The organism is Pseudoalteromonas sp. SG44-5, assembly GCF_014164175.1.
Taxonomy (GTDB): Bacteria; Pseudomonadota; Gammaproteobacteria; order Enterobacterales; family Alteromonadaceae; genus Pseudoalteromonas; species Pseudoalteromonas nigrifaciens.
Map to the genome: position 1 here is coordinate 358,965 of NZ_JACJES010000001.1, position 115,343 is coordinate 474,307.

General features: G+C 40.0%; 92 protein-coding genes, 1 tRNA gene and 2 pseudogenes (1 of these 95 only partly in view). 64 read left to right on the forward strand and 31 right to left on the reverse strand.

Annotated features, from left to right (window positions below; translation table 11 throughout):
* Nucleotides 1-972 carry the 5' portion of an alpha-glucosidase family protein gene (locus H5079_RS01750; protein WP_182683286.1) on the reverse strand. The gene continues 654 nt to the left of window position 1, outside the view, so the window shows 972 of its 1,626 coding nt (coding positions 1-972); its start codon is at nt 970-972; its stop codon lies beyond the left edge, outside the window.
* A 661-nt stretch (nt 973-1,633) separates the two neighbouring features.
* Between H5079_RS01750 and H5079_RS01755 the strand changes: the two genes are divergently transcribed.
* The 9 genes from H5079_RS01755 (at nt 1,634) to H5079_RS01795 (ending at nt 17,124) form a co-directional block, all read left to right on the forward strand.
* Nucleotides 1,634-4,420 carry a TonB-dependent receptor gene (locus H5079_RS01755; protein ID WP_041454687.1) on the forward strand — a complete coding sequence of 929 codons (2,787 nt, stop codon included), beginning with the start codon at nt 1,634-1,636 and terminating at the stop codon, nt 4,418-4,420.
* A 98-nt stretch (nt 4,421-4,518) separates the two neighbouring features.
* On the forward strand, nt 4,519-6,015 hold the full coding sequence (locus H5079_RS01760; protein ID WP_182683287.1) for a tryptophan halogenase family protein: 1,497 nt from the start codon (nt 4,519-4,521) through the stop codon (nt 6,013-6,015).
* On the forward strand, nt 6,016-7,872 hold the full coding sequence (locus tag H5079_RS01765) for a glycoside hydrolase family 13 protein (protein WP_182683288.1): 1,857 nt from the start codon (nt 6,016-6,018) through the stop codon (nt 7,870-7,872).
* Between the two features lie 106 nt (nt 7,873-7,978).
* On the forward strand, nt 7,979-9,850 hold the full coding sequence (locus H5079_RS01770) for an alpha-amylase family glycosyl hydrolase (protein ID WP_182683289.1): 1,872 nt from the start codon (nt 7,979-7,981) through the stop codon (nt 9,848-9,850).
* A complete protein-coding gene (locus H5079_RS01775; protein ID WP_182683290.1) occupies nt 9,840-11,333 on the forward strand; it encodes an MFS transporter in 1,494 nt (497 codons plus the stop codon). The genes H5079_RS01770 and H5079_RS01775 overlap by 11 nt, the downstream gene beginning before the upstream one ends.
* A gap of 171 nt (nt 11,334-11,504) precedes the next feature.
* Entirely contained in the window at nt 11,505-13,220 is a 1,716-nt protein-coding gene (locus tag H5079_RS01780; RefSeq protein WP_182683291.1) for an alpha-amylase family glycosyl hydrolase, read from the forward strand.
* 371 nt (nt 13,221-13,591) lie between these two features.
* Nucleotides 13,592-16,342, forward strand: coding sequence for a TrlF family AAA-like ATPase (locus H5079_RS01785; RefSeq protein ID WP_182683292.1), 2,751 nt, complete (start codon nt 13,592-13,594; stop codon nt 16,340-16,342).
* A gap of 128 nt (nt 16,343-16,470) precedes the next feature.
* A complete protein-coding gene (locus H5079_RS01790; protein WP_089368207.1) occupies nt 16,471-16,692 on the forward strand; it encodes a hypothetical protein in 222 nt (73 codons plus the stop codon).
* 114 nt (nt 16,693-16,806) lie between these two features.
* Nucleotides 16,807-17,124: a hypothetical protein gene (locus tag H5079_RS01795; protein ID WP_011328041.1), complete on the forward strand. Its 318-nt coding sequence runs from the start codon at nt 16,807-16,809 to the stop codon at nt 17,122-17,124.
* 32 nt (nt 17,125-17,156) lie between these two features.
* Here the strand turns inward: H5079_RS01795 and H5079_RS18380 are convergent.
* A pseudogene (locus tag H5079_RS18380) lies at nt 17,157-17,354 on the reverse strand (IS110 family transposase); the annotation flags it as partial.
* A 242-nt stretch (nt 17,355-17,596) separates the two neighbouring features.
* On the opposite strand from H5079_RS18380, the gene H5079_RS01800 reads away from it, so the two are divergent.
* Nucleotides 17,597-17,893, forward strand: a complete 297-nt coding sequence (locus H5079_RS01800) for a hypothetical protein (RefSeq protein ID WP_182683293.1) — start codon at nt 17,597-17,599, stop codon at nt 17,891-17,893.
* 16 nt (nt 17,894-17,909) lie between these two features.
* Here the strand turns inward: H5079_RS01800 and H5079_RS01805 are convergent, their stop codons facing one another.
* Together H5079_RS01805 and H5079_RS01810 are read right to left on the reverse strand one after the other, a co-directional pair.
* A complete protein-coding gene (locus H5079_RS01805; protein ID WP_041454410.1) occupies nt 17,910-18,527 on the reverse strand; it encodes a trimeric intracellular cation channel family protein in 618 nt (205 codons plus the stop codon).
* Nucleotides 18,528-18,820: 293 nt separating this feature from the next.
* Nucleotides 18,821-19,837 (reverse strand): LacI family DNA-binding transcriptional regulator, encoded by a 1,017-nt coding sequence (locus H5079_RS01810; RefSeq protein WP_179806613.1) that lies wholly within the window; start codon nt 19,835-19,837, stop codon nt 18,821-18,823.
* 472 nt (nt 19,838-20,309) lie between these two features.
* Between H5079_RS01810 and glk the strand changes: the two genes are divergently transcribed.
* The 5 genes from glk to gap all read left to right on the forward strand — a co-directional run bounded on the left by glk (nt 20,310) and on the right by gap (nt 26,214).
* Nucleotides 20,310-21,308 (forward strand): glucokinase, encoded by a 999-nt coding sequence (glk, locus tag H5079_RS01815; protein ID WP_011328045.1) that lies wholly within the window; start codon nt 20,310-20,312, stop codon nt 21,306-21,308.
* Between the two features lie 26 nt (nt 21,309-21,334).
* Nucleotides 21,335-22,348 carry a LacI family DNA-binding transcriptional regulator gene (locus tag H5079_RS01820; protein ID WP_011328046.1) on the forward strand — a complete coding sequence of 338 codons (1,014 nt, stop codon included), beginning with the start codon at nt 21,335-21,337 and terminating at the stop codon, nt 22,346-22,348.
* 348 nt (nt 22,349-22,696) lie between these two features.
* Nucleotides 22,697-24,550 carry a phosphogluconate dehydratase gene (gene edd, locus H5079_RS01825; RefSeq protein ID WP_179806611.1) on the forward strand — a complete coding sequence of 618 codons (1,854 nt, stop codon included), beginning with the start codon at nt 22,697-22,699 and terminating at the stop codon, nt 24,548-24,550.
* A 30-nt stretch (nt 24,551-24,580) separates the two neighbouring features.
* The gene (gene eda, locus H5079_RS01830; protein ID WP_011328048.1) at nt 24,581-25,213 is read left to right on the forward strand and encodes a bifunctional 4-hydroxy-2-oxoglutarate aldolase/2-dehydro-3-deoxy-phosphogluconate aldolase; all 633 of its coding nucleotides are present in this window, start codon (nt 24,581-24,583) and stop codon (nt 25,211-25,213) included.
* Entirely contained in the window at nt 25,210-26,214 is a 1,005-nt protein-coding gene (gene gap / locus H5079_RS01835) for a type I glyceraldehyde-3-phosphate dehydrogenase (RefSeq protein ID WP_179806610.1), read from the forward strand. The genes eda and gap overlap by 4 nt, the downstream gene beginning before the upstream one ends.
* 83 nt (nt 26,215-26,297) lie before the next feature.
* Here the strand turns inward: gap and H5079_RS01840 are convergent, their stop codons facing one another.
* The 4 genes from H5079_RS01840 to H5079_RS01855 form a co-directional block, all read right to left on the reverse strand.
* Complete coding sequence (locus H5079_RS01840; RefSeq protein WP_182683294.1) at nt 26,298-27,584, reverse strand: leucine-rich repeat-containing protein kinase family protein; 1,287 nt, start codon at nt 27,582-27,584, stop codon at nt 26,298-26,300.
* A gap of 74 nt (nt 27,585-27,658) precedes the next feature.
* Nucleotides 27,659-28,372, reverse strand: coding sequence for a YebC/PmpR family DNA-binding transcriptional regulator (locus H5079_RS01845; protein WP_011328051.1), 714 nt, complete (start codon nt 28,370-28,372; stop codon nt 27,659-27,661).
* A gap of 209 nt (nt 28,373-28,581) precedes the next feature.
* On the reverse strand, nt 28,582-30,663 hold the full coding sequence (locus H5079_RS01850; protein ID WP_182683295.1) for a M13 family metallopeptidase: 2,082 nt from the start codon (nt 30,661-30,663) through the stop codon (nt 28,582-28,584).
* Between the two features lie 191 nt (nt 30,664-30,854).
* A complete protein-coding gene (locus tag H5079_RS01855) occupies nt 30,855-32,645 on the reverse strand; it encodes an ABC transporter ATP-binding protein/permease (protein WP_182683296.1) in 1,791 nt (596 codons plus the stop codon).
* A 137-nt stretch (nt 32,646-32,782) separates the two neighbouring features.
* Here H5079_RS01855 and H5079_RS01860 point away from each other — a divergent pair, with 137 nt between their 5' ends.
* The 8 genes and pseudogenes from H5079_RS01860 to H5079_RS01895 all read left to right on the forward strand — a co-directional run bounded on the left by H5079_RS01860 (nt 32,783) and on the right by H5079_RS01895 (nt 41,227).
* A complete protein-coding gene (locus H5079_RS01860; RefSeq protein ID WP_182683297.1) occupies nt 32,783-33,319 on the forward strand; it encodes a hypothetical protein in 537 nt (178 codons plus the stop codon).
* Nucleotides 33,320-33,428: 109 nt separating this feature from the next.
* Complete coding sequence (secD, locus tag H5079_RS01865; RefSeq protein ID WP_182683298.1) at nt 33,429-35,267, forward strand: protein translocase subunit SecD; 1,839 nt, start codon at nt 33,429-33,431, stop codon at nt 35,265-35,267.
* Nucleotides 35,260-36,201, forward strand: coding sequence for a protein translocase subunit SecF (secF, locus tag H5079_RS01870; RefSeq protein WP_182683299.1), 942 nt, complete (start codon nt 35,260-35,262; stop codon nt 36,199-36,201). The genes secD and secF overlap by 8 nt, the downstream gene beginning before the upstream one ends.
* 109 nt (nt 36,202-36,310) lie before the next feature.
* Nucleotides 36,311-36,787 (forward strand): transcription elongation factor GreAB, encoded by a 477-nt coding sequence (locus H5079_RS01875; RefSeq protein WP_182683300.1) that lies wholly within the window; start codon nt 36,311-36,313, stop codon nt 36,785-36,787.
* Nucleotides 36,788-36,962: 175 nt separating this feature from the next.
* Nucleotides 36,963-37,465, forward strand: a pseudogene (locus H5079_RS01880) (REP-associated tyrosine transposase).
* A 652-nt stretch (nt 37,466-38,117) separates the two neighbouring features.
* Nucleotides 38,118-39,512 carry a RimK family protein gene (locus tag H5079_RS01885; RefSeq protein WP_182683302.1) on the forward strand — a complete coding sequence of 465 codons (1,395 nt, stop codon included), beginning with the start codon at nt 38,118-38,120 and terminating at the stop codon, nt 39,510-39,512.
* Nucleotides 39,512-40,669 carry a GNAT family N-acetyltransferase/peptidase C39 family protein gene (locus H5079_RS01890; RefSeq protein ID WP_172459230.1) on the forward strand — a complete coding sequence of 386 codons (1,158 nt, stop codon included), beginning with the start codon at nt 39,512-39,514 and terminating at the stop codon, nt 40,667-40,669. The genes H5079_RS01885 and H5079_RS01890 overlap by 1 nt, the downstream gene beginning before the upstream one ends.
* A 42-nt stretch (nt 40,670-40,711) precedes the next feature.
* On the forward strand, nt 40,712-41,227 hold the full coding sequence (locus H5079_RS01895; RefSeq protein ID WP_011328060.1) for an MgtC/SapB family protein: 516 nt from the start codon (nt 40,712-40,714) through the stop codon (nt 41,225-41,227).
* Between the two features lie 28 nt (nt 41,228-41,255).
* On the opposite strand, the gene H5079_RS01900 is transcribed toward H5079_RS01895, so the two are convergent.
* Nucleotides 41,256-42,491 (reverse strand): EAL domain-containing protein, encoded by a 1,236-nt coding sequence (locus tag H5079_RS01900; RefSeq protein ID WP_182683303.1) that lies wholly within the window; start codon nt 42,489-42,491, stop codon nt 41,256-41,258.
* A gap of 69 nt (nt 42,492-42,560) precedes the next feature.
* On the reverse strand, nt 42,561-43,571 hold the full coding sequence (locus tag H5079_RS01905) for a GlxA family transcriptional regulator (RefSeq protein ID WP_011328062.1): 1,011 nt from the start codon (nt 43,569-43,571) through the stop codon (nt 42,561-42,563).
* A 127-nt stretch (nt 43,572-43,698) separates the two neighbouring features.
* Here H5079_RS01905 and H5079_RS01910 point away from each other — a divergent pair, with 127 nt between their 5' ends.
* Entirely contained in the window at nt 43,699-45,606 is a 1,908-nt protein-coding gene (locus H5079_RS01910) for a beta-ketoacyl synthase (RefSeq protein ID WP_011328063.1), read from the forward strand.
* 72 nt (nt 45,607-45,678) lie between these two features.
* On the opposite strand, the gene H5079_RS01915 is transcribed toward H5079_RS01910, so the two are convergent.
* Complete coding sequence (locus H5079_RS01915; RefSeq protein ID WP_011328064.1) at nt 45,679-46,095, reverse strand: MgtC/SapB family protein; 417 nt, start codon at nt 46,093-46,095, stop codon at nt 45,679-45,681.
* Between the two features lie 265 nt (nt 46,096-46,360).
* Here H5079_RS01915 and H5079_RS01920 point away from each other — a divergent pair, with 265 nt between their 5' ends.
* The gene (locus tag H5079_RS01920) at nt 46,361-46,636 is read left to right on the forward strand and encodes a BCCT family transporter (RefSeq protein ID WP_220488920.1); all 276 of its coding nucleotides are present in this window, start codon (nt 46,361-46,363) and stop codon (nt 46,634-46,636) included.
* A 226-nt stretch (nt 46,637-46,862) separates the two neighbouring features.
* Here the strand turns inward: H5079_RS01920 and fghA are convergent, their stop codons facing one another.
* Together fghA and H5079_RS01930 are read right to left on the reverse strand one after the other, a co-directional pair.
* Nucleotides 46,863-47,705, reverse strand: a complete 843-nt coding sequence (gene fghA, locus H5079_RS01925) for an S-formylglutathione hydrolase (RefSeq protein WP_011328066.1) — start codon at nt 47,703-47,705, stop codon at nt 46,863-46,865.
* Nucleotides 47,706-47,763: 58 nt separating this feature from the next.
* Nucleotides 47,764-48,885, reverse strand: a complete 1,122-nt coding sequence (locus H5079_RS01930; RefSeq protein ID WP_011328067.1) for an S-(hydroxymethyl)glutathione dehydrogenase/class III alcohol dehydrogenase — start codon at nt 48,883-48,885, stop codon at nt 47,764-47,766.
* Nucleotides 48,886-49,014: 129 nt separating this feature from the next.
* Here H5079_RS01930 and H5079_RS01935 point away from each other — a divergent pair, with 129 nt between their 5' ends.
* The 7 genes from H5079_RS01935 to hflX all read left to right on the forward strand — a co-directional run bounded on the left by H5079_RS01935 (nt 49,015) and on the right by hflX (nt 57,123).
* Nucleotides 49,015-49,887 (forward strand): LysR family transcriptional regulator, encoded by an 873-nt coding sequence (locus H5079_RS01935; protein ID WP_086996014.1) that lies wholly within the window; start codon nt 49,015-49,017, stop codon nt 49,885-49,887.
* Between the two features lie 138 nt (nt 49,888-50,025).
* Nucleotides 50,026-51,243: a lipoprotein-releasing ABC transporter permease subunit gene (locus H5079_RS01940; protein WP_182683304.1), complete on the forward strand. Its 1,218-nt coding sequence runs from the start codon at nt 50,026-50,028 to the stop codon at nt 51,241-51,243.
* Nucleotides 51,236-51,934 (forward strand): lipoprotein-releasing ABC transporter ATP-binding protein LolD, encoded by a 699-nt coding sequence (lolD, locus tag H5079_RS01945; protein ID WP_011328070.1) that lies wholly within the window; start codon nt 51,236-51,238, stop codon nt 51,932-51,934. Before H5079_RS01940 ends, lolD begins: the two co-directional genes overlap by 8 nt.
* On the forward strand, nt 51,924-53,168 hold the full coding sequence (locus H5079_RS01950; RefSeq protein WP_011328071.1) for a lipoprotein-releasing ABC transporter permease subunit: 1,245 nt from the start codon (nt 51,924-51,926) through the stop codon (nt 53,166-53,168). Before lolD ends, H5079_RS01950 begins: the two co-directional genes overlap by 11 nt.
* A 134-nt stretch (nt 53,169-53,302) precedes the next feature.
* Nucleotides 53,303-53,776 (forward strand): DUF1456 family protein, encoded by a 474-nt coding sequence (locus H5079_RS01955; protein WP_011328072.1) that lies wholly within the window; start codon nt 53,303-53,305, stop codon nt 53,774-53,776.
* A 433-nt stretch (nt 53,777-54,209) separates the two neighbouring features.
* Nucleotides 54,210-55,562, forward strand: a complete 1,353-nt coding sequence (gene gdhA, locus H5079_RS01960) for an NADP-specific glutamate dehydrogenase (RefSeq protein WP_011328073.1) — start codon at nt 54,210-54,212, stop codon at nt 55,560-55,562.
* Nucleotides 55,563-55,770: 208 nt separating this feature from the next.
* On the forward strand, nt 55,771-57,123 hold the full coding sequence (gene hflX / locus H5079_RS01965; RefSeq protein WP_011328074.1) for a GTPase HflX: 1,353 nt from the start codon (nt 55,771-55,773) through the stop codon (nt 57,121-57,123).
* 85 nt (nt 57,124-57,208) lie between these two features.
* Here the strand turns inward: hflX and H5079_RS01970 are convergent, their stop codons facing one another.
* Together H5079_RS01970 and H5079_RS01975 are read right to left on the reverse strand one after the other, a co-directional pair.
* On the reverse strand, nt 57,209-58,942 hold the full coding sequence (locus H5079_RS01970; RefSeq protein ID WP_182683305.1) for an AMP-binding protein: 1,734 nt from the start codon (nt 58,940-58,942) through the stop codon (nt 57,209-57,211).
* A 182-nt stretch (nt 58,943-59,124) separates the two neighbouring features.
* Nucleotides 59,125-59,571 (reverse strand): DUF3010 family protein, encoded by a 447-nt coding sequence (locus tag H5079_RS01975; protein WP_011328076.1) that lies wholly within the window; start codon nt 59,569-59,571, stop codon nt 59,125-59,127.
* Nucleotides 59,572-59,953: 382 nt separating this feature from the next.
* Here H5079_RS01975 and thrS point away from each other — a divergent pair, with 382 nt between their 5' ends.
* From thrS to H5079_RS02025, 10 genes are all read left to right on the forward strand, one after another.
* Nucleotides 59,954-61,864, forward strand: coding sequence for a threonine--tRNA ligase (gene thrS / locus H5079_RS01980; RefSeq protein ID WP_089368226.1), 1,911 nt, complete (start codon nt 59,954-59,956; stop codon nt 61,862-61,864).
* A gap of 61 nt (nt 61,865-61,925) precedes the next feature.
* Nucleotides 61,926-62,486 (forward strand): translation initiation factor IF-3, encoded by a 561-nt coding sequence (gene infC / locus H5079_RS01985; protein ID WP_080516827.1) that lies wholly within the window; start codon nt 61,926-61,928, stop codon nt 62,484-62,486.
* A 212-nt stretch (nt 62,487-62,698) separates the two neighbouring features.
* Nucleotides 62,699-62,899 carry a 50S ribosomal protein L35 gene (rpmI, locus tag H5079_RS01990; protein ID WP_004587840.1) on the forward strand — a complete coding sequence of 67 codons (201 nt, stop codon included), beginning with the start codon at nt 62,699-62,701 and terminating at the stop codon, nt 62,897-62,899.
* Nucleotides 62,900-62,914: 15 nt separating this feature from the next.
* Entirely contained in the window at nt 62,915-63,277 is a 363-nt protein-coding gene (rplT, locus tag H5079_RS01995; RefSeq protein WP_011328079.1) for a 50S ribosomal protein L20, read from the forward strand.
* A gap of 273 nt (nt 63,278-63,550) precedes the next feature.
* A complete protein-coding gene (locus H5079_RS02000; protein WP_086996030.1) occupies nt 63,551-65,368 on the forward strand; it encodes a M14 family metallopeptidase in 1,818 nt (605 codons plus the stop codon).
* A 1-nt stretch (nt 65,369) separates the two neighbouring features.
* Nucleotides 65,370-66,011: an MBL fold metallo-hydrolase gene (locus H5079_RS02005; RefSeq protein ID WP_011328081.1), complete on the forward strand. Its 642-nt coding sequence runs from the start codon at nt 65,370-65,372 to the stop codon at nt 66,009-66,011.
* 94 nt (nt 66,012-66,105) lie between these two features.
* Nucleotides 66,106-66,564 carry an Lrp/AsnC family transcriptional regulator gene (locus tag H5079_RS02010; RefSeq protein WP_011328082.1) on the forward strand — a complete coding sequence of 153 codons (459 nt, stop codon included), beginning with the start codon at nt 66,106-66,108 and terminating at the stop codon, nt 66,562-66,564.
* A gap of 133 nt (nt 66,565-66,697) precedes the next feature.
* On the forward strand, nt 66,698-68,254 hold the full coding sequence (locus tag H5079_RS02015; protein WP_011328083.1) for a SulP family inorganic anion transporter: 1,557 nt from the start codon (nt 66,698-66,700) through the stop codon (nt 68,252-68,254).
* Between the two features lie 195 nt (nt 68,255-68,449).
* A complete protein-coding gene (locus tag H5079_RS02020) occupies nt 68,450-69,520 on the forward strand; it encodes a sensor histidine kinase (RefSeq protein ID WP_011328084.1) in 1,071 nt (356 codons plus the stop codon).
* Nucleotides 69,520-70,344 carry a LytTR family DNA-binding domain-containing protein gene (locus tag H5079_RS02025; protein WP_089368227.1) on the forward strand — a complete coding sequence of 275 codons (825 nt, stop codon included), beginning with the start codon at nt 69,520-69,522 and terminating at the stop codon, nt 70,342-70,344. Before H5079_RS02020 ends, H5079_RS02025 begins: the two co-directional genes overlap by 1 nt.
* 81 nt (nt 70,345-70,425) lie before the next feature.
* Here the strand turns inward: H5079_RS02025 and pyk are convergent, their stop codons facing one another.
* On the reverse strand, nt 70,426-71,862 hold the full coding sequence (gene pyk / locus H5079_RS02030; RefSeq protein ID WP_011328086.1) for a pyruvate kinase: 1,437 nt from the start codon (nt 71,860-71,862) through the stop codon (nt 70,426-70,428).
* A 337-nt stretch (nt 71,863-72,199) separates the two neighbouring features.
* Here pyk and gndA point away from each other — a divergent pair, with 337 nt between their 5' ends.
* Nucleotides 72,200-73,573 carry an NADP-dependent phosphogluconate dehydrogenase gene (gene gndA / locus H5079_RS02035; protein ID WP_011328087.1) on the forward strand — a complete coding sequence of 458 codons (1,374 nt, stop codon included), beginning with the start codon at nt 72,200-72,202 and terminating at the stop codon, nt 73,571-73,573.
* Nucleotides 73,574-73,656: 83 nt separating this feature from the next.
* On the opposite strand, the gene ansA is transcribed toward gndA, so the two are convergent.
* On the reverse strand, nt 73,657-74,667 hold the full coding sequence (ansA, locus tag H5079_RS02040; protein WP_011328088.1) for an asparaginase: 1,011 nt from the start codon (nt 74,665-74,667) through the stop codon (nt 73,657-73,659).
* Nucleotides 74,668-74,738: 71 nt separating this feature from the next.
* Complete coding sequence (sppA, locus tag H5079_RS02045; protein WP_182683306.1) at nt 74,739-76,604, reverse strand: signal peptide peptidase SppA; 1,866 nt, start codon at nt 76,602-76,604, stop codon at nt 74,739-74,741.
* A gap of 316 nt (nt 76,605-76,920) precedes the next feature.
* On the opposite strand from sppA, the gene H5079_RS02050 reads away from it, so the two are divergent.
* The 6 genes from H5079_RS02050 (at nt 76,921) to H5079_RS02075 (ending at nt 81,722) form a co-directional block, all read left to right on the forward strand.
* Nucleotides 76,921-78,882 carry an FAD-dependent oxidoreductase gene (locus tag H5079_RS02050; protein WP_182683307.1) on the forward strand — a complete coding sequence of 654 codons (1,962 nt, stop codon included), beginning with the start codon at nt 76,921-76,923 and terminating at the stop codon, nt 78,880-78,882.
* Between the two features lie 220 nt (nt 78,883-79,102).
* Nucleotides 79,103-79,651, forward strand: a complete 549-nt coding sequence (locus H5079_RS02055; RefSeq protein WP_182683308.1) for an NAD(P)H nitroreductase — start codon at nt 79,103-79,105, stop codon at nt 79,649-79,651.
* Nucleotides 79,652-79,975: 324 nt separating this feature from the next.
* Nucleotides 79,976-80,353, forward strand: coding sequence for a hypothetical protein (locus tag H5079_RS02060; RefSeq protein ID WP_011328092.1), 378 nt, complete (start codon nt 79,976-79,978; stop codon nt 80,351-80,353).
* Nucleotides 80,354-80,504: 151 nt separating this feature from the next.
* Nucleotides 80,505-80,595, forward strand: a tRNA-Ser gene (locus tag H5079_RS02065).
* A 50-nt stretch (nt 80,596-80,645) separates the two neighbouring features.
* On the forward strand, nt 80,646-81,032 hold the full coding sequence (locus tag H5079_RS02070) for a hypothetical protein (protein ID WP_011328093.1): 387 nt from the start codon (nt 80,646-80,648) through the stop codon (nt 81,030-81,032).
* 69 nt (nt 81,033-81,101) lie between these two features.
* A complete protein-coding gene (locus H5079_RS02075; RefSeq protein WP_011328094.1) occupies nt 81,102-81,722 on the forward strand; it encodes an FKBP-type peptidyl-prolyl cis-trans isomerase in 621 nt (206 codons plus the stop codon).
* Between the two features lie 230 nt (nt 81,723-81,952).
* Here the strand turns inward: H5079_RS02075 and H5079_RS02080 are convergent, their stop codons facing one another.
* The 6 genes from H5079_RS02080 to ubiG form a co-directional block, all read right to left on the reverse strand.
* Complete coding sequence (locus H5079_RS02080) at nt 81,953-84,319, reverse strand: TonB-dependent receptor domain-containing protein (protein WP_182683309.1); 2,367 nt, start codon at nt 84,317-84,319, stop codon at nt 81,953-81,955.
* A gap of 279 nt (nt 84,320-84,598) precedes the next feature.
* Entirely contained in the window at nt 84,599-84,868 is a 270-nt protein-coding gene (gene yfaE / locus H5079_RS02085; protein WP_011328096.1) for a class I ribonucleotide reductase maintenance protein YfaE, read from the reverse strand.
* Nucleotides 84,868-85,998, reverse strand: coding sequence for a class Ia ribonucleoside-diphosphate reductase subunit beta (gene nrdB, locus H5079_RS02090; RefSeq protein WP_011328097.1), 1,131 nt, complete (start codon nt 85,996-85,998; stop codon nt 84,868-84,870). The genes yfaE and nrdB overlap by 1 nt, the downstream gene beginning before the upstream one ends.
* Before the next feature lie 67 nt (nt 85,999-86,065).
* Nucleotides 86,066-88,348, reverse strand: coding sequence for a class 1a ribonucleoside-diphosphate reductase subunit alpha (gene nrdA / locus H5079_RS02095; protein WP_011328098.1), 2,283 nt, complete (start codon nt 88,346-88,348; stop codon nt 86,066-86,068).
* A gap of 412 nt (nt 88,349-88,760) precedes the next feature.
* Nucleotides 88,761-89,441 (reverse strand): HAD family hydrolase, encoded by a 681-nt coding sequence (locus tag H5079_RS02100; RefSeq protein WP_182683310.1) that lies wholly within the window; start codon nt 89,439-89,441, stop codon nt 88,761-88,763.
* Nucleotides 89,441-90,151 (reverse strand): bifunctional 2-polyprenyl-6-hydroxyphenol methylase/3-demethylubiquinol 3-O-methyltransferase UbiG, encoded by a 711-nt coding sequence (ubiG, locus tag H5079_RS02105; RefSeq protein WP_086996055.1) that lies wholly within the window; start codon nt 90,149-90,151, stop codon nt 89,441-89,443. Before ubiG ends, H5079_RS02100 begins: the two co-directional genes overlap by 1 nt.
* Before the next feature lie 177 nt (nt 90,152-90,328).
* Here ubiG and gyrA point away from each other — a divergent pair, with 177 nt between their 5' ends.
* From gyrA to H5079_RS02155, 10 genes are all read left to right on the forward strand, one after another.
* On the forward strand, nt 90,329-93,028 hold the full coding sequence (gyrA, locus tag H5079_RS02110) for a DNA topoisomerase (ATP-hydrolyzing) subunit A (protein WP_011328101.1): 2,700 nt from the start codon (nt 90,329-90,331) through the stop codon (nt 93,026-93,028).
* Nucleotides 93,029-93,352: 324 nt separating this feature from the next.
* Nucleotides 93,353-94,435, forward strand: a complete 1,083-nt coding sequence (gene serC, locus H5079_RS02115) for a 3-phosphoserine/phosphohydroxythreonine transaminase (protein WP_011328102.1) — start codon at nt 93,353-93,355, stop codon at nt 94,433-94,435.
* Nucleotides 94,435-95,712, forward strand: coding sequence for a 3-phosphoshikimate 1-carboxyvinyltransferase (gene aroA, locus H5079_RS02120; RefSeq protein ID WP_011328103.1), 1,278 nt, complete (start codon nt 94,435-94,437; stop codon nt 95,710-95,712). The genes serC and aroA overlap by 1 nt, the downstream gene beginning before the upstream one ends.
* Nucleotides 95,713-95,817: 105 nt before the next feature.
* Nucleotides 95,818-96,528, forward strand: coding sequence for a (d)CMP kinase (gene cmk, locus H5079_RS02125; RefSeq protein WP_011328104.1), 711 nt, complete (start codon nt 95,818-95,820; stop codon nt 96,526-96,528).
* A gap of 95 nt (nt 96,529-96,623) precedes the next feature.
* Nucleotides 96,624-98,291, forward strand: coding sequence for a 30S ribosomal protein S1 (gene rpsA, locus H5079_RS02130; protein ID WP_011328105.1), 1,668 nt, complete (start codon nt 96,624-96,626; stop codon nt 98,289-98,291).
* Between the two features lie 63 nt (nt 98,292-98,354).
* Nucleotides 98,355-98,642, forward strand: a complete 288-nt coding sequence (gene ihfB / locus H5079_RS02135) for an integration host factor subunit beta (protein ID WP_011328106.1) — start codon at nt 98,355-98,357, stop codon at nt 98,640-98,642.
* A gap of 22 nt (nt 98,643-98,664) precedes the next feature.
* The gene (locus H5079_RS02140) at nt 98,665-98,946 is read left to right on the forward strand and encodes a lipopolysaccharide assembly protein LapA domain-containing protein (RefSeq protein ID WP_011328107.1); all 282 of its coding nucleotides are present in this window, start codon (nt 98,665-98,667) and stop codon (nt 98,944-98,946) included.
* A 2-nt stretch (nt 98,947-98,948) separates the two neighbouring features.
* Complete coding sequence (lapB, locus tag H5079_RS02145; protein WP_086996072.1) at nt 98,949-100,085, forward strand: lipopolysaccharide assembly protein LapB; 1,137 nt, start codon at nt 98,949-98,951, stop codon at nt 100,083-100,085.
* A 45-nt stretch (nt 100,086-100,130) separates the two neighbouring features.
* Nucleotides 100,131-100,835: an orotidine-5'-phosphate decarboxylase gene (gene pyrF, locus H5079_RS02150; protein WP_011328109.1), complete on the forward strand. Its 705-nt coding sequence runs from the start codon at nt 100,131-100,133 to the stop codon at nt 100,833-100,835.
* A 93-nt stretch (nt 100,836-100,928) separates the two neighbouring features.
* Nucleotides 100,929-101,303 (forward strand): hypothetical protein, encoded by a 375-nt coding sequence (locus H5079_RS02155; RefSeq protein WP_172459228.1) that lies wholly within the window; start codon nt 100,929-100,931, stop codon nt 101,301-101,303.
* Between the two features lie 65 nt (nt 101,304-101,368).
* On the opposite strand, the gene H5079_RS02160 is transcribed toward H5079_RS02155, so the two are convergent.
* Nucleotides 101,369-102,199, reverse strand: coding sequence for a S1 RNA-binding domain-containing protein (locus tag H5079_RS02160; protein ID WP_182683311.1), 831 nt, complete (start codon nt 102,197-102,199; stop codon nt 101,369-101,371).
* Between the two features lie 2 nt (nt 102,200-102,201).
* Complete coding sequence (locus H5079_RS02165) at nt 102,202-103,524, reverse strand: DEAD/DEAH box helicase (RefSeq protein ID WP_011328112.1); 1,323 nt, start codon at nt 103,522-103,524, stop codon at nt 102,202-102,204.
* A 196-nt stretch (nt 103,525-103,720) separates the two neighbouring features.
* On the opposite strand from H5079_RS02165, the gene H5079_RS02170 reads away from it, so the two are divergent.
* The 3 genes from H5079_RS02170 (at nt 103,721) to H5079_RS02180 (ending at nt 107,499) form a co-directional block, all read left to right on the forward strand.
* Nucleotides 103,721-104,728 carry a rhodanese-related sulfurtransferase gene (locus tag H5079_RS02170; RefSeq protein WP_011328113.1) on the forward strand — a complete coding sequence of 336 codons (1,008 nt, stop codon included), beginning with the start codon at nt 103,721-103,723 and terminating at the stop codon, nt 104,726-104,728.
* A gap of 157 nt (nt 104,729-104,885) precedes the next feature.
* Nucleotides 104,886-106,781, forward strand: coding sequence for a putative nucleotidyltransferase substrate binding domain-containing protein (locus H5079_RS02175; protein ID WP_011328114.1), 1,896 nt, complete (start codon nt 104,886-104,888; stop codon nt 106,779-106,781).
* A gap of 7 nt (nt 106,782-106,788) precedes the next feature.
* Nucleotides 106,789-107,499, forward strand: coding sequence for a 3'-5' exonuclease (locus H5079_RS02180; RefSeq protein WP_011328115.1), 711 nt, complete (start codon nt 106,789-106,791; stop codon nt 107,497-107,499).
* A gap of 90 nt (nt 107,500-107,589) precedes the next feature.
* On the opposite strand, the gene H5079_RS02185 is transcribed toward H5079_RS02180, so the two are convergent.
* Nucleotides 107,590-109,170 carry a BCCT family transporter gene (locus tag H5079_RS02185; RefSeq protein WP_011328116.1) on the reverse strand — a complete coding sequence of 527 codons (1,581 nt, stop codon included), beginning with the start codon at nt 109,168-109,170 and terminating at the stop codon, nt 107,590-107,592.
* 496 nt (nt 109,171-109,666) lie between these two features.
* Here H5079_RS02185 and egtB point away from each other — a divergent pair, with 496 nt between their 5' ends.
* Together egtB and egtD are read left to right on the forward strand one after the other, a co-directional pair.
* On the forward strand, nt 109,667-110,941 hold the full coding sequence (gene egtB / locus H5079_RS02190) for an ergothioneine biosynthesis protein EgtB (RefSeq protein WP_182683312.1): 1,275 nt from the start codon (nt 109,667-109,669) through the stop codon (nt 110,939-110,941).
* Nucleotides 110,938-111,924, forward strand: a complete 987-nt coding sequence (egtD, locus tag H5079_RS02195) for an L-histidine N(alpha)-methyltransferase (RefSeq protein WP_182683313.1) — start codon at nt 110,938-110,940, stop codon at nt 111,922-111,924. The genes egtB and egtD overlap by 4 nt, the downstream gene beginning before the upstream one ends.
* A 4-nt stretch (nt 111,925-111,928) precedes the next feature.
* Here the strand turns inward: egtD and H5079_RS02200 are convergent, their stop codons facing one another.
* From H5079_RS02200 to H5079_RS18475, 4 genes are all read right to left on the reverse strand, one after another.
* On the reverse strand, nt 111,929-112,768 hold the full coding sequence (locus H5079_RS02200; RefSeq protein WP_182683314.1) for a PhzF family phenazine biosynthesis protein: 840 nt from the start codon (nt 112,766-112,768) through the stop codon (nt 111,929-111,931).
* The gene (gene asnB / locus H5079_RS02205) at nt 112,752-114,425 is read right to left on the reverse strand and encodes an asparagine synthase B (RefSeq protein ID WP_086996100.1); all 1,674 of its coding nucleotides are present in this window, start codon (nt 114,423-114,425) and stop codon (nt 112,752-112,754) included. Before asnB ends, H5079_RS02200 begins: the two co-directional genes overlap by 17 nt.
* Before the next feature lie 157 nt (nt 114,426-114,582).
* A complete protein-coding gene (gene pcp / locus H5079_RS02210; RefSeq protein WP_011328121.1) occupies nt 114,583-115,251 on the reverse strand; it encodes a pyroglutamyl-peptidase I in 669 nt (222 codons plus the stop codon).
* Nucleotides 115,244-115,324: a hypothetical protein gene (locus H5079_RS18475; protein WP_303394021.1), complete on the reverse strand. Its 81-nt coding sequence runs from the start codon at nt 115,322-115,324 to the stop codon at nt 115,244-115,246. Before H5079_RS18475 ends, pcp begins: the two co-directional genes overlap by 8 nt.
* Nucleotides 115,325-115,343: the final 19 nt, after the last annotated feature.

Below are 115,343 nucleotides of genomic sequence, written 5' to 3' on the forward strand. Positions count from 1 at the left end.
AGGCCAACCTTCAGTCATTTGCTGCTCAAGCGTTTGCACTGTTGTTCTAATGTATTCACTAGAGTAGTCATCAGTGAGTAATTCAAAGCTGTAGCCCATGTGTAGCTTATCGCCACCTTGGGTATACTGCGCCATGGTAGCGAGTGAATCTTCAGATGATATTTCACCCAATGAAACCGCACCTGGATACTTATTAAGTAAGGCACGAATATCTTGCATAAATTCGATGTTTTCTGGTTGGGTGTTGTTGTAATAGTGATACTGAAACGCGTACGGGTTATCTTCACTAAAACCGCGGCCTTGGCGCTTATCTTTTGGTTTTGCAGGATTGTCGCGTAATTGCGCATCGTGGTAGCAAAAGTTAATTGCATCGAGCCTAAAGCCATCTACACCTTTTTTCAGCCAAAACTCCACGTTATCAAGCACAGCTTGTCTAACATCTGGATTATGAAAGTTTAAATCGGGCTGCTCAGTTAAAAAGTTGTGTAAATAATACTGACCTCGGCGCGGCTCCCACTGCCATGCCGGGCCGCCAAAAATAGATAACCAATTATTAGGTGCTGTACCATCTTCTTTTGACTCAGCCCAAACATACCAATCAGACTTATCGTTAGTGGTATTTTCGCGGCTATCTAAAAACCATTGGTGTTGATCAGAGGTATGGCTGAGCACTTGGTCAATAATAATTTTAATATCGCGGGCATGCGCTTGTTCAATTAGTGCATCAAAATCGTTTAAATCACCAAATATTGGGTCAATATCTCGGTAGTCGCTAATATCGTAACCAAAGTCTTTCATTGGCGATTTAAAAAAAGGTGAAATCCAAATAGCATCAACACCTAAGCTTTTAATATAATCAATGCGATTAATTATCCCCTTTAAGTCACCAATACCATCATTGTTGCTATCTTGAAAGCTACGCGGATAAACCTGATAAATTACCGCACCTTTGTACCACTGCTGTTGGGCCATGCTTTTCTCCGTCATTGCACACCGTATTTCGATTACGCTAAATATGGTTTGTTAACTCACCATATAATATTTCTAAAAAGCATACGTGAAGCCCGTGATTCTGTAAAAATACTGCATACGTATGCAGTAAAATACACACTTTTTAAGTATTAAAAAAATCACTAAAAACCAATTAAATATTTTAAATTAGCGAGAAAACAACCTTACCAATTAAGGTTTTTAAATTAATTTATAGGTTCATTCTTATTTTAATCATTATTAACAATGGCTTGAGTTAATCGCCTCTATACTTCATTGGTCTTACCAATTGTACGCCCAACAATAAGCGTATACAGAGCAGGGATCAGCTTAAATATGGTTATTTTTATGCAGTTTACATTTAACAACTTGCGCCATTTATTGATAAATATAATTACTTAACTAAATTTATTAAGAAATTAATGCAAAGCTATAAAGGCCAATAAAAACAATGGCTTATGGTGTTTCGGGTTGTTTTCATGTTAATATGATGTCAATGTGCAAGTGTTGAATACGTATGCATAAAGTTGTTAATAAAATGAAGAGAGCGTTAACATTAATCCTGACAACAAAATTAGCTCACTTTGTTTGACTATCACTCAAACAAAGCGAGGATCACAATATGGGTAACGGGAAAAACATCATGTCTATGTTCAAACCAAGTATATTAACGTTGGCATTAACAGCTGCTGGTTTATCAAGCTTTGCTACTGCTGCCGCGCAAGAAAATACAATAAAAAAAGAAGACGTTGAAATCATCGAAGTTAAAGGTTTTCGTGGCAGTTTAGTTGAGTCAATAAACACCAAACGTTTTTCTACACAGGTTGTAGAGTCAATTTCTGCTGAAGATATTGGTAAATTACCAGACTCATCTATTGCAGAATCTATTGCACGCTTACCGGGTTTAACCGCGCAGCGTCTTGATGGCCGAGCAAGTCGTGTAAGTGTGCGTGGCTTTAGCGAAAATGAAAGTGCCACTACCTTTAATGGTCGCGAGCAAGTTTCTATTGGTGACAACCGTGGTGTTGAATTTGACCTGTACCCATCAGAAATAATGAGCGGTGTAACCGTTTATAAAACGCCTAATGCAAGTCTTGATGCAGAAGGTATTGCTGGTGTAATCGACATGCAAACCGTTAAGCCTTTAAGTAAAGGTGAGCGTGTGATCATGTTTAATGGCCAATTAGAGCAAACAGGTTTTGATAAATTAAACCCTGATGGCAACGACAGTGGTTACCGCGGCACAATTTCGTACATTGACCAGTTTGCAGATGACACCATAGGTGTTGCGTTTGCTTATAATAAAATGAGTTCACCAAACCAAGAAAAACGATGGAACTCATGGGGCTACCCTGAATTTGAAGCAGCTGGCGAGCAATATTCTATATTAGGTGGTGCAAAACCTTATGTGCGCTCATCAACACTTGAACGTGATTCAGCAATGTTTGTACTTGAAGCCGCACCAACTGATCGTTTAAACATGACGTTTGATGCGCTTTATGTTGATTTTTCAGATGAGAAGATATTACGTGGTATAGAAGTACCTTTTGCATGGGGCCAAGGCACAATAGATGCTTCAAGCGCTGAAATAGATGAGTCGTCTGGTTTTATCACCAGTGCAGTTACACAAGGGCAACGAGTTGTCGTTCGTAACGATTATGAAGAACGTAATGCTGAGCTAACGCAATTTGGTTTTAACACTAAATACGATATTAATGATTCATGGTCGTTAGAGTTTGATGCCAGTGTATCTGAAGTAAAACGTCAAATTTGGAGTATCGAAAGTTACTCTGGTACAGGGCGTGGCGATGCAAACGGCGTTGCTGATAACATAGGTTATGCCTTTGATGGTGGCAATACTGGCGCGCAATTTAGTCATGAATTAGATTACAGTGATTATGATCTTATTCAATTAGGCGGCCCGTTATCTTGGGGAGCGAGTTCAGCCCTTAACGACAAATACGGTTTAACGGGCACTGCTTATGAAAACACAGCACAAGACGGTTTTATTAATGCCCCAGAAATTAACGATGAACTACAAACATTAAAGCTTGCTGCGAGCAAAGCACTCGAAAATGAGTATTTTAGTAAAGTAAGCTTTGGTGTTTCATATCGGGATCGCGAAAAAAGTAAGTTGTCTGAAGGGTATTACATGACCTTAAAAGACTTCTCGCTTGCCAATCCAGGTATGTTGGCTATTCCTGAGCAATACCGTGAAGGGTCTGCTAGCTTAGATTTTATTGGTATGGGTAACATGGTTGCCTACGATACAAACGGCTTAGTAAACGATGGCTACTACGATCTATTACAAGAAAGCCTTACAAACCAAAAGCACAAAACGCAATCTTGGACTGTTCAAGAAGAAGTAATTGCAGTATTTGCACAGCTAGATATTAACGCAGAAATTGGCTCAATTCCGGTAACGGGTAATATTGGTGCGCGTTATGTACAAACAGATCAATCATCACAAGGCTCTGCTGCTAATACAGTTAATGGCTTAGTGGTTGTAACGCCTACCGATGTTAGCCATGACTATAGCCACTTTTTACCAAGCATAAACTTATCGTTTGCAATTGATGAAGAGCAAACAATACGTTTTGGTGCAGCAAAAACAATTTCGCGCGCACGTCTTGATGAAATGAATGCATCAATAAATGCCACTTACAGCCAAACACAACCAGACGATAACGGTAATTTTTGGAGCATTTCGGGTGGTAATCCAAAGCTTGAGCCTAAAGAAGCAACAGGCTTTGACCTAAGCTACGAAAACTATTTTGATGCAGAAGGTTACTTTGCTGCAGCATTCTTCTACAAAGATATTACGCAATGGATTTTTGATGGTACCTATGATGTAGATATGACAGGTGTTGCAGACCCATCTACAGGTGAAATTCCAGCTACCTCTACCGGCACAGGCTCAGGTAAAGTAAATGGCGGTGAAGGCGACCTTTGGGGTTATGAGCTATCTTTATCATTACCATTTAGCGTATTTCATCCAAGCCTAGAAGGTTTTGGTTTAATTGCTAGCCATACAGGTGTAGAGCAAGACTTGAGTGATCAAAATGGTAACGAATATGAGTTACCAGGCTTATCAGACCAAATCGACAGCTTAACCTTTTATTATGAGCACAGCGGTTTTCAAGCACGTACCAGTATGCGCAAACGTAGTGACTTTAAAGGTGACGTATATGGTTTAGGCTTTGAAACCACTCAAGTTGATATCAAAGGCGAAACAATTTGGGATGCACAATTAGGTTATGACTTTAGCGAAGGCGGTTTTGATAGCTTAGCTGGCTTAAGTGTTACCTTCCAAGTGCAAAATATTACCGAAGAACCTTTTGTATCGCTGCAAGGCGATAACGACCTACAAATACGTGACTACCAAGATTATGGCCGTACATTTTTACTAGGCTTTAGTTATAAACTCTAGTTTTATTTAGCGTTGAAAAGCCCTTGTGATTTGCTTTACAAGGGCTTTTTTATATCACATTCAATACTGGTTTATTCAACAACCATGGTGAAAACTAAATGAATAATAAAATAACAAATGTGGTAATTGCCGGTGGGGGCACTGCAGGATGGATCACGGCAGCCTTATTAAATAAAGTATTGGGTAACGTGATCAACATCACCTTAGTTGAGTCTGATCAAATAGGGACTATTGGCGTAGGAGAGGCGAGTATTCCGCCAATTTCGCATTTAAATGGCGCGTTGGGCATAAATGAACATGAGTTTATTAATGCCACTCAAGCAACGATTAAATTAGGGATTGAGTTTGAAAACTGGCGCGAGCAAAATCATAAATATATGCATGCCTTTGGTAGCATAGGTAAAGATTTTCCATTTTGTGAGTTTCATCACTTTTGGCTAAAAGCAAAACAGCAAAACCACGCCCCCGACTTGTGGGATTTTTCTGTTAACTACCAAGCGGCAAAAGCAGGTAAATTTGCCCATTTACGTAATTTGCCTAATACCCAATTGCCAGGGTTACATTATGCTTATCATTTTGACGCAACCTTATATGCCAAACTGTTAAAAAAACTTGCGCAGCAGCGCGGTGTTAAACGTGTAGAAGGTAAAATAAAAAGCGTGCAGCAGTGTCAGCAGTCAGGTGATATACAAGCATTAACACTTGAGAGTGGCTCAGTAATTAAGGGCGACTTATTTATTGACTGCACCGGGCTAAGTGCATTATTAATTGAAAAAACCTTAAATACAGGCTTTGAAGACTGGTCGCATTGGCTACCTTGCGACAGCGCAGTTGCAGTGCAAAGTGAATCAGCGAATGAGCCAGTACCTTATACTCGCTCTATTGCCCAAAATGCTGGTTGGCAATGGCAAATACCTTTACAGCACAGAGTTGGTAACGGCTTAGTGTTCTCGAGCCGCCATTTAACAGATGACGAAGCAAAGCAGCAATTACTCGCTAATTTGCCCGGCAAAGCAATAACAGAGCCGCGGGTGATCCGTTTTAAAACGGGGCGCCGACGCTTACAATGGCATAAAAATGTAGTTGCTATTGGACTCTCAAGTGGGTTTTTAGAGCCGTTAGAGTCAACCAGTATTCATTTAATTCAAACAGCGGCTATTCGATTAATTAAGTTGTTTCCGCATAATGGGATTAAACACTCGCAAGTAACTACATATAACCTGCAAAGTAAAACCGAAATAGAACGCATACGCGACTTTATAATTTTACATTATAAGCTTACCACCCGCACAGATAGCGCATTTTGGCGTCAATGTCAGCAAATGAGTATTCCCGAAACGCTGCAACAAAAAATAACCTTGTTCAAGCAAACAGGCAAGCTCATTCGAGAAGACGACGAACTTTTTGCCGAGCCAGCGTGGCAGCAAGTAATGATAGGTCAGGGGCTTGAAGCAGATGATTATCACCCATTAGCCAACGCCCTAACTGATGAGCAGCTGCTCGCATTATTTACTGATTTAAAAGCTTTGATTAACCACACGGTTGAACAACTCCCTTCTCATAGTGAATTTTTATCTAGGATGAAAAATAATTAAATGAAAAAGCTAATTAAAGCACTGTTTGCTACAACATTGTTTACTGCAATACCATTTACTGCAATAAAGGCACAGGCCATGTCTGTATCGCCACAAAATTGGTGGGTTGGCATGCAAAATGAGGCATTGCAAGTTATGTTGCATGAGCCAAACATTGCTAAAAAACAGTGGCAATTAACCCCCTACAATGGGGTTAAGTTAATCAGTATTAGCAAAACAGATAACCCTAATTATGCGTTTTTAAACCTAAAAATAACGCCGCAAGCAAAGCCTGGTGACTTAGTGTTTACCAGCCCAACGGGTGAGCGCTTTGAATACCCGTTACATACTCGCAGCAGCAATAGTGCCAAGCGTAAAGGCTTTAACAGCCAAGATACCCTTTATTTAATTAACCCAGACCGTTTTGTAAATGGCGATAGCAGTAACGACACCGCAGCAGGCATGTTAGAGGCCGCTGATCCAAAAAGTAAAGGCGGGCGCCACGGTGGCGACTTACAAGGGGTGATCAATGCACTTCCATATTTAAATGATTTAGGGGTAACTCAATTGTGGTTAACCCCAGCGCTTGAAAACAATATGCCAAGCTACTCTTACCATGGTTATGCTATTACTGACTTTTATAATATAGATCCCCGCATGGGCAGTAATGAACTCTACCAAGAGCTGTCAAATAAAGCGCAGCAACAGGGGATTGGTTTAGTGATGGATTTTGTACTTAATCACTTTGGCTCTGAGCATGTGTGGATGAATGACAAGCCAACGTCTGATTGGATTAATTTTAATGGTGAGTTTGCCAATGGTAAACATGCCACTAGTCATGCAAGGCAAACCATTCAAGACCCTCACGCCAGCCAGTTCGATAAACGTCAATTTAGCGATGGCTGGTTTGTAGAAACCATGCCCGATTTAAACCAGCGTCAACCTTTGTTGGCAACCTACCTAATTCAAAACACCATTTGGTGGATTGAGTATGCAAATTTAAGCGGTATTCGAGTAGATACATATTCATACTCAGACAAAGCTTTTTTAGCCAATTGGACCAAAGCAATTATGAGCGAATACCCAGCGTTTAATATTGTTGGTGAAGAGTGGACTACCAATCCAGCAATTGCATCGTATTGGCAAGCGGGCAAAAATAACAGCGACGGTTATACTTCAAGTTTACCCAGTGTGATGGACTTTTCGCTGCAAGAGGCGCTCATTCAAGCTTTAAACGAAGATGAAAGCTGGAACACAGGTTGGGTTAAAGTATACCAATCACTTGCCAATGATTTTTTATACCCTAATCCAAATAACCTTTTAGTATTTGCCGATAACCACGATATGAGCCGTGTTTATACTGAGCTAAAGCAAAATCTAAATAAAACCAAAATGGCGATGACCATGCTGCTTACCACCCGCGGTATTGCACAAATGTATTATGGCACCGAAGTATTACTCGATAACACAGGCAGTAATGACCACGGCGATATTCGTATTGATTTTCCGGGCGGCTTTGCTGGGCAAACAGTTAATGCCTTTACAGGTAAAGGGCTTACAAATGCACAGCGTGATATGCACCAAACCCTACGTACGTTACTTAATTTTAGAAAGCAAAGCCCTGCATTAGGTTATGGCAAGCTAACGCATTTTAGCCCACAGCAAGGTATTTACAGTTATGCACGTATAGCCGATGAGCAAATAGTGTTGGTATTTTTGAATAAAAATAAGCAGGCTAAAAATTGGTCATTAGAGTATATGCAAGAGGTGCTTAAGCTGCATACAACAGCAACAAACTTGTTTACTAAGCAGCAAATTAATTTAACTGATGCAATAACATTAGCACCCATGAGCGCCACAGTATTAGTGATAGAGTAAATTGCTTAACTGAATACGTATGCAGCGACTGTCAGTCAGTCGCGCTTCACACTAGTATTAAATTCATAACAAAAACGACAAAGTAGTAAAGTAGACTATGACAATAATGAAGATAATTAAATATAGCCCTTTGCTTTTAGCCAGCAGCATTTACCTAACAGGCTGCTCAGATAGCGAAACACAAGCTAATCAGGTTAATGAGCAATTAACTAAATCTGCAGATGAGATCAGCAAACCAGTTGTATACCAAGTATTCACTCGTTTGTTTGGTAACACCCAAACGGTGAATGTACCTTGGGGCACTAAGGAGCAAAATGGGGTTGGCAAATTTGCCGACTTTAATGACGCCGCATTGCAAGGCATTAAAGATTTAGGCACCACCCATGTTTGGTATACCGGCGTGTTGCATCATGCGCTGGTGGGCGATTATAGCCAATACGGGATAAAACAAGACGACCCTGATGTAGTTAAAGGCCGTGCGGGTTCGCCTTATGCAATAAAAGATTACTACGATGTAAACCCAGATCTTGCAGTAAACCCAGAGCGTCGCTTAGTGGAGTTTTCTGCACTTATTGAGCGCACTCATCAACATGGTATGAAAGTGGTTATTGATATTGTGCCAAACCATGTGGCGCGTAACTATCATTCAATTGCTAGGCCTGCTGGTGTAAAAGACTTTGGCGAGCAAGACGATACCAGCAAAGAATATGCGCGTGATAATAACTTTTATTATGTGCCAGGGCAGTCTTTTCAAGTACCTAGCTCTGATCAATATCAAGTTTTAGGGGGAGATACACACCCATTAGCCGATGGCTTGTTTAACGAAAGCCCTGCTAAATGGACAGGAAACGGCGCGCGTGCAGCCAAGCCCGATATAAACGACTGGTACGAAACTGTAAAAGTAAACTACGGGGTTAAACCCGATGGCAGTTATGACTTTCCAACCCTTCCTGCAAGCTTTGCAACTAAAGATGCCCGAGCGCACTATGAATTTTGGCAAGACAAAAACCTACCTAACAGCTGGTATAAATTTCGCGATATTGCACTATTTTGGTTAGATAAAGGCGTAGATGGCTTTCGCTATGACATGGCCGAAATGGTGCCAGTTGAATTTTGGAGCTTTTTAAATTCGGCAATCAAAATGCAAAACCCTAATGCCTTTTTACTTGCCGAAGTATATAACCCAAAAATGTACCGAGGTTATATTCATCAGGGCAAAATGGATTACTTATACGACAAGGTGGGTTTTTACGACACGCTAAAAGCTATTATGCAAAATAAGCAAGCTGCGAGCACTATTTTTGATGCACAACAGCAAGTTGCCGATATAGAACAGCACATGCTGCACTTTTTAGAAAACCACGACGAGCAACGTATTGCCAGCCCCGATTTTGCAGGTAACGCGCTATGGGGCAAACCAGCCATGGTGGTATCTACGTTAATTAGCCGCTCGCCTAGCTTGTTATATTTTGGCCAAGATGTAGGCGAAGATGGCTCTGAAAACGCCGGGTTTGGCACGCCAACCCGTACCAGTATTTTTGATTATATTGGCGTTCCTGCGCATCAAGCGTGGATGAATAACGGCCAGTTCGATGGTGCTAATTTAACACCTGAGCAAGCTAGCTTACAAAAATACTACAAAGCCATAATGGCGTTAAATAACTTACCTGCGGTAGTGGGCGGTGATATGCACGCTTTAAACGTACAGGGTAGCGACAGGGTTGTTGCGTTTTCACGTAGTTTAGGTCGCCAAGTTATTTTGGTACTAAGCAACTTTAGCGAGCAACAACAAACAATCACTATTAACTTAAATAGCCAAACAACTGCAAATATAGGCGCAAATTCAGCGTTACACGATTTACTCGAAACACATAGCGGTGTGTTAGTGAGCAATAACGATCAAGGTGCAAGTTTTACACTTACCCTTAATGCACTAAGTAGCGCGGTATTAACCAATAAGGTAAATAATGAACAATAATAATAGCAATAAACCTGACCTAAGCTTTTGGCAAATATGGAACATGTGTTTTGGTTTTTTAGGGATTCAATTTGGGTTTGCCCTGCAAAACGGTAACGTTAGTCGTATATTTCAAACGCTTGGTGCCGACATTGATGATATACCTATTTTATGGGTAGCCGCTCCGCTAACGGGGTTAATTGTACAACCTATTATTGGTTACTGGAGTGATAAAACCTGGGGCAAGTTAGGTCGCCGCCGTCCGTTTTTTTTATATGGTGCAATTTTAACTACACTGTCGTTATTTATAATGCCTAACTCACCAACGCTGTGGGTTGCAGCCGGTATGTTGTGGATTATGGATGCGTCAATTAACGTTACTATGGAACCGTTTCGTGCTTTAGTTGGCGACAACCTACCTAAAAAACAGCGTGCAACAGGTTATGCCATGCAAAGCTTTTTTATCGGCATTGGCGCTGTAGTTGCATCAGCACTACCATGGATGATGGCTAACTGGTTTGGTATTGCCAATACTGCACCGGCTGGGCAAATTCCTGATTCAGTAAAATATTCGTTTTACTTTGGCGCGGTAATTTTACTGGTTGCTGTAGGTTGGAGTATTCTAACCACCAAAGAATACTCGCCAGAGCAACTCGCTGCATTTAATCAACAAGAAGAGCCTGCTTCTCAAAGCCAACCAACAGCTAATATTAACTTTAGCAAAGGGGGCATAATATTTAGTGTTTTTGGCTTAGCCGTTTTAGCCTTGGTAAGCGCCTTAAATTTAGAAAAAGAACTGTATTTATTGGCTGGTGGTTTAGTGAGTTTTGGGGTTGTTCAGTTTATAGCGGCAGCCTTACAAACTAAACAACTTACATCGGGCGGTTTTTATCAGGTATTAAACGACGTATTTACTATGCCCGAAGCCATGAAGCAGCTGGCGTGGGTGCAGTTTTTTAGCTGGTTTTCGTTATTTGCAATGTGGATTTATACCACTTCAGCGGTAACGGGTTTTCATTACGGCAGCAGCGATACCAGTTCCCCAGCTTATAACAACGGCGCTGACTGGGTAGGTATATTATTTGCCGCGTATAACGGCTTTGCAGCACTTGCTGCAATATGTATTCCGATAATAGTTAAGCGCGTTGGTTTAAAGCTCGCCCATTGTTTTAACCTAATTTTAGGCGCGCTGGGCTTAGCCAGCTTTATTGTTATTAAAGATCCCACCTTACTTATTTGGCCAATGATAGGTATTGGCTTTGCGTGGGCGTCTATTTTATCGCTGCCATACGCCATGTTAAGTACCTCGGTGCCAAGCAGTAAAATGGGTGTTTATATGGGCATATTTAACTTTTTTATTGTTATACCCCAGCTGTTAGCCGCCAGCATTTTAGGGCTTATATTACGCCACTTTTTTGAGAATCAACCAATATACGCTTTGTTAATAGGCGCGGTGTCGTTTTTACTGGCAGCCGTTGCCGTATTGCGCGTTAAACAATCTTAATTTTTATAAATAAAAGCAAATTACTGCCTCTACCATTGCATTTTTAAGGCAAGGATAGAGGCAGCAAAATAACTAACCATTAGGCTAAAACCATTCGCAACATATTACAGTTGCACTTTAATTGAATGGTATACAGCAATTAGCATAAACAACAAAAACAAAGGGGATAAAATGAAAACCTTTACCTTGAGTGCATTAGCACTGGCACTAACATTAACTGGTTGTAAGCCAGCGCCATCAACAAATACTAACACTAATAACGCAGTAACTACTGCGCAAACTAAAGCAGTAGAACAGCCAGCAGATTGGTGGCAAAGTGCTATATTTTATCAAATTTGGCCGCGCAGCTTTTACGACAGCAATAACGATGGTCATGGCGACTTTAATGGCATGACCGCAAAACTCCCATACCTAGAAGAGTTAGGTGTAAATGCACTGTGGTTAACGCCTATTTTCGAAGCGCCTTCTTATCATGGCTATGACTTTACAGAGTTTTATAAAGTTGAAAGTGACTATGGCAGCATGGCTGAGTTTGAAGCGTTTATAAAAGCCGCTGATGACAAAGGTATGAAAGTTATACTAGATTTAGTGATCAATCATATATCTAGTCAGCATGACTGGTTTCAACAATCTGAAGAACAACAAGCGCCATTTAGCGACTATTTTGTATGGCGTGACGATATGCCTAAAGCGGGCAGTGGCTGGGGGCATGCTTGGAGCGATAACGACAAGCCAGAAGCCGTATGGCATTGGAGTGAAACGCGTAAGCAATATTATTATGGTGCATTTGGTGCAAGCCAACCCGATTTAAATTTACGCCACCCAGATGTGGCTAATGAAATGAAAAAAATGGCAAAGTTTTGGCTCGATAAAGGCGTAGCAGGTTTTAGGCTTGATGCAGTACGCTTTGCTATGGAAGGCGGTGCAAATGCACAAGCCGACACCCAAGAAACGATAGAATATTGGCAAGACTTTAATCAATATATAAAAAGTGTAAATCCACAAGCTTACCTAGTAGGCGAAGCATGGGCCGACCTTCCTATTGCCGCAAAGTACTATGGGGAAGGTAAGGGGCTAGATCAAGGCTTTGACTTTGAAGTAGGCTATAAAATTTTGAGCTTACTTAAAACCGATACCGACACAGATGTGCTCTTTGGTACTATGCCATCTAATGAGCAGCACAAAGCTAAAAATGCACTCATCCTTGATGAAAACCTACAACAACGTAAAGACTCACAAGCACCACTGCACTTTTTTACACCGTTTTTAACTAATCACGATCAAGAACGTGTTGCTTATCAACTTAAAGAGCACGATGGTAAAGCAAAACTAGCTGCGGCCATGTTATTTAGCTCGCCAGGTACGCCGTATATTTACTACGGTGAAGAAATAGGCTTAACGCAGCAGCGCATCGGTGACGATGTTTATAAACGTGCGCCTATGCAGTGGGACAATAGTCATCAAGCGGGCTTTACGCAAAGTAACAATAGTTGGGTTGAAGAAACGGCATTATTTGGTGATGATTTTGCAAACTGGTGGCCAGAGTTTCTTGCTAAGCAACTAGCAGCAGGCGATCGTAGTGTTGCAGCGCAGCAAGCGCAACCAAATTCTGTTTGGCGTTTATATCAGCACTTAATCGCAATGAAAAAGCAGCGCCCAGAGTTTACTATTAACGGCAGTTACCAGCTAACGCAGCACGACAATGGCATAGTAGAAATAACGCGAGAGTTAAACGGCAGCAAAAGTGTTTTTGTACTTAACCTAACCGATAAAGCTCAAAGCATCAGCAGTATTACACGCGACGGTTTAACAGCCAGTTGGCAGCACGATCTCAATGGCGATCAACTTGCCGCTTACGGTTTATTGTTACTAAATAACACACTGTAAATAGCATACTTATTATAGGGGTTAACATGCGTTAGCCTCTATTTTTTACTACGCACAGCTCCCCCCGTTACCCTTTGTAGAAACACGATTAAAGGGAAGTTGCACAAAGTCACACATCAGATCACATTAAAGTAAAGCTGTGCATATAAGCACTTACTTGCATTTTGCCCTATAACATTATTAAAAGTCGTTTTGGGATATTTTAACAAAGACAATTTTATAACACACGTAATTACTTGTTTACATTGGAGTTATTTGGTGCAACTATTGAGCTATGTAATATACGCCGTTTTGGGGAGTTATAAACCCCCATAGTGGTGTTCAATAAGCTGTTAGCACTCTTTAGTTTCAGTTGAGCACAAGGATAGAGAATGAATTTTGTTGGAGCACGATGGTGGAAATTCGATTTTCATACACACACACCAGCTTCTTTTGATTATGGAAAATCAGATAGCGCATTAAAAACTTCTAAATCTCCTAGAGACTGGTTATTGGACTATATAGCCAAGGGAATTGAATGCGTTGCAATCACAGATCATAACACTGGTGATTGGGTTGACGGCCTTAAAGATGCAGCAGAAAGTTTAAGAGCTGAAAATCATTCAATATATGTCTTTCCTGGTGTAGAGATTACAGCAAGCTCAAACATTCACGTATTAGCTATTTTTGATCCAAGTGCTACTTCTGCAGATATTAATGCTGTTGTTGGTGCTTCAAAGTTTCGTGGCACTAAAGGTGATAGTGACTCAGTTGCAGAAGAGAGTGCTGAAAATATAATAAAAGAAATACAATCCGCAGGGGGTGTAGCAATCCCTGCCCATATAGATATGAAAGCAGGACTTTGCCAACAACCTTCTTCTCATACAGTCAAGCAAGTATGCACCCACGCTAATGCCGTTGAGATAGTTTTCCCTGACAGGGAAGTAGCAGCAACACCACTATCACGATATACAAATTTAAATATCGAATTACCATCTGTAATCGGATCTGATGCTCATCACCCTAATGACATTGGTAGAGCATTTACATGGGTGAAAATGTCATCTCCTTCGATTGATGGTCTTAAGCTAGCACTAGTTGATGGTTCTTCTTCACTAATCCGTTCAGATAGTGAAATATCTGATCCTAACAGAGCTTCAAATACACTATTGCGATCAGTAACTATTGAATCTGCAAAGTACGCAGGCCGTTCATCACCGTTAGTTATTGAGTTTAACCCTTGGCTTAATTCTATTATTGGAGGCAGAGGAAGTGGTAAGTCTTCAGTTCTTGAATTTATCAGGTTAGGCATGGATAGAAGTAGAGATTTAGAGGATTTAAACCCTCAAAATGAAATTCGCCGCTCCTTCGAAAGCTTTATTAAAGTAGCAGTATCAAGAGATGCTGATGGAGTAATGCTACCTAACACTAAAATAAGCTGTGTTTATACTAGAGATGATGTTCATTACCTTTTGAAATGGACTAAAGAAAGTAACCGTGTATCAATTTTTCGTTCGGAGGGTGGTGAGTGGCTACCTGAAGATGGTGAGGCGCACTCAAGATTTCCAATAAAAATATTTAGTCAAAAGCAAATATTTAACTTAGCAAAAAATCCGAATACCCTTTTGCGCTTGATAGATGAATCTTCAACTGTAGGGTTTCAACAATGGAAAATGGAGTGGGAAGATAAATACACGCACTTTCAAACATTGTGTAGCCAAAGAAGAGAACTTCAATCCAGATTATCTAATAAAAATGTACTTCTGGGGCAGTTATCTGATGTAGAGCAAAAAATTAAAACAATTGAACAGTCAGGTCATGCTGATATTCTTAACAGCTATCAGGATTTTAGAGCTAAAAGAACAAGGGTCGCTCAATATGAAACCGATGTTGTTAACTTAAAAACTCAGGTCGAGACAATCATTAATACTGTTGAAATACCGACAGCTGATGCAAGTATATTTAATAACTTAGTAGGGAGTGAGCAAGAAGTTGCCACAAAAATTAGTAACTTGATTCAAGCTGCTTCAAATTTCAAAGAAAATATTGCTAACGCAATAACAGCTATTGATTCTGAACTTGCTAACTTTAAAGAATGGTACTGTCGTTCTGAATTTAATCAGGCACACATAGCTGCTGACGAAAAATATAATAAGCTAATTGAAAGCTTGCAAAGTCAAGGTGTTACCAGTCCCGCAGATTATTCAAAATTAATAGGCGATAGAGAAACAATCAATAAATCGTTAAAAAGTATGGAACTCATCGACAATCAAGTTGTTGAACTAACTACTTCGATAAATGAATCATATCAAGAAATAATAGAATGTAGAAAAAGGTTGACGGTAAATCGCCTTGCTTTCCTAGAACAATATTTATCTGGCAACTCTTCAATTCAAGTTGAGATTACACCTTTCTCTGACTCAGAAGATTTAGATGCATCATTCAGGAAAATTTTAGGAAGGACGGATAGTGCATTTTCAGCTGAGATATTTGACTTAGATCGAGAATGTGGTTTTCTATTTAATCTCAATAAAGAGCTATCAACTATTACTAAAGCTACAGATCCAAATAACCTAGAACAATGGTTAAACCAAATTCATAGTTTTAAACAAGGTATTTTTAACTTTAATTCAGGCGAAATTTTAAGTACAAAGTTAGGTAAAAGATTTATTGATTTCATGTCACAACTTCAGCCCCAAAACTTTGATGCTATGAATACATGGTTTCCTGAAGATAAGCTAACAATAAAGTTCAATGACGGGAATCGCTTTAAAGATGTATCTCAAGGTTCAGCAGGACAGAAAGCTTCTGCAATACTCTCCTTTTTACTATCATATGGAACAGAGCCACTTCTCTTAGATCAACCTGAAGATGATCTTGATAATGGATTAATCACCAGTCTAATAGTATCAAAGCTACATGAAAACAAAGCAGATAGGCAGATAATAGTTGTAACGCACAATCCAAATATTGTTGTAAATGGTGATTCTGAATATGTGGTTGCATTAGAGGATAGAGGACAAATTAACTCACTTGCTTCTGGGGCATTACAGGAAGTAGATGTAAGGAAAAATGTTTGTGAAATCATGGAAGGTGGTGAGCTAGCTCTTCAGAAAAGATATAAAAGGATGTTTAACATTTAGTGTATACCGAGTGCTAACAAGCTGTTTAACAAGGACAAAAAACAGTTGGTTTTGCTCCTTCGTCGCTAATTTTAACCAACTATTTTTTGCCTGTTAACAGGGCGTTATAAACCACAAGGAGAGTTCATTTGAATATCAATGCTACTTTGTACGGCCAATTTGTAATCATTTTCGCGCTGATCATGGGCGCACTATGCTATTACGTAGCCCGTCGTAAAATGCAAAAGCCAGCGGCTGCGGGTTTACTCGGTGCTGTTTTGTCACTTATTCCAATCTTTAGCGTAATTTATCTATTCATACTGCTGTTTAAAAAAGATGTTGGTTCAGCATCGGCGGCAGTAAGTGAGTAAGGTGGTTTATAACAAGGCCAGTCACGGCGACGTCTTTTCCGCTGCGGCTTCGCCTTCACTACAAAGCCGCGCATGCTGGCGGCGTTTTGTATACAAGCAAACAAGGGTGCATAATTGAATTATTTAAATTGGTTACAAAAGGTATTTCCTAAACTGAAAGATACCCCAAATGAAATTATTATCTCATATGTTGATGAAGCGAAATCTGATACTGAACTTCTTAGAGAGTTTATTAAAGTCTTAGGAGGTTTGCTCTTTATTCTCCCGTTTAACCTATATCTTTATATCTCTGGTATTCAATCATTTACCAGTCCTTTATATTGGATGCTAGTTATTGTTTCTTTTGGTGTTGGCGGTTTTATTGGACTTTATTGTGAACAAAGATTGATTAAAAGGCGCCTTAAAAAAATAGTGCAGTTAAAGTATACCTAACAACACGCCCTGAGGTGGACGACTAGTGAAATTTAGCTATTAATTGCAAATTTTACTAGTGGTGAGCCTCTGCGTTTTAATGCTGCTAAATACGTCGATTCATCGTAGGGTGTATTCGTTTTCCAACACCTAAATACAATCCTTATCCATTTAAATGCCAGCGATTTAATAATGCTTTTATGTGGCTTGCCCTTGGCTTTTTGTTGCTCATAATACGCTTTAGCCCAAAACAGATAACTAATAAAAAGCCAGTTCTCTCAACAGCTAGCCTCATGAAAATGAGGAGGGCACTTTAAAAAAGCCAATTAAAACAACCAATTAAAATAATACCAAGCTCTCACTTTATATTCTGCATAAAATAACGTAATAAATTGAACCAAAATAGGAACTCGGCTATGGTTTGTTTATCAATAAAAATAAATAAAAAACGAGTTTATCTACAGGCTCGTTATGTGAAAAGGGATTTTTAATAATGGCACTTTCTTATATTTCACTCGGAGCTGTTTTCTTTTTAATAGCTATCGCCTGGTTTGGGTTTGTAGCTTTATATTCTCAAGTAGAAAATTCAGGATTCGGTTTTGGTTTTATTATGGGGGTATTTCCTACGTTACTTAGCATGTTGCTTATAGTGCCTAGTACGCTGTATAGAACTGTTTTTGTATTTACGCAAAAGCCAAAGCAAACAATGAAAGCTAAAGTTACTTTAGCAATTGGGCTGCTAATCACCTTACTTTATAGTGGTGCCATTATTAAGCTGGCTTTCACATAATAACATGCAATATTAGTTACTTAGCGGGTTCTAATAAACTAAAAACAGGTAAGCGCCATTTAAAGCGTACCGATGCCATACGTATTAAGTACCCTGTAACTAAGCTAACAATAATACTTATATTGTCATCAATATTATAGTGATGCAGTGCTAGGTATAAACACGCCACAATAAGTGAAACACTGGCATACAGCTCGTGGTGTAATACCAATGGCGCTTGACGACATATTAAATCACGTAACAAACCACCAAATACGCCAGTAACTATGGCTGCAACTACGCAAATACCATAGTGTAAACCCATATTTAGCCCAACTTGGCAGCCAATAATACTAAAAGCAGCTAGGCCAAGGGCATCTAGGCGCATAAATATGCCTTTAAACTTAACTACCCATTTAGCCAACCAAGTGGTGATAATGCCGGCCATACAGGTAATTAATAAATATTCTGGATGTTGCACCCACGTAAGTGGGTAGTTACCAAGTAAAATATCTCGAACGCTACCACCACCTATGGCGGTGGCACTGGCTACCAAGCTAACGCCAAACCAGTCCATTTTCATTCGGCCAGCGCTTAGCGCTCCGGTCATGGCTTCTGCTGTAATACCAATAATAAAAACAATACTTAATAGCATGAGATAGTCACTTGAAATTTACACTTATAATAAAGGCGTGATTGTATAGATAAAATAGCAAAATAACGAGTGAGAAATCACGCTAAAAACGCTTACTTCAGATAAGAAAAACTAATACGAAACTCATGCGTAAATAGGCTGTTAAATTGGGGTGAACCTTTGGGGTAGATGTAAAAGATGAAGGACAATAGGCCGCAAACAATAAAATAAGTTACTTTGAATTTTAAGCCGTTATTGCCCTAGAGCCACTTTATATTGTTGGGTAGTATTTAAAAGCAAGGTAATGCAGGCTGTTAACTTGAGCCTCGGGCAATTAATATTGGAGGGAGTAGGGTGCTTTGTACTGCTTCGCCTCGAATTAGTTTTAATAGATTTTCTACCAACATTTGTCCGGCTACTGTGGTGTTTTGTTCTACCGTGGTTAAAGGTGGGTTGGTATAGCTGGCAATGGCGATGTTATCGAAACCTATTACGGCAACATCTTTTGGTACGCTAATACCGGCTTCTTTGAGTGCGCGTATTGCACCAATGGCTATTAAATCGCTGGCTGCAAAGAGTGCATTAAATTTTATGTTATTGGCTATTAGTGAGCGAGTGGCATGATACCCCGACTCTTCAGTCGATATTGCATTTGCTGTTTTACGTTCGTTTAAGGTTACGTTATTAGCGCTTAGTTCATCTTTAAAACCTTGAAAACGGGCAAAAAACTCAGGGCTATGATCCGATGCGTCGCCTATAAACGCGCAGTCGGTTCTGTTGCGCGCAATTAAATGCGCTGCAGCTAGTTTTCCGCCACCATAATTGTCGCAGCACACCGTTAGATCGGGGCGATTGTCGACCGTTGCCCCCCAGCAAACAAACTTGGTGTTTTGCTCAAGCAGGGTGTTAAATTTAGGTTGATAATCTAAGTAATCACCATAACCGAGTAAAATAATACCATCGGCGCGGTGGCTATCTTCGTAGTCGGCTTGCCAATCGGCACTGGCCGATTGAAACGACACCAGTAAATCGTAACCTTCTTTAGCACAAGCGCGGGTAATACTGCCTAGCATGGCTAAAAAAAACGGGTTAATTTGTGATTCATCAGAGGTTGGATCTTCAAACAATAATAGCGCTAAGGTGCTACTTTGTTGGGTGCGTAAATTGCTGGCGTTTTTGTCTACTTTATAGTTGAGTTTTTTAGCTATATCGAAAACGCGCTTACGGGTCTCTTCGTTTACCAAGGGGCTGTTACGTAAAGCACGAGATACAGTTGATTGCGACACTCCAGCATAATGGGCTATATCAAATGACGTTGCTTTACCTTTCATGAGCACTACTTAAATAACAAAGAGAATAATGCAGCCATTCTCGTTTATTAATGATTTATTTCAAGCTAATTTATCAATTAAGCACTTTTTTAGTTGATCTACCCATGACACCGGTGTCATAATGAGGGCGTTTTATCATTTTGTTGTCAAAACGTATTGGCTGCCTATATTTTTATAGGCAGCATTTTTTTACTGTGATAGCTGCTTTGGGGTGATAGCCTAAAGTAATAAAAAGAACAATGGGTTACCCGTTGTAAAATAATAAGCATGAATCGCTTATACTAATCGCATTAAAGAGTGGACTATTAAAACGCAAAAAAATAGCGCCAAAAAAATGGTTTAATCACAAGGCGAAAGTAATCATATAGAGTTGTTTTATATGAATTGTTTTAACGCAGTGAGTAAGTTATTTAATTAGTTAAAATGTTCATTGTTTTTAATAAGATTAGTATTATACAAAAGAGATAACACTATGAGCTTACACTCTTCTGCCCAATTTGATCCTATTTTAGTTGCCGATATTGGTGGTACCAATGCGCGGTTTGCACTAATTACTGCCTTTGATGCAGCAAAAAACGAATTTGTTATAGAATATAATCATACCTTTCCTAGTGCCGACTTTGGCTCGTTACAAAATGCAACACGCCATTATTTATCAACTGTGCCTCACATTAAACCGGTGCGCGCGTGTTTGGCGGTGGCAGGCCCTATAAAAGCAGGGCAGGTGCATCTTACTAATTTAGGTTGGCATTTTAGCGTTAGTGAGTTTAAACAGGCTTTTTCTTTTTTGCAGCTTGAAGTTATTAACGACTTTGCTGCATTTGCCTACGCTGCCCCTTATTTAGATAGTAACCAAAATGTGGTTATTAAAGCAGGGCAAGCCGATGAAAACTCAAACATTGCAGTTATGGGCCCAGGCACAGGATTTGGTGCAGCTTGCCTAGTTAGAACAGCGCAGTCTAGTGCGGTGCTTAGCTCTGAAGGCGGGCATATATCGCTGGCTGCCGTTACCGATTTAGATGCAAAGTTACTTATAGAATTACGCAAAGAACATCCGCATGTGTCTTTAGAAACTGTTTTTTCAGGCCCGGGTATTGCCCATTTATATAAAGCGATGGCGGCGGTTAAAGGTATTACTGCTAAGCATTTAGATGCCGCGCAAATTAGTAATTTAGCCAATACCGGCGAGTGTGAGGTTTGCGATGCAACTCTAAACCAGTTTTGTGACTGGCTTGGCAGTGCCGCAGGCGATTTAGCATTAGCTTATGGTGCGTTGGGCGGTTTATTTATTGGCGGTGGTATATTGCCACGCATGCAATCGCGCTTGTTAGAGAGTCGTTTTGTTGAACGTTTTTCACAAAAAGGTATTATGTCGCAATATAACGGGCAAGTTCCTGTTACGCTAGTAACCCAAGATAATATACCTTTGATTGGCGCTGCGGCGTGTTTGCATAATAGTAAGCAGGAATAATGCTGCTGGTATTTGGAAGTAAATAGATGAAAAAAGTCACCATAAATAGTGTAGCGAGTTATGCGGGGGTTTCTAAAAAAACAGTCTCTCGGGTGTTAAATAACGAGCCAAATGTAAGTGCAGCTACCCGCGAAAAGGTACTTAAAGTATTTAAAGAGCTTGATTATACGCCTAATCCTATTGCCCGTGGTCTTGCTCAAAATCGCAGTTTTATTATTGGTTGTATTTACGATAATCCAAGTAAAAGTTATATTACCCGCGTGCAAACAGGCGCATTGGCTGCCTGCCAAGAAAACAATTACAATTTATTAATTCATCCTTGTGAGCTGCGCGGTGAAGCACTAATCAATAATATTGATCAGTTACTGCAGTCATCACGCTTAGATGGCATTGTATTAACGCCGCCTTTTTCGGACTTTGCTGAACTAGTTGATTTTTTAAAATCGAAAAAAATACCTTATGCACGCGTTGCCTCTGCAGTACTTGAAGATGATTCGATTTCGGTGCGCAGCAATGACGAGCAAGGGGCATTTGAAATAACCGAGCATTTAATTACACTGGGCCATAAATCAATTGCTTTTATTAAAGGTCATCCCGATCACAGTGCCACTGAGCAGCGTTTTAAAGGTTACCGACGGGCGTTAGCAAGCCATGGTATTGAATTTGAAGAGCGTTTAGTAGAAGAGGGTAACTTTAGTTATCATTCAGGGGTAGACAGTGCCCGTAGTATTTTAGATTTATCGCCACGGCCAACCGCAGTATTTGCTTCAAACGATTACATGGCAGCCGCCGTACTTAAATTAGCAACTCAACGCAGTTTACGTGTGCCCGATGATATTTCAATTGCTGGCTTTGATAACGCCCCTATAGCACGCCATATTTGGCCTGGGTTAACTACCATAGCGCAGCCAGTTGAAGAAATGACCAAACAGGCGGTTACTCAGCTTATTGCTCATATTATTCAGCCACAAGAGGTTGCGTATCAGGTGACCCTAGAGGCGCGTTTAATTACTCGCGAGTCGACGGCGCAGGTTAAATAAACTCAACTTAAAACGAATATTTACAGTAGCCCGAATGTGCACAAAGCATATTCGGGCTTTTTGTTGGCTGTCGTTAAATATAACGATGCTATACAACATTATTAAATGACTATTTATAAAAAATAGTTGGCTATGTTAAAAAAAGTGACTATTTTTATTAGACAGGGTTGACACCGGTGTCATGGTCGTGCGTTAATACAGTGACACCGGTGTCAGAGAGGTTGTGAGAGGCCCTCTGATAAGGTACCTTTGAACGGGTAAGCCAAAGATGCTCAGTGCAATTAATTACGTGGAGTCTTTAATTGCCACTGAGCCTTTATCCTCTAACGAATAGAGCTGAGTTTAATTATGTTGCATCCACGAATTCAAGAAGTCACCGAACGTATCATTACGCGCAGTAAAGCAACCCGCCAAGCTTATTTAGATCGCATTTCGCACGCAAAAAAACAAACAAGAGTTCGTGCTGGATTAGGCTGCGGTAATATTGCCCACGTTATGGCTGCGTGTAGCACCGATGACAAAGCGCGTTTAAAAGCCGATGAGCAACCAAACCTTGCAATTATCAACTCATATAACGATATGCTTTCGGCACATGTGCCTTATAAAGATTACCCAGATTTAATTAAAAGCATTGCTACTAAATACGACGCTACAGCTCAAGTGGCAGGCGGCGTACCAGCAATGTGTGATGGCGTTACGCAAGGGCGTGACGGCATGGAATTGTCACTTTTTTCACGCGATGTAATTGCTATGTCTACGGCAATATCGTTATCGCACGATGTGTTTGATGGCGTTTTTTGTTTAGGCGTATGCGACAAAATAGTCCCAGGGTTATTAATTGGTGCACTGTCGTTTGGCCATTTACCGGTGTTCTTTTTACCGGCAGGACCAATGCAATCAGGCATTCCAAATAAAGAAAAAGCCCGTATTCGTCAAAAGTTTGCGCAAGGCTTAGTAAGCCGCGAAGACTTGCTAGAAGCCGAAAGCGCGTCTTACCACAGTGCTGGTACCTGTACTTTTTACGGTACTGCTAACTCAAATCAAATGTTAATGGAAATAATGGGCTTACACCTTCCTGGTAGCTCGTTTATTAACCCATACACAGAGCTTCGCGATGGTTTAACCGGTAATGCGGTAGAAACCATGCTTAAGCAATTAACCGACGATAAAGACAGCCCGTGTTTAGCGGATGTGATCAGCGAAAAAACCATAGTAAATGGTTTGGTTGGTTTGCTATCTACCGGTGGCTCTACTAACCACGCCATTCACATTGTGGCTATTGCCAAAGCGGCAGGTATTCAAATAACGTGGAAAGATATGTCTGATTTATCAGCTGAGGTTCCACTATTAACGCGTATTTACCCTAATGGCTCTGCTGATGTAAATCATTTTCAAGCAGCCGGTGGTATGGGCTTTTTAATGCGTGAACTTGCCAGTGCAGGCTACTTACATACCGACGTTAAAACTATGCTAGGCGATGGTTTAGCACCCTATATGACCGAGCCGCGTCTTGATCAAGACAACAGCTTAATAATGAGTGATGCAACCGGCCCAAGCAAAATTAAATGGGTAGCTTGCCCTGATAACTCACACGATGAAGATGTACTTCGCCCAGTGAGTAATCCGTTTAGTAAGCAAGGTGGTTTACAACTGCTTACGGGTAACTTAGGCAAAGCGGTTATTAAAGTATCGGCAGTAGCAATTGAACATCAAGTAGTTACCGCCCCAGCTAAAGTATTTAGCTCGCAAGGTGAGTTACAAGATGCTTATAGCCGCGGCGAATTAAACCAAGACTTTATTGCAGTGCTAAAAGAGCAAGGCCCTAAAGCTAAAGGTATGCCAGAGCTACATAAATTAACACCTGTAATGGCAACGCTACAAGATCAAGGCTTTAAAGTAGCTATTGTAACTGACGGTCGTATGTCGGGCGCATCGGGTAAAGTACCTGCGGCGATTCACTTAGCGCCAGAAGCAGTTGAAGGCGGCATAATTGCTAAAATTCATGAAGGTGATTTAGTTACTTTAGATGCACCAAACGGCATATTAAAAGTACATGTTAGCGATGAAGAGCTTGCTAAACGTGAACTGCAATTAAGCCTACCAAGCTTAACCTTTGGCACAGGCCGAGAGTTATTTACCGGATTTAGAAATATCGTAAGCAGCGCCGATTTAGGTGCGAGTGCTTTCGGAATTGAAGAATAATCAGCCATTGTGGGTAATGAGGAACACGTAATGAGTATTGAAAAAATATTAGCATCGGCGCCAGTTGTGCCAGTAGTGGTAATCGAAAAATTAGAAGATGCAGCGCCACTTGCTAGAGCCTTATATAACGGTGGCTTAAAAGCGCTGGAAATTACTTTGCGCACGCCCATTGCGGCAGAAGCGGTAAAACTAATGAAAGCAGCTGTACCTGAGGCCTATGTAGGCACAGGTACGGTAGTTGATAAAGCCAGCTTTGACGCTTCGGTAGCTGCAGGCGCTGACTTTATGGTAAGCCCAGGGGTTAGTGACGAGCTACTTGAACTGATAAAAACGAGCGATATCCCGTTTTTACCAGGCGCTGCTACGCCAAGCGAAGTTATGAAACTAGCGTCGCACGGTTTTAAGTATTTAAAGTTTTTTCCGGCAGAAGCCGCAGGCGGAACCGCCATGCTTAAATCAATCGGTGGGCCATTACCCGATATTACTTTTTGCCCAACGGGCGGCATAACGCTCGCTACTGCACCTAACTACTTAGCACTAAATAATGTTATTTGTGTGGGTGGTACCTGGATGTTAGATAAACAACTAATTGAAAATAAAGACTGGCAAGCTATTGAAGCGCTTGCTCGACAAGCTTGTGAAGTAAATAGGAGTCAAAAATGATTAACGTAGCAATTAATGGCTATGGCCGTATAGGTCGCAATGTATTGCGTGCACTTTACGAGTCGGCACAAAATAATGAGATTAAAATTGTTGCAATTAACGATTTAGCCCCAGCTAATGTTAATGCTCATCTTACGCAATTTGACTCAGTACACGGACAATTTGCTCATAAAGTAACGCTAGCCGATAACACTATGCTAATTGGCGACGATGTTATTACTTTAACGCAAGAGCGCGACCCGGCAAATTTGCCATGGAAAGCGTTAAATGTTGATATTGTTTTAGAATGTACTGGTTTGTTTACTAGCCGCGAAGCTGCTGCTAAGCACATTACTGCTGGCGCTAAAAAAGTAATTGTTTCGGCACCGGGTAAAGATATGGATGCAACCGTAGTGCATGGCGTTAACAGCGAAGTACTTAATGCACAAAGCCAAATTATTTCAAACGCTTCGTGTACTACTAACTGTTTAGCACCGATTGCTAAAGCAATTAACGACACGGTAGGCATTGATCAAGGCAGCATGACCACTATTCATGCATATACCAACGATCAAAACTTATCAGATGTATATCATCCTGATCTATACCGTGCACGTAGTGCAACGCAGTCGATGATCCCAACTAAAACTGGCGCAGCTGCAGCTGTTGGTTTAGTGCTACCTGAACTTGCAGGCAAGTTAGATGGTATGTCGGTACGTGTGCCTACAATTAACGTTTCTTTGGTTGATTTTACGTTTATTGCGAAGCGCGATACCAGCATTGAAGAAATTAATGCAATTATGAAAGAAGCGTCAACGGGCTCAATGAAAGACATTTTACAATATAATGAGCTGCCGCTTGTTTCTATTGATTTTAACCATAACCCAGCGTCTTGTGTGTTTGATTCAACACAAACCAGAGCGAATGGTAAATTGGTTAAAGTTATGGCTTGGTACGATAACGAATGGGGTTTTTCAAACCGCATGTTAGATCAAGTTAAAGCGTTAGGTAAGTTTTTATAATTTTAGAGTTTAAGGTTATATAAATAACGTTAAAAACCACGCATTGCGTGGTTTTTTTGTGCCATTTATAAATTTACGACGTTTTATAACTGTGTAGTTAGCTGTGTGCTTAACTGCGAAAGTGTGGGGCGCTGTATAATATCAGTTGTCATGCATTGCTTAGCTAGTTGCGCAAGCTTAACTGCTATTGCATTATTGTCGCTGCAAACACTTAGTAAATCATCAATTAAACAACCTAGCGCGCGTACTTCAATTAATTGCATTTGCTGGCGCTGATACTCACTCAACATAGCTAAATTAGTTGCTGCACCAAAATCGCCAAATAGTACATCTGCGTCTTGGTTTACCATAGTGTTATGCGCATATACATCGCCATGGCTTACTTTATTTGCATGCAAATGTTGTAGGGTACTGGCCATTTGTTGCACAATTTTATAAATAGCTTGGCTACTATAATTACAGCCATCTGCGAAGGTGTCGCGAGTACACGTTTGTAAACTTGGCGGTAATCCTAAATTGCTAAAGCTATTATCTATTAGCTCCATTACTAAACCAAGTTGGCTGCCTTGCTCTATATAGGCAAGTACCTTAATTAAATTGGCATGTTCATTTGCCTGCAAGCAGCAATTAACTTCATCAAGTGGATAACCATCGCTGGTTATTGCGCCTTTAAACAGCTTAATAGCTACCGCTTTATTTGCTGCTTTTGCAAGGTGAATAACCCCAGATGCACCTTGGCCAATAACCTGCTGTAATGTGTAATCACTCAGTGGCTTATTCTCTAAACTGCTTTTTGTTAGGCACTGCGCTTTATTAAAGGTGTTACCAGCAAAGGCCAGCCAAGTAAGCTTTGGTAATTCAAATAACCAGTTATCTAGGTGCGTTAAGTTATTGGCAGATAAGCGCACTAATTCTAAGTTTGTACACTGCTGCATACTGCTTGGCAAAGTGCGTAACCGGTTACCCGCTAAAGCAAGTTTGCGCAGCTGTTTAAGCTCGCCGAATGATGCGGGTAATTGCTCAATACGGTTGTCGGTTAATATTAACCACTGTGTTGTAAGCGGCAGGCTATGCTGGGCAAACTCACTAATTTGATTGCCTTTAAACGCGATCATAACAAGTGCTGGGCATTGCGCTAAAACAGCAGGAATATGCTTAAACTGATTAAACGATAAAAACACCCGTTTAAGGCGGGTTAAACTGGCAAACTCTGCGGGTAAATCACTCAGGTTATTATTAGATAGGTCGAGTACTTCTAGGGTGTCGGCAAGGGTAAAAATTTCTTTTGGGAAATCAGTGAGGTTTTCCACCAATTGTAAGTGGCGAGCACCGCTTAAAGCACCGCTGCGTAGTTGTTCAAGGGTATTCAAAATTAACTAATCCATTTTACAAAAACAAAAAGGCCAAACTAAGTTGGCCTTTAAACACGTTTTATTATTAACGCTTAAAACTCTGCGTTGTGGTAAACGTTTTGTACGTCGTCGCAATCTTCTAGCATAGCTAAAAAGCGCTCCATAACCTCAACATCTTCGCCTTCAATAGGCGCTGCTATTTGGGGTACAAACGAAATTAAATCTTCGTCAAATTCAGTAACGCCCATTTCTTCAAGTGCTGTGCGAGTATTGTTGTACTCAGTATGTGGTGCAAATACAGTTACCTTGCCGTTTTCAACTTCTACGTCGGTTACATCTACATCAGCCATCATTAGTGCTTCAAGTACTGTTTCGTCGTCATCACCGTCAAATACAAAAATTGCAAGGTGATCAAATAAATGCGAAACCGAGTTTTGTGCACCAATTTTAGCGTTAGCTTTAGTAAAGCAAACACGTACATCAGCAAAGGTACGTTTATTGTTGTCGGTTAAACAATCAACAATAATCATACAGTTACCCGGGCCGTAACCTTCGTAACGTGTGGCTACGTAGTCTTCACCGCCGCCGCCTTTTGCTTTGTCTATTGCGCGGTCAATAACATGCGCCGGTACTTGGTCTTTTTTAGCGCGCTCAATTAAACGACGTAGCGATAAGTTACCGTCTGGATCGGTACCGCCATTTTTAGCACAAATATAAATTTCTTTACCGTACTTAGAATAAACTTTAGTTTTAGCACCCGCAGTTTTAGCCATTGAATCTTTTTTGTTTTGGTAAGCTCTTCCCATCTGCGTTTCGCCTTTAAATATAAGTATTAAAATAATTTTCAGGGGCATAGTTTAAAGGTAAATGTGGGGGAGGGCTAGTAACTATTAAATAGATTAATGCAGATAAAAACAGGATGGGTTGAGTTTTATGCTAAAGGCTATAAAAACACTGAGCAGAAAAAATATAACCCGCAATGGCGGGTTATATTTAATTGCAATTTAGCGCTCTATTACCAAATGCGTACGCGTTGATCCTCAGGAAGATACAATTCATCGCCTGGTTTTACATCAAATGCTTTGTACCATGCGTCGTGGTTACGCGGGGCTTGTGCTCTAAAGCGACCCGGCGCATGCGTGCCACCGCGTAGCTGATTTAACATGCTTTGCTCGGTGCGTTTTTCTTTCCATACTTGTGCCCAAGCAAGAAAGAAACGCTGATCGCCAGTAACACCGTCAATAACCGGTGCTTCTTTACCGTTTAAGCTCAGTTTGTAGGCATGATAAGCCATGGCTAAACCACCCACATCACCAATATTTTCACCTAGGCTATTACGCCCGTTAACAAAGTTACCTTCAATTGGCTCATACTTATTGTACTGCGCTGCTAACTGGTCGGCTTTTGCGTCAAATGCGGCGCGATCGGCATCAGTCCACCAGTTACGTTGGATCCCATTTTCGTCTGATTTAGAACCTTGGTCGTCAAAACCATGGCCCATTTCGTGGCCAATTACTGCGCCAATGCCGCCGTAGTTTACTGCTGCGTCGGCATTTGGATCGAAAAATGGTGGTTGTAAAATTGCCGCTGGAAATACAATTTCGTTAAATGAACTGTTGTAGTAAGCGTTAACGCGCTGTGGTGTCATACCCCAACGGTTACGATCTGTTTTTTGCAGCTCTTTTGCAACGCTTTCGGCTTGAAAAAACTCACGCATGTTTTTTACGTTGCCGATTAAGTCGTTATTACTAATAGTTAAACCTTCGTACGACTGCCATACATCTGGGTAACCAATTTTTGGTACAAATGCAGCTAGTTTAGCGCGCGCATTTACTTTGGTTTCTGCGCCCATCCACTCTAGGTTATCAATACGCTCACCTAATGCGGTACGCAAGTTTTCGACCAGTTCAGACATTTGTTGTTTTGACGACTCAGGAAAATAACGTGCTACGTATATTTTACCAATAGCAAAACCAAGTGAATTGGTGCTCGACATTTCATCTATAGCACGCTTCCAACGTGGACGCGGCTCTTGCTGACCATTTAACTCTTTACCAAAAAATGCAAAATTAGTATTAAAAATATCTTCAGATAGTAAGTTAGCGTTACCACTTATTGCGTGGTAGGTTAAATAATCTTTCCATACCGCTAAGTCTTCTTGATTGATTAATTCAATCATGGCTTTTATTGGCTCGGGTTGCGATACATTTAACTGCGGTACTTTGTAGCCTGTTTGAGCAAAATATGCATCCCAGTTAAAGTCAGGGTAGGCAGTGCTTAGCTCGTCGCGTTTAATTTGATTTAATGTAAGGTCGCGGTTACGGCGCTTTTCGCGTGGCCAATGGCCTTGTGCAATTTTGGTTTCTAGCGCTAAAATTGCCTGTGCGCGCTCATTGGCGTTATCTGCATCGGCAAATTTAAGCATGTCGGCAATATGAGCCACATAGGCGCTACGCGTATTAACAAAACGTTCTGAGTCTTCAAGGTAGTATGAACGATCGGGTAAGCCTAAACCGCCAGCACCTAACGACATTTCGTATTTATTAGGATCTAAGCGGTTAAACCACATGCCACCACCAAGCGGGGCTTTAACACCGGTTAACCAAGACTGACCAAACATTTTGGCTAAGTCGTCGGTTGATGATATTTCACTTATTTGCGTTAAAAGCGGCTTAATTGGTGTTATGCCTAGCTTATTAAGTGCTTTGGTGTCCATGTAGGCGTTGTAAAAGTCGGCTACTAGTTTTTCATCGGCATTTAAGTCTTTACGCGCGGCAATTTCTTCAATAATTAATTTAACGCGGTCTTCGCTGCGCTCGGCCAATGCCGAAAATGCGCCATAGCGGGTTTTATCAGCAGGCATGCTGTAATTGTCATACCAAGTGCCACTGGCGTACATAAAAAAATCGTCGCCTGGTTTAACCGCTTCGTTACGTGCAGCTAAATCAACACCAAAACTACCCAACTCTGCTTTTTCTGTTGTTGCGACTATTGGTGCAGTAGGTGCTGGTTGTACTTGCGTTTTTGATGTTTGTGGCTCTGAACAGCCAGTAATAAATGTGGCAGCTAATGCAGCTGCAATTAAACTCTTTTTCATTGTGTTCCCCTGAGCTTTCACTCTGTTTAATTAATATTTTTTATTATTGTAAATATTATCTTAACCTGGGTTCAGGTTATTTTAGTAATTGTTATTTATAAGAGGCTGCTAAACAAACCTTTTGAGGTGAATCACCCTAGAGGTCGATAAAATAGCAAATAAAGCCTTTATACGAGCAATATTAATGGTATTTATGTGTTTTTTGCTTGTTCTTGCTGCAATTGCCACATTTGCGCATATTGGCCGTTAAGGGCTAGTAACTCAGAATGTGTGCCTTGCTCAAGAAGCTCGCCTTTATGCAATACTAAAATATTATCGGCATCTATTATGGTTGATAAGCGATGGGCAATCACTATGCTGGTATGGTTTTGTGTGACAGCGCGCATAGCCGTTAAAATAGCTTGCTCGGCATGGGAGTCGAGGGCTGAGGTGGCTTCGTCAAAAATTAAAATAGGCGATTTTTTTAAGATTGCGCGGGCAATGGCTATGCGTTGTTTTTCGCCGCCCGACACTTTTAAACCGCGCTCGCCTACTAAGGTTTTATCGCCTTTATCAAGGCTGTTTATAAACGCTGTTAAATGCGCCATAGCAATGGCTTGATCTATTTCGGCCTCGCTTGCTGTTGGCCTGCCATAAGCAATGTTTTCGCGTATTGAAGTATTAAATAGCACGGTATCTTGCGGCACTATGGCTATAGCTTGGCGTAAACTGTGCAAAGTTACGGTGTTTATAGGTTGCTTATCTATAGTGATACTACCTGATGACACTTCATAAAAACGATACAAGAGCCTAGCTAATGAGCTTTTTCCTGCGCCACTTGCACCGACTATTGCTACCTTAGTGCCGGGTTTTACGCTAAAACTAACATTGTTAAGAATAGGGCGGTTAGCATCGTAACTAAAACTTACATTGTTAAAGCTAACCTCACCTTTAGAGAGTGTTAGTAGTTGTGATGTAGGAGTGTCGGCAATGCGTGGTTTTTTGTTGAGCAGCCCAAGCATGTTTTCAAGGTCGGTAAGGGCGCGTCTTATTTCGCGATATACAAAGCCTAAAAAGTTAAGCGGTAAAAACAGTTGGATCATATACGCGTTTATCATTACGAGTTCACCAATGCTAAGTGTACCGGTTACTACTTCGCTTGAGCCTAACCACATAAGTGCGGTAATGGCGCTGGCTATAATTAACGCTTGCCCAGAGTTTAGTGCCAATAACGACATGCGGTTTTTTAATCGGGCTTTTTCCCAGCGTGCTAAAAAGGTGTCGTAGGTGCTGGCTTCAAACTCTTCATTGTTAAAGTATTTTACTGTTTCGTAGTTTAGTAAGCTGTCGATAGCGCGGGTATTACTTAAGTTGTCGGCGGTGTTAGCTTCGCGAATAAAGCGATTGCGCCACTGGGTTACGGTTACTGTAAAGGTAATATATATGGCAACTGCAAGTAGGGTTATAAGCGCAAACCAGATAGAAAACAAAGTGCCAAAAATTAATGCAACGGTAAGAATTTCAAATAGAGTAGGCACAATGTTAAACATTAAAAATCGCATTAAAAAGCTCAAACCGCTGGTGCCACGCTCTATATCGCGACTTATGCCACCGGTTTGTCGATCTAAATGAAAAGCCAGTTCAAGCGAATGCAAATGCTTAAACACTTTTAGGCCTATGTCGCGCATGGCGTGTTCGGTAACTCGCGAAAAAACCGCATCGCGTATTTCACCTAAAAATACGCTGGCAAAGCGCAGTGCACCGTACATAATAAGCAGTAGGGTAGGAATAAAAAGCACTGGGTGAATAGATTTATCAACGCTATCAATAATTTCTTTTAGTGCCCACGGCATAAGTAAAGTAGCACCTTTAGCGCCTACCAACGCCATAGCTGCAATAAAAACTCGCCCTTTAAATTGTGTGATATAAGGCCAAAGTGTTTTTATACTTTGGCGCAGGTTCATTGCGTCGGGGCGTTTTACTGAGCTTTGTTTAGAGCGCATGAATGATCTCGGTTTTTATAATGGGTATAAATTGCTGTGGATTTAATTTTTCATCAAACTAAATACTTAATTAGACTATTGTATTTTAAATAGCTGCCCTTATATACTAGTAATCCTTAATTAAAGTTTGAAAATTGATGTTTAAATTTCGTTTGTTTTTAACTGCATTTTTGCTTATTACTGCACTTTTTAGTGCATGTAGCGAAGCCGCGCCAGTTAAACATGGTTTAAACACTGCAAATTCTACTTTAATATCTGCTGCTTTTTCAGCAGCTCCTTTCTCACTAGATACTACTTCATTAGATACTACTTCATTAGATGCTACTTCATTAGGTAATGTTTCATTAGATATAAGTCACCCCTCCATATTAGTTAAAGTATTGCATGCTAAACAACAAACTAAGCCTAATAAAACAGCGTTTGATGCACTGCAACCTAGGCTAACTGCCAGTAATTCATCGTTGTTTTTATTTAGTGCGCAAACAGAGCCTGAATACGACGTTATTTATGAATTTTTTATTCATACGCTAGCAAGGCAGTTTTATTTACAACCTAAAGCTATAAGCACGGCACTACCTTGGTATACAGTTGTTTCTAATAGTAAAAAGTCTCGTATTAGTGGCTGGAAAGAAGCTAACTTACTTTACAGCGCTACCAACACCCATCACGCTTAATTTCCTTATTTAATAATTAATAGGTTTTAACTTTTAAAGTTTTAGCTTGCAGATTAATTGTGCTTTTTAAAAGCGCTTATCAGCTGGTTGCTGATAGTAAGGAATAACAATGTTGAGTTTTAAAAATAATAAAAAGCCGTTTATGGCTAAATTTAAATTAAGCACCTTTGCTATGTTGGTGGTATTACTGCTACTGGCAATGAGTGCGTTACCTAATTTATATCCAAACCAGTCATGGTTGTATATTAGTGCAGCCCCACACAGCAAAATACAAACACCCCCGAGCACTAATACCTTAGTTACATTTTTAAATGAGCAAGGCTTAAATGTGGCGCAAGCGTATGAGTCGCAAGCAACAATAAATGTGCTGCTTAACGAGCCAACAAAAAGTGCCCAGGCACAAGCGGCTATAAAAGCGCAATATGCAAATACTCAGACCAAAATTGTTGAGCGCGCTACCAGTCCAAGCTGGTTACAAAGCTTTGGACTTTCGCCAATAAAGTTAGGTCTAGATTTAAACGGTGGGGTGCTATTTGTACTCGATGTAGATTTAGACAAAGCTATTGATGAGCAATTAGTGAGTGCGTATCAGCAAGCTAAATCAATCATAATTAAGCAAAAGGCACATGGAGTAAAAGCGCTGCAAACTCAAACTGGGTTTGTAATAAATGCTCTACCTAATGCTGGTGATAAATTAACCCCTGTTATTAAAGAGCTGCAAAGCCGCTTTGCTAACTTAGCAGTAGTAACAAATAATAATGGCACAGTTAAAACGGCGCAATTTAGTTACTCAGAGCAAGGGCGAAGCGCGTTTAACAAAGAAGTTATGAGCCAAACCCTCACAACTCTACGTTCGCGAATTGAAGAGCTGGGCATAACCGAAGCGGTAACACAACGCCAAGGTAAGCAGCGCATTCGTATTGAACTACCTGGAGTGCAAGATCCTACCGAGGCGAAACGCATTATTGGCGCAACGGCATCCCTGGGGTTTTATCAATTAAAAGCTGTGGGTGGGCAAACCTTTAATTTACAGACGGGCGGTACTATAAAACTCGACCCTGTGCCAATTTTTACCGGTGAGCATATTAATAACGCTCATGCTGGGCGCGACGATTGGAGCAAACCGCTAGTGCAGTTAAGCCTTGATAGCCAAGGCGGCGATGCTATGTCGGCATTTTCTAAAGCTAATATAGGTAAACCTATGGCGACGGTTTACTCAGAGTATTCGCAAAATGCTAAAGGAGAGGTAGTTAAAAAGAGTGAGGTTATTAATGTAGCCAATATTGCTCAGCACTTAAGTTCGCGTTTTAGCATAACCAATATGCAAAGCCCACAAGCCGCGGCCGACTTAGCGTTATTGTTACGTGCAGGCTCGTTAAGTGCGCCGGTTACTATAGTGCACGAACAAACCATAGGGCCAAGCTTAGGCAGCGAGAATATAAGTAACGGCTTAGCCGCCCTAATGTTAGGTATGGGTATTACTTTGGCATTTATGGCTATGTGGTACAGACGTTTAGGGTTAATTGCCAACGTAGCACTTATTTTAAATTTAACCTCTTTAGTGGGTTTAATGTCGTTATTGCCTGGGGTAGTGCTTACGCTTCCCGGTATTGCCGGATTGGTGCTAACCATAGGTATGGCAGTAGATACCAACGTCATTATATTCGAACGTATAAAAGAAGAGCGCCGTAAAGGCCGCGCGCCTTATCAAGCTATTGAGCAAGGGTATAAGCAAGCATTTAGCACTATTTTTGATGCCAATATTACCACTATGATCACTGCACTTATTTTATACGGTATAGGTTATGGGCCAGTGAAAGGCTTTGCAATTACTTTGGCGCTGGGTTTAGTAACCAGTATGTTTACAGGCGTGTATGTATCGAAAGTGTTGAGCCAAAGTTTGTATTTAAAATTGGGTAAAAAAAGCGGAGTAAGTACAGATGCTTAATTATTTTTTAAAAGGCGAAACCGGTACACGTATGCGTTTTATGGGCTTGGTTTTAAGTACAGTATTAGTATTGCTATCGGTAGTAACCTTGGCGCAAAAAGGGCTTAACTTTGGCCTAGATTTTACCGGTGGTTACTTAACAGAATTTACGACTAGCCAAAGTATTGAGCTAAAGCAGCTTAAAACTTTTATAGCTAAAAATCACAACGGTGAGTTTGAGCTAACAGCGCAAGGGAATAACCATTTTCAATTAAGAGAAGCGCCAGCTATTAATCAATCTGCGAGTAATAGCAGCAACGATTGGCAAAGTGCGGTAACACAAAGCACCGACATAAATGCCACGATATTGTCATCGGCCTATATTGGCTCGCAAGTGGGCGATGAGCTATTTGAACAAGGCTGTTTGGCACTTCTAGCAGCTATGGTTGCAGTAATGCTGTATTTAGCGATAAGGTTTGAATGGCGTTTAGCCCTTGGCTCGGTAGTTGCTTTAACACACGACTTAATATTGGTGCTGGGTTTGTTTTCGCTATTACAGCTTGAATTTAACTTAACCGTATTAGCCAGTTTATTAGCAATTATAGGCTACTCACTTAATGACTCTATAATTGTTGGCGACAGGGTGCGTGAGCTATTAAGAGTTAAATTAAATGCCAGTATTAGCGTATCCAGCATTATAAATAGTGCGATTAAAAGCACCCTAACGCGTACCTTAATTACCTCAGGTACCACTTTAGCCACAGTAGCAAGTGTGTGGCTATTAGCTGGAACACCGCTGCAAGGCTTTGCTATTGCGTTATTTAGTGGCATTGTTGTGGGTACGTTTTCATCTGTTTGCATTGCCGCCACCTTGCCCGAGCTAATGGGGTTAAGTGCTAAAAACTACGAAGTGAAAATAGATAGCCAAAGCCAAGCGCTCATGGATATGCCATAAAGGCTCAAAGCATACAAATAAACAAAGCTTAGGGGCCAAACTATTGTGTTTAGCCCCCGTAGCAATGTTAAACTGCTCGCAATATTTTTACTGTATGTGTGTAAACCTCATGAACAAAGCCCACGTTATTGAACACCTTAAGTTTGCCCTAGAGGCGCAGCTTACCACCGCAAAAGTGGCCGCTAAAACAGCGCACGACACCGCCACACACGAAGAAAACATAGCAGAAAACAAATACGATACCCTAGGGTTAGAGGCCGCCTATTTAGCCCAAGGCCAAGCGCAGCGCGTAAACGATTGTTATAAAAGCATGGAGTTATTTAAGCCCATATTTAATCAGCCAGCCAGTAGTAAAATAGCCATTGGCTCGCTAGTGTGCCTAGAGGGTACAAATGAGCAGCAAAAATGGTTTTATTTAGGCCCAAGCGCAGGCGGATTAACCGTAGAGGTTAAAGGTTTAACGATTGCCGTTGTAACCCCCGGCGCACCCCTAGGTAAGCTGTTATTAAATAAGCAACTCGATGATGGCATAAGTTTAACCATTGCCGATGTTAAGCACGATTATGACATTATAGAAATTTTATAAAATATTGGTTGTAAGCAAAGCCCATTTTTAAGTACCACAAAACTTATTTATTCCCCCTCATTTTATTGTCGGATGGCATGGCTTCGCCATTTATCCGACCTACATTAATATTGTATATATTCTTAATTTACGCTTTATTTATTTGATGCGCTTTAAATAATATAGTGAGAATAAAATGCAATATCGTAGGAATTATGTAAAAGGAGGGTCATATTTTTTACTGTTAATTTGCTCGATCGTAATAAGTCGTTATTAGTTGAACATATTGATTTATTACGCGAGGCTATTCGCTTTGTTAAACTACGAAGACCATTTTACATTGACGCATGGGTTGTGCTACCCGATCACCTTCATGCGGTTTTAACTTTGCCAGATAACGATTGTGATTACTCTGGACGTTGGCGTGAAATTAAAAAGCGATTTTCAAAATCACTCCCAAAAACAGAGTTTTTAACTCAAACAAGAAAACGTAAAAATGAGCGGGGAATTTGGCAACGCCGCTTTTGGGAGCATACAATTAGGGATGATAATGATTATTGGCATCATGTTAACTACGTGCATTTTAACCCAATGAAACATGACTTAGTTAGTAGGGTTGCTGATTGGCCTTATTCAAGTTTTCACAGAGCAGTTAAGCAAGGTGTTTACACGAATAATTGGTGTGGTGAAAAACCATAAACTATGTGTCGGATGGCATGGCTTCGCCATTTATCCGACCTACAGCAATGTTTTATTGTGTAATTTCTTACATATGGAATATTTAAACGTAGGTCGGATAAGCGAAGCGCCATCCGACAATCAAGCCGCATCACAATAATATATTATCACCCGAAAGAGCCAAGCCAAGGTTATAAACTCTTACCGTTCCCATAAATTATGTGTCGGATGGCATGGCTTTGCCATTTATCCGACCTACAGCAATGTTTTATTGTGTAATTTCATACATATGGAATATTTAAACGTAGGTCGGATAAGCGAAGCGCCATCCGACAATCAAGCCGCATCACAATAATATTTCACCACCCGAAAGAGCCAAGCCAAGGTTATAAACACTTACCGTTCCCATAAATTATGTGTCGGATGGCGTGGCTTCGTCACTTATCCGACCTGCATCAATAATTTTCATCTTCACGCTAAAAATATCTCGTTTGTTAGTTTATCAAAAAGGCCTTATAAAGCAGATGTGGTTTAGGATTACCTAAACTAAAGCACCCATCTTATTAAGTGACACGCGCAATGCACCACTTAGTACGATGGGTGTTTCTATTTTTAATGCTTAATTATAAAAAATTAAGCATGCTTTTATAATTAGACTTAACTAGGAAAAGTCGTGTTTAAAACCTTAATTGTGGTTGATAACAACGAGCAAACTCTTGCTCAATCATTCGAAAATGTTATTACGTTTAATACTTACCTACGTGACTATCCAAAACGTGATGAACCTAAAACTCGCATTATTAACTTATGTGATTCAAGCCAATACTTGAGCAAAGGTTACTATTGCTCGCTACTCGCTGAAGCGCGTAAGCACCAAGTATTACCAAGTGTAAAAACAATAAATGCGTTACGTAGCGGCCAAGCACCTATGCACAATGTTGGCCAAATAGATGGCGCTCTATACTTTGGTAATGCCACTAACGATGAGCAAACAAAAGCGGCTAAATCGGTATTTAAACAATACCCGGCGCCTATTTTATTTGTTGATAACCAAGGCTTATTACAACAAGGGTCGTTATCGTCATTAGATGAGCAACAGTACAGCGATTTTGTAGCTAAGTTGAATAACTTTACCCAAACGCAATGGCGTATTACTGCGGAGCGACGTCGTTTTCGCTGGGACATGGCAATACTTGTTGATCACGATGAAAAGGTGCCACCAAGCGATAAAGACGCAATAGCAAAGTTTATTAAAGCAGCGGCTAAACATGGTATTAATGCCCAAGCATTAAGCTTTGACGAAATAGACAATATAGCCCAGTTTGATGCGTTATTTATTCGTCAAACTACAGCAATTGACCACCCAACATATCGCCTTGCTAGCAAGGCACAAAGCTTAGGTTTAGTGGTTATTGACGATGCGGAGTCTATTTTACGTTGTTGTAATAAAGTGTATTTACACGATGCGTTTAACTATCAAAAAGTACCTAGTTTAAAAACAGTGGTTGTGGCTGATCAGTCAAGCGAGACTCTTGAGCAGTTAGAAGCGGCGTTTACCTACCCGTTAGTATTGAAAATGCCAGAAGGCTCGTTTTCAAAAGGGGTATATAAAGTAACGAACCGTGCTGAGCTGGAAGCTAAGTTAACTGAGCTATTTGAATTTAGTGCTTTAGTGCTTGCACAAGAATACATGTACACCGAATACGATTGGCGAGTAGGGGTACTAAATGGCCGTGCAATTTACGCGTGTCGTTACTTAATGGCGCGTAACCATTGGCAAATTTATAACCACGATGCAAAGCGGTTTTTTTCGGGTGGCTTTGAAACATTGCCTACTTTTGAATTACCAAAAGCGGTATTAGATGCAGCATTAAAAGCGTGTAAAACAGTGGGTAAGGGTTTATATGGCGTTGATGTAAAAGAACATCAAGGGCGTGCTTATGTACTTGAAGTAAACGATAACCCAAGTATTGATCATAAAGTAGAAGACGGCTATTTAGGCGATGAGCTTTATATGATCATTATGGATGAGTTTAAACAACGCCTTGAAGCGAGGGGGCGTGGTTAATGGCAAAAGCCATGGTTGAGAGTGTGGTTAATGAACAGACTGAGCAAGTGGTTATTCGCCAAGCGCTTATCAGTGATTTAACCGCGCTTACAGCACTTGAAAATGCTTGCTTTAGTAACGACAAGCTTAGCCCGCGCAGTTTAAAGCGCTGGCTAAGTGCTAAGCACGGTATTTTATTAGTTGCCGAGCAAAATAATGCGTTATGCGGTTATGGGCTAATTTGGTGCCATAAAGGCACTCGTCTAGCGCGTCTTTATTCGCTTGCTGTATTACCTACCATGCAAGGCAAAGGCATTGCAAAAATGCTACTTATTGCACTTGAAAAAGCCACCGCAGAGCGTGGGCGAATTTATCTGCGTTTAGAAGTGGCTGTAAATAACGACAGCGCAATTGGTTTGTATAAAAGCTTAGGTTATCGGGTGTTTGGTCAATATAGCGATTATTACGACGATCACAGCGATGCGCTACGCATGCAAAAAAACATTCGTAAAACCAGTGAGCTTAAGTTAGCACGGTTAACTCCGTGGTATCAGCAAACTACTGAGTTTACCTGTGGTCCTGCGGCGTTGTTAATGGCTATGGGGAGCTTAGATGCTAGCACTGAACTGACTCAATCGCATGAGTTGTCGTTATGGCGAGAAGGCACTACTATTTTTATGACCTCTGGGCATGGCGGCTGCCATCCGTTTGGTTTAGCACTGGCGGCACATAAACGTGGTTTTAACAGCGAGGTAATTGTTAATACCCTAGAGCCGTTGTTTTTAGATGGCGTGCGCAGTGAAAATAAAAAAGTAGTATTAGCAACGGTACATCAGCAGTTTGTAGATGGCATAACCGCTGCCAAAATACCGCTTAGTAATAAAGATGTTGAGCTTGAAGACATTGAGCGTTGGCTGAAGCAAAATTTTAGCGTGCTGCTATTAATAAGCACTTATCGGTTTGATGGTAAAAAATCGCCGCATTGGGTGTGTGTTACGCATTTAGATGAGCACTGTGTGTATGTTCATGATCCGTTTTGTGAGCCAGGAAGTGATAGTCAATTGGCTATAGATTGCCAATATGTGCCTATTGCCCGCAGCGACTTTAGTAAAATGTCGGCGTTTGGTAGCCAACGCTTAAGAACAGCTGTGGCTATTGCTAAATCAAAAGATTGTTAAAATAAAATTAAACTATTCATATATGAATAACGAGGAAATTACGTGTTTTTACCTGATTTATTTGATGTAGCTCCGTACTCATGGGCTGCAATTGGTACGGCGGCATTTTGTGGCGCTATTATTGGTATTGAGCGCCAATTACGTGGCAAACCTGTGGGTATTCGTACTTCTGCGTTAATTACTTTAGGTACCTATTTATTTTTATCGACTGCGTTTAATTTACAAGGCGATGTAATTGACCACTCTCGCGTAGTGGGGCAAATAATTACTGGTATTGGCTTTTTGGGCGCAGGCGTAATGCTAGCTAAAGACGGCGCTGTGGTAGGAGTAACATCGGCAGCAACTATTTGGGTGCTGGCATCTATTGGCGTAATGATAGCCACCGAGAACTTGGGCGCAGCTATTAAGCTTTCTGTGCTGGTGGTCGGTATTTTATACGGTGTCGATGTGCTTGAAGCTAAGTTTAAAAGCTTAAGTAAAGGTGTGCACACTAAAGTTAAAATTTATTCAAAACGCTATTATCGCAAAAGTGAAAATGAAACAGAGCGCCACTTATAAAGTGGCGTTTTTATAATTAAGTTTATAACTAACTTAATACTAATTTTTGATGCACTAAAGCATCGCAAAGTGCTTGTGGGCGGCCTAAATAATAGCCCTGAACCTTATCGACATTTAGTTTGCGGAGGGTGTTTATTTCTTCTAGTGTTTCTATGCCTTCGGCAATAATATTACAGCCAATGTCTTTAGCAAATCCGCATAACGCTTTAGCTAATAAATATTTACGACGATCGCTATTTATGTTTCGGGTAAGGCTAATATCAAGTTTAATAATATCTGCTTGTAGCTCCAAAATATGCTGAAAAGAAGAATACCCTGCACCAACATCGTCTATAGCTAGGCGTATGCCTTTTTTACGCAGTGGCGCGAGTGCCGTTAACATTTCATTGTAGTTGGCAATAGGAGAGTGTTCGGTTACCTCCAATACTATATTGCTGCAATCAGAAATAGCAGCTAATGCATTGGCAACGGCACCACTTAGTATATGCTCTGGAGAGGTGTTAATTGACACATACACCTCTTTATTAAAATGACTCATATTGCCTAAAACATTGTTTATTGCCAACATTTCTAGGGCTTCACCTAAACCAAACTGTGCTGCTTCATCAAACCAAATGTTAGGTGTTCTATAGGGCTCAACAAAAAAGCGAGACAAGGATTCGTAACCCGAAACTTTATTTGTGTTTAAGCTATATATAGGCTGGTAGTAAATTTCAATATTGTTTGTGTTTATAATATTAAGTACGTTAGATTTAATAAGTTGTTTTGCTTCATTGTTTTGTATTTGTGTATCAATAAGCTGTGAAGCCAGATCTGAAATTAAATTTAAAAACGCCAGATCACGCTTGTTTAATGTGTCGTCTTTTTGCTCGTTATAGCAGCAAAATGTGCCATAAATATCGCCGTTAGATAAGGTAATTGGCACCCCAATATAAGCGCCAATATTAAGCTTTTTAGTAACCGGCATATCGCGTGTTATACTATTTTTACTGGTGTCAGGTATTATATTATCTAGTTCATTATTGGCTAATTTATTACAGTAGGTTTCGTTTATGGGATCAAAATTACCTACTTTTACAATCTCGTTAGGGCGTTTGGTATCTACTAATTTAAATATACGTTTAGAGTCCTTAAACTCAGAAATAAAAGCAACGTCCATATCAAGGTGTTTACGAATAAGTGCTAGCAAGCGAGTTAGTCTAGTATTGAGATCAGTCTCTGCTTCAATATCTAATAGTAAATTTTCACTAAAATTTACATGCATATTTCCAACTTCCTTGTGTTTTAGTTAATGGTTCATATTAATACAGTAGCTTGGCTTGTTTTTAAAGTATTAGCCAAACAATTTTTTTCTCACTACTTTACGATACTCACTGGGTGTTTGGTTCAGTATTTTTCTAAATATTCGCGTTAAATGACCTTGATCGTTATAGCCTACTTCTAACGCAACTTCCTGAATTGATAAATTTGACGAAGCGAGCAACTCTTTAGCACCTTCTACTCGTAACTGTTGCCAATACTCAATAGGGCTTTGGTTGGTAGCTGCTTTAAAGCGCCGCGTAAAAGAGCGATAGCTTAAATTAAACTGTGCGGCTACATCCTGTAAATTAAGCTCTGTTGCTAAGTTGGTTTTTAACCAAAATTGAATTTGGGCAATTAACTCATCGGGATGGCGATCAACAGCACCTTCAAGATAGCGCTGATCTTCGTAGGGTTTGCGTATTTCGTGGGAAAAATTGCGCTCAACATGTTGCGCTGCAGCTTTGCCATAATATTGGCTAATAATATGCACTATTACATCGGCTAGGGCGTTTAGGCTGGCTACGGTATAGAGTCGCTCGGATTGAGTAATAAAAAAGTCAGGCTTTAACAGTACCTTGGGGTAGTCGTGACTAAATTGTTTAGCGTAATGCCAATGGGTGGTTGCTGGGTGCCCGTCTAGTAACCCGGCCTCTGCTAGTAAACAGTTGCCAGTGCCTACACCTATAATATGGCTGCCATTTGTAAAACTTTGCCCCAGCCAAGTAACTATATTTTGATTAGTGCGTACAACTGGGCGCGGGTTTCGCCAAATACCGGGCACTATTACTAAATCGCAATTGGGGGTATTGCTGGTGGCGCAATCGGGAAGGATTGCCAAGCCGGTACGATTACTTATTGGTTCAAGGTTTTTAGCAACTAAATGAATAGCGAGTGGCCTAAAGTTTTGTTTATTAATATGGCCTTTTGCAAAGGCTTCGCCCGCTCTCAACATTTCTATAGGGAGGGTTAAACTCGTTATTAATAAGTGTTGGTAAACAGCAATAGCTATATTTAATGGGGGGTTACTCTGTTTATCAGTCATATAGATGCTCCGACCAGTTAGGGTTGGCCTTTTATGCTTAATATTTGGCTATTAAAGCACAAAGTGTGGTGCGCAATCCATTTAAACTAGTGTCATATTCTTATAACACGTTTTTTAAAGGTAAATTATGACCGCATTACCCGTAATTGTAGGCATGGGAGGCATTAATGCCGCTGGCCGTACTTCTTTTCACCAAGGTTACCGCCGTATTGTGTTAGACAGTTTAAGTGCACAAGATCGTCAAGAAACGTTTTTAGGCCTCGCCACCTTGATGAATTTAGTTAGTGTTGTTGATAATCAACTACAAGACACTCAAGGTAACAATGTTGAGCAAAGCGACATAGAAGCACGTTTTGGTGAACAAATAATTGCCGGTACGCTTATTCGTAAAATCGAAAACGAACATTTTGATCCAGACGCTACCCCATGGCAGCAAAAAATGACGCTAAGCAACTCGGATGAGAATGCGATTGTGTTTGAAACCCGTGCTCGCGATTTACCACAACCGGTACCTGCAAGTTGGCAGGTAGAGCAGCTCGAAGGTAAAAAAGTTAAAGTTACTATTGCCGCAGATATAGATGTTAAACACGCTTCAACTCGCGACAACCCGATTAAATCGGCAGGGCAGTTTCCTACTGGGTTTGATCCGTCTGTAATGTATAACAGCCGCTATCAGCCACGTGGTTTGCAAGCAACTATTTTTGCTGCTACCGATGCAATAAAATCAACCGGGCTTGATTGGCAACATATAATGAATAGCGTAGAGCCAGACAAAATTGGTACTTATTCGGCGTCTGTTATTGGCCAAATGGATGACACAGGTTTAGGTGGCTTAGTTAAAGCTCGCCAGCAAGGCGACCGCGTAAGCACTAAGCAATTAGCGCTGGGTTTAAATACTATGTCGACCGACTTTATTAATGCGTATGTAACGGGCAACGTAGGTACTACGTTTTCAACTTCGGGCGCATGTGCTACGTTTTTATATAACTTACGTGCAGCGGTTAACGATATACAAGCAGGGCGTACTCGCGTTGCTGTGGTAGCCAGTGTTGAATGTGCTATTACGCCAGAGGTTATAGAAGGCTTTGGTAACATGAGCGCACTGGCAAACGTTGAAGGTTTGCGCCGTTTAGATAACTTAAGTAATACAGATGAGCCCGACTATCGTAAAAGTAGCCGTCCGTTTGGCGAAAACTGTGGCTTTACGCTAGGTGAAGGCGCGCAAGTGGCTATTTTAATGGATGATGCTCTAGCACTCGAGTTAGGCGCTGACATTATGGGGTGTGTGCCAGATGTATTTGTAAATGCCGACGGGATTAAAAAGTCGATTACCTCACCAGGGCCGGGTAACTACATTACTATGGCAAAATCGGCGGCACTGGCAAGTAGCTTATTAGGTAAAGAAGCCCTGCAACAGCGCAGCTTTATATTAGCCCATGGTTCAAGTACGCCGTTAAACCGCGTAACCGAGTCATTAATCTATCATAAAGTGGCACAAACCTTTGCTATTGATAACTGGAAAGTAACTGCGCCAAAAGCATATGTTGGCCATACTATTGCTCCTGCAAGTGGCGATCAGTTAGCTATAGCATTAGGTGTATTTAGCCACAATATTATGCCTGGTATTACGACTATAGATAAAATAGCCGACGATGTTTACGCTGATCATCTAGATATTAGAAACAGCCACTATGATTGCGGTGATATGGATATTGCATTTATTAACTCAAAAGGCTTTGGTGGTAACAATGCTACCGCTACAGTATTGTCTGCAAAAATAACACTGCAAATGCTTGCCAAGCGCCATGGAAAAAGCGTTATGAATGATTATGCTAATAAAAATGTGGCTGTAAAAGCAGCGCAACAAAGCTATCAATCACAAGCAGACTTAGGCCAATACCAACTAATTTATCGTTTTGGTGATGGCTTAATTGACGACAACGACATTGTTATAGATGAGCAAAGCATACACCTTCCTGGCTTTGAAAAAGCGATTGCTTTTAATACAAAAAATCCCTATCAAGACATGTTTTAAGCACACATTCTTGTTTGGTAAGGCGCTTTTATAGCGCCTTTTTTGTTTTCACTAAGATATAAAATTAAGAGGTTACTTAAACTTTTTAATATAGCGTAATGTTATAAAGTTAATAATGGCCAGTAAAATAGCTATTTCGTAGCGACTGTAGGCCACAGCAATACCAATTAAACCCATATTCCAAATGCTCGCCGCGGTGGCAGTACCTGAGGTAGACTGGTTATTTTTTAAAATTGCGCCACCGCCAATAAAGCCGATACCGGTAATGATCCCCTGTAACATTTTTGATTGTGCTTCAGAGGAGTCAAGTACAGACAACGCAATTAACGCATAACCACATGATGCCACCGCTACTAACGGAAAGGTACGCAGCCCCGCACCATCTTGGCTGCGCTCTCTGTCGTAGGCCATTGGCAAAGCGAGTAAATAAGCTATGCCTAAGTGAATCAGATTATCAACGATTTCGTGCCACTGTAAATCAATTTCCATGATCTTGCCTTTTTAGTTAATCTTAATAACTAGCTAGCAATCTGTAAGCCATTTATTTAATATTTTAAATTCAGTAATTTAGGTTTGCCTTTATTTTTATTCTGCCTGGCTTGGTAATAGTTACACTACTATTTTACTATTTTACTATTTTACTAAGTAGTTAGTTTGATATCGCTTTTGAATATCCATATTCTTTTACTTATATTAAAGGTAATTATGTACATCACTTGCCTTTTAAAAAAAACAATAAATACAGCCACTAAACTTGAAAAAAACGCGTTATTACTGCGCGTTAGCAACCTCTGATGATTCTGCCGTTTTGGTTATACGCCAATTAAGCGGCGCAAATAAAACATATACTTGGAGTTTATACGCCTGGTCGTTTGCGTTGGGATTGTATGCTTGCGTATTATTAGTTCAAAATAACGAGCCTTTAAATCACAGCGTTGCGATTGTAGGTGCATTACCCTTTTTGATTATATATTTACTGCAATTAATTGGTTTTGTTAAGGAGTTTATAAAAAAGGAAGTGCATGAGTAATGTGCTTTGTTTAACACCGTTACAATTTACAATTTAAAATTTAAAATTTAAAATTTGATTTTATTTTACAAGGTCAGCATGCTCTAAATAAGCTTATGGGTAGAGCCACAGCAAGCAGGGTAATAAAAGGCGAGTGAATACTGATGCAAGTAAGGACGTTTTTTTAATAGTTTAAAATAATGTGTAGAGGGTTCTCTACACATTATTACTACAAACAATAATATTGTTATGCAGACAAATACTGATGATGAAATACCAAGTGCTGATCAATAAAGCTACTGATAAAAAAGTAACTATGATCGTACCCGGTTTGCATTTCTAAGGTCAGTGGGTAGTCTTTTTGTTTTGCAACAGCCACTAAATTTTGTGGTTTTAATTGCTCGTCTAAAAAGTTATCGGCATCGCCTTGGCTCACTAACATTGGCAAGTAGTTACTTTGCTCAGCTTTAGCCATTAATTTGCAGCTGTCGTATTGTGCCCATGTTGTTTTATCGGCTCCTAAATAACCCGTAAACGCTTTAACGCCCCATGGGCAATTAATAGGGTTTACTATAGGGCTAAACGCCGAGGCACTAACATAATCCTGTGGGTTTTTAAGGGCGATCATCAACGCACCGTGGCCGCCCATTGAATGACCACTAATTGCTTTTGTGCTAGTCACAGGAAAGTGCTGCTCTATAAGCGCGGGTAATTCATTCACTACGTAGTCGTACATATTAAAGTGAGTGTTGTAAGGGGCTTGTGTCGCGTTAACATAAAACCCAGCGCCTTGAGCAAAATCGTAGCTGTCTTCGTTAGGAACATTATCCCCACGAGGGCTAGTGTCGGGTGCCACAATAGCAATACCTAGCTCAGCTGCTTTTTTGAATGCGCCTGCTTTTTGCATAAAGTTTTCGTCGGTGCAGGTTAAACCTGAAAGCCAATAAAGTACCGGTACTTTATTACTTTCACTAGCGCCGGGCGGCAAAAAAACGGCAAAACGCATAGTACAATGAGTGCTTACAGCGCTGTGCGTATATTGTTTATGCCAGCCACCGGATACTTTTACACTTGAGATATTTTCTAACATGATAATCCTCAAAAGCCGCTTATATCCACACCGTGAATACAAGCGATTGGTTTATTGCTTAGTAATGAATAACGGTACGAATGCTTTTGCCTTCGTGCATTAAATCAAATGCATCATTAATGTCTTCAAGGCCCATTGTGTGGGTAATAAAGTCATTTAGTGCAAACTCGCCAGCCATGTAACGTTCTACAATTTCAGGTAGTTGTGAGCGGCCTTTAACACCACCAAATGCGCTACCACGCCATACACGCCCAGTAACTAATTGGAATGGACGAGTAGCAATTTCTTGGCCAGCGCCTGCTACACCAATAATTACCGACTCACCCCAACCTTTATGACAACACTCAAGTGCTGAGCGCATAACATCAACATTACCAATACATTCAAACGAGTAGTCAACGCCGCCATCGGTCATTTCAACAATTACGTCTTGAATTGGCTTGTCGAAGTCTTTTGGATTAATTAAATCGGTTGCGCCAAGCTTGGTTGCTAACTCGTATTTAGAGTTGTTTATATCGATACCGATAATACGACTCGCACCGGCCATTTTTGCGCCAATAATAGCTGATAAACCTATGCCACCTAAACCGAAAATAGCTACAGTGTCGCCCGCTTTTACTTTAGCTGTGTTTGTTACTGCGCCCATACCTGTTGTTACGCCACAGCCTAGTAAGCATATTTCTTCTAAAGACGCTTCTTTGTTTACTTTAGCTAAAGAGATTTCTGGCAGTACTGTGTACTCAGAGAAAGTTGAGCAACCCATGTAGTGGTAAATTGGCTGACCGTCTTTATAAAAACGTGTTGTACCGTCTGGCATTAAGCCTTTACCTTGGGTTTCGCGCACAGCAGAACACAGGTTAGTTTTGCCCGAGGTACACATTTTACATTCACCACATTCTGCGGTGTATAAAGGAATAACATGATCGCCAATTTCTACGCTGGTTACGCCTTCTCCGATTGCATATACAACACCAGCGCCTTCGTGGCCTAAAATTGCAGGGAATATACCTTCAGGATCTTCACCCGATAATGTAAATGCATCGGTATGACATACACCAGTAGCGGTAATTTTTACCATTACTTCGCCTTTTTTAGGCATCATCACATCAACTTCTTCAACACTAAGTGGTTGATTAGGACCCCAAGCAATAGCTGCTTTTGATTTAATAAATTCTGACATGTGCTTATCCTTTGTAGTGGGTAGATAATAATTGTAGACCCAATTTTCTTGGGTGATGTAGCTATTGTATTTGTTTCTCAAATAATGATAATCTCAATTTTATTAAAACACTTTTTCAGAACTGTAACAATGGCACGATGGGATGGAATAGACGAATTTATTGCGGTAGGTGAAGAAGGTAGTTTTACCGCTGCAGGCAAAGCAATTGGGCTGTCGGTTGCGCATATTAGCCGCCATGTTAGTGCGCTTGAACAACGCTTAAATACACAGTTGCTAACGCGCACAACGCGTAAAGTGGTTTTGACCAAAGAAGGTGAGGTGTTTTTACACCAAATAAAGCATTTACAACATGCAATGGATGATGCCACGCAAAGTTTAGCGCAACAGCAAAGTACGCCAAAAGGTAAAATTAATCTAACAGCCCCGGTAATGTATGGCGAGAGCTTTATTATGCCAATAGTGCATAATTTTATGCACGACCACCCCGATGTAGAAGTCGTTGCTACGCTCAGTAATGAGCAAGAAAACTTATTAGAAGGTGGTTTTGATCTGGCTATTAGACTGGGGCATTTAAAAGACTCGAGCTTAAAAGCACGGCGCTTAAGTGCACGGCGTTTTATTATGTGTTGTGCCCCTGATTATTTAACCCGATTTGGCGAGCCACACACATTAGGTGAGCTAATAAATCATCAATGTTTAGTGGGGAATAGTCGTTATTGGCGGGTAAACGAAGGAGGGCGCGAAAAGCATATTAAAATAGCTGGGCGACTGCAATGTAATAGTGGCTGGGCGTTGGTAGATGGCGCTAAAAAAGGTTTAGGGATTATTCAGCTCCCTAATTACTACATTGAAAACGAGTTAAAAACAGGGCAGTTAGTGCCTATTTTAACATCCTATCAGCCGCTGCAAGAAGGGGTATGGGGTGTGTATCCGCCTCGACAGTTTGTGGCAACTAATGTAAGGGTGCTACTTGATTATTTAGTCGCAGGACTAAAAGCTTAATAGCGGGTTAATCATTTAATTTTTATTCTAGCCAAGTATCAGATTTTTAAATATTTATTACATTTAGTGGCATACCCAAGTACGGATTATTCGTGTTATTATAAGTTACTATTTTTAGGATAAGTGTTTAAAAACAATATGTTTCAACCGGTTAGTTTGTTTATTGGGCTTAGATATAGTCGCTCCTCAAAAGGGAATGCGTTTATTTCATTTATCTCGTTTTTTTCTATTGCCGGTATTGCGATTGGCTTAATGGCATTATTTACTGTCAGTTCAGTAATGAATGGCTTTGAAAGCAGCTTAAAAACCAATATGCTTGGGCTTATTCCGCATGTTGAAGTGCAAGCTAATAAGCGTACTGCAGCGCAAATGAGTAGTTTAAAAGCAGATCTTGAACAATCTCCTTATGTAAGTACTGTAAGCCTTTATCAGCATGGTGAAGCTATATTACAAACCAATAAAGATTTACACGGTGTGTTGCTGCAAGGCTTATATGGCGATGACGGCTCGCTCTATAAAATTACCGATAAAATAGTACAAGGAAATTGGCAAACAGTACTTAATAAAAACTATAGCATTGCCATTAGTCGCTACCTGAGCCGTAAATTAGGTGTTGGTTTGGGAGATAAGCTGCGGGTTATTATGCCAAATGCTTCTACCTATACACCGCTTGGGCGAATGCCTAGCCAACGCTTGTTTAAAATAGCAGCCATTTACGAAACTGGCTCTGAAATTGACATGGGGCTGGCTTTTACCAGTGGTGCGTCGTTGCAACGCGTATTAAAGCTGGATCAAAACACTGCACCTAATTTAAGTATTTCTTTGTATGAATCCTTTGCATTGGATGAATTTATACAGGCCAGCAAACTAATATTAAAAGATCATACCTATACAGATTGGCGCAGCAGCCAAGGCACATTATTTGCTGCTGTAGCAATGGAAAAACGGATTATGTCGATGTTATTAGGGCTTATTGTGCTGGTTGCGGTATTTAATATTGTCTCTGCGCTAACGATGATGGTAAGTGAAAAACAAGGCGAAGTCGCTATTTTACAAACCTTGGGTTTAACACCATCGCAAGTACAAAAAGTGTTTATGGTGCAAGGACTTTATAATGGCGTGATAGGCACCGCAGTAGGGGCATTTTTAGGTGTATTACTTAGTTTATATATTAATGAGTTATTAGCATTAGTAGGGTTAAATTTGATGGCAGGTATAGAGTTGCCGGTAAAATTTGATGTGCCAAGCCTAATTGTTATCGCTTGTTCGAGTATTGCTATGAGCTTTTTAGCCACTGTTTACCCAGCGCGCAAAGCCGCAAAAGTAAAACCAGCCGAGGTATTGCGTTATGAATGATTTAGTTATTAGTTGTGAAAATTTAAATAAAGTTTATCAAGATGGTAGTAACCAAGTTGCAGTATTAAAAGGGGTTGATTTAGCCCTGCAACAAGGTGAAATGCTGGCTATTGTGGGCAGCTCTGGTTCGGGTAAAAGTACCTTATTGCATATACTCGGTACGCTCGATACTGCAACATCTGGCAGTGCTAAAATTAAAAATCAAGAAGTGGCTAAGCTCTCCCGTACAGAGCAAGCGGCATTTAGAAATAAAAACTTAGGCTTTATTTATCAATTTCATCATTTACTGATGGAATTTAGCGCGGTAGAAAATGTAGCTATGCCGCTTTTAATTAAAGGACTAAGTGCTAAAGCTGCGAAAGTAGCTGCATTAGAAATGCTTGAAAAAGTGGGCCTAGCACATCGTAGCTCTCATAAGCCGTCGGCACTGTCTGGTGGTGAGCGCCAACGAGTGGCAATTGCGCGCGCGCTCGTTACTAAACCGGCATTAGTGCTTGCCGATGAGCCAACCGGTAATTTAGATAAACAAAACGCGATTAAAATATACGACTTAATAAATGAGCTTAATAAAAGTTTAAATACCAGCTTTGTGGTGGTAACACACGACTTAGAGCTGGCCGACAAACTCGGTAAAATAGCCTATTTAGATGATGGAAAACTTACTATTAAAGAGTCGCAACATGTTGCTTAGTGCGTTTATAAGTAAACGCTTTAGAGCGTATTCTGGTCATAAAGATGAAAAAAATGGCTTTGTAAGCTTTATAGCTAAAGCATCTACTGTGGGTATTTTATTGGGCGTTGCGGTTTTAATAGTTGCGCTGTCGGTAATTAATGGCTTTGAGCAGCAATTAGTGCATCGCTTATTAAGCGTAGTGCCGCAGGTTGAATATGTAGCGCCTAATAGGCCAATTGCTAATTGGCCACAAAAAGTTGAGCAGCTTCAACAGCAAGATCATGTAACCGGCGCCGCGCCATTTATTGCAGTTAACGGCATGGCGCAATTTAAAAGCCAATTAAAAGCAGTAGAAATACGCGGGGTTGAGCCTTCATTGGAGGGGAGCGTGTCGGCTATTAATCAATTTACCAAAGGCAAATTGGTGAGCCAGCTTGGCATTGATGAAGTTATTTTAGGCAAGCAAATAGTTAACCAGCTCGATGCCAGCGTGGGCGATAGTATTACCTTACTTATTCCTCAAATAGCTCAGCAAGGGCAGTCATTATTAGCCCCTAAGCGAGTAACACTGTTACTTGCAGGTATTGTTGAAATGGGTGGGCCAATAGACAGCACAGCTGCATTTATCCACCTTAATAAAGCGCAGCAAACATTAGGTTACGATGAAAGCCAAGTAACCGGGCTTCGCCTAAGCGTTGATGACGTATTTACTGCGCATCAAATTGCGCTACGGGTAGGGCAAACCATAGACGACTATGTATACATTTCTAGTTGGTTTAGAACGCAAGGCAGCTTATACCAAGATATACAAATGGTGCGTACCATAGTTTATATTGTGGTGTTTTTAATTATAGCTGTGGCAAGTTTTAATATTGTGTCCTCATTGGTAATGGAAGTACGCGAAAAACAAGGCAATATTGCTATTTTAAAAACCATGGGCGCAAAAGACAGTACCATTTTAGCTACCTTTGTAATGCAGGGTTTAACGCAAGCTTTTGTAGGTGTGGTATTAGGCAGCTTAATTGGTGTGGTACTGGCAATAAATATTAGCGAATTATTTACTTGGCTCAGCCAACTCTTTGGCGCAAACCCACTTCAAGGAGTTTATTTTATAGAGTTTTTACCCAGTAAGTTAGTGTGGCAAGATATTGTGGTAACAGTTGTTGTTACTTTTATTTTAGCGGCGTTAGCTACTATTTATCCGGCGTGGCAAGCAACAAGAGTTGACCCTGCAAAAGTGCTGGGTAATTAGCGGCATTGGTAGCGTGTGCGCTGCTAAATAAAAACTAATAGGGCAGTATTGGCAAGTCTGTTAAACTAGGGCGCTTATTTACAAGCTAACAATAACTAACCATTGGGTTAGCATTTACTACTCTGGGATTTACTTTGACAAATAACGATATTTTACGCCGCATTCGCTACACTTTTAATTTAACCGACACCGCTATGGTAAATGTTTTTGCTGCAGCTGAGCATACGGTTACTACAGAGCAAGTAATTGCTTGGTTAACTAAAGAAGGCGAAGAGGCTTACACTGAAATAAGTGATACAGAGTTTGCAACTTTTTTAAATGGTTTTATTAATACGCAACGTGGTAAGCGCGAAGGCGATCAACCTGCTCCTGAGAGCAAGTTAAATAACAATATTATTTTTATGAAGCTGCGTATTGCTTTAAATATGAAAGCGGAAGATGTGATTGCGACGCTGGCACTCGTTGACTTTAATTTGAGTAAGCATGAGCTAAGCGCGTTTTCTCGTAAAGTAGATAACAAGCACTACCGCGTATGTAACAACCAGGTACTTCGTTTATTTTTAACGGGTGTACAACAGCAGGTTCGTCCACAAAGCACTGCTGAGTAAGCAAGGTAAAGCCATTACTCTTTCAAAACGCTAAAACAGCCCTTGTTTTAGCGTTTTGTTGTTTTTAAGTTAAATATATTTCAACTTGTTACACGCCTACTTTAAAATTGTTCAATACCGCTTAATAAACTAGCAATTGAATGAGATCATTTAAATATCAAGTAATTACCTCCTTTGTTAGCTGTATGTTTGGTTTTAGCAACCGCGCACTGTATTTTTATATCGTTAAAGTGAATAAAAATTCGGCTAGTCGCTGTTTTATTTTTACACAACAGTAAAATAATTCAACTTGAATGACGTGCAACACCACTCTTTCTAATGGTAAGGTGTATGAAAATTATGATTTTAAAATAGATTTATATTCAAAAAACAAACTCAATCATACTTACCCGAATTCTCAAATTTTAAAAATAGCTTACACGGAAGAATAATTATGAATTATATACATAGTACGATAGCTCAATTAAAGCAAACTAGCCCCGCGCAAAGTGAGTTTTATCAAGCTGTTGAAGAAGTACTAGAATCTTTAGAACCTCTTTTTGCAAAAACTACAAATTATCAAAAAGAAGCCATTATAGAAAGAATGGTAGAGCCAGAGCGTCAACTAATGTTTCGTGTACCTTGGGTTGACGACGAAGGTAATATTCAAGTAAATAAAGGCTATCGCATTGAATTTAGCTCTACCTTGGGCCCATATAAGGGGGGCTTGCGTTTTCACCCGAGTGTTAATGCCAGTATTATTAAGTTTTTGGGTTTTGAGCAAGTGTTTAAAAACTCATTAACTGGCCTACCTATTGGTGGTGGTAAAGGCGGTGCTAACTTTGATCCAAAAGGGCGCTCAGACGGTGAAATAATGCGTTTTTGCCAATCATTTATGAACGAGTTATACCGCCACATTGGCCCAACTACCGACGTACCTGCAGGGGATATTGGTGTTGGCGCACGCGAAATTGGTTATTTGTTTGGCCAGTACAAGCGTTTAACAGGGCGTTACGATGGTGTGTTAACCGGTAAAAGCCTAATGTGGGGTGGCTCGTTAGTTCGTAAAGAAGCAACTGGCTACGGCGCAGTGTACTTTGCAAACTACATGCTACAAAACCGCGATGATAGCCTAGCAGGAAAACGTTGTTTAATTTCGGGCTCGGGTAATGTTGCTATTTATGCGATGGAAAAGCTGTATCAATTAAATGCAAAACCAATTACCTGTAGTGACTCTCGCGGTACACTATTTCATGACGCGGGTATAGATTTAACGCTTATTAAAGAGTTAAAAGAGCAGCAACGTGGCTGTTTAAGCAAATATAAAGAAAGCTACCCAGAAGCTACTTATATTGCTCGCGCAGATTACCCAGAAGATGGGCATGCAGTGTGGCGTTTTAAAGCCGATGCTGCGTTCCCGTGTGCCACTCAAAATGAGTTAACTCAAGGCGATGCAAAAGCGCTACTAAGCAATGGCTGTATTTTGGTGAGTGAAGGTGCAAACATGCCTTCGACCAAAGACGCGATTGACTGCTTTATTAAAGCCAAAATAGCTTACGGCCCAGGTAAAGCTGCTAATGCGGGCGGCGTTGCAACCAGCCAATTAGAAATGGCGCAAAATGCCAGTATGCAAAGCTGGACTTTTGAAGAAGTGGATGCAAAATTACAGCACATAATGAAAAACATTTTTAATATTGCTAACGAAACAGCGGCAGAATTTGGCCAACCTACTAACCTGTTACTTGGCGCTAATATTGCTGGTTTTCGCCGTGTTGCCGATGCAATGATAGAGCAAGGCGTAGTTTAACTTTTTTAGTTTAAAGCAATTGCAGCTCATTGCTGTGAGAGCCTGTACTTAAAAACACCCCATAAATTTAGCTATTTATGGGGTGTTTTATTTAAATAACCGCTTAAGTTAGTTATAACGCTATAAAGCCAAGCTATAACAGCGTAGGATCAGGCTACTTTCGAATGAAAATAGGTTTGCACTTCGCGGTGCATTAACATAAAAAATTATGCAACTAACTGCAAAAGCATCACTTCCTAACGCATTACTTATCTCTATTAGTACACCTCACTTTAAAGGCGATGAAGCAATTGAGTCGCTTGCAGAATTGGCACGCCTAGTTACCACTCTTGGCTTTAAAGTAGTTGGTACACAATCACAAAAGCAAAGTTCTACCCAAAAAGTAAATGTACTGGGTTCAGGTAAACTGGCTGAAATAGCGCACCTTACTGGTAATAAAGGTTCTGCTGCAGATGAGAAAGAGGGTGAGAATTTTCTTGATGACGATCCATTATCCGACATGCCATCAGAAATTCCATCAGACGGTTTAGATTTTGCTTGTGCCGATGTTGTCGTGTTTGACTGCGATTTAACGCCTTCTCAACTACGTAATGTGGAAAACCAGTTAGGTGTGGAAGTATTTGACCGCACCGGCATAATTATTGAAATATTTAGCCGCCATGCGCGTACTAAAACAGCAAAATTACAGGTTGAAATTGCTCGCCTTAACTATGTAGCGCCGCGTCTGCGTGAAACGTCTACCGGCGATAAAGAACGCCAAATGGGTAAGGGCGCAGGGGAGACAACGCTTGAGCTTAACCGTCGTAAAGTACGCGACCAATTAGCTGAGTTAAAGCGTGAACTGGTAAATGTTCAAGATGTAATGATGGACAGACGAGAACAGCGCTCAGAGCTATTTTCAGTGGCTTTAATTGGTTATACCAATGCGGGTAAATCGTCGATGATGCGCGCAATTACGGGCAGTGATGTAGAGGGCGAAAACAAACTTTTTGCCACGTTGGACACCACAGTTCGTGCTTTGTATCCAATAACGCAACCACGCATATTGGTATCCGATACAGTTGGTTTTATTAAAAAACTACCGCATGATTTAGTTGCTTCATTTCATTCAACTTTAGCCGAAGCACATGATGCGTCGCTGTTGTTATATGTAGTTGATGCATCGGATGCGTCTTTTCGCTCACAACTTGATGTAGTGCATAATGTATTGGCAGAAGTGGGTGTTCAAGGCAGTAAAAAGTTATTAGTACTGAACAAATCAGACCAACTTAGCGATGCGCAACAACAAGCATTAATGGCTGAATTTCCTGATGCTATGATGACATCAACACGTAACCCTGCTGATATAGCTAAACTGCATAAGTACATTGTTGATACTGCACAAAGCGACATGATTGAAGAAGAGGTTATTATTCCTTACACCGCCAAAGGTATAGTGGGTGAAATTCGCTCGACCATGAGTGTCATTAAAGAAGAATATGAATATAGCCATATTAAACTCACCGTGCGCTCCAATGCGATTGACTTAGAAAGGCTAAAAAAGCGTATGCTTGATTTATAGTTAACCTGAACTCAGGTTAGTTAGTGCACGTTTGCTATAATAATAGCGCAGCCTGTTTTAGGCTGCGCATTGTTAAAGTTGATAATTATGAAAATGCTTTTTCTGCTAACTCTTCTTGCATTTGTTCGCGCATTTTAAACTTTTGCAGTTTACCGGTTACCGTCATAGGGTAATTTTCAACAAAACGAATATGGCGAGGCACTTTAAAGTAAGCCAATTTGTCTTTTAAAAATAACCGTATTTGCTCTTCATCTAAAACCGCATCTTCTTTTGGTTGGATCCAGGCGCATACTTCTTCACCGTATTTTTCGTCGCTAATACCAAATATAGCGGCATCTTGAACACCTGGGTAGGTATAAAGCACTTCTTCTATTTCGCGGGGATAAATGTTTTCTCCGCCGCGAATTATCATGTCTTTAATGCGGCCAACAATACTAACAAAGCCCTCACTGTCCATTACCCCTAAGTCGCCAGAATGCAGCCAACCATCTTGATCTATAGTCGCTTTGGTTTTTTCTTCATCGTTCCAGTAGCAGCGCATAATACCTGCACCGCGACTACATACCTCACCCGATTGCCCTACGGGTTGAATATTACCTAGCTCGTCAATTATTTTAACTTCGGTATGCGCTAATGCACGGCCTACTGTGGTTACTTGGCGCTCAATAGATGAGTCGGTTTCAGTAATATTATTAATAGGGCTGCATTCAGTTTGGCCATATGCAATAACTACTTCGTGCATATTCATTAAAGTTTGTACTTTGCGCATTACTTGCTCTGGGCAGGTAGAGCCGGCCATTACACCAGTGCGTAATGTACTTAAGTCGTAATCATTAAAGTTACTTAATTCAAGCTCACTAATAAACATGGTCGGTACACCATGCAGTGCTGTACAGCCCTCATTTTGTACTACTTCGAGAGTTGTTTTCGGATCAAATGCATCCCCAGGATAAACTGCTGTAGCCCCTTTGCTCATAGACACTAAACTGCCAAGTACCATACCAAAGCAATGATAAAGTGGCACAGGTATGCATATTTTATCTTTATTGGTTATGTGCATGGCTTCACCAACAAATAACGCATTATTTAAAATGTTTTTGTGGGTAAGCGTTGCCCCTTTGGGGTTGCCAGTGGTGCCAGACGTAAATTGAATATTGATATCTTGATTGCAATTAAGAGTTGCGGCGACTGAATCTAACTGCTGTTTATGTTCTTGAGTTGCAAGTGCGGTTACTTCAGCGAATGAAAACATGCCAGGGCTTGCTTCATCACCAATTCTAATTACGTTTTTAAGCGTGGGAAGAGCAGCGGCATTAAGCTGACCTTTTTCGCACTCTGCTAGCTCTGGCGCCAAACTTTGTAGCATTTGCAGATAGTTGCTGCCTTTAAATTCGGAAGCAGTAATTAAGGTGGTGCACTCAACGCTGTTTAAAGCGTACTGCAATTCGCTGGGGCGATAAGCTGGGTTTACACAGACCATAATTGCGCCAATTTTAGCGGTGGCGAACTGAGTTAAACACCATTGGATGTTATTTGGTGACCAAATACCTACTCTTTCTCCAGGCTTAATACCCAGTGCAAGTAAACCCATTGCTAATTGATTAACTTGATGCTGAAATTCTTTATAGCTCAAGCGAATGTTTTGATGGTGCACAACCACGGCTAATGCGTCGGGGGTATTGTCGACAATGCTGTCGAAGTAGTCACCTATGGTTTGTTTGGTTAATGGGGTACTTTGTATTCCTTTAAAATAACTCTGCAATAGCGGCATAGGGTTTGTTTTTTCTATTTCTTTAACCGCTTTTGTTGTTACATTCATGTCATTCTCCGTATCAGTAGATATGAATTGCTTGAATGATAAATAAACATATATTGTCGACAAAGGGAAGGGGGGTAGACTAATGTCTTAGGTTTGTTGCTGAAAATGAAATAAGCAAAAATAAAGCAAAAAAAACGCGCCTTACACTGTAAGTACGCGCTTTTAGCAACTACTAAATGAGGTTACATTTCGTCGCTGCGGTAAGTTTTTTTCATAATATAAACGTAAGCGTTTACAAAAGCATTTTCTTGATACTTTTTAAGACCGGTATCCTCAAAATCAATGGGGATAGGGTTGCGTTTAACTTGCTCTTTAATTTCGGTTGTTGTAAATAATTTTACATCAAGGTTTTCGATTAGCTGAATCGCGGTTTCCATTTTAAAACCATTAGCACTACCAGCAAATTTACCTTTTGGAGCACGTTGACGTATTGCAACAGAATCAATTTGGTAATCTTGCATTAGCTTGGCAAAATCAAACTGAAACTTACGCATTACTTCTGTGTCGTTACCGTTACCTAAGGTAAAGCGTGTTTGGCGCACGTCGCGAATATCAAATACGTCATTATCTTTACTTAAAATACAAAGTAGTACATCACTACCGGTAATATCTACACCACATGTTCTCATTACTATTCTCTAATATAACTTAATTACCCAGTATTATACGCAACATCCATTAAATTGCGAGAGTAAGCACTTAAGTCAGTTGTAAATTTAACGGCGATTAGATTTATTATATTGATGCAATAAAATCTGCGCCGAAACATTATTAATTTAGCCTTTATAACAAAATAGCAGGTGTTTTAGCCGCTTTAAACTTGTAATTAGTAGCGTTGCACGCGACAATATCTTTTTTGTAGTTGAGCAGACTCAGCATCTACATTAGCCAAATTTGGCGAAAAATAGTCAATGCTTATTCGTAAGAGCGTTGTCGAGTCATTCTCATTTAATTAATTTAAAAAATACACGTGATACATTGTAGGTGTCACCACTGTAGCAAGGATTTATAATGCCAGTTATTACTCTCCCTGACGGAAGTCAACGTAGTTTTGAAAACCCAGTAAGTACGCTAGATGTTGCCAACGATATTGGCCCAGGACTCGCTAAAGCGACCATTGCTGGCCGTGTTAATGGCGAGCGTGTTGATGCATGTGACCTAATAAGTGAAGATTCGCGCCTTGAAATCATCACCGCAAAAGACGACGACGGCTTAGAAATTATTCGTCACTCGTGTGCACACTTAATTGGGCATGCAGTTAAACAGCTTTTCCCAGATGCAAAAATGGCAATTGGTCCTACTATTGATAACGGCTTTTATTACGATATTGATATGGAACAGTCGTTATCTCAAGATGATCTTGACGCGATTGAAAAGCGTATGTTGCAACTTGCTAAAACAAACTACGATGTAGTTAAAAAAACCGTAAGCTGGCAAGAAGCACGCGATGTATTTGCAGCGCGTGGTGAAACATACAAAATAGAAATTTTGGATGAAAACATCGCTAAAGATGACCGTCCAGGGTTATATCATCACGAAGAATATGTAGACATGTGTCGTGGCCCTCACGTACCTAACATGAAATTTTGCCAAAACTTCAAAATAATGAAAGTAGCGGGTGCATATTGGCGTGGTGATTCAGAAAACAAAATGCTACAACGCATTTACGGCACAGCGTGGGGCGATAAAAAGCAACTTAAAGCGTATTTAAAACGCCTTGAAGAAGCTGAAAAGCGTGATCACCGCCGTATTGGTAAAGCACTTGATTTATGGCATTGGCAAGAAGAAGCGCCAGGTATGGTATTTTGGCACAACGATGGTTGGAGCATTTACCGTGAGCTTGAAGAGTTTGTGCGTGAAAAACTACGTGAATACGATTACGAAGAAGTAAAAGGTCCAATGATGATGGATCGTTCGTTATGGGAAAAATCAGGTCACTGGGAAAAATATGCAGATGCTATGTTTACCACAGTGTCTGAAAAGCGTGAATACGCGATTAAACCAATGAACTGCCCAGGTCACGTACAAATATTTAATCAAGGTTTAAAATCGTACCGCGATTTACCACTACGTATGGCTGAGTTTGGTTGTTGTCATCGTAACGAGCCATCGGGTGCATTACATGGCTTAATGCGCGTACGTGGCTTTACCCAAGATGATGCGCACATTTTCTGTACCGAAGAGCAGATAATGGACGAAGTTTCAGCGTGTATTAAGATGGTTTATGATACATATGAAACATTCGGTTTTGAAAAAATCGTGGTTAAGCTCTCAACACGTCCAGAGCAACGTATTGGTGAAGACCATATGTGGGATAAAGCAGAGCTGGCATTAGCCGAAGCACTTAAACTAAACGAGATTGAATTTGATTACCTACCAGGTGAAGGCGCATTTTACGGCCCTAAAATTGAATTTACTTTGTACGATTGTTTAGACAGAGCGTGGCAATGTGGTACAGTGCAACTAGACTTTGCATTACCGGGTCGTTTAGGCGCAACTTATGTTGCTGAAAATAACGAACGCCGCACCCCAGTTATGATACATCGTGCTATTTTAGGTTCTATTGAACGCTTTATTGGTATTTTAACTGAAGAATACGCTGGTTTATTCCCTACGTGGCTTGCGCCAAAGCAAGTGGTAATTATGAATATTACCGATAAACAAGCCGATTATGTTAAAGAAGTTGTACAAAAATTAAATAAACTTGGAATTAGAGCCACTGCTGACTTGAGAAATGAGAAGATTGGCTTTAAAATCCGAGAGCATACACTTAAGCGTATTCCTTACTTACTTGTTGTTGGCGATAAAGAAGTTGAACAACAAGAAGTAGCAGTACGTACCCGCACAGGTGAAGACCTTGGCAAATTTAATGTTGATGACTTTGTAGCTAAAATTAGCGAAGAGATAAAAAGTCGACAATAAAAAATCGGGCGTGTAAGGCATTTACAAACAGCCAATTACACGCTTACTATTATTGATATTCTTGGAGGAACGTACTATTAGAGGCGGCAAGAAAGGGCAACAAACAGCCCAAAAAAATCGTATTAACGAAGAAATTACAGCTCAAGAAGTTCGCTTAATTGACATTGACGGCGAGCAAGCTGGAATTCAGTCATTAAAAGACGCGCAAACTATGGCTGATGCAGCGGGTGTTGATCTTGTAGAGATTAGCCCGAACGCTGAGCCGCCTGTTTGTAGAATCATGGACTACGGTAAGTTCATCTTTGAAAAAAGCAAAGAACTAAAAGAGCAGAAGAAGAAGCAAAAGCAAATCCAGATAAAAGAAATCAAATTCCGTCCTGGTACGGATGAAGGTGATTATCAGGTTAAGCTGCGCAACTTACGTAAGTTCTTAGAAGCTGGCGATAAAGCTAAAATTACGATTCGCTTCCGTGGTCGTGAAATGGCTCACCAAGAAATTGGTATAGAATTATTAAACCGTATCAAAGGCGATTTGGAGGAGCTTGCAGTTGTTGAGTCTTTCCCTAATCGCGTTGAAGGTCGCCAAATGGTTATGATGATGGCGCCTGTTGCTAAAAAATAATTTTTAAGCGATAATACGCACCGAAAATAGCTCAGGTCTGCAAGTAATATGTAAATATTCACCTGAGTTAACCGGTTTTAAAGTAAGATTGCAGCATTTATGCTGGGTTTTCACCGGAACATGGCAGTAAGTTAGGCCTGAAAGTGGAGCTATAGCAATATATCTCACGCCTGCTTACTAATTTAAATGCAATACAATTTGGAGTTATTGCAATGGCTTATAAGCTAAAAAGTCACAGAGGCGCAGCTAAGCGTTTCAAAAAGACTGCTTCTGGCGGTTTCAAGCGTAAACAAGCGCATCTTCGTCATATTCTGACTAAGAAAACTTCTAAGCGTAAGTTACACCTACGTCCTAAGATGATGGTTCATAAAAATGACCATGGTCTAGTTTCACGTATGTTACCGTTCGCTTAATAGGGGTTTTTAGAAATGGCAAGAGTTAAACGCGGCGTTGTCGCACGTGCACGTCACAAAAAAGTTTTAAAACAAGCAAAAGGTTATTACGGAGCACGTTCACGTGTTTACCGTGTAGCTTTCCAGGCTGTTACTAAAGCGGGTCAATACGCTTACCGTGACCGTCGTGCGAAGAAACGTACTTTCCGTCAATTATGGATTGCACGTATCAATGCTGCTTCACGTCAAAATGGTCTGTCTTACAGCCGTTTTATCAGTGGTCTTAAAAAGACATCTGTAGAAATCGATCGTAAGATCCTTGCAGATATCGCTGTTTATGACCAAGTTGCATTCGCAGCGCTTGTTGAAAAAGCAAAAGAAGGCCTAGCGGCCGCTTAAGCTTTTTTATATAAGTATTAAAAAGGAGCCTATGGCTCCTTTTTTTGTGTTCGGCGTATAGTAATTATTCCGCAGTTTGCTTTTATCATTAGTATAAACTGCATAGTATATTGAATTTTAGTAAATTTATTGTTCCCCTTAATAATTCGCTAAACACAAACAAAGTGCTAAATGTTATTGGCTGCTTTTTTTTGTTGAATCACCGCACTTTCATCATATAAAAATGTTTAATTGATATAATTTATTTAATTAAGGCGTTTGTTAGAGAATTTTATGTTTGCAAGTTTATTGGTTTTATCAGCTAGTGTGGCGTATGACAGCCATTTACCTCCTTTGTTGCCATGGCAAGGGCAAAGCATATCCCTAATGCAAAAAGCAGGTCCACTGACCACTGACTTTGAACTTTCCTCTGGTGAAGCATCACCAAGTTATGCCGAGACGATGGCTTTTGTAGACAGACTGGTTGCTGCGAACCCAACGCAATTTAAAGCTCAAACAATTGGTTACAGCAATAGCCAACGGGCTATAAAAATGTTGATTGCCAGCGAGCAAGGGTATTTTCAAGCCAGTCAAATAGCAAACGATACTAAACCAACCATTTTTGTTCAAGCCGGTATTCATGGCGGAGAAATTGACGGTAAAGATGCCATGTTTATGTTGCTCAGAGATATAGCAACAGGTAAGCGCCGCGATATATTAAAAAACGTTAATATTTTATTTATTCCTATTTTAAACGTAGATGGCCACGAGCGCAGTAGTGCATTTAACCGTATTAATCAGCGCGGTCCGGTAAAAATGGGCTTTAGAACCAATGGCAATAATCTAAATTTAAATCGTGATTTTACTAAACTCGATACACCAGAAATTAAAAGTGTTTTAAAAGTAATTAACGACTACAACCCTAATTTGTATATTGATGTACATGTAACCGACGGTGCAGATTATCAATACGATGTAACCTATGGCTACAATCCGGTGTTTGCTAGCGAGTCGCCGGCGGTATCAGATACACTCAATCAACTTTTTAAACCTTTAATAGATGAAAAGCTGGTATCGCAAGGACATATACCAGGACCACTGGTATTTGTTATGGACAAGCGCGAGTTTAAAAGTGGCCTAGCGGGTTGGGTGGCTACGCCAAGATACTCTAACGGCTGGGGAGACTTAAAGTCATTACCGACCATTCTCGTTGAAAACCATTCATTAAAACCCTATAAACAACGAGTTTTGGGGACGTATGTGTTTTTAGATGGCGCAATAAGTGCGCTTGCTGAGCATAGTAATGAATTATTAGCTGCGGTAAAAAAAGAGCAAGCATTTATTCCTAAGCAACTTAGTGTTAAGCGCGGCTATGCTGAGCAAGCAAACGAAATAGAATTTAAAGGCATAAGTTACGCGCGAGAACAAAATGCACTTTCTGGGCAAGTAGAAGTTAAATATTTAGGTAATAAGCAAGACTACACTAATCTTCCTATTTATTGGCAAAAAGAGGTGCTGCATACAGTTGAAGTACCTAAAGCATTCTTTATTCCGCCAGTGTATAGCGACCTTGTAGCAAAACTTAAATTGCATGGTGTGGAGCTTACTCAGCTTGAGGGGGTAAATACTCAACCATTAAAAGTAGCGAAAGTAAAAGATTACACTTTTGATAAAGCCCCCTTTGAAGGGCGATTTAGAGTCTCGGCAAACTTTGATTATGTTGCTGCAATTAATGTTGATTTAAATGGCTGGTATCAAGTGAACACGCAGCAAAAAGCAGGCGAGTTGGCGGTGCATTTATTACACCCCGAAGCGCCTGACTCATTTTTTGCGTGGGGCGAATTTAATACTATTTTTCAGCGTACTGAGTACATGGAAAACTATGCATTAATTCCTTATGCCCGCCAAATGCTCAAAAATAATCCTAAATTAGCGCTCGCGTTCGATAAAAAGATTAATGACGATAAGGTATTTGCCAAAGATGCCGATGCGCGCTTAAATTGGTTATATGAGCAGAGCCCATTTTACGATCAAGCTTATTTAAAATATCCAATATTAATGTCTTTTGAAGAAGACATTGTACTTGCTGAGCAAAAAGATAAAGAAATTTAAGATGCATATAATTACAATACCCGTTACTGCTTTTGCACAAAACTGTCGCATTATTGCATGCTCGCAAAGCAAACAAGCTGTGGTAGTAGACCCTGGTGGCGATTACAACAAAATTGTGGCGGCATTAAAACAGCACGATTTAACGTTAACAGCAATTTGGTTAACGCATGGCCATTTAGATCATGTTGGTGCGGCTGATGCCTTGCGTAATACCTATAGCGTAAAAATAATTGGCCCACATAAAGATGAGCACTTTTGGTTTGAAAATTTACCAATGCAAGCACAAATGTTTGGTTTTGCAGCGGTTACTGCTTTTTATCCAGATGAGTGGCTAGCACACGACGATATAATACGCGTTGGGGAGTTGAGCTTTATCGTAAGGCATTGCCCTGGGCATACTCCTGGTCATGTGGTGTTTTATCAGCCACAACAGCAGTGTGTTATTGTGGGTGATGTAATATTTAAAGGCTCAGTAGGGCGCACGGATTTCCCAAAAGGAGATGCTCAGCAGTTAATTACCTCAATTAAAACGCAAATAATGACGCTCCCCGATAATACCCGCATACTTGCAGGGCATGGCAGCGATACGAACGTAGGCTACGAAAAACAGAACAATCCTTTTATAAGTGGGCAGTTTGGTTAATGCTGAGTAAATAATTTTTTTGCCAAAAACAAGCAGACTGTTTTTTAAAACACATGTATAATTTAGCCAGTTTATCTGATAAATAAGAAATAAAATGTCTCTAAATCACGTAGATCGCCAAATTTTGGCACTTTTGCAGCAAGATGCTAGTTTATCAACCGCTGAAATAGCAGATAAAGTAGGTTTGTCGCAATCTCCTTGTTGGCGCCGTATTGCTAAGCTAGAGCAAGATGGTTACATAAAAAGTAAAGTTGCACTTTTAGATGAGAAAAAGCTGGGCTTTGATATGCTGGTTTATGCTCACGTGCGTTTATCGAATCATGGTAAAAAGAATCTTGCTGAATTTGAAAAACTAATATTGAGTTACGATCAAGTAACGGAATGTTACACTATGGCAGGCACCATGGACTTTATGCTGCGTATTATTTCACAAGGTATTGAGGGCTATGAGCACTTTGTACGTGATAACTTGCTTAGCTTAGAGTACGTTCAAGAAGTACATTCTAATGTGACCATGACTTGCGTTAAACGCAGTACCGCTCTACCTCTGTAACCAAATATCTATTAACGCTAAGTACTTATTACTTAGCGTTAATGCCCTACTGACAATTGTTAACTGGGCGCTAATTTGATAGAATTCAGCGCTTTTTTTTGTTACCCGTCTATGAAAACACTTGAGGAACTCAATGTTTAACTTACTCAGCAAAGCGCCAAGCTCTGCTAAAAACGATATCCTATCTGGATTAACCGTGGCATTAGCCTTGGTCCCAGAAGCTGTTGCGTTTGCCTTTGTTGCAAATGTAGAACCTTTAGTTGGACTCTATGCCGCGTTTATCGTTGGTTTAATTACGGCTATTTTCGGTGGTCGCCCTGGCATGATTTCTGGCGCAACCGGTGCCTTAGCTGTTGTTATGGTAAGTTTAGTATTTGATCATGGGGTTGAATATTTATTTGCCACTGTGCTGCTAATGGGCATACTGCAAATACTGGCTGGAGTTTTTAAGCTCGGAAAGTTTATTCGTATGGTGCCGCATCCGGTAATGCTTGGCTTTGTGAACGGCTTAGCCATCGTTATATTCTTAGCTCAGTTGGGGCAGTTTAAAGTTCCCGATGGCATGGGCGGTCAGCAATGGATGACAGGGAATCCTCTGTATATTATGTTGGGGTTAGTGGCACTAACCATGGCTATTATTCATTTTTTACCTAAATTAACTACAGCAATCCCATCGTCGTTAGTTGCTATTGTAACAGTTACAGCCTTGGTTATTGGCTTTGATTTAGAAGCGCACACTGTACTTGATTTCCTAAAAGGGATGACCGGCGATGAAGCGGTAACGATTGCTGGCGGTTTACCTGAATTTCATATTCCTATGGTGCCATTTACCCTAGATACTTTTATTATTATTTTTCCTTATGCACTTATTTTAGCGGCAATTGGTTTAATTGAGTCTTTATTAACGCTGAGCCTAATTGACGAAATAACAGAAACGCGTGGGCATAGTAACAAAGAATGTATAGGCCAAGGCGCTGCAAATATTACCTGTGGCATGTTTGGTGCTATGGGCGGTTGTGCCATGATAGGTCAGTCAATGATCAATATTAACTCAGGTGGGCGTTCGCGTTTATCGGGCATTAGTGCTGCGCTAATATTACTTGCGTTTATTATTTTTGCCTCAGGTTTAATTGAAATGATCCCACTGGCTGCTTTGGTTGGTGTGATGTTTATGGTGGTGTTGGGTACTTTTGAATGGGCAAGCTTTAAAATGATGAAGCGTGTACCACTGTCTGATGCATTTGTAATTGTATTAGTGTCGGGTGTTACCGTTATTACCGACTTAGCCATTGCAGTGTGTGTGGGTGTGATTGTATCGGCATTGGTATTTGCTTGGCAGCATGCAAAGCATATATACACAACCAACTATATTGATGAACAAGGTGCTAAAGTATATGAATTACATGGACCGCTGTTTTTTGGTTCGGTTAAAAACTTTGTTGAATTATTCGATGTAAAGAACGATCCTAACGATATTATTATTGAATTTAAATATAGTCGTGTGGCCGATCACAGTGCCATTGAGGCAATTGACAGCTTAGCTGATAAATATAAAAAAGCAGGCAAAAAATTACACCTACGACACTTAAGTAAAGACTGTACGCAACTGCTGCATAAAGCACGCGATTTAGTTCAAGTTAATGTAATTGAAGATCCAACCTATAAAGTGGTATCAGATAAGCTTGCTTAATTTAAATTAAGCAATAATTTAGTAAATAAATACGTTAAAAGCGAAAGGTTTATTCCTTTCGCTTTTTTATGCGTAACTATAGATGCGATCAATACCTGTTTGCGGCAAGGCTCTTAAAAAGCAAGATGGTTGGTAGTGCTAAGCGTTTACATAACTCGATATAATAGTGACAAATACATAGGGTAATAATTTATTTTGAATTGGCAATCTTTGATTGATAACAGACAGCGTTTTTTTTGGCTCTTGCAAGTAGCAGGCTGGATTGGTTACGCCTTGGTAAATTATATCGGCTCTAAAGTATTTGAAATGCGCGATATTTACGTATTTGTTATTTTATTAAATGCCTACGCAGGCTGTTTAATGACAGTGCCGCTGCGCTATATTTACCGAAAAATTTGGCATGCTTCACCTTGGGTATTAATGCTGGTTGTATTTAGCGCGTCCTATATTACGGGGACTTTATGGGCTGTGGTACAAAAATTTAATTTATGGGAAATATACCGCCATGGCTATCGGCCAGAAGAATGGTTTTACTACCTGCAGCAAGGCTTAGATTCGGTATACATAATTTTATGTTGGAGTGGTTTATACTTTGGCGTTAAGTATTACCAGCTATTACAAAGTGAGCGTCAAAAAGCACTAAAAGCCACTACCATGGCGCACGAAGCTCAATTAAAAATGCTTAGGTATCAGTTAAATCCGCACTTTTTATTTAATACCCTCAATGCTATTTCTACATTAATTTTGGTAAAAGAGAACAAAGATGCTAATTTAATGGTGTCAAAATTAAGCGACTTTTTACGTTATACACTTAATACAGATCCAATTAAAAAAGTGCCGCTAGAGCAAGAGTTACATGCCTTAATGCTTTATTTAGAAATAGAGCGAGTGCGGTTTGATGAACGCTTAAAAGTAAATATAGAAATTAGTGAGCAAGCAAAGCAGGCATTAGTGCCGAGCTTGATTTTACAACCTATTATAGAAAATGCGATTAAGTATGCAATTGCACACTTAGTAGAGGGCGGTGTAATAGATATTAAGGCGCAAGTGTTTGCTAATGAATTATTACTTGAAGTAGGTGATAATGGACCAGGAACAGAACTAATTAATGGTCAGTTGGTAAATGCTCAAGGTGTAGGCGTTGCAAATACCAAGGATAGATTAAAAACGCTCTACGAAAATAATTATTCGTTTGTATTATCGCATAATACGCCAAGTGGGTTAAAAGTTAATCTGCGAGTACCGTTTGAGAAGGCAGTAAAGTAATGATAAAAATAAAAACACTTATAGTTGATGATGAGCCATTAGCACGTAGAGGCTTAGCTGTAAGGCTTGAAGAGTTTGCTGACATTGAAGTGATCAAACAATGTAGTTCCGGTGCCGATGCGATTGAAATATGTAAAAATCAAAAAATAGATCTCATTTTTTTAGATATTCAAATGCCTGGTATGAACGGTTTTGAAGTTGCACGCGCGTTAAGCGAAAGTACACGAGTATTACCAGCTATTGTTTTTGTTACTGCTTTTGATCAGTTTGCAGTTAAAGCATTTGAAATACATGCTTTAGATTACATTTTAAAACCCGTTGATGACAACAGACTTAAGCAGGCGGTAGAAAAAGTGCATACTTATTTAAAAACGCAGCAAGACAACGCCCATAAGAAAAAACTAGCAAGCTTTGTCGCTGGGATCACAGGTAATAATTGCGAAGAAATACTTAAAAAATTAGCCACAGGCGACACATTAACGGATAGACGTTACCCAGAGTCGCTTGCCGTAAAAGAGCAGGGCGAAATAATTCGTGTGCCAGTTGTTACTATTCAATGGGTTGATGCTGCGGGTGATTATATGTGCCTACATTGCCAAGATGGGCAAACGCATATATTACGTAAAACCATGAAAGAGCTTGAACAAGAGCTTGATCCGCAGTTGTTTGTACGCGTGCATCGCAGTGCAATTGTAAATACTAAACAAATCAGTAAATTGGTCACTCAAGTAAGTGGTGAATATTTATTAGTACTTGAAAACGGTCAAGAGCTTAAAGTAAGCCGTAGCTACCGCGATAAAGTAAAAGCAGCATTAGCGAGTTAATATTTCAGTTAGTGATTGCAGAGTAGATACAAAAAAAGCGAGCTTAGCTCGCTTTTTGTATTTAAGTTACTGTATTAAATATTAGCTTACAGTAACAATTTTCATGGTGTTAGTTGCGCCCACAGTTTCCATAGAGTCACCGTGAGTAATAATAACTGTATCACCAGACTCTAAAGCACCTTGTTCAACAAGTGTTGCAAGTGCCGCTTTAACCATGCCGTCTTTTTCAGTTTTAGTAGAATCAAAAAATACTGGATAAACACCACGGTATAGCGCAGTTTGTCCTAGTGTACTGGCATGGCGAGATAACGAGTAAATAGGTAAACCTGAGCTAATACGCGACATTAACTTAGCCGTACTACCTGATTCAGTTAAGGTAACAATTGCTTTTACTGAATCTAAGTGGTTTGCTGCATACATAGCCGAAAGGGCGATAGATTCTGCATTACTTGAAAAACGACTGTCTAAACGATGTTTAGAAACATGCGTTTCTTTTTGCGACTCAGCACCTAAACAAACTCGCGCCATAGTTGCAACGGTTTCTTCAGGATAATCCCCCGCGGCTGTTTCAGCCGAAAGCATTACGGCATCAGTACCATCAAGCACTGCGTTGGCAACATCCATTACTTCAGCACGTGTTGGCATTGGATTGTCGATCATCGACTCCATCATTTGCGTCGCAGTAATAACGGTACGGTTTAATGAGCGCGCACGGCGAATAATGAGTTTTTGCTTGCCCATTAGCGCGGCATCACCAATTTCAACACCTAAATCACCGCGGGCAACCATCACCGCATCAGACGCAAGAATAATATCATCAACGGCTTCTTGTGTTTCAACGGCTTCTGCACGTTCAATTTTTGCCAATAACTGCGCTTTTGAACCTGCGGCTTCAGCCAGTGAGCGTACGTAGCGCATATCATCGCCACTGCGTGGGAATGAAACGGCTATATAGTCAACGTCAATTTCTGCAGCTGTAAGTAGGTCTTCTTTGTCTTTTTCTGTAAATGCCGGCGCAGTTAAGCCGCCGCCTAAACGGTTAATCCCTTTATTGTTAGATAAAACACCGCCAACAGTTACAGTACAATGTACTAAGTGGCCAACAACTTCGTTAACGCGTAGCTGAATAAGGCCATCGTTTAACAGCAGTAAATCATTAGCGCTTACATCGTTAGGTAGTTCTTTGTAATCTATACCAACAGCGTTAATATCGCCTTCGCCTAACTCCATTTTTGCATCAAGGGTAAATTTGGCACCAACAGCAAGGGTTACTTTACCTTCTTTAAAGGTAGAAACACGAATTTTAGGGCCTTGTAAGTCAGCAAGAATAGCAATATGTTTACCTAAGCGTTTAGCAATTTCGCGTACCGCTTGGGCGCGGTCTTTGTGATCTTGTGCCACACCGTGCGAGAAGTTTAAACGTACGACATTTGCACCTGCGCAAATAATTTTTTCTAAGTTGTTATCTCTATCAGTAGCAGGCCCTAGTGTCGCGACTATTTTTGTGCGTCTTAGCATTTAATTCTCCTGTATGCTTAATTTTAAGCAGATTGACGGTTATTTTGTTTTATAAAGCAGTTACCATTAGCAGGTAAAGTTTTAGTTATGGGCAATTTTTATTGTATTGCCACTATTATATACAAAATGAATGTGCGATCATTATGACACCGGTGTCAGGGGGCGTCAATGATCTATAAATTTTTAATCTAGCGACTATTTCTCCCCCTGAGTCCGCTGTTGTTTGATATAATTACATTGTGATAAAAGTATATTTTTTTGCTCATGATATAATACACGTGCCAAAGTATTTATTTAAATTAACTAACCAATTAGTTGTTACCGAGGAGGGCACTAAATGCAAGTTGCATTAGTAGGGTTAGGCGTTATGGGGAAAAACCTTGCCCTAAACTTAATTGAAAAGGGCATAACGCTGGTCGCTTATGACAAAAACCCCCATGCGGGTGAAGAGTTATTGAGCTGCGCTAAGTCAGAAGGTTTAGCTGATAAGCTGCACATTGTTTCTGATTTAGGAGACATGGTTAGACGTTTAGAAGCACCGCGTTCTATTTTGTTGCTTGTTCCTGCGGGCGAGTTGGTTGATGCTGTATGCAGTGAGCTCATAGAAGCTGGCGTACAGTGCAGCGATATTATAGTTGACTGTGGTAACAGTAATTATAAAGACGGTATTAACCGCAAGCTTAAATACCAAAATAAATTTGAGTTTGCCACTATGGGGATTTCAGGCGGCGCAGAAGGTGCTCGTCATGGTCCTGCAATGATGGCAAGCGGATCTGAAGGTGGTTGGGAGCGTGTCGAGCCATGGTTTACAAAGGTTGCTGCAAGTTATAAGGGTGAATCATGTTTCGCTCGTGTGGGCCAATCAGCCAGTGGTCACTTTGTAAAAATGGTTCATAACGGCATTGAATATGCGCTAATGCAACTTATTGCTGAAGTGTATCAATTGCTGCGTCATGGCACTGGGCGTTCACCTAAAGAAGTAGCAGAAATTTTTGACGAATGGTCGCAAGAGCATTTAAACAGCTACTTATTGTCTATTTCTAGCCACATATTGTCACTTGAAAATCAAAATAATGTACCACTTGTGGACTTAATTGATAATAAAGTGGGCGCTAAAGGTACAGGTTTATGGACTGCGCAAAATGCATTAGAGCTTGGTATTGCAGTACCGTCTTTAGTAGCTGCAGTGCAAGCACGTCATTTAACGAATGTTTATGACACAACTGCTGCACAAGAGATGACTTACGCCGATAGAGCAACCACTAAAGTTGAAATTGACTTAGTTGAGCTTAAAGATGCATTTACCTTAGCGAGCTTACTTGCTTATCGCCAAGGTTTGGCTTTAATTAAAGGCGCGTCGCGTACGCATCAGTGGAAAGTAGATTTGTCTAAAACACTGCAAACATGGCGTGCGGGTTGTATTATTCGTGCTGATTATTTAGATAGTGTTGCACAAGGCGTTGAATTTATTGACACCCTTGATAAAGAAGTATTTGCACTGCGTAAAATAACAGGCCAAGCAATGATGACAGGCTTAGCGTTTCCGGTGCTTAGCTCATCGCAAACTTACTTTGCTACATTAACCACTCCAAGTAATGGGCATTTAGTACAAGCCCAGCGTGATTACTTTGGTGAGCATGGGGTTAAAACCCATACAGGTGAAGTGTGTCATTTAACAGACCTAGTTGAGATTGACGCGAAAGTACGTTAATCAACCAGAGTGCAGGTTAATTATTAAAACGACAAAAAAGCACGCTAAATTTAGCGTGCTTTTTTAATTTTAAGTCCGCTAAATTAACGGGTTAACTCACCGCGTAAATTGTCTTGCATTAAATGGCGAATTGTCTCTACTTCAAGGTTTTGACTTAATAAGTAATGCAGCTTAGTTAAGCAAGCCTCTAATGTCATATCGTAACCACTGATCACACCTATATTAAGGAGCGCGTTACCCGTTGCATAGCCGCCCATATTTACATGACCTTTTATGCATTGGGTTAAATTTATAATAATAACGCCGCGCTTGCTGGCTTGCTCTAAAATAGTTAAAAATTCAGGATCTTGTGGTGCGTTGCCCACGCCAAAACTTAATAATACCAATGCTTTAATGCTACCGTTTACTAAGCTTTTCACAACCTCGGTACTAATACCCGGATATAAATGCAGCACACCAATAGGCTGCGTTGTAATGGGGGTTACTTGTAAATCGTTTTCAACATAGGGGCTTAATTGGCCTTTTATAAGTTGAATATTAATACCTGAAAGCGCTAAAGGTTCAAGGTTTGGTGAGGCAAATGCATCAAATCCATCGGCATGGGCTTTAGTGGCTCGATTACCACGAAACAACTGATTATTAAAAAATAAGCTTACTTCAGCAATAGGGTAGTTTGCTGCTAAGTACATAGCATTGAGTAAATTCACTTGCCCGTCTGAGCGCAATTGCGACAAGGGAATTTGTGAGCCGGTAACGATTACAGGCTTAGTTAAGTTTTCAAACATAAAAGATAAGGCGGCGGCGGTATACGCCATAGTGTCGGTGCCGTGGAGGACAACAAAGCCATCATAGTCTTGATATTTGTTTTTTATATCATCTGCTATTAACTGCCAGTGAGCAGGCGTCATATCAGAGGAATCAATTAAAGGGCAATACTCGTGAATATCAAAAAGTGGCATTTCTTCACGGTTAAATTCTGCATTATTGACCACAGTCTGAGTTAAGAACCCTTCTGCAGGAATATAGCCGCGACTCGATTTTTTCATCCCAATTGTACCGCCAGTGTAAGCGATGTAAATGCGTTTACGTTTCATAAAAAAGCCCAGTAAAATAACTGGGCTTAGTATAACTTTAAATACAGCTGCTTATAAAGGCAGATGCACTTTTATTGTGCGACAGAGCAAGCTAAACAGCGCGCATAAACACCTTGTGGATCGTTATAATCTTTAAGGTTATCTATTTCACTACTTAAACGCTTAACCACACTTTGTAAGTTAGCTTGCGTTGCAAGAACCGAGGTTGTTGCGTTGTTACTGCCAAGCATAGATTTAACCGACGCATTACCTAAAATATCTTGAATCATTTTTTGTTGCGGGCTCAAGCTTTGTTTAATCGTTTTAACATCGTAATGATTTAGTTTAGCAAGTGCTGCTGCCGCTTTAATTGCGTCTTGCTTATCACCTAGTTTATCGATTAAGCCTAGCTCTTGTGCTTTTGCTGCGATCCATACACGGCCTTGCGCAATATTATCAACTTGCTCAGGTGTCATGTTACGTGCATCTGCAACCACATCTAAAAAGCGTCCGTAGGCCTCCTCAACACTCATTTGAATTACTTGCGCCATTTTGTCATCAAGCGGGCGAGTAATAGAAAACCCAGCCATGTCGGTTGTTGCCACGCCATCCGAGTAAACACCAAGGTTAGATAAGGTGTTTTCAAAGGTCATAAAGGTGCCAAATACGCCAATAGAGCCGGTAATTGTGCTTGGCGCAGCCCAAATTTCATTCGCTGCTGAAGCAATCCAATAACCGCCAGAAGCTGCAACAGAGCTCATTGAAGCAATAACAGGTTTACCTGCTGCTTTAAGTGCTAACACCTCAGCGCGAATAACTTCAGAGGCAAACATACTGCCGCCACCCGAATCAATGCGCAGTACTACGGCTTTAACTTTGTCATCTAAACGTGCATTACGCAGTAGTGCAGCTGTAGAGTCGCCGCCAATTTCGCCGGCTTTGCGCTCACCATCTACAATTGTACCTCTAGCAACAACTACCGCGACTTTTTCTGTCATTGGGTTATCAAATACAACAGGGGGCTTAACTAGGCTTAAATATTGACGAAATGAAACTTGTTTAAAAGTTTTGCCTTTTTCATCAGCGCCAACTAAATCAATTAACTGTTGGCGAACTTGTTGATTGGTTTTTAATGTGTCGACCCATTGATTATCTAGCGCATATTGACCCGCGTCGCCATTTGCAGCTGTCATTTTTGCTAAAAATACATCCATGGTTTCGTCAAAGTTTGATTCATCAAAAGGACGTACTGCAGCAACATCTTGTTTGTATTCATTCCAAAGTGCTGTTAACCATACGCGGTTAGCTTCTTTAGCTGCATCCGACATGTCATTGCGAATAAACGGCTCAACTGCCGATTTAAACGTACCAACACGGAATATATGCTGCGTTACTTTTAACTTTTCAAGTGCTTCTTTAAAGTACAGTGGGTACATACCAAAGCCTTCAATTGCTACACTGCCATAAGGGTGCATAGCGACTTCATCTGCATGTGCTGCAATGTAGTATTGAGCTTGAGTGTAGTAATAACCAGAGGCAATAACCTTTTTACCCGTTTGTTTAAATGCTTCAAGTGCCTTGGTAATTTGTTTTAATTTATTTAAATGCGCTTTTGGCATTTCTTGTAAATCTAACAGTATTATGCTGATGCGGTCGTCTTTTGCGGCTTCGTTAATAACCTCAACTATATCATCGAGTAAAATTTCACCCGGTGATTCAGCGTTTGAAGTAGCATCACTAATTGCTGCTTCAATAGGATCTATATAGGTTTTTTCTTCAACAATAGGGCCGTTAAGATTTAGTCTAAGTACTGAGCCATTTTCTACAATTATTTTATCGCCGTCACTTGAAAGAGACACAATAAAAACAATAACCAGTAATAAAAATAAAATGTTGAGTATTAAACGACGAGAAAAATTTATCCCAGTCCAAATACCTTTAAATACTTTTGCAATCAAAATAGATCCTTAATTTGGTACAACTAATACATTACAAGCATCTTAGCTCAGAATATAAATAAATTTAACTGCTAAATCGTAACGAAGTATTTATAAAGCTAATTATGCCACTGTTGCTATTCACATTTTTATCAATATAAACTTCAGTTGCACTTTTTGAAATTAAAAAAGTAGGCTTGTAATAGCCGAAAAATGGGTATTGTTAGCCTAATGTGCAACAGTTTATTAAAATACTAAGTTCAGATATTGCTTATTGGTCGGTATTAAAGCAGAATTGATCAATGCACACAGGTTAGACCAGTTAATGGGGCACAGGATGTTAGAACAACAATTACAATTAAAACACACACAATTACGTAACCGCTTAGTAATGGGCTCAATGCACACCGGTCTTGAAGAAGGTTGGCATAACCGCAAACGCCTACGTGCTTTTTACGAAGCACGTGCTAAAGGTGGTACTGCCATGTTAATTACCGGGGGCTATAGCCCAAATTTACGCGGTAAATTAACGCCTATTTCGTCATCCTTTAATAGCTATTACGATGTTTTTAAACATCGTGCTTACACCAATGCAGTACACAAGCATGGTGGTAAAATATGTTTGCAACTACTTCATGCCGGGCGTTATGCGTATCACCCTTTTAATCAAGCTCCGAGCGCAATTAAAGCACCTATAAGTCCTTATAAGCCAAAGGCAATGTCGTTAAGCTCAATTAAAAAAACTATTAAAGACTTTGCACATTCAGCCTACATGGCTGAAAAAGCAGGCTACGATGGCGTAGAAGTAATGGGCTCTGAAGGGTATTTAATTAATGAGTTTATGGCACCGCATACGAATAAACGAGATGATGAGTTTGGTGGCAGTTTAGAAAATAGAATGCGTTTAGCCGTTGAAATAGTTAAAGCGGTTAGGGCTAAGGTATCGGAGCAGTTTTTAATTATTTTTAGACTGTCGGTAATGGATTTAATTCCTAATGGTTCTACCCCTGAAGAAGTAACTATTCAAGCGCTTGAACTTGAAAAAGCGGGTGTTGATATTTTTAATACAGGAATAGGGTGGCACGAAGCGCGAGTTCCTACAATTGCAAGTATGGTTCCGCCTGGGGCGTTTAAAGAAGCATCAAAACGCTTAAAAGATGTAATTAAAGTACCCGTTATCGCGGTAAACCGTATTAACACCCCAGAAATAGCTAACGAAATACTAAACGCAGGCGATGCCGACTTAATTTCGATGGCGCGGCCATTACTGGCTGATCCGGAGTTTTTTAATAAATATAATAATCAGTTATCAAAGCATATTAATATTTGTATAGGGTGTAACCAAGGGTGTCTGGATCACGTATTTAAAGGCAAACGTGCTACTTGTTTAGTTAACCCACAAGCGGCTTTTGAACTCGACTACCCACTAGAAAAAACGACTAAAGCTAAAAAGGTATTAGTAGTTGGTGCAGGGCCTGCGGGTTTATCATCAAGTTGTTATTTGGCAGAAAAAGGCCATACAGTAACGCTGATAGATCAAAAAATGCAAATGGGTGGGCAATTCAATTTAGCCATGCAAATACCTGGGAAAGAAGACTTTAATCATACCTTAGCGTATTACACTAATGAGCTTGAACGTTTAAACGTAACGGTTGAGTTAGGTAAAGCATACAACGACAGCATGCTTGCACACTATGATGACATTGTATTTGCCACAGGGGTAAGGCCGCGTGAGGCAAGTATTGAATGCAGTGATGGTAAACGCGTATTTGCCTACGATGAAGTTATTCGTGGTGAAGTAGAGTTAGGTAAGTCAATTGCTATATTAGGCGCCGGTGGAATCGGGTTTGATATGGTGGCTTTTTTAAGCGAGCAAAAGTCGCAAAGTATTAGTGACTTTAAAAGCCAGTGGGGTATTGAGTGCGAACCTAAACCCCATAAAGATGCTCGCCAACTGTACATGCTAAAACGCAGTGCAGGTCGCTTTGGTAGTGATTTGGGTAAAACAACAGGCTGGATCCATCGCCAAGTAGCTAAGCAACATAGCGTTAAACAAATTGCTGATTGTCAGTATCATAGTTTTGATAAAAATGGTTTAACCATTACAGTTGCAGGAGATAAGCAAGTATTAGCTGTAGATACTGTGATTGCCTGTATTGGTCAGGTTTCTAATAATGAAGTATTGGCAAAGCAAAGCGACAACGCCAAAGTGCATGTTATTGGGGGCGCTAAGCTTGCCACCGCAATTGATGCTAAACGTGCTATTTATGAAGCGCTGCAAATTGCCAGAGAAATATAACATTTTGGCTTAGCCAATAGGCTAGTCTAACTTGTTATAACCAATTGGCTACTGCATACTATACCCCGCTATTTAGGCGGGGTATAAGTTTATCCCGCCTGTTAATATACAGCTTAGGCTGTTTATCTATTATTCTCGCTAAAATAAGCACTGATATTACAGCGCTTTATTTTTCTATGTTAAATCAATGCTATGCTAGCTTTTATTTTGAGAGATGGTTATGAACGCGATTGAATTATTATTGACCCGTCAATCTGACGCCAAATTAACAGAGCCAGGCCCAAATGAAGAACAACTCGCGGTGATCCAGCAAGCCGCGCTACGTGTTCCCGACCATGGTTGTATTGCACCTTGGCAATTTATTGTTGTACAAGGCGATGCGCGCCATAAATTAGGCGACATTTTTCAGCAAAGTGCAATTGCAGAGCAACAAGCCGAAAAAATGATTGAGCGCACTAAAGAGCACCCGTTGCGCGCGCCTATGATTATTATTGCTATAGCAAAGTATCAAGAACACCCAAAAGTTCCGCGAATTGAGCAAATACAAAGCGCAGGGTGTAGCGTATTTGCTATGCAACAAGCGGCTTTTGCACAAGGGCTTAGTGGTATTTGGCGAACTGGTTTTTTTGCGCAAAGCCCTGCAGTTAAACAGGCATTAAAATTAAATGAGCAAGACGAAATAGTGGGCTATTTGTATTTAGGCACACCGGCTGTTGATTGTAAAAAGTCGCCTCGTCATAAAACTGTTGATTTTTTCAGCTACTTATAAAATAAGATGAACTTTTTGCCCTACTTATACTCATACACCATTAACGCTTGTATGTTAGAGTGGATGTGTAAGTGACCAGAACTCTTTATAATAAATCTATCTCTAGCAGCTATTTTCAACGCTAGAGAAAATAAGTTTAAATATCATTATTATTAAATGTGTTAGTAAATACCTTAACCAGAGTTCAGGTTAAGTAGTTTAGCTGTGAGAAGTGCTAGGATGCGTAATCTATAAAACTCCTTCTGCAGTTTGTTTTTTAATCGATTGTTTTTTGATAAAGTATGGAAAGTCTTAATAAAAACAAAGATAAAGAAGACGAAATTAATGGGAAATTTATTTTTACGTGAAAAAGAAAGTTGGCTAGCCTGGTCTTTTTGGGGCGCCATAGGTGCTTTTATAACCCTTTATGTTGCAATGAGTACCAGTAAAGCACATTTTATTGTTGCCTCATCAATGGGTGTGTTAGTTGTTTTAACCTGGTGGATGCAACAATCTAAACGCTATGACTTTGGTCGTGCATTTAAAATATGTTGTTATGTGTTATTGCTCACCGTATTGCCTGCATTTTTGGTTGTAGTAGTGCCTAGTGATGATTTAAATCGATTTGATTTAATATTTCAAAGTGCAACATTTTTAACTTTAAGTTTATTTGTGTGTTTGCTTTGTTCTTGGATTGCACGCAGACCAAAGCAATATTACTAAAATAAACTCCTTTGTTAAATTTAGCTGTTGCTAAATTAATAATTGGTATTTAAATACATTGCTTTAATTTTAAGCATAAAATTATTTTTAACGATTTTATGCTTTTAAGCCTTTACAAGTTTGTCATTTACCCCTATTATTCGCGCCGTGCGGAGAGATGGCAGAGTGGTCGAATGCACCGGTCTTGAAAACCGGCATGGGTTTATAGCCCATCTAGGGTTCAAATCCCTATCTCTCCACCATTATTTAAAAAAACCGCCTTATTGGCGGTTTTTTGCTTTGTGGAACTTGTATGTCAAAATCAACTAACCTTTCAACCTCACAGCAATTAATTAAACACGTTTTATTATGGATTGTGTTTGCTTATTGTTATCAAAGTGCAATAAGTTTATTAGTCAAAATGGCGCTTGATGCGCAACCAAATAACCCTGTTATTACCGCCTTTGTTTATGCCCTCGGTTTTAATATTTTAGTGGCTCATTTAATTACTAAATACGATAAATTTTGGCCAGTTATTGGCTCAGTATTTATAGGTTTAGTTGGGCTTGTGGTAATTCCATTTTTATTATTTGGTGCTAGTGGATTACTCACTTTAGCGCTACTTGCTGGAATTTTATGCAGTTTACCAGTGAGTACCTATATTGTTGGCCTAATTAAAGTAAAACACAGCAAAAACTAGCCCCAAAGCGGGTTTATTTTGTGATAGCATAGTCGCGTCTTTTAACTAACAAAACGTGAAAAACACATTATGTCAGATAATTTTACTACAGATGCTGAAAAAGCAAGTTACGGTATTGGCTTACAAATGGGTGAGCAACTTAAGTCTAATCCTTTTGAAGGCTTAAACCTAAATTCAGTGTTTGAAGGCATGAAAGATGCGTACGCAGGTAGCGCTTTTCAAGTTGAGATCCCTGAGATCCAAGCTGCTTTTGAAAAAATCAATGAAGAAATTCAAGCTCGTCGCGAGCAAGAATCACAAGTACTTGCTGCTGAAGGCATTGCATTTCTAGAAGAAAATGCAAAACGTCCTGAAATCACAGTGACTGAATCAGGTCTTCAATACGAAGTAATTACTACAGGTGAAGGCGACAAGCCAACAGCTGAGTCTACAGTACGTGTTGATTACCACGGTACATTAATTAACGGTACTGTTTTTGATAGCTCATACGAGCGCGGTCAACCTGCTGAATTCCCAGTAGGTGGCGTGATCAAAGGCTGGACTGAAGCATTACAAATGATGCCAGCGGGTACTAAATGGCGTCTTTACGTTCCTCATGACCTTGCTTATGGTGAACGTGGTGCCGGTGCTGCAATCGCACCTTACTCAACACTAGTATTTGATGTTGAGTTACACGAAATTATTGCTTAAGTATTCTTAAGCAATAAATAAAAAACCGCATTCATTAAATTGAATGCGGTTTTTTTGTGTCTTACCGGTATATTTAACTTTTTCTATTGCTCATTTATTTCTTTTTGTGAAAAGTATTTAAAGTGAGATATGTATAAATAGGATATAAAACACTGCACTTTAGCAAGCAATAAATATGCCCCAGCATAGCAAGGGGCTTATTAATGATTAGCGGTAATTAAAGTATATTGTTAAAAGTAGCCGCGAATACCAAAGCGGAAGCTTCTACCTGGTAATGGGGCGGTGTCTTTAATAAATGAGCTATGTACAAAGCCAAGCTCATCAGTAATATTATCAACGTTGATATACAGTTGTGTATCAAGGTTACCTAAATCTAGCTGATAGTTAGCTTGTGCATCAAATAAAGTATAACCATCGGTTTTAGTCTCATAGGCGGTAATATCGGTTTGTGAAAAATAATGGGTACCGGTTAATGCGAATTGCCAATTACCTAAGTTGTATTGCAACTCAGAGCCTAATTTATTAGCAGGGATACGAGGTAAGTTTTCATCGTCTTGCTTGAGTTTTGCTCGCGTAGAGTCACCAAATACTTTAACCAAGGTGCTTGCGTTAACTTTATAATGCGCATCAAACTCTAAGCCATACAGCTCGGCGTCTTTACTGGTAAACTGATACACCGCCACACCATGGTCGTGGCCGTTATCAGCCGCTTCTAAACCATGTTCTTCATCAAATACTAAGCCAGTATTTTCTTGAAAGTAAAAGTTTTTAATATCATTATAAAAAAAGTTTACAGAGTAACCAAAGTCACCGCTAAAGCGTCTAAAACCTAAATCAATATTGGTTGAGGTTTCTTGTTTGATATTCTCGGGTTCAAAATGCGCTTCACCGTCTTCAATATGATAGCCTAGGCCAAGCTCATAGGTACCAGTTGCAATGTGTAAGCCATTAGATAATAGCTCTGCAGAGAGCGGGGCACGTTCTGAGTGTGAAAGACTCATTGCCATACTATATCCAGGGGTATATTGCCAAATAGCACCCATTGAAGCGCTAAGGTTAGTAAAGCTTTTAGTGTAGTCAAGTACTTCAGCATTGCTTGTTTGCGTGTCATCATGGCTATGCTGATGCGTTGCTATTTGGCTTTTTATTTTATAGTCTTCAACTCGCGCACCTAACTCAATAGTTACATCACCAAACTCACGTTCTTCTAATAAATATAAAGCATTAGTGGTCGTTACACTGGCTGGCGTAAATGCTTCTTCGCCGTTGGCATCATAATCAGAATCACTGTAGTGATAACCCACCATGCCATGCCAATTGGCAAACTTATGCTCTACGTTTAAGCGTGCTTCAGTGGTTTTGTTTTTAAATGTAGTGCCTATTTCACCATTTTCAATTTCACTGTGTAAGTAATCTGTATAGCCTAAGCGCAAATTAATGGTTTCAATCCAATTATTATGTAGCGCATAGCTTAATAGACCTTGCCAGCGATCTTGCTCTAACTGGGCAAAAACAGGTGTTTCTTCATGTGCTTCATCACTATGGGCATCGCCGTCGGCTGCATGATCATGTTCATGTCCGTGATCATGCTCATGACCTGGAATACCATAATCCGTTTTTATTTTACCGTAAGAAAACCCAACCGTTAAATGCTCACCTACGTAGCTAGTACCAAAGTTAACGGTTTCACTGTCGATAAAGGTGTTTTCTACAGAATCTTTACTTTCAACATCACCATCTTCGTGAAGCTGGTTAAATCGTGGTGTTTGATAGTCATCGCCGCTGCGTTTAGTGCCATCAAAATGAAAGTTAAAATTATTATAACCCGTCTCTAACTTTGCAGCGTAGGTATTCGCGTTGGATACCGAATCGTGACTGTATTCTACTGCACCGGTTAATTCATCTATATTACTCGTAGGAATGCGGTTATCAACTACGTTTACCACACCACCAATAGCACCAGAGCCATACAGTAGGGTACTTGGGCCACGTAGTACTTCTATTTGTTCAGCAGCTAAGCTGTCGCTAGAAGTAGCATGATCAGGGCCAATACGCGATGCATCACTGCTGTCTAAGCCATTTTGCATAATTTTAACCCGAGGGCCATCTAAGCCACGAATAATTGGGCTTGATGAAACAGGGCCAAAATAACTCGCGTTAACTCCCGGTAAGCCTTTTAGGGTTTCGCCAAGCGTTGGCTTTGACTTGTTTCTTAGCTCATCACCAGAGAGTACATTTACCGGAGAAATCATTTCTAAGCTACTTTTGTGCAAGGCCGATGCAAACACAACTACAGTTTCAATAGAGGTTGGCTTTAAAGCAATTGCAATATTGTTTGATGACTCGGTTACCGTAATGCGTGAATCGCTATAGTTATCTTTGCTAATATGCAGCTGGCCGCTCGCATCAAGCTCAATGGCAAACTCGCCAAGCTTGTTGGTTTTAACGCTTTGAGATTTACCGTGTACATGAATAGTGGCGTTTTCAATAGGTTGATTTTTTTCATCTGTTACTTTGCCATTAACAGTGGCAGCAAGTGCAGAGTGAGAGCATAAAACAGAAAAAATTGCAGAAGAAATTAATGTTAGCTTAGTCATGAGTCTTTAAGTTCGTGGTTGTTATGTTGTGATATAATATAACACTACAAAAGCGACGGTTCAATGATGTTATAGTATAACCTTATCGATTTTAGTAATTAATTAGCAAGGAAATCTTCAAGACTTTGATTATTAAGGATTTATAAAGGTTAGTTAATTTAGTTTATGAATATGCTTTTTATAAAGGGCTAAAAAGTACTTTTAAACTAAGTGGTTTAAAAGTACTTAAAACTGATTAGAGAGTGATTTTTAGACTGTTTGGTTTAAATGAAGTTGAAGTTAAAGTTTAATATGTATGTCGCCATTAGGTTTGCAGCAGCACAACAGTATTTCGCCGTCGCGTACAAACGCTAGAGGCTCTTCATTATAATCAACTTTACCTGACACTAAAGTCGCTCTGCAGGCACCGCAATAGCCTTCGCGGCATTGAAAGGCCACTTCTATCTGTTGAGATTCTAGGCAGTGTAAAACAGAAGGGCAGCCAGTGCTAAATTCTATGCACTGGCTGTTATCTGCAAGCGTAATGCTTGCAGTAGGTCGATCAGTCATTATAAATCAAAGTCACCAAATTCAGAGGCATCAACTTGCGAGTCTATTTGACCAACAAGGTAGGAGCTAATTTCAGCTTCTTGTGGTGCTACTTGCACGTTATCTGACACCAACCAAGAGTTTATCCATGGGATAGGATTACTGTTGTTTTTAAACTGTGCAGGAAAACCAATGGCTGTCATTCGAGCGTTGGTAATGTATTCAACGTACTGACATAAAATGTGTTTATTTAAGCCAATCATTGAGCCATCTTTGAATAAGTACTCGGCCCATTCTTTTTCTTGCTCTGCAGCGTCCACAAACATTTTAATTGCTTCGTCGCGGCACTGCGCGGCAACAATCGCCATTTCTGGATCGTCTTTACCGTCTTGCATAATATTTAAAATATGCTGAGTGCCAGATAAATGTAGCGCTTCATCGCGGGCAATAAGCTTGATTATTTTAGCGTTACCTTCCATCAATTCACGCTCAGCAAACGCAAACGAGCAGGCAAAGCTGACATAAAAACGAATCGCTTCTAAAATATTTACCGACATCATTGCCAGGTAAAGTTTCTTTTTCAGCTCAAATAAATTAACAACAACAGATTTACCGTTAATCTCGTGTTTGCCTTCACCGTATAAATTGTAAAGCGACACTGAGTTAATTAAATCATCGTAGTATTTTGTTACCGCATCGGCACGTTCACTAATTTTATCATTGCTAACTATGTCATCAAAAATAAGTTCAGGTGCTTGGGTAACATTACGAATAATATGCGTGTACGAGCGGCTATGAATCGTTTCACTAAACGCCCACGTTTCTATCCATGTTTCTAACTCTGGTAGCGATACAATAGGTAGTAGGGCCACGTTTGGTGAACGCCCTTGTACGCTATCAAGCAATGTTTGATATTTTAAGTTACTTAAAAATATATGCTTTTCATGATCAGGTAATGCTTGAAAGTCTAAGCGGTCTTTGCTTACGTCTACTTCTTCTGGGCGCCAAAAAAACGAAAGCTGCTTTTCAATTAGTTTTTCAAAAATAGGGTATTTTTGTTGATCATAACGAGATACGTTAACGGTTTGGCCAAAAAACATTGGCTCTTCCATTTGGTTATTATGTTTACGACTAAAGGTAGTATAAGACATGTTTATCACTCAAAAAACTATCAGAATAAAGCGGGCTTAGTGCCCGCTTAAAATAAAAACTCAAAAATTAAATTTTACACGCGCCGCCTGCGCAATCATCATCTTCAAGATCCGGTGTATCTTCTTGTGCATCAGATGCACCATCGCGGGTATTGTGATAGTACAAGGTTTTAACACCCAATTTGTAGGCGCTAAGCAAATCTTTTAATAAGACTTTCATCGGTACGCGACCGCCTTCAAACTTACCAGGATCATAATTTGTATTGGCCGAAATAGACTGGTCAATAAATTTTTGCATTATACCCACAAGTTGTAAGTAACCATCGTTTGAAGGAATATCCCACAGTAACTCGTAGTTATCTTTTAAACGTTCATATTCAGGTACAACTTGCTTTAAAATACCGTCTTTACTTGCTTTAACGCTAATATGACCACGTGGTGGCTCAATACCGTTTGTTGCGTTAGAAATTTGCGACGATGTTTCTGATGGCATTAGCGCACTTACTGTTGAGTTACGCATACCGTGCTCTTTAATGCTGGCACGTAATGCATCCCAATCAAGGTGTAGTGGCTCATCACAAATTTTGTCAAGATCTCGCTTGTACGTATCTGTTGGCATTATACCTTGAGAGTAGGTTGTTTCGTTAAACTTAGGACATGCACCACGCTCTTTAGCAAGCTCGTTTGATGCTTTCATTAAGTAGTATTGAATCGCTTCAAATGTTTTGTGCGTTAGTGCATTTGCGCTGCCATCTGAATAACGCTTACCGTTTTTAGCTAGGTAGTATGCGTAGTTAATTACGCCTATTCCTAGAGTACGACGACCCATAGTGGCATTTTTTGCAGCCGGTACTGGGTAGTCTTGAAAATCAAGTAAGTTATCTAAAGCGCGTACAGCAAGCTCAGCCAATTCTTCAAGTTCATCTAGTGACTCAATAGCCCCTAAGTTAAATGCAGAGAGTGTACATAGCGCAATTTCGCCTTCTTCGTCGTTTACGTTATCCAACGGCTTAGTTGGTAATGCAATTTCTAAACATAAATTAGATTGGCGAATAGGTGCCACTTTAGCAATGAACGGGCTGTGCGTATTACAGTGGTCAACGTTTTGTAAGTAAATACGACCGGTACTTGCACGTTCTTGCGCAAACATTGAGAACAGTTCAATAGCTTTAATGCGTTTTTTACGAATTGATTCGTCTTGTTCGTATTTTACGTAAAGCGCGTCAAACTCGTCTTGGTCTTCAAAAAATGCATCGTAAAGGCCTGGCACATCAGAGGGGCTAAACAAGGTAATGTAGTCGTCTTTAATTAAACGCGAGTACATTAGTTTATTAAACTGTACGCCGTAATCTAAATGACGCACGCGGTTGTCATCAACCCCGCGGTTATTTTTAAGTACTAACAAGTTTTCTACTTCTAAATGCCAAAGCGGGTAGAACAAGGTTGCTGCGCCGCCACGTACACCGCCTTGCGAACAGCTTTTAACCGCTGTTTGAAAGTGCTTATAAAAAGGAATACAACCCGTATGGTACGCTTCGCCATTGCGAATATGGCTACCCAGTGCACGAATGCGACCTGCGTTAATGCCAATGCCGGCACGTTGCGATACGTATTTAACAATTGCAGACGAGGTGGCGTTAATTGAATCAAGGCTGTCGCCACACTCTATTAATACACACGAGCTAAACTGGCGTGTTGGCGTACGAACACCTGCCATAATTGGCGTAGGCAGTGAAATTTTAAACAATGAAATCGCATCGTAAAAACGTTTTATATACGCAATACGTGTATCGCGAGGGTAGTCAGCAAACAAGCTAGCTGCGACTAAAATATATAAAAACTGCGCGCTTTCATAAATCTCACCGGTTACACGGTTTTGAACTAAGTATTTACCTTCAAGCTGTTTAACCGCAGCATAACTAAAGTTAAGGTCACGGCTGTGATCTAGGTATTCGTCTAATTCGTCAAGCTCTTGCTCGGTGTAATCTACCAGTAGGTGAGCGTCGTAGCGTTTGTCGCCAACCATTTTTGTTACATGATCAAATAAACGTGGTGGCTCAAATTGGCCATACGCTTTTTTACGTAAATGGAATACAGCTAAACGTGCTGACAAATACTGATAATCAGGAGATTCTTTTGAAATCTGATCGGCTGCAGCTTTAATGATGGTTTCGTGAATATCTTTAGTACGAATACCGTCGTAAAATTGAATGTGTGATTTTAATTCAACTTGCGAAACCGAAACGTTATTTAACCCTTCGGCGGCCCATTCAATAACGCGATGGATCTTGTCAAGATCAAGTGGCTCTTTACGGCCGTCACGTTTGCTTACAGATAACTGTTGGTTCATAGTTTTGCCTGTATTCCTTGGAAATTAAGTATTTTGACCAATGATTAATACTCCAAAATAACAGAGTATCTATTCATTTATTATTGTTTACACCAATTCAGGCGATTTTATTGAATAACATTTAGCCACAATATCTGGTGTTGTTCAAATTAGAGATCACAAGATAGTGTGGTCCGCGTTGTTTTGCAAGGGACAGAATTGCCCCTAATTGTGGATAACGTCGGGATAACACATTTGTGTTAGTAAGCATTAACCTTCGAACATTCGGTTAAGTTGAAATTTACAAAAATCAACTAAGGATCTACTAAATTTACGCTTTTTAAAAATATATTTTGACTGCTTTTTTTATCAGCAGGCTTTGTGTGAAAACTAACACAATCACAATATATAGTGTTTAATAATTAACATAGCACTATATATGGTTAAAACCTTCAATAGGGCTTTGCCAATTAAAATCGGCCTGCCAGCTCAAAACTTCGGTTAAGTTAGGCACGTAACCCCAAAGTGCGGTTGCGGTGTGCATACCTGCCGCTTTACCTGCTTGAATGTCACGCAAAGCATCGCCAATGTACAAGCAACGATTTGGTGCAACGCCCATTAGCTTGGCACAATGTAGTAAAGGTAAAGGCGAAGGTTTAGCTTCAGCTAAAGTATCGCCACTGATAACCACGCAGGCATTTTTTAAAGCAGGGATCGCGGCCACTAAAGGGTCGGTTAAAAATCCGGGTTTGTTAGTCATGATCCCCCATTTGATGTTTTTTCGCTCCAGTTCGATAAGTAGTGGCTCAATACCAGCAAAGCACGTGGTGTGTTTGGCTATGTTAGCCGCGTAGGCATCAATTAATTGCTTAACGAGTTGTGCTTGCGGTTGCTCACCCCATTTATCTTTAAAACCGACCTCTAACAAGGCTGCTGCGCCATTAGATGCTGCAGCGCGATATACCTCACGACTTACTGTATCTAATTGCTGCGAACGCAGTACGGTATTTAAAGCTGCACCTAAGTCATCAGCGGTATCGAGTAAAGTGCCATCTAAGTCAAATAAAAAAGCATCGTACTCTATAGTAGGTGACGTTGATTGAGAGCTGACCATTACGCTAACTTCTCAAAATGCAGAATATAATTTACGCTTACGTCGGTATTAAGCGAGTACTGCTTAGATAATGGATTATAAGATAACCCAGCACTGGCGCGCACTTTTAAACCCGCTTGTTCAGCCCAGGCAATTAACTGTGCTGGTTTAATAAACTTTTTGTGATCGTGAGTGCCTTCAGGCACCATTTTTAATAGCTTTTCTGCACCAATAATGGCGTACAAATAGGCTTTAGGGGTTTTATTAAGTGTTGAAAAAAACACATCAGCGCCGGGTTTTGCAAGCTCTGCAACAGCATGAATAATAGAAGCCGGATCGGGTACATGCTCCAGCATTTCCATACAGGTTACTACATCAAAGCGAGCAGGGTGCTCGGATGCATATTGTTCAGCAGGTACTTTAATATACTCTACATGTACGCCTGTCTCTAGGCTGTGTAATTTGGCAACAGTTAAAGGCTCTTGCCCCATATCTATTCCAGTTACCTTTGCCCCCATGCGCGCCATGCTCTGGCTTAAAATACCGCCGCCACAACCTACATCTAGTGTTTCTTTGTCAAATAAACCGCCAGTTTTATTAGCTATAAAGTCTAAACGTAAGGGGTTTATTTCGTGAAGCGGTTTAAATTCCCCGTCTAAATCCCACCACCGCTCTGCGATGGCCTCAAATTTTGCAATTTCTGCGTGATCTACATTTTGATGTTCGGTCATAAAATACTTCCTCGTCAATCTGGGGGCATTATATAGGGCTAAATTGGTAAATCGCAAAGTTTTGCGCCTGTAAATCTAAATAAATTGTGGTAGCATGTTTCTTTAGCAATAATAACAAATTCTCTTGATACCTAATAGTGGGTGTTTAAGAGCTGATACTGAAGGAATGTGATATCAATGACTGATCTCGCCCATGGCATTCTGCCAGTCAATATTGAAGACGAGTTAAAAAACTCCTACTTAGATTACGCAATGAGCGTAATTGTAGGACGTGCATTACCAGACGTGCGTGATGGCTTAAAACCTGTTCACCGCCGCGTTTTGTTTGCAATGAACGAGCTTAGTAATGATTGGAACAAGCCTTACAAAAAATCGGCACGTGTTGTCGGTGACGTAATCGGTAAATACCACCCACACGGCGATAGTGCTGTTTACGACACTATAGTACGTATGGCACAGCCATTCTCACTGCGTTATATGCTAGTAGATGGTCAAGGTAACTTCGGTTCGGTTGATGGTGATTCAGCAGCGGCAATGCGTTATACAGAAGTACGTATGGCAAAAATGTCGCATGAATTATTAGCCGATCTTGAAAAAGAAACGGTTGATTTCGTTCCTAACTACGACGGCACTGAGCAAATCCCTGACGTTTTACCAACCAGAGTTCCTAACTTATTAGTAAACGGTTCATCGGGTATTGCGGTAGGTATGGCAACAAACATTCCACCTCATAACTTAACTGAAGTGGTAAATGGCTGTTTAGCACTCATTCAAAACCCTGAATTATCTATTTTAGAGTTAATGGATTATATCCCGGGCCCAGATTTTCCAACTGCTGCAATTATCAACGGTAAAAAAGGCATAGAGCAAGCCTATTTAACTGGCCGTGGTAAAGTGTACATGCGTGCCCGCGCTGAAATAGAAGTAGATGAAAAAACGCATCGTGAAACTATCATTGTTCACGAAATACCTTATCAAGTTAACAAAGCGCGCCTAATTGAAAAAATTGCCGAGCTGGTTAAAGATAAAAAAATTGAAGGTATTAGTGCACTACGTGATGAATCAGATAAAGACGGTATGCGTATCGTTATTGAGATTAAACGTGGTGACGTAGGCGAAGTTATTTTAAATAATTTATATGCGCAAACGCAGTTACAAACTGTGTTTGGTATGAATATGGTTGCGTTAATTAACAACCAGCCTAAGTGCTTTAATTTAAAAGAAATGCTTGAAGAGTTTATTATTCACCGCCGTGAAGTAGTAACTCGTCGTACTGTTTTTGATTTACGCAAAGCGCGTGACCGTGCACATATGCTAGAAGGTTTAGCAATTGCACTGGCAAACATCGACCCAATTATTGAGCTTATTCGTAATTCACCAACACCTGCTGAAGCAAAAGTTGCTTTAACAGCGCGTTCGTGGGAATTAGGTAACGTAAAAGCCATGCTTGATAAAGCAGGCGAAGACAACGTTGCCCGCCCAGATTGGTTAGCTGCTGAGTTAGGTATTCGCGATGGTCAATACTTTATTTCTGAGCAACAAGCTCAAGCAATCCTAGATTTACGCTTACATAAGCTAACGGGTTTAGAACACGAAAAGATTCTAACTGAATACCAATCGTTATTAGATTTAATTGCTGAGCTTTTACATATTTTGGCAACACCAGAGCGTTTAATGGAAGTTATTCGCGATGAGTTAGTTGAAATTAAAGCGCAATATGGTGATGAGCGTCGTACTGAAATAAATGCCGCAGCACACGATATCAGCCTTGAAGATTTAATTACCGAAGAAAACGTAGTAGTAACGCTTTCTCACGAAGGTTATGTTAAGTATCAGGCTCTGTCTGATTACGAAGCGCAGCGTCGTGGTGGTAAAGGTAAATCGGCAACGAAGATGAAAGATGAAGATTTCATTGAACGTTTATTAGTTGCTAATACGCACGATACTATATTGTGTTTCTCAACGGCTGGTCGTTTATATTGGCTTAAAGTGTATCAGTTACCACTTGCAAGTCGTGCAGCGCGCGGCAAACCAATTGTTAACTTATTGCCACTTGAGGCAGATGAACGTATTACCGCTATATTGCCAGTACGCGAGTATGCAGAAGATAAATACATCTTTATGGCAACCGCATTTGGTACAGTGAAGAAAACACCACTAACGGCATACAGTCGTCAACGTGCAAGCGGTATTATTGCGGTTAACCTAAATGAAGGCGATAGCCTAATTGGTGTTGATGTTACCGATGGCAGCAACGAAATTATGTTGTTTACCGATGCAGGTAAAGTAGTACGCTTTAAAGAAGCAGAAGAAACAACGGTTGTTGATGAAAACGGTAACCCAGTACTAGACGAAGAAGGTAACCCTGAGATTCGCTTCAAAGGTGTTCGTCCTATGGGTCGTACAGCTACAGGTGTTCGTGGTATTAAAATGCCTGAAGGACAACGCGTAGTATCGTTAATTGTGCCTAAAACAGATGGTGCTATTTTAACCGTGACTGAAAACGGCTACGGTAAACGTACTTTACTTGAAGACTACCCAGCGAAGAGTCGTGCGACTCAAGGTGTAGTGTCTATTAAAGTAAGTGAGCGTAATGGTGCGGTTGTAGGTGCTGTACAAGTTGACGATAACGATGAAATAATGATTATTTCAAATCGTGGTACCTTAGTACGAACTCGCGTTAATGAAGTTTCTACGGTTGGACGTAACACGCAAGGTGTTATTTTGATCAGAACTATTGACGAAGAGCAAGTAGTTGGTTTACAACGTATAGAAGAGATTGAAGTTACCGAAAGTGACTTAATTGATATCGAAGACGTCGAAACAGTTGATACGGTTATTGATGAAGTAGCGGATGATAATCCTCCTTCAGAATAATTGAGATTAAAAAAGCGGCCTTGGCCGCTTTTTTTAATGGTGTTGAATAAAATTAATATTAATAATACTGCGCAATAAAATAATTTTTACAATAGCAAAAAGACTCAATTGCAAGACGTTAATTTATATATATAGTTGTTCTCAGTAATTGTTTTATATTGCTCTGTTTGCTGCATTAATGCAGCTTTATAGGTAATGAAGGCTTTAATACTATGAGTGAGGCTATAGCCCACTTAATGATCACAGCTTTAATTTAATGTGTATAACCTGATTGAATGGTAATCGGGTGTATAATTTTTTAATTACTGGAATGAGGAAAAGGTAATGAGTAAGTATAATTTTTGTGCGGGGCCGGCCATGTTACCGCCAGCAGTAATGAAAAAAGCACAACAAGAATTTATAGATTGGCAAGGTTTGGGTGTATCGGTGATGGAAATGAGTCACCGTAGTAAAGAGTTTTTAGCGCTCACTAAAAAATGTGAAGCGAGCCTGCGTCGTTTAATGAATATTAGCGATGAATTTGAAGTGCTGTTTATGCATGGTGGCGGTCGCGGTCAATTTAGTGCTGTGCCATTAAATTTACATCAGGAAAATAAATCAGCGGTTTACTGCGAAAACGGCGTATGGTCAAAAAGTGCAACGGATGAAGCAAATAAGTTTACCCAAACTACCGCTATCGATGTTCGTAACGATACCGATGGTCAATTTTCGATTAAAGCAGTGGCTGACTGGCAGTTGCCTGCAGATGCGTCGTACATTCACTATTGCCCTAACGAAACCGTTGATGGCTTAGAGATTTTTGATGTACCGAGTCATCCAACAGCGCCAATTATCGCAGATATGTCGTCAACTATTTTATCGCGTGAAATTGACGTTAATCAATTTGATTTAATTTACGCTGGCGCACAAAAAAATATAGGTCCTTCGGGCATTGCAATCGTTATCGTACGTAAAACATTACTAGCACGTGAAGGGCTTCCTAAACCAGGTATTTTAGATTATGCACTAGAGGCCAAGCAGGGCAGTATGTTTAATACGCCACCAACATTTGCATGGTATTTAGCGGCTGAAGTATTCCAATGGCTTGAGCAAAATGGTGGTGTAAAAGCCATGGAAGCACAAAATATTGCAAAAGCTGAACTACTTTATAATTTTATCGATAATTCTGATTTTTATTCTAATAAAGTAGCTAAGCATAGTCGCTCGCGTATGAACGTCCCTTTTTGGTTAAATGATGAAAGCTTAAACAGTAAGTTTGTTGCTCAATCAAACGAAGCAGGCTTGCTAGCACTCGAAGGCCATAGAATTGTAGGTGGAATGCGCGCCAGTATTTACAACGCAATGCCACTTGAGGGCGTGCAAGCGCTTGTTGATTTTATGGCTGCTTTTGCAAAGGAAAATAGCTAATGGAACAATTACGCTTAGAACCTATTTCGCGTGTTAATGGCAGCGTCACTCTGCCGGGTTCAAAAAGCTTATCAAACCGTATATTGTTATTAGCGGCATTAGCAAATGGCACTACTGTTGTTGAAAACTTACTTGATAGCGACGATATACGCCATATGTTGGGCGCGTTACAATTATTAGGTGTTAACGTTAGTTTAAACCAAGAGCGAACAGTTGCTACAGTACAAGGTGTTGGTGGGGTATTTAAAACCCCCAGAGAGCCTTTGTTTTTAGGTAATGCAGGCACAGCTTACCGTCCTTTAACCGCTGTACTTGCTGCGGTTGCAGGTGAGTACGAACTGATTGGCGAGCCACGCATGGAAGAGCGCCCAATAGGGCATTTAGTCGATGCGCTGCAAGCACTTGGCGGTGATATTACTTACAGCAAAAATAAAGATTACCCACCGCTTAAAATTATAGGTGGGCAAATTAACGGTGGTGAAGTTGCAATTGACGGCAGTATATCAAGTCAATTTTTAACTGCATTACTAATGGCTGCACCACTGTTTAATGGTGATACCAAAATAACGATTAAAGGCACTTTAGTATCTAAACCCTACATTGATATTACCCTTGATGTAATGGCACGCTTTGGAATAGAAGTTGAGCATAGTAATTATGCAACTTTTACCGTAAAAGGTGGTCAACAGTACCAGTCACTTGAACGTATTATGGTTGAAGGCGATGCGTCTTCTGCATCTTACTTTGTAGCTGCAGCTGCAATTGCCGGTGGCGAAATTGAAATTAAAGGTGTCGGTGCTAAATCGGTGCAAGGCGATATTGGCTTTGCTAAAGTAATGGAACAAGTGGGCGCTAAAATAGATTGGTATGATGAGCGTTTAGTTGTTCGTAAAGGCCAATTAAACGGTGTTGATATTGACGCAAATGCCATACCTGATGCAGCAATGACATTAGCCACTGTGGCTCTGTTCGCTAAAGGGCCAACGGCTATTCGTAATATTTATAATTGGCGCGTAAAAGAAACCGATCGACTACACGCTATGGCAACTGAGCTCAGAAAAGTGGGCGCAGAAGTTGTAGAAGGGCACGATTTTATAGAAATCACTCCCCCGAAACACTTTAACGATGTAGCAATTGATACTTACGATGACCATCGCATTGCCATGTGTTTTGCTATGGTTGCCGTAGGTGGAAAGCCAATCACGATTAATGATCCTAAGTGTACTTATAAAACATTTCCGACATTTTTCAATGTATTAGCATCAGTTAGTGAGTAGGTTTTTGATGTTAATTAATAAAAAGTTACACACTAATAGCGATCTATTTAAATAACTGACGTATAATATTGCGGTTTACTTAGGTGTGCATTGTAGGAGGTTTAAATGCAGGCGTTATTAATGCCCGTGATCACCGTAGATGGCCCAAGTGGTTCAGGTAAGGGAACTGTTTGTCGCTTGTTAGCCGAAAAGTTGGGATGGGATGTACTTGATAGTGGCGCAATTTACCGCGTTTTATCTCTAGCGGCACTTCACCATCAAATCGCATTAGATAACGAAGATGCATTAGTTCCCTTAGCTGCTAACTTAGATGTGCAGTTTTTGGTAGATAGTCAAACTAATGCAGCAAAGGTTGTTTTAGAAGGTGAGGATGTAACCACTACAATCCGTAACGAAGAAGTAGGGGCTGCAGCATCAAAAGTAGCAGCACTACCTCGCGTACGCGAAGCGTTATTACGTCGCCAACGCGCATTTAGAACTGAACGAGGTCTAATTGCTGATGGTCGTGATATGGGTACTGTGGTTTTTAAAGATGCACCGCTAAAAATATTTTTAACCGCCAGTGCACAAGAACGCGCCAAACGACGTTTTGTTGAGTTGAATGCTCGCGGTCTTAATGTTACACTGAGTGGTCTATTAAAAGACATTCAAGAGCGTGATGATCGCGATATGAATCGTGCCGTTGCGCCACTTGTGCCTGCAGAGGATGCTATTGAGCTTGATACTAGCGAGCTTAATGCACAGCAAGTATATGATAAGGTATTAACTTTATTGGATACGGCTATCTCTGAAGGTCGGCTTCCTAAACGAAGCTAAACACATTTTATGCACCAGCAGGATGCCAGTGCTATTTTAACAACCCCATGCAGCATGGTTGCTTATTGGTATAATATATAGAGACGTATATTCGTATGTCAGAAAATTTTGCGCAGTTATTTGAAGAAAGCTTAAAGGGTTTTGAAGCAGAGCAAGGCTCTATCGTTAAAGGTACAGTAATCTCAATCGAGAACAACATTGTACTTGTAGATGCTGGTCTTAAATCAGAAAGTGCTATCCCTGCTGAGCAGTTCAAAAATGCTGCTGGTGAACTTGAAGTTGCTGTTGGCGACGAAGTAGATGTTGCACTAGATGCAATTGAAGACGGTTTCGGTGAAACTATCCTTTCTCGTGAGAAAGCGAAGCGTCACGAAGCGTGGATCCGTCTTGAGAAAGCATGTGAAGAGCAAGAAACTGTTACTGGTGTTATCAACGGTAAAGTTAAAGGCGGTTTCACAGTTGAAGTTGATTCAATCCGTGCTTTCCTACCTGGTTCACTTGTTGATGTTCGTCCAGTACGTGACACAACTCACCTTGAAGGCAAAGAGCTTGAATTTAAAGTAATCAAGCTTGATCAAAAACGTAACAACGTTGTTGTTTCACGTCGTGCAGTTATCGAATCTGAAAACTCACAAGAACGTGAAGAGCTTCTTGCTAACCTTGTTGAAGGCCAAGAAGTTAAAGGTATCGTTAAGAACCTTACTGACTACGGTGCATTCGTTGACCTTGGTGGTGTTGATGGTCTACTACACATTACTGATATGGCGTGGAAGCGTGTTAAGCACCCTTCAGAAATCGTTAATGTTGGCGACGAAATCGCAGTTAAAGTTCTTAAATTCGACAAAGATAAAACTCGTGTATCTCTAGGCCTTAAACAGCTTGGCGAAGATCCATGGGCAGCTATCGCTGGTCGTTACCCAGAAGGTTCTAAACTTTCTGGTCGTGTTACTAACCTTACAGATTACGGCTGTTTCGTGGAAATCGAAGAAGGCGTTGAAGGTTTAGTTCACGTTTCTGAAATGGATTGGACTAACAAGAACATCCATCCTTCAAAAGTTGTTAGCCTTGGCGACAGCGTTGAAGTTATGGTTCTTGAAATCGACGAAGAACGTCGTCGTATTTCTCTTGGTCTTAAGCAATGTATTGCTAATCCTTGGCAGGAATTTGCTCGTCTACAAAACAAAGGCGACCAAGTTACTGGTAAGATCAAATCAATCACTGACTTCGGTATCTTTATCGGTCTTGACGGTGGTATTGATGGTCTTGTACACCTTTCAGACATTTCTTGGAATACACCTGGCGAAGACGCTGTACGTGAATTCAAGAAAGGCGACGAAATCACTGCTATCGTATTGCAAGTTGACCCAGAGCGCGAACGTATCTCTCTAGGTGTTAAGCAAATCGAAGCTGACCCATTCAATAACTACCTTGATGCAAACAAAAAAGGTGCTATTGTTAAAGGTAAAGTGACTGAAGTTGATGCTAAAGGCGCAACTATTGAACTTATCGAAGGCGTTGAAGGTTACATCCGTGTAGCTGATATCGCTCAAGAGCGCGTTGAAGATGCAACTACTGTTGTTTCTGTAGGCGACGAAATTGAAGTTAAATATGTTGGTGTTGATCGCAAGAACCGCACTTTAAGCTTATCTGTTAAAGCTCTTTTCGAAGCTGAAGAGAAAGAAGTAATAGAAAAGCTTAAGAAAGACGAGCCAGTGTTTGAAAACGCAATGGCTGCTGCTTTCGCAAATGCACAAAAAGACTAATTAATCAGTCTTTAATTGGAAGGGCAGTTTATGCCCTTCCATTATTTCTTTTAAGGAAATGCTATGACTAAGTCAGAACTGATAGAAACACTTGCACAGCAACACGCACACGTTCCAGTGAAAGATGTTGAAAATGCAGTAAAAGAAATTCTTGAACAAATGGCCGGCTCATTATCTTCTTCAGATCGTATTGAGATCAGAGGTTTTGGTAGTTTTTCTTTGCATTATCGCGCTCCACGTACCGGTCGTAACCCTAAGACTGGCGAAACAGTAGAGCTAGATGGTAAACATGTACCACATTTTAAACCAGGTAAAGAATTACGTGATCGTGTAAACGAGAGCATTGCCTAGTTAACTTATTGGAGTAGGGTACTTGTTTAAGGTATTAAAAATTATTCTGGTTGCACTTTGCTTGATCAGTGCATTTGTATTGGGTTCTCAAAATCCACAATTAGTACAAATAAACTATATTATAGCCAGCAATACATTGCCTTTAGCCGTTATAATAAGTATTTGCTTTTTATTAGGTGTTGTAATTGGTTGTTTTGTAAGCTTTAAATTGTTTTCACAACTTAAGTGGCAAAATTATCGTTTAAAAAAACAGTTAGCACCTGAACAAAATAAAAAAAAGCCTGCTGCTGATAAAGACTCATAATTATGATTGAGCTGTTATTTTTACTACTTCCTGTGGCTGCCGGTTACGGCTGGATAATGGGAAAAAACAGTGCTAAAAATCAAGCTCATCAATTTAATCGGCAGATCACCTCTGAATATAGTAAAGGCTTAAAGTTTTTACTCGACAGGGAAGAAGATCAAGGCCTTGAACATTTAATTAATTTACTAGAAGTTGCAGCTGACTCGGTTGAACATTATTCAACGCTTGCAACTATGTTTCGCCGCAGAGGCGAGCTAGACCGCGCAATAAAAATTCACGAACTCCTTTTAAAACACCCAAGCCTTAATGAGCAACAAGCTGCTGCTAGTCGTTTAGAATTAGCAGAAGATTATGTTATGGCTGGGCTATTAGATAGTGCCGAAGAGCATTTAGTTTGGCTTGTTAAAATGGACCACAGTGAAGCATTAGATCCTATTATCACTCTATATTCGCAAACCCGAGAGTGGCAAAAAGGGATTAATATGTTTGAAGCGCATAGTGAATTATTTTCAAAAGAACAACACTTTAAAGCCATAGCTAACTTTTACTGTGAGCTGGCGTTAAGTGATAATAACCCCTCATTAATGCGCAAAGCCATTAGTTTGAATCATAAAGCGATACGTCCTTTATATGAACTTGGTTTGTCTGCATATACTAAAGAAGACTACGTAAAGGCAATTTACTATTGGCGCGAATTAATTTGCCAATTTACATTTTTTGCTCCTTTATTTGTCGATAAATTAGCACATTGTTATAAGCATCTAAATTTAACTCATCAATTTCATCAGCTGATCAGTGAGTTACTCGACAAAGGTGGCGTGCTAATAAAAATACAACATTGCCAAGCTTTGTTAGAGCAAGGCAATACAGAGCAAGCTTTTGAGTTTTTAACTGATAGCTTAAAGCGCCAACCAACCATACGCGGGTTTAGTTTTTTATTACAACTAATGGGCGCTCAAGATAAAAATACTAAAGAGGTGCTCGACCAAATAGATAAACTGGTCACTTCTTATATTGCCACCAAACCAGACTTTCAATGTCAGCATTGTGGCTTTACTAGTTATACAATTTATTGGAATTGTCCTTCTTGTAAGCATTGGGAAACTACTGTACCAAGCAAGGGCTTAGACGGATTTTAATCTTTTAGTTTTCAAATAACACTTTCGCTATAAAGTAGGATAGTTATGCCTTTCGAAAAATCAAAAAAAATTCTTATTGCACTCGATTACGATGATCAGCAAGCCGCTTTAGACTTTGTAAAACAGCTATCACCCGATTCATGTCGCCTTAAAGTAGGCAAAGAAATGTTTACTTACTTTGGCCCTGCATTTGTAAAAGAGTTAATTGATTTAGGTTTTGATGTATTTTTAGATTTAAAATTTCATGATATTCCTAACACAGTGGCAAAAGCAGTGACTGCGGCGGCAAAAATGGGTGTATGGATGGTTAATGTGCATGCAAGTGGTGGCTTTGAGATGATGAGCAAAGCTAAACAAGCACTAGCTCCATTTGGCGATAAAGCACCATTATTAATTGCTGTTACCGTGCTAACGAGTATGGATGAGACAGAGTTAAAGCGTTTAGGCGTAGAAAAAACACCACAAGAGCAAGTTATTTATTTAGCGAAGTTGGCAAAAGAAGCAGGACTTGATGGTGTTGTTTGCTCTGCTCAAGAAGCACAACAATTAAAAGCAGAGTTAGGCGCAGGCTTTAAGCTAGTAACGCCTGGTATTCGCCCAGTAGGGAGTGATGCTGGCGATCAAAAACGCATTATGACTCCTAAACAAGCTATAGATGCAGGCAGCGATTACTTGGTGATCGGACGTCCAATTACTCAAGCAGACAATCCTGTTGCTGTTTTGGCAGATGTTAATAAGTCTATAGAATAATTTAACAAAAGTTCAGACTTTATTGCCAGAACCCTTGCGAGATGTTTGTTTTATGTTACATTAATAAAATCAAAATGCAGTAAGGGTTTTATTTTGAGACTAATGTTAGGTTCTATAGTGATTATTGTTGCTGGATTTTCAGTAAACAAATATGTTTTTTCTAGTAAAGTGTATGATGGAGTAACGACAGTTACGGATATTGTTGCTATATATCCCGTAAATATATTCGATTTTAAACAAACATTGCAAAATTACGCTTATCACCTTTGTTATAAAAATGAGGATAGATTAAGTCAACAGCATGTAACTTCACACGAATGTGTAGATAGCCATGATAGCCTTAAACGAGATTGTGAAGATAAAGTATTTCGTTTAGCGCCATTAAATTTGCAAAATAAAGAAGAAGTGCTCAATTACGCTAAGCAATATACACAATGTACTTTGCCGTATAAATATATTATTGGGTAGTGAAAGGTTAGTTATAAGCGCTAAGTGCAGCACTTAGGCTACACTCAACGCATAATAATAAATTGTTATTTTAAGCGAATGGATTTCGCTTCAATTTCTATTAATCCTAGTTTAAATAATCCACCAATTGCCTTTTTATAATTAGCTTTACTGGTCGAAAATATTTTCTTAATTGTTTCAGGATCAGACTTATCACCTAAAGCAATAACGCCACCTTCCTCTTTTAGCTTTTCCATTATAACATCGCCAAGATTACTAACTTTAGCCATACCTGGTTTTTCTAATACAACGTCAATTTTGCCATCTTCACGCACTTTTTGAATAAAGCCTTTTAGTTTTTGACCTACAAATAAGCTTTTAAATACCATATTGTAAAAAATAACACCAAAGTGAGATTCTTCAATAAGGACTTTGTAACCAATGTCAGTTTTACCCGCTATGATCAAATCGACTTCTTGTAAATGGGGGTATTGCGGCTCATCTTTAGATAAAAAACGATTAAAGTTATTTGATGCACAAATACGCTTACTGGCATTGTCTAGGTACAAACGCACTAAATACGAATGACCTTCTTGCATACGCGGTTTTTGCTCATTAAACGGCGCTAGTACATCTTTTTCTAAGCCCCAATCTAAAAAGGCACCAATACTATTAATTTCTTTAACACGCAGTAGGGCATATTCACCTACTTGTGCATGAGGCTTTTTAATTGTTGCTGTAGGTAAATTAGCATTATCTAAAAATATAAATACGCTAATGCTATCTCCAGCTTCAAGCTCATGTTTTATTTCTTGTTTTGGTAAAAATACTTCGCCTAAATCGTGGCCGTCTAGGTAAGCACCTTCGTTACTAACTTCTTTTACAAATAAGGTTTGTGTGGTTCCAAGGTAACTCATAATTATTCCTGTTCAGGCTTTTTTCTGCGGCGCATAGGAGTATCGCCATCAATATTAATAGGGGCTTTAATGGGAGCTGATGGTTTTTTAGGCTTAGCTTTGCGTTTAAACACTGGCTTTTTAGCTGCTACTGTTTTTTCTGTGGCTAAAACTGCAACTGGTTTCTTTTCTTTAATCCCTTTAAATTTAGCTTTTAAACCATCAACGCTATCAAACTTTAATTCATCATTTAAGAATGCTTTAATTGCTAAATAACTTGGCCAATCTTTAGGGCCTACTAACGACAGTGCGCTGCCTTTAAAACCAGCTCGACCTGTTCGCCCAATTCGGTGAACATATTCTTCAGCGTGTTTAGGTAAATCAAAATTTATAACATGGGTAACACTGAGTAAATCTAAGCCACGTGACGCAACATCTGTGGTTATTAATATTTTGAAGTTTTCGCGGCTAAACGCATCCATAATATCGAGACGCTTATTTTGTGCTAAATCACCTGCTAATGGCTGTGCTTTAAAACCTTTAGCGCAAAGCGCTTCGCTCAAACGGCTGGTATCTGCACGGGTAGCTGTAAATATAATACATTGGCCAACATCGTCTTGATTCAAAAAGTGCTCAAGTAAGGCTTCTTTATGATCAAGATGATCAGCAAGATATAAGCTTTGTTTAATATCTGAGTGTTGCTCGTTTGCAGCGCTGAGCATTATTTGCTTAGGCTTTTTTAATAAGTTGCGTGATAGTGCATCTACTTGTGCATGATCTAGTGTAGCCGAAAACAATAATGTTTGGCGCAGGCGATGATCGGCCAAGTCATTAATCATTTTAAGTTGTTCGGTAAAGCCTAAATCTAGGATACGGTCTGCTTCATCAAAAATAAGCAGCTCAAGACCGCTCAATTGTAACGTACGCTTTGTAAGGTGATCGGCTAGACGACCTGGTGTTGCAACTACAAACTGCGGATCGTTTCTAAGCGCTTTAATTTGGTCATTAAAATTTTCGCCGCCGAGTATTTTTACGGCTTTAATGTTTGTACCTGCGATTAATAAACGCAGTTGTGTAAATACTTGCGTAGCAAGCTCACGTGTTGGAGCAACAATAAGTACCCGAGGATCGCGTTTACTGAGTGCTTTTTGTTTCATTACTCGTTGAACAGCGGGTAATAAAAACGCCAAGGTTTTGCCTGACCCTGTTTTAGACTGGGCGAAAATGTCATGCCCTGCAAGTGCTGTAGGCACTGCATGTGCTTGAATGTCGGTAGGCTGGGTGATCCCTTGGTGTGCTAGTTGTGTTTCAAGGCGATTATCAATCCCAAGATCAGTAAAGTGCAAGGTGTGTTTCTCCAAAATGAGCAAGTTATATCTTAATTCTATCGGCGCATTATAGCCCACAGAGGCGTATGGCTAACAGTAAAATGCAAATTATAAGGCTAATTTTTGCATTTAATCACAAAAAGCGTAAAATACGCGCCCAAGATGCGCCGGATTTACGATTCGGTATATATTAAAAAGCAAAATAGGAATAAATATGACGGCTGTTCATAAAGACAATTTAACCAGCGAGCACTTTATAGTGTGTGCACTGTATAAATTTGTAGCACTACCTGAGTTTGAAGCGCTTAGAAAACCATTACTAGATGTAATGGAGGCAAATGAAGTTCGCGGTACTTTACTAATCGCCTCTGAGGGTATTAATGGTACGGTTTCAGCTAAACGTGCTGGCATAGATAATCTTCTTAAATGGCTTGAACAACAGCCAAGCCTTAATAACATTGTTACTAAAGAATCTTACGATGACGAATGCCCATTTTACCGCACCAAAGTAAAACTAAAAAAAGAAATTGTGACTATGGGGGTTGAGGGCATCGATCCGCTAAAAGTAGTGGGTAGTTATGTTAAGCCAAATGAATGGAACGCATTAATTTCAGACCCAGAAGTGATACTTATAGATACCCGCAACGATTACGAAATTGAAATAGGTACCTTTCAAAACGCAGTTGATCCTAACACCAAAACATTCCGTGAATTTCCGCAGTGGGCTAAAGAAAACCTTGATCCAAGCAAGCATAAAAAAGTAGCTATGTTTTGTACTGGCGGTATCCGCTGTGAAAAATCAACAGCGTATATGAAAGAGCAAGGCTTTGATGAAGTGTACCATCTTGAAGGCGGTATTTTAAAATACCTTGAAGAAGTACCAAAAGATGAAACCATGTGGGAAGGCGAATGTTTTGTATTTGATAATCGTGTAGCGGTTAATCATGACTTACAAAAAGGCTCGTATGACCAATGTCATGCGTGTCGTATGCCAATCACCGAAGACGAAAAGTTAAAAGCTGAATATATGGAAGGCGTGTCGTGTCACCATTGTATTGATAATGTAAGCGATGAGCAGAGAGAACGTTTTGCTGAGCGACAAAAGCAAATAGAGCTTGCACAAGCGCGTGGCGAAGGCCACATTGGTAATGAAGCACAAGCTATTTTACAGCAACGTAAAGAGGCTAAAAACGCTAAAAAACAAGCCCAACGTAGTAAATAATATTTTATTAAATTAATTTAAAAAGAGTCATTATTGACTCTTTTTTTGTATCCACTATATGTTTTAACCTAAGATTGGTAATGTTAGTCTTTAGGTAATACCAATTGCATTAAATTAGTATAAAACACATCATAATATCGCTATGTAGGAAGCAACTATGCAAGCCGAACAAATAGAAATAGCGCAGTTTTTAGCACAGCATCCCCCTTTTAACGATTTACCCATTAAAGCGCTTAACGAGCTGGCGCAACAAGTTGAAGTTGCTTACTTTAGAGCGCAAACAGAGATTTTACAGTTAGGCCAAGATATTGCCGACTTGTACGTTATAAGAAGCGGCTCGGTAGAAATGTATCGCCGTAATGGCGAGCTTTATAATCGTTTAGCCGTGGGTGGAATATTTGGCCAAATGGGCCTATTGATGAACCGCAAAGTGCGTTTTCCGGCCACTGCACTAGAAGACACATTGGTTTACTGCATTAATGTTGAACTGTTTAATCGTTATTGCGATGAGTTTGATGCATTTGCTGATTACTTTGAAACCGATGGCAATGTACGTTTGCACCAAGCTATTGTTGAGCAAGCCGACAGTAACGATTTAACGACAGCAAAAGTAAAGTCGCTTATTCATCGTGATGTAGTGACGGTATTAACCACTTCTACGGTGCAAGATGTTGCTAAATTAATGAGCGAAGAAGCGGTTTCATCAGTACTGGTTACAGATATAAATAAGCCCGTTAACGACGACCCGGAAGAGGATGATGGCCAAGTAGTTGGCATAATTACCGACCGAGATTTACGTAATAAAGTGGTTGCGCCAGGGCTGTCGTTTGATACTCAAGCACAGCATATTATGTCTACTAACTTAGTGATTTTAGATGCTAATGCCTACGTTTTCGAAGCTGTATTAGCTATGTTAAGAGACAGCCTGCATCATTTGCCGGTAGTGCAAAAACGCAGGCCGATTGGGGTAATATCACTGTCTGATATTTTACGTTACGAGTCGCAAAGTAGCTTGTTATTAGTGCGTGGTATTTTGGCCCAGCAATCAGTGGAAGACTTAACCCATTATGCCCGCCAGTTACCTAATGTATTTGTGCGTATGGTTAACGAAGATGCAAACTCTCATATGGTTGGTACAGCCATGGCAGTGATTGGCCGTACTTTTAAGCAAAGGTTATTAATATTAGCTGAAGAAAAGTATGGGCCAGCTCCCGTGCCTTATTGTTTTATTGCTTTAGGCTCCATGGCGCGCGATGAGCAACTTATAGTAACGGATCAAGATAATGCGCTTATTTTAGATGATAGTTACAACGATGAGTTACATAACGAGTACTTTCAAAACATTGCTGATTTTGTTTGTGATGGTTTAGCACAATGCGGCTACACCTATTGTGATGGCGAAATTATGGCGTCATTTAAAAAGTGGCGTAAAACTCGCTCTCAATGGTTTGAGCAATTTGCAGATTGGATAGCAAAACCAAAACCACAAACGTTATTACACAGCTCTATATTTTTTGATTTGGACGGCGTTTGGGGTAAAACAAAATGGGCCGATGAGCTCAAAGTCTTTGTTGCTAAACAAAGCAAAGCAAATAGGGTGTTTTTGGCAAATATGGCTGCTAATGCGCGTAATCGAACGCCGCCTCTTGGGTTCTTCAAAGGTTTTGTTTTAGAGCATAACGGCCAGCATAAGCACTCAATGAACTTAAAACGCCGTGGTACCGCACCACTTTCGGATGTTATACGGGTGCATGCATTAGCGATTGGTTCACGCAAACAAAACTCGTTTGACCGCCTTGAGGATATAATTGCCGCAAAAAGTTTACCCGAGGGTAAAGCACAAGATTTACGAGATGCGCTGGAGTATATAGCTATGATGCGAATTCGTCATCAAGCATTACAAATAGAGCAAGGTGAAGAGCCCGATAATAATTTAGATCCGCATCAACTTTCACCGTTTGAGCAGCGTAATTTAAAAGAGGCATTTGCGATTCTTGAAAAAGCGCAAAACTATCTAAAATTTAGCTTTATTTCAAATACAAATGTGAAGTGATTTTTCTATGAGCAAGCAAAAGCAAGCAATAGTTGACTGGTCGCTTAGGTATCAGCAATTAGCAAATAGCAGTGAAAATGCCTTGTTACAGCAGTTTTATGCATCGGCTTTTAATCAGCCTGCTGCAGCAATAGCTGATGTGCCATTTGTAGCGATGGATTTTGAAACCACCGGCTTAGATAGCGAAGCAGATGACATAGTGAGTGTGGGTTTAGTGCCTTTTAACTTACAGCGAATATACTGCAAGCACAGCCGCCATTGGGTAGTACAACCGCGCAGAAACTTACATGAAGAATCAATAATCATTCATGGTATTACGCACTCAGAGGTTGATGATGCACCAGACTTTAACCGTATTATTGAGCCTTTGCTTGCCGCGCTAAGCGGTAAAGTCGTGGTGGTACATTATGCAGCAATTGAGCGGCCATTTTTAAATAATGCGTTGTTACTTAGGCTGCACGAAGGCATAGAGTTTGCGTTAGTTGACACTATGGATATTGAAAAAAGAGCATTAACAGCACGCCAGGGTTTAATAGGGCGGTTATTTAACTCTAAAATAGGCTCGTTGCGATTAAATGATTGTCGTAAGCGCTACTCACTTCCTGCGTATAATAACCATAATGCCCTAACCGATGCATTGGCCACAGCTGAGTTGTTACAAGCGCAGCTGAGTCATCATTATCGCTTAGATACGCCGATAGATGATTTGTGGATATAAACTTTATTTTATAGCTATAAAAAACGCCGCATAATTTGCGGCGTTTTTATTAGTACTTTTTATAATTACCAGTAAGGGTAATAAGTACGGTTACTTTTTAGTACGAGGCTCAGTACGTAAGCCCAACAGTAAGCTTAAACACATAAACAACAATACAATAGTAAAAGGTAACCCGGCAGATATAGCGCCAGCTTGCAGCGCTTGTATAGCTTCAGTTCCACCTATCCAAAGTAGTGCGGCAGCTACCGCACCTTGGGTTACAGCCCAAAAGATACGTTGTGGTACAGGTGCATCAATTTTGCCACCAGCCGTGATCGAATCAATTACCAATGAACCAGAATCCGATGACGTAATAAAAAACACCAATACTAAAATAATCGCTACAAACGATAAAATGTTAGACAAAGGTAATGCATCAAACATTTGGAACATAGCAAGTGGTACTTCAGTAAGGCCGTTAGTACCTAGCTCACCTACATTATTAACCACCTGATCAATAGCAATACCGCCGTATATAGACATCCATAAAATAGTAACAGCAGTAGGCACTAGTAATACCGCAATTAAAAATTCACGTATAGTACGACCACGAGAAACACGCGCAATAAACATACCTACAAACGGTGACCAGGAAATCCACCACGCCCAGTACGATACAGTCCAGCCATGCATCCAGGTTTCATCTTCACGACCATGAGGATTACTTAAGGGAATAATATTTTCTACATAGCCCATTATGGTAGTAGGAACATTACCTATAGCAACAGCAAAGCCAACTAAAAATACAAACACAAGTAAAACCAAGGCAATTAACATATTGGCATTACTAAGTACTTTTACTCCGCCATCAATCCCTCTAACTACCGAAATAATAGCTAAAAGTGAAACCCCAATAATAACTAAAATTTGTGAACCAACACCACCAGAGGTACCAAATACATGATCTATACCTGCAGAGGCTTGTTGTGCTCCTAGCCCTAGTGAAGTTGCAAGACCAAAGAGTGTTGCAAGCACAGCTAAAATGTCGATAAGGTGGCCAGGCCATCCCCACGCTCTATCACCTAAAATAGGATAAAAAATAGAACGGATAGACAGTGGTAAGCCTTTGTTATAAGTAAAGAACGCAAGTGAAAGTGCGACAACTGCATAAATAGCCCACGGATGTAGACCCCAATGGAACATAGTTGCGCCCATTGCTAGTTTTGCTGCCTCTGGTGTATTAGGAGCTACATTTAAAGGTGTTTCAAACCAGCCAGTATAATATGCAAGCGGTTCTGCAACACCCCAAAACATTAAGCCAATACCCATACCTGCAGCAAATAACATAGCTAACCATGAAAGGCGAGAGTGAGTAGGTACTGCATCATCTCCCCCTAAACGTATTTTACCGTAAGGCGATACAATAAGTGCTAAACAAAAAATAACGAAAAAGTTAGCAGCCCACATAAATAAGGCGTCAAAGTTATTAATAATATCTGTTTTTATACTATCAAGTGCAGACTTAGCTGTTTGTGGATCGGTAACTAAAATAGCGATCAAAAAGATGACAATCAGACCAGCACTTATGCCGAAAACAGAGTTATGTATATCTAACCCCCATTTTTGTACGTTGTCTTGACCTACGGTATAGTCCGTACTATCAATACTATATTTGTCATGCTCTTCGCTCATGCAATACCTCATTTGTTGTTCTAACCCTGGATGTTACCCAGTGTCGTAATTAATTATATTAGTTTTGTAATTATATTAGTTTAAACACAAATAATTAGAAGACTAACTAATCTGATTTTTGATCATTAACTTTACTAGTGTATGAGTTAAATACTAAATGTAAATGATTTTGTATTTAGACTGCTGATATTATAGTCAAAATGATGATATTTGTTGCTTTTAAGTATAAAAAACAAACACTCTCTAACTTGTTAAATTAGTTTACTATTTACTAATACATATACGAGAACACTTATAAATCAGCGCATATTATCCGAAATCAGAATTATAAAAATACATAGGTAAATAATTACTGTCACGGAGTATGTAAATACTAATAAGCTGCTAATTAAAGGTGCCTAATATAAACGCCCCTTTAATCTAGGAATACTTAGTATATGATTTAACATTAGGTTATATTTTAACAGTAAAGTAGTTAAAGGAGTAAATTGCGACTATGACTAATGATATTAAACATTTAGTTGGAAAAAATGAGCTTAGTGAGCATTTTAAAGCGGTACGTAAATATAGCCTATCACTCATTAGTGCGTTAAGTGCAGAAGACTGTCAATTACAAGCAATGGCCGACGTAAGCCCAAGTAAATGGCATCTTGCGCATACCAGTTGGTTTTTTGAAACATTTTTACTCTGCATTCATAGCCGTAATTACAAAGTATTTAACCCTGAGTTTAAAATATTATTTAATTCTTACTACAACGGAATTGGTGAGCAATTTAAGCGGGGCAACAGAGGCAGCCTATCGAGGCCGAGTCTTGATGACGTAATAGCATACAGACGATATATTGATGAAGCTGTTATAAGCGTGTTAAATACTGCAATAACCCCAGAAATAGAGCAAATAATTACTCTTGGCCTAAATCACGAGCAACAACACCAAGAGCTAATGTTGATGGATATTAAGTATAACTTTTCTATTAACCCAATATTTCCTGCGTACCAATCACTAAAGCCAACTCAAGTACCAAACCAGCAATCCAGTGCCGCTATAAAATTTATAAACTTTGACCAAGCAATTATAAACATAGGGAGCAATGCTGAAAACCAATTTGCCTACGATAACGAACAACCTAAGCACTCTGTGCTGGTTCATCCATTTAGCTTTGCTAATAGATTAGTGACTAATGCAGAGTATTTAGGCTTTATTAATAGCTCAGGCTATAGCAACCCGCAACATTGGCTAAGTGACGGCTGGGCACATATACAGGCTAATAATTTAATACAGCCATTGTATTGGCATTATATAAACGGGGAGTGGTTTGAGTTTACCCATTACGGATTATTACCCCTTAACTTAGCCGCGCCGGTTTGTCATGTTAGTTATTATGAGGCCAGCGCTTATGCAAGTTTTGTTAATGCACGCCTGCCCACAGAGTTTGAATGGGAATATGCAGCCCAGCAACACGCACCAAGTAATACAGCGCACACGTCACTTTTATTGCCAAATATGGCCGATAGTAGCGCTGCTATTGGGCAGCTTACAGATAGCTGCTGGCAATGGACAAACAGTGCTTATTTACCTTACCCAGGTTTTAAGCCAATTGCAGGCGTGGCAGGAGAGTACAATGGTAAGTTTATGAGCAATCAAATGGTATTACGTGGCGGTTGTGTGTTAACTCCTGCTAATCATTTACGTACAACCTACAGAAACTTTTATTATCCCCATCAAGCCTGGATGTGTAGTGGTATAAGACTCGCTAAGGATAAAACATGAGCCAAATGACAACAATAAAGCAGTGCAGTATAAATACCTCTATAAGCAACTGTGAGTTTTTAACAGATGTAATAAGTGGCTTAACCCAGCAACAAAAATCACTCCCCTGTAAATATTTTTATGACGACAAGGGGGCTGCATTATTTGAGCAAATAACAAGGCTGCAAGAGTATTACGTAACCCGTACTGAGCTGGCTATTTTAGAAAGGTACTCAAAAGAGATTGCACAAATCCTACCTGAAAACTTATCAATAATAGAACCCGGTTGTGGTTCAGGCAAAAAAATTGCCCACTTATTAGCTCATATGAGCAAAGTAAAAACGTTTGTACCGTTCGAAATATCTACAGAAATGCTTAACTATTCATTAGCGCATTTATCGCCGTTATTCCCTGAACTGGTTATTGATCCGTTATTAGGCGACTTTACCGATAGCGCAATGGTTAAACAGCTTATTAAAGAAACCGCCCTCGATAGCCAAACTAATTTAGTGTATTTCCCGGGCTCCACCTTAGGTAATTTTAACACGCTTAAAGCCATTGAAATAATGAGAAACTTTCAGCATTTATGTGGTGTAAATGGCTATGTTTTAATCGGGATTGACTTGGTAAAACAGCGCCAAGTACTGTTAGATGCATACGACGATAAACTCGGTGTAACCGCTGCATTTAATAAAAACTTATTACAACGAATCAATGACGAACTAAATGGATCATTTAATTTAGCTAATTTTAACCATGAATCACGTTATAACGAGCAGCATAACCGCATAGAAATGCACTTAGTGAGCCTTTGCGAGCAAACAGTGACAATTAATAACCAACAAATTAATTTTAAACAAGGTGAAAGTATTCATACCGAAAATTCTCATAAGTACACCCTAGAATCGTTTAAACAGCTTGCGGCACAAGCTAATTTAAGTTTAGAGCAAACATGGCAAGACGATAATAATTACTTTGCCTTATGCCTATTAAAGCCGCTATAAATTATTAGTAAATAACAACTTGGCCGTTGTTAAGTTCATAGTTTAACAACGCGCCATTAGGCGATTGCTGTATAAGCGTAACTTTATTTAAACCGTATAGTCTAAATAATAAGGGTGCAATAACCGATACTGCTGAACCCGTTGCGGTATCTTCGTTTACACCAAACTGCGGGGCAAAGTATCTAAAATGTGCAATGGCATTTTGCGTTTGGGTATTTTGTACTGTTAGCGCAATAATCGCATTTTTATGCAGGTGACTTAGGGCTTTAAAATCAACTTGTAAGCGTGTTAAATCGTCTTGTGCATTGAACAATAACAAGGTGTAACCGTTTTTATTGGCACTGCTGTACGCGGCTTTTATTGATAATGAAAATACTCGCTGTAATTTACAGTAGCAGGGGGATTTTATCGACTCAATACTTGCTAATACCAGCTGAGCCTGTTGCCTGTTAATTTTTATTTTAAAACGCTCATTACAGCTTGTAATAAATACCTGTGGGCAATAAGAAAAATAATGAAGTAAAAAGTTAGCTGCAGCCAAAGTGCCATGCCCACAGCGCTTAATTTCACTTGTTTGGTTAAACCAGCGAATTTTACAATAAGGTTGAGTTATCTCATTTTGATTTAAAAATACAGTCGCAGGATGATTCGATTTTGACGCAATATATTGCATCAATTTAGAGGTTAAGCCCTTTTTATAAATAACAATTAAAGCACTTGAACCGGCTAAGTTAGCTGTGTGGTTATAAAAAACAGCTTGAGACGATGTGAGTGTTATAAAGCGCCACACAAGCCATGCTGGCTTGTGTGGCGCTAAGCAAATTCGCTTAGCTTTTGCTAGCATACGCATCGTTATGAATAAGCGCGGCACGTCCAGAAGGGTCAGCATTATTTTGAAACGACGCATCCCATGCCAGCGCTTCGGGCGTAGAGCACGCTACCGATTTGCCATAAGGCACACATTTAGCGGCGGCATCACCAGGAAAGTGAGATTCAAAAATAGCGCGGTAATAATATGCTTCTTTAGAATCGGGGGTATTTATAGGGTATTTAAACTTTGCATTGGCAAGCTCTTGATCGCTCACTTGCTCGTTTACAAACACTTTTAAGGTATCAATCCAGTTATAACCTACACCGTCTGAAAACTGCTCCTTTTGACGCCATAATACTTCCTCTGGTAAATAATCTGCAAAGCCTTCGCGTAAAATATGCTTTTCTATTTTTCCCTCTGTACACATTTTAGCTTGTGGGTTAATACGCATTGCCACATCCACAAACTCTTTATCTAAAAATGGTACGCGTGCTTCAACTCCCCATGCTGCCATCGATTTATTGGCACGTAGGCAATCAAACATATGCAGTTTAGATACTTTACGGTTAAGCTCTTCATGAAACTCTTGTGCATTCGGCGCTTTATGAAAATACAAATAGCCACCAAACAGTTCATCTGCCCCTTCGCCCGATAGCACCATTTTAATACCCATGGCTTTAATTTGTCGGGCCATTAAATACATAGGAGTAGAGGCACGAATAGTGGTTACATCGTATGTTTCTATGTGATAAATCACTTCGCGCAGGGCATCTATACCTTGCTCAATAGTAAATATAATAGGGTGATGAATAGTGCCTATCATATCGGCTACTTTTTTAGCCGCGGCTAAATCAGGTGAGCCCTCAAGGCCAACAGAAAAAGAATGCAATTTAGGCCACCATGCATCGCTTTCGTCGTTATCTTCAATTCGTTTTGCCGCAAAACGCTGGGTTATAGCCGATATAAGCGACGAATCTAAGCCACCAGAGAGTAATACGCCATAAGGCACGTCGCACATAAGCTGGCGTTTAACGGCAGCCTCTAGTGCGCTTTTAACATCTTCGGCCTTTGCGCTGTTATTTTTAACGGCGTCAAAGCTTTGCCAATCGCGTTTGTAATACGCTTTAAGCTCGCCATCTTTACTGCTTAGGTAATGCCCAGGCGGAAATTCTTCAATGTGCTTACAAATTGGTGAAAGGGCTTTTAGCTCTGAAGCTACGTAAAAGTTACCGTGTTCATCGTGACCGGTGTAAAGCGGAATAATACCAATATGATCGCGGCCAATAAGGTAACTGTCATTTTCTTCATCGTATAAACAAAATGCAAAAATGCCATTTAAATCATCTAAAAAGTCGGCACCTTTTTGTTTGTAAAGCGCTAAAATAACTTCGCAGTCAGATTCTGTTTGAAAGGTAAAATCGGTGGTTAAATTTGCCGCTAATTCTTTATGATTATAAATTTCACCGTTTACCGCTAAAATATGTGTTTTTTCTGGATTATATAAAGGCTGTGCACCGCTAGAAACCCCTACAATAGCTAGGCGTTCATGTACTAAAATTGCTTTTTTCGATGCATAAACACCCGACCAATCAGGGCCGCGGTGCCTTAATAACTTCGACATTTCGATGGCTTGCGTACGCAACTGTACGGGATCAGATTTTATATCTAACACCCCAAAAATTGAACACATAGACTACCCCTCATTCTTGTTTTTATGTGTATTGCAGAGCAAAAAAACTCTGCGACTCACCTTTGTTTTAGCAGAATTAATAACGTAAGTCACACCGCATTTACAAAATAATAAGAATAATTTATGCACCAACATAGCTCGTATTGCACCAAAATGATTAATGTGTGGTGCCGGCTGCTATTTTTACATCGCGCTCATTGCTCAAAGCTTCAGCTATCATTACTTTTAGCGCATTTATTACCACTTCTTCACTCATGCTTGGTGCGCCATTATGGTGCACTGCTTGGCTTGGTAAATAAGGAATATGAATAAAGCCGCCTTTCATTTTTGTATAGTTTTCGTTTATATAATGCAGCAAACCATACATCACATGGTTACACACATAAGTACCGGCAGTATTAGAAATGGCCGCAGGAATATCACTTTCATGTAAGGCGCTTAGCATACGTTTTATTGGTAAATTGCTAAAATAAGCATCGGGGCCATTTTTTGCAATTGGGGTATCAATAGGTTGCTTACCGGCATTATCTTTAATGCGAGCGTCATCTATATTAATCGCAATACGCTCTATAGATATTTCGCTACGTCCACCAGCTTGGCCAACACATAAAACTATCGCCGGGTTATGGGCCTCTATCGCTTGGTGTAATTGCGCAATAGAGGTATTAAACTCACACGATAACTCAATAGCACATACTCTATGTTTCATTATTATATGGTCGTCGAGCTTTTGCACTGCTTGCCAAGAGGGGTTAATGGTTTCGCCATCAAAAGGAGTAAAACCGGTAATTAATACGCACGCCATAGGGTAAGTTGATTTAGTCATTGAACACCACGCTATACATTAAAACAATATTAACGGCGAGTAAGGTTACTGCCGTAGGAGTTTGTACTTTTATTACACTATGCTTCTATTTA

What these genes read in the sequence shown, in the direction of transcription:
- H5079_RS01755 (WP_041454687.1), top strand. Translation starts at nt 1,634, where the DNA reads ATGTCTATGTTCAAACCAAGTATATTAACGTTGGCATTAACAGCTGCT.
- H5079_RS01760 (WP_182683287.1), top strand. Translation starts at nt 4,519, where the DNA reads ATGAATAATAAAATAACAAATGTGGTAATTGCCGGTGGGGGCACTGCA.
- H5079_RS01765 (WP_182683288.1), top strand. Translation starts at nt 6,016, where the DNA reads ATGAAAAAGCTAATTAAAGCACTGTTTGCTACAACATTGTTTACTGCA.
- H5079_RS01770 (WP_182683289.1), top strand. Translation starts at nt 7,979, where the DNA reads ATGAAGATAATTAAATATAGCCCTTTGCTTTTAGCCAGCAGCATTTAC.
- H5079_RS01775 (WP_182683290.1), top strand. Translation starts at nt 9,840, where the DNA reads ATGAACAATAATAATAGCAATAAACCTGACCTAAGCTTTTGGCAAATA.
- H5079_RS01780 (WP_182683291.1), top strand. Translation starts at nt 11,505, where the DNA reads ATGAAAACCTTTACCTTGAGTGCATTAGCACTGGCACTAACATTAACT.
- H5079_RS01785 (WP_182683292.1), top strand. Translation starts at nt 13,592, where the DNA reads ATGAATTTTGTTGGAGCACGATGGTGGAAATTCGATTTTCATACACAC.
- H5079_RS01800 (WP_182683293.1), top strand. Translation starts at nt 17,597, where the DNA reads ATGGCACTTTCTTATATTTCACTCGGAGCTGTTTTCTTTTTAATAGCT.
- H5079_RS01805 (WP_041454410.1), bottom strand. Translation starts at nt 18,527, where the DNA reads ATGCTATTAAGTATTGTTTTTATTATTGGTATTACAGCAGAAGCCATG.
- H5079_RS01810 (WP_179806613.1), bottom strand. Translation starts at nt 19,837, where the DNA reads ATGAAAGGTAAAGCAACGTCATTTGATATAGCCCATTATGCTGGAGTG.
- glk (WP_011328045.1), top strand. Translation starts at nt 20,310, where the DNA reads ATGAGCTTACACTCTTCTGCCCAATTTGATCCTATTTTAGTTGCCGAT.
- H5079_RS01820 (WP_011328046.1), top strand. Translation starts at nt 21,335, where the DNA reads ATGAAAAAAGTCACCATAAATAGTGTAGCGAGTTATGCGGGGGTTTCT.
- edd (WP_179806611.1), top strand. Translation starts at nt 22,697, where the DNA reads ATGTTGCATCCACGAATTCAAGAAGTCACCGAACGTATCATTACGCGC.
- eda (WP_011328048.1), top strand. Translation starts at nt 24,581, where the DNA reads ATGAGTATTGAAAAAATATTAGCATCGGCGCCAGTTGTGCCAGTAGTG.
- gap (WP_179806610.1), top strand. Translation starts at nt 25,210, where the DNA reads ATGATTAACGTAGCAATTAATGGCTATGGCCGTATAGGTCGCAATGTA.
- H5079_RS01845 (WP_011328051.1), bottom strand. Translation starts at nt 28,372, where the DNA reads ATGGGAAGAGCTTACCAAAACAAAAAAGATTCAATGGCTAAAACTGCG.
- H5079_RS01850 (WP_182683295.1), bottom strand. Translation starts at nt 30,663, where the DNA reads ATGAAAAAGAGTTTAATTGCAGCTGCATTAGCTGCCACATTTATTACT.
- H5079_RS01855 (WP_182683296.1), bottom strand. Translation starts at nt 32,645, where the DNA reads ATGCGCTCTAAACAAAGCTCAGTAAAACGCCCCGACGCAATGAACCTG.
- H5079_RS01860 (WP_182683297.1), top strand. Translation starts at nt 32,783, where the DNA reads ATGTTTAAATTTCGTTTGTTTTTAACTGCATTTTTGCTTATTACTGCA.
- secD (WP_182683298.1), top strand. Translation starts at nt 33,429, where the DNA reads ATGTTGAGTTTTAAAAATAATAAAAAGCCGTTTATGGCTAAATTTAAA.
- secF (WP_182683299.1), top strand. Translation starts at nt 35,260, where the DNA reads ATGCTTAATTATTTTTTAAAAGGCGAAACCGGTACACGTATGCGTTTT.
- H5079_RS01875 (WP_182683300.1), top strand. Translation starts at nt 36,311, where the DNA reads ATGAACAAAGCCCACGTTATTGAACACCTTAAGTTTGCCCTAGAGGCG.
- H5079_RS01890 (WP_172459230.1), top strand. Translation starts at nt 39,512, where the DNA reads ATGGCAAAAGCCATGGTTGAGAGTGTGGTTAATGAACAGACTGAGCAA.
- H5079_RS01900 (WP_182683303.1), bottom strand. Translation starts at nt 42,491, where the DNA reads ATGCATGTAAATTTTAGTGAAAATTTACTATTAGATATTGAAGCAGAG.
- H5079_RS01905 (WP_011328062.1), bottom strand. Translation starts at nt 43,571, where the DNA reads ATGACTGATAAACAGAGTAACCCCCCATTAAATATAGCTATTGCTGTT.
- H5079_RS01910 (WP_011328063.1), top strand. Translation starts at nt 43,699, where the DNA reads ATGACCGCATTACCCGTAATTGTAGGCATGGGAGGCATTAATGCCGCT.
- H5079_RS01915 (WP_011328064.1), bottom strand. Translation starts at nt 46,095, where the DNA reads ATGGAAATTGATTTACAGTGGCACGAAATCGTTGATAATCTGATTCAC.
- fghA (WP_011328066.1), bottom strand. Translation starts at nt 47,705, where the DNA reads ATGTTAGAAAATATCTCAAGTGTAAAAGTATCCGGTGGCTGGCATAAA.
- H5079_RS01930 (WP_011328067.1), bottom strand. Translation starts at nt 48,885, where the DNA reads ATGTCAGAATTTATTAAATCAAAAGCAGCTATTGCTTGGGGTCCTAAT.
- H5079_RS01935 (WP_086996014.1), top strand. Translation starts at nt 49,015, where the DNA reads ATGGCACGATGGGATGGAATAGACGAATTTATTGCGGTAGGTGAAGAA.
- H5079_RS01940 (WP_182683304.1), top strand. Translation starts at nt 50,026, where the DNA reads ATGTTTCAACCGGTTAGTTTGTTTATTGGGCTTAGATATAGTCGCTCC.
- lolD (WP_011328070.1), top strand. Translation starts at nt 51,236, where the DNA reads ATGAATGATTTAGTTATTAGTTGTGAAAATTTAAATAAAGTTTATCAA.
- H5079_RS01950 (WP_011328071.1), top strand. Translation starts at nt 51,924, where the DNA reads ATGTTGCTTAGTGCGTTTATAAGTAAACGCTTTAGAGCGTATTCTGGT.
- gdhA (WP_011328073.1), top strand. Translation starts at nt 54,210, where the DNA reads ATGAATTATATACATAGTACGATAGCTCAATTAAAGCAAACTAGCCCC.
- hflX (WP_011328074.1), top strand. Translation starts at nt 55,771, where the DNA reads ATGCAACTAACTGCAAAAGCATCACTTCCTAACGCATTACTTATCTCT.
- H5079_RS01970 (WP_182683305.1), bottom strand. Translation starts at nt 58,942, where the DNA reads ATGAATGTAACAACAAAAGCGGTTAAAGAAATAGAAAAAACAAACCCT.
- H5079_RS01975 (WP_011328076.1), bottom strand. Translation starts at nt 59,571, where the DNA reads ATGAGAACATGTGGTGTAGATATTACCGGTAGTGATGTACTACTTTGT.
- thrS (WP_089368226.1), top strand. Translation starts at nt 59,954, where the DNA reads ATGCCAGTTATTACTCTCCCTGACGGAAGTCAACGTAGTTTTGAAAAC.
- rpmI (WP_004587840.1), top strand. Translation starts at nt 62,699, where the DNA reads ATGGCTTATAAGCTAAAAAGTCACAGAGGCGCAGCTAAGCGTTTCAAA.
- rplT (WP_011328079.1), top strand. Translation starts at nt 62,915, where the DNA reads ATGGCAAGAGTTAAACGCGGCGTTGTCGCACGTGCACGTCACAAAAAA.
- H5079_RS02000 (WP_086996030.1), top strand. Translation starts at nt 63,551, where the DNA reads ATGTTTGCAAGTTTATTGGTTTTATCAGCTAGTGTGGCGTATGACAGC.
- H5079_RS02005 (WP_011328081.1), top strand. Translation starts at nt 65,370, where the DNA reads ATGCATATAATTACAATACCCGTTACTGCTTTTGCACAAAACTGTCGC.
- H5079_RS02010 (WP_011328082.1), top strand. Translation starts at nt 66,106, where the DNA reads ATGTCTCTAAATCACGTAGATCGCCAAATTTTGGCACTTTTGCAGCAA.
- H5079_RS02015 (WP_011328083.1), top strand. Translation starts at nt 66,698, where the DNA reads ATGTTTAACTTACTCAGCAAAGCGCCAAGCTCTGCTAAAAACGATATC.
- H5079_RS02025 (WP_089368227.1), top strand. Translation starts at nt 69,520, where the DNA reads ATGATAAAAATAAAAACACTTATAGTTGATGATGAGCCATTAGCACGT.
- pyk (WP_011328086.1), bottom strand. Translation starts at nt 71,862, where the DNA reads ATGCTAAGACGCACAAAAATAGTCGCGACACTAGGGCCTGCTACTGAT.
- gndA (WP_011328087.1), top strand. Translation starts at nt 72,200, where the DNA reads ATGCAAGTTGCATTAGTAGGGTTAGGCGTTATGGGGAAAAACCTTGCC.
- ansA (WP_011328088.1), bottom strand. Translation starts at nt 74,667, where the DNA reads ATGAAACGTAAACGCATTTACATCGCTTACACTGGCGGTACAATTGGG.
- H5079_RS02050 (WP_182683307.1), top strand. Translation starts at nt 76,921, where the DNA reads ATGTTAGAACAACAATTACAATTAAAACACACACAATTACGTAACCGC.
- H5079_RS02055 (WP_182683308.1), top strand. Translation starts at nt 79,103, where the DNA reads ATGAACGCGATTGAATTATTATTGACCCGTCAATCTGACGCCAAATTA.
- H5079_RS02060 (WP_011328092.1), top strand. Translation starts at nt 79,976, where the DNA reads ATGGGAAATTTATTTTTACGTGAAAAAGAAAGTTGGCTAGCCTGGTCT.
- H5079_RS02070 (WP_011328093.1), top strand. Translation starts at nt 80,646, where the DNA reads ATGTCAAAATCAACTAACCTTTCAACCTCACAGCAATTAATTAAACAC.
- H5079_RS02075 (WP_011328094.1), top strand. Translation starts at nt 81,102, where the DNA reads ATGTCAGATAATTTTACTACAGATGCTGAAAAAGCAAGTTACGGTATT.
- H5079_RS02080 (WP_182683309.1), bottom strand. Translation starts at nt 84,319, where the DNA reads ATGACTAAGCTAACATTAATTTCTTCTGCAATTTTTTCTGTTTTATGC.
- yfaE (WP_011328096.1), bottom strand. Translation starts at nt 84,868, where the DNA reads ATGACTGATCGACCTACTGCAAGCATTACGCTTGCAGATAACAGCCAG.
- nrdB (WP_011328097.1), bottom strand. Translation starts at nt 85,998, where the DNA reads ATGTCTTATACTACCTTTAGTCGTAAACATAATAACCAAATGGAAGAG.
- nrdA (WP_011328098.1), bottom strand. Translation starts at nt 88,348, where the DNA reads ATGAACCAACAGTTATCTGTAAGCAAACGTGACGGCCGTAAAGAGCCA.
- H5079_RS02100 (WP_182683310.1), bottom strand. Translation starts at nt 89,441, where the DNA reads ATGGTCAGCTCTCAATCAACGTCACCTACTATAGAGTACGATGCTTTT.
- ubiG (WP_086996055.1), bottom strand. Translation starts at nt 90,151, where the DNA reads ATGACCGAACATCAAAATGTAGATCACGCAGAAATTGCAAAATTTGAG.
- gyrA (WP_011328101.1), top strand. Translation starts at nt 90,329, where the DNA reads ATGACTGATCTCGCCCATGGCATTCTGCCAGTCAATATTGAAGACGAG.
- serC (WP_011328102.1), top strand. Translation starts at nt 93,353, where the DNA reads ATGAGTAAGTATAATTTTTGTGCGGGGCCGGCCATGTTACCGCCAGCA.
- aroA (WP_011328103.1), top strand. Translation starts at nt 94,435, where the DNA reads ATGGAACAATTACGCTTAGAACCTATTTCGCGTGTTAATGGCAGCGTC.
- cmk (WP_011328104.1), top strand. Translation starts at nt 95,818, where the DNA reads ATGCAGGCGTTATTAATGCCCGTGATCACCGTAGATGGCCCAAGTGGT.
- rpsA (WP_011328105.1), top strand. Translation starts at nt 96,624, where the DNA reads ATGTCAGAAAATTTTGCGCAGTTATTTGAAGAAAGCTTAAAGGGTTTT.
- ihfB (WP_011328106.1), top strand. Translation starts at nt 98,355, where the DNA reads ATGACTAAGTCAGAACTGATAGAAACACTTGCACAGCAACACGCACAC.
- lapB (WP_086996072.1), top strand. Translation starts at nt 98,949, where the DNA reads ATGATTGAGCTGTTATTTTTACTACTTCCTGTGGCTGCCGGTTACGGC.
- pyrF (WP_011328109.1), top strand. Translation starts at nt 100,131, where the DNA reads ATGCCTTTCGAAAAATCAAAAAAAATTCTTATTGCACTCGATTACGAT.
- H5079_RS02160 (WP_182683311.1), bottom strand. Translation starts at nt 102,199, where the DNA reads ATGAGTTACCTTGGAACCACACAAACCTTATTTGTAAAAGAAGTTAGT.
- H5079_RS02170 (WP_011328113.1), top strand. Translation starts at nt 103,721, where the DNA reads ATGACGGCTGTTCATAAAGACAATTTAACCAGCGAGCACTTTATAGTG.
- H5079_RS02175 (WP_011328114.1), top strand. Translation starts at nt 104,886, where the DNA reads ATGCAAGCCGAACAAATAGAAATAGCGCAGTTTTTAGCACAGCATCCC.
- H5079_RS02180 (WP_011328115.1), top strand. Translation starts at nt 106,789, where the DNA reads ATGAGCAAGCAAAAGCAAGCAATAGTTGACTGGTCGCTTAGGTATCAG.
- H5079_RS02185 (WP_011328116.1), bottom strand. Translation starts at nt 109,170, where the DNA reads ATGAGCGAAGAGCATGACAAATATAGTATTGATAGTACGGACTATACC.
- egtB (WP_182683312.1), top strand. Translation starts at nt 109,667, where the DNA reads ATGACTAATGATATTAAACATTTAGTTGGAAAAAATGAGCTTAGTGAG.
- egtD (WP_182683313.1), top strand. Translation starts at nt 110,938, where the DNA reads ATGAGCCAAATGACAACAATAAAGCAGTGCAGTATAAATACCTCTATA.
- H5079_RS02200 (WP_182683314.1), bottom strand. Translation starts at nt 112,768, where the DNA reads ATGCTAGCAAAAGCTAAGCGAATTTGCTTAGCGCCACACAAGCCAGCA.
- asnB (WP_086996100.1), bottom strand. Translation starts at nt 114,425, where the DNA reads ATGTGTTCAATTTTTGGGGTGTTAGATATAAAATCTGATCCCGTACAG.
- pcp (WP_011328121.1), bottom strand. Translation starts at nt 115,251, where the DNA reads ATGACTAAATCAACTTACCCTATGGCGTGCGTATTAATTACCGGTTTT.